Here is a 113,630-nt window from a genome sequence, read left to right as displayed (position 1 = left end):
AACTCGATGATCAGGATCGCGTTCTTCGCCGACAGGCCGATGATGGTGATCAGCCCGACTTTGAAGAACACGTCGTTGGGCATCCCGCGCAAGGTCACGGCCAGCACCGCGCCGAGCACACCCAGCGGCACCACCAGCAGCACCGAGGTCGGGATCGACCAGCTCTCGTACAACGCTGCCAGGCACAGGAACACGATCAGCAGCGACAGCCCCAGCAGGATCGGCGCCTGACTGCCGGACAAACGTTCCTGCAACGACAACCCGGTCCATTCCTGGCCCAGGCCTGCCGGGCCTTGCGCCACCAAGCGCTCGATCTCGGCCATGGCCTCACCGGTGCTGTGGCCCGGGGTCGGTTCACCGGAAATGCTGATCGCCGGGTAGCCGTTGTAGCGGGTCAACTGCGCCGGGCCCTGAGTCCACCTGGCCTGCACGAAGGCCGACAAGGGCACCATTTTTTCGTGGGTGTTGCGCACGTGGATCTTCAGCAGGTCTTCCACCTGGCTGCGCTGGTCGCCCTCGGCCTGCACCACCACGCGCTGCATCCGCCCCTGATTGGGAAAGTCGTTGATGTAGGCCGAGCCCACGGCCGTGGACAGCACGTTGCCGACGTCGGCAAAGGACACCCCCAGCGCGTTGGCCTGTTTGCGGTCGACCACCAGTTGCACCTGCGGTGCCTCGGCCAGGGCGCTTTCGCGCACGTTCATCAGGATCGGGCTTTTTTCGGCGGCCGCGAGTAACTCGGTGCGGGCTTCCATCAACCGCTCATGGCCAAGACCACCGCGATCCTGCAGGCGGAACTCGAATCCGCTGGACGTACCCAGGCCATCCACGGGCGGCGGCAGCACGGCAAACGTCACCGCATCCTTGATCTGGCTGAGGGCGACGTTGGCCCGGTCGGCAATAGAACCGGCCGAATCGTCGCTACCCCGCTCGGACCAGTCTTTGAGCGTGCTGAACGCCAGCGCCGCATTCTGCCCGCTGCCGGAGAAGCTGAAACCGAGAATCACCACGCTGTCGCGAATGCCCGGTTCACCGGCGTTGTGCGCTTCAACCTGCTCGGCCACCTGCACCGTGCGATTCTTGCTTGCACCCGGAGGCAACTGGATGTCGGTGATGGTGTAGCCCTGGTCTTCCACCGGCAGGAACGAGGAGGGCAGACGACTGAAGGCCAGGCCCAGACCGATCAGCAGCACGCCGTAGATCAGCAGGTAGCGCCCGGTGCGTTTCAACGCGTAGGCCACCCAGCCCTGATAACGGTCGGTCAGTTGCTCGAAGCGGCGGTTGAACCAGCCGAAGAACCCGGTCTTTTCATGGTGCTCGCCTTTGGCAATCGGCTTGAGCAAAGTCGCGCAAAGAGCCGGGGTCAAGGTCAGGGCGAGGAATGCCGAGAACAGGATCGAGGTGGCCATCGACAGCGAGAACTGCTGGTAAATCACCCCGACCGAGCCCTGCATGAACGCCATCGGAATGAACACCGCGACCAGCACCAGGGTGATGCCGATGATGGCCCCGGTGATCTGCTGCATGGCCTTGCGCGTGGCTTCCTTGGGCGACAGGCCCTCGGTGGCCATGATGCGCTCGACGTTCTCCACCACCACGATGGCGTCGTCCACCAGAATGCCGATGGCCAGCACCATACCGAACATGGTCAGCACGTTGATCGAAAACCCCAGCGCCAGCATCGTCGCAAAGGTGCCCATCAGCGCCACCGGCACCACCAGCGTCGGAATCAGCGTGTAGCGGATGTTCTGCAGGAACAGGAACATCACCGCGAACACCAGCAGCATCGCCTCAAAGAGGGTGTAGACCACCTTGGTGATCGAAACCTTGACGAAAGGCGAGGTGTCGTACGGGATCGAGTACTCGACGTTCGCCGGGAAATAGCGCTTGAGTTCGTCCATCTTCGCCCGCACCAGGGTCGCGGTGTTCAGCGCGTTGGCACCGGGCGACAGTTGCACGGCGACAGCGGTGGACGGCTTGCCGTTGAGGCGCGTGGAAAACTGGTATTCCTGGCTACCGATCTCGACCCGCGCCACATCGCTGATGCGCACGGTCGAGCCGTCCGGGTTGGCCTTGAGGACGATGTCGGCAAACTCTTCGGGGGTCGACAACTGGCCCTTGACCAGAATGGTCGCGGTGATTTCCTGGGTGGTACGGGTCGGCAGATCGCCGATGCTGCCCGCCGACACCTGGGCGTTTTGCGCGACGATGGCGGTGTTGACGTCCGCCGGCGTCAGGTTGAAGGCGAGCAGTTTCTGCGGGTCGATCCAGATCCGCATCGCCCGTTCGGCGCCGTACAGCTGCGCCTTGCCGACGCCGTCCAGACGTTTGACCTCGTTCATCACGTTGCGCGCCAGGTAATCGCTGAGCGCTACGTCGTCGAGTTTGCCGTCGCTGGAGGTCAGGGTGATCAACAGCAGGAAACCGGAGGAGACTTTCTCCACCTGCAAACCTTGCTGGATGACCGCTTGCGGCAGGCGTGACTCCACGGCTTTCAGCCGGTTCTGCACATCCACCTGGGCCAGTTCCGGGTTGGTGCCCGGTTGGAAGGTGGCCTTGACGGTGGCGCTGCCCAGGCTGCTCTGGGATTCGAAATACAACAGGTGATCGGCGCCGTTGAGCTCTTCCTCGATCAGGCTGACCACGCTCTCGTCCACGGTTTGCGCCGAAGCGCCCGGATACACGGCGTAGATTTCGATTTGTGGCGGCGCAACATCCGGGTATTGCGCCACCGGCAGTTGCGGAATGGCCAGCGCACCGGCCAGCAGGATGAACAGGGCAACCACCCAGGCGAACACCGGGCGGTCGATAAAGAACTGCGGCATAAAAAAGCGTCCTGCTTACTGACCAGTCGCCTGGGCAAGGGGAAGAGGGGTGTCGTCGATCTGCACTTTCTCGCCGGGGCGGGCGTGCTGCAGGCCCTCGATGACGATGCGGTCGCCTGCCTTCAGGCCGCCGGTGACGATCCAGCGATCGTTCTGCACGGCGCCCAGTTCGACCGGTTGCTGCCCGACCCGCTGTTCGGCGTCGAGCAGCAGCACCTGGGCGATGCCGGCGCTGTCGCGCTGGATGGCCCGTTGCGGCACGCTGATACCCTGCTGGTTGACCGCTTGTTCCAGGCGTACGCGCACGAAGCTGCCGGGCAGCAAGTCGAGGTCGGGGTTGGGGAACTCGCTGCGCAGGATGATCTGGCCGGTGCCCGGGTCGACGGTGATGTCGCTGAACAGCATTTTGCCCGGCAGCGGGTAGAGGCTGCCGTCATCCTGAATCAGCGTGGCCTTGGCCTGATCCTGGCCGACCTGCTGCAACTGGCCGGAACGGAAGGCGCGGCGCAGTTCGTTGAGTTCGCGGGTGGACTGGGTCAGGTCGGCATGAATCGGGTTCAATTGCTGAATCAGCGCCAGCGGCGTGGTTTCGTTCTGCCCGACCAGTGCGCCTTCGGTGACCAGCGCGCGACCGATACGCCCGGAAATCGGTGCGGTGACGGTGGCGTAACCGAGGTTCAACCGGGCGCGTTCCACCGCAGCCTTGTTGCCGGCGACGTCGGCGGCGGCCTGCAGTGCGTTGGCCCGGGCGTTGTCGTAGTCCTGGCCGCTGATGGCCTTGTCGTCGATCAACCGGGCGTAGCGCTGTTCCTGCAATCTGGCCTGGAACGCATTGGCTTCGGCTTTGCGCAACGCCGCTTCGGCGCTGTCCAGGTCAGCCTTGAACGGCGCCGGGTCGATGCGGAACAACACATCGCCCTGTTTCACATCATTGCCTTCACGGAAGGTGCGCTGCAAGACCACGCCAGCCACGCGGGCACGCACTTCGGCCATGCGCGGCGCGGCAATCCGCCCGCTCAGTTCGCTGCTGATGGTCAGTGGCCGCGCTTCGATGGTTTCGATGCGAACCGTGGCCAGTGGCGCCTGTTCCTCGGCATTCGAGGACTTGTCACACGCGCCCAGTGTCAACGCCAGTGCAATCAGGCTGAGCCTGGCAAGCAGATTCTTCGACATGTAATACCCCAATAAAGACCCCAGCATCCTACTGGGCGACGGCGAGAGTAGCGGTGAAGCTTTGTTGGTGCTGTGTGAAATTGTGTAAGGGTTTTACTCAGAGACGAGTGAGGGCGTATATCCTTCAGTCCTTGATTTCTATTGCACCAGATAGATTGCTATCGCGAGCAAGCTCGCTCCCACAGGGATTTGATGTGAACACAAATGTTGTGAACACCACCGACCACTGTGGGAGCGAGCTTGCTCGCGATGGCGGCGTATCTGGCGCCACAGCTCTTTCTGGAAACACCCCATGCCCAACATCCTCCTGGTCGAAGACGACACCGCCCTCGCCGAACTGATTGCCAGCTACCTGGAACGCAACGGTTATTCCGTCAGCGTGATCGGTCGCGGTGACCATGTGCGCGAACGTGCGCGGCTCAATCCGCCGGACCTGGTGATCCTCGACCTGATGCTGCCCGGCCTCGACGGCCTGCAAGTCTGTCGCCTGCTGCGCGCCGATTCGGCGACCTTGCCGATCCTGATGCTCACCGCCCGCGACGACAGCCACGACCAGGTCCTGGGCCTGGAAATGGGGGCCGACGACTACGTCACCAAACCCTGCGAGCCGCGGGTGCTGCTGGCCCGGGTGCGGACCTTGCTGCGCCGCAGCAGCCTCAGCGAGCCGCAGACCGCCAACGACCGCATTCTGATGGGCAACCTGTGCATCGACTTGTCCGAGCGCACCGTGACCTGGCGCGAGCAGTTGGTCGAGCTGTCCAGCGGCGAGTACAACCTGCTGGTAGTGCTGGCCCGGCATGCCGGTGAAGTGCTGAGCCGCGACCAGATCCTGCAACGCCTGCGCGGTATCGAATTCAACGGCACCGACCGTTCGGTGGACGTGGCGATTTCCAAGCTGCGACGCAAGTTCGACGACCACGCCGGCGAGGCGCGCAAGATCAAGACCGTGTGGGGCAAGGGTTACCTGTTCAGTCGATCCGAGTGGGAATGCTGAGCCGATGTTCAGAATCCTCTTTCGTTTGTACCTGGTGACCATCGTCTCTTTCAGCGCGGCGATCTATCTGGTGCCGGACCTGGTGGTCAAGGTGTTCCAGGAGCGCTTTGTCACCTACAACCTCGATTACTCGCGAGGGCTGCAAACGCTGATCGTCAAACAGTTCCACGGGGTCCCGGCCGAACAGTGGCCGACCCTGGCCGCTGAAATGGACAAGGACTTCTCTCCTCTGCACATCGTGCTCAGCAGCAATGACGACAGCAGCCTGACGCCTGATGAACAGCAGCGCTTGCGCCGCGGCGAGAACGTCGTGCGCGTGGGCGACTGGGGCTGGCGCACGCTGGCGGTCGCGCCGCTGAATGAGCGCACCGTGGTGCAAATGGTCGTGCCACCGGATCCGCTGGACGTCAACCTGTTGTACTGGAGCATCAACGTCCTGATCGGCGCGACCATGCTCGCGTGCCTGTTGCTGTGGCTGCGCCCGCACTGGCGTGATCTGGAGCGCCTCAAGGGCGCGGCCGAACGCTTTGGCAAGGGCCACCTGGGCGAGCGCACGCAAATCTCCCCGAGTTCCAACATCGGCAGCCTGGCCAGTGTGTTCGACACCATGGCCGGCGACATCGAGAACCTGCTCAACCAGCAGCGGGACTTGCTCAATGCGGTGTCCCACGAGTTGCGCACGCCGCTGACGCGCCTGGATTTCGGCCTGGCGCTGGCCCTGTCCGACGACTTGCCGGCGGCCAGCCGCGAGCGCCTGCAAAGCCTGGTGGCGCACATTCGGGAACTCGATGAGCTGGTACTGGAGCTGCTGTCCTACAGTCGCCTGCAAAACCCGGCGCGTCTGCCGGAGCAGGTCGAAGTGTCGCTGGATGAATTCATCGACAGCATTCTCGGCAGCGTCGACGAGGAAATGGAGTCCCCGGAAATCGTCATCGACGTGCTGCTCCACGGCCAGTTCGAACGCTTCAGCCTGGACCCACGCCTGACCGCCCGCGCCTTGCAAAACCTGCTGCGCAACGCCATGCGCTACTGCGAGAAACGTATTCAGATCGGTGTGCAGGTCTATGCCAGCGGCTGTGAAATCTGGGTCGACGATGACGGCATCGGCATTCCGGACGACGAGCGCGAGCGGATCTTCGAACCCTTCTACCGCCTCGACCGCAGCCGCGACCGCGCCACGGGTGGGTTTGGTCTGGGGCTGGCGATCAGCCGCCGGGCGTTGGAAGCACAGGGAGGCACGCTGACGGTGGAAGCCTCGCCGCTGGGCGGGGCGCGGTTTCGCTTGTGGTTGCCGGCTTCGGCCTGACGCGCTTCGCAGGCGCTGCCGCAGCGCCTGCGTTGAGCCAGGGTTTCTCAGGTACTGAGGCGACTACGCAACAGCTTCGCCATCTCCTCCAGATCCACCATCGGCTGATGCCCGATCAGCATCCAGGCGTGTTCCATGTCAGCCCAATACACGATATTCAGCTCGCGTCGCTGTTCCCGGGCGAAATGGCGGCTGCCGCTGTTGGAGCGGGTAACGCACAGCGCCATGGGGCCGTGCGCCGGATCGAGGTAGGTGATCTGGGCGATGGGCGCACCGTCGTACTCAAGGATTTGCGCGCGCTTGAACTCGGCACGGGGCAGGCTCAGTTTTGCCGGCGCGAGGTTGAGGCCAAGACGCGCATCGATGGTGCGCAGTTGTGCCCGTTGGGCGGCTTCATCGCCGGGCAGGTGATCCAGGGTTTCCGGCACGTAGAGCGCCATGTAATCGGCCACCAGGCCGCGCCAGTTGTGTGTCTGCTGGCTCGCTTGCCAGCCGAGGAACAAACGGTCCGCCAGTACGCCACCGGCCAGCAACCCGGCCGCGGCGGCGAGGAACCAGCGTCGATTGAGCCCGGGGCGGGCGGGTGAGGGCAGCGTGGCGAGCATGGCTTGCAGGCGATCCACCGGAGCCTGTCGGGCCAGCTCATCATAGGCTTCCTTGAACGGCAGGCTGCTGCGATCCAACCATTGCAGGCGCAGGCCGAGCATCGGGTCGGCATTGATGGCCGCGTCGATGCGCGCGCGCTGCTCGGTATCGAGTTGGTTGTCGAGGTAAGCCACCAGTTGTTCGTCCGAGGGTATCGTGTTCATCAATGTTCTCCTCGGTTAGGGGTGGGCACCGTGTGCAACGGTGGGTATTCGGCCAGTTTCGCCCGAGCGGCGGCCAGGCGACTCATGACCGTGCCGATGGGTACTTGCAGCACCTCGGCGACTTCGCGGTAGGACAAGCCTTCGACGTAGGCGAGAAACACCGTTTCGCGCTGGGCCTCGGGCAAGGCATCGACGCGGCGGATGACCTGTGCCGCCAATACATGGGTCTGGGCCACGGATTCACCATCGAACGACAAGGCCTGATCGGCGTCTACCTGGCCCTGACCCTGGCGCACCCGCCGGGCACGGACTTCATTGAGCCAGATCGAATGCAGAATGCTCAGCAGCCAGTGGTCCATGCGTGTTCCCGACACGTATTGCCCGGCCCGTTCCAGCGCCCGCACGCAGGTGGCTTGCACCAGGTCATCGGCGACATGCCGTTGCCGGGACAACAGCAGGCCGTAGCGCCATAAACGCGCCAGATGCTGGTTCAGTTCCGTTCGTATTGCCTGATCGCTGGCGATGGCGACCTCCGTCCGCTCGGGTTGTCAGGTTTTCGATGAGCCATTGATGGCTTCGACCAGGTCCTGGTACTCCTCGCATTGAGTACTGCCACAGATGGATTCGATCTGCCGCAGTTGCTCCTGTGCAAGATCCAGTCGGCCTTTGATCACATAGGCCTCGCCGAGGTACTCGCGGACCTGCGCATATTGCGGGTCGAGTTTCACCGATTGCAGGTAATAGCCGATGCCTTCGTCGGTACGTCCCAGTTTACGCGTGGCGTAGCCGCGATAGTTCAACGCTTTTGCGGTATTTGGCTGTTTCAGCGTATCGAGCAGGGCCAGGGCTTCTTCGTAACGCCCGTCCTTGGCCAGTCGATAGGCATAGTTGGTGCGGTCTTCGTCCGGCACCAGGCTGCTGGTCTGCCGCACGCAACGCTTGGATTTGCTGTCGAACACCTGACCTTTTGGGCAGTTGGGCCTGATGGGCGCGTCGTCGTCCCCGCCACCACCGTTGGCCAGGGCGAGGGAGCCGGACAACGCAACGCTCAGCAACAGTGGGGGCATCAGGACAGCAAAGCGAATATTCATGGGCGTTGCTCCACAGATTCATGGGTTTCGGATCAGGTCGCGCCTCGCCAGATGCAGCGCATGGGTGATGTGATGAGAACACCGCAGCAGGAGCAATTATTCGTTACGTACTGGCGGTGATTTCAAGGAAAGCTCATAGCGCAGCGTTGTGTGCGCTGAAGATCCCTGTGGGGGCGGTATCAGCCCAACAGACGTATCGGAGCGCCCGTCGACCAGGCCTGAACATCCTCGATCATTTGCGAGAAAAACAGCTGGTAGTTCTGCTGACTCACGTACCCGACATGGGGCGTCGCCAATACATTGTCCAGGGTCCGGAACGGATGGTGGGCGGGCAGCGGCTCCTGCTCGAAGACATCCAGGGCGGCGCCGGCCAGCCGTTGTTTCTGCAGCGCCTTGATCAGTGCCGCTTCATCGACAATGGGACCGCGAGCGGTGTTCACCAGCAACGCCGTGGGTTTCATCCAGCCAAGGGCTTGTGCGTCCACCAGACCGCGACTGCGCTCGCTGAGCACCAGGTGCACCGACAGCACGTCGGCCTGTTCGAACAGTTCCTGCTTGCTGACACAGGTCACACCGACCTGGGCCGCACGTTCGGCGGTGAGATTTTCACTCCAGGCGATGACGCGCATGCCGAACACCTGACCGAACTGCGCGACACGCTGGCCGATGCTGCCCAGACCGAGGATGGCCAGTGTCTTGCCATGCAGGTCGCCACCCAGGCCTTGTTGCCATTGGCCGGCGCGCAGGGCATTGGCTTCGACCACCAGGTTGCGGGTCGCGGCCATGATCAGCGCCCAGGTCAGTTCCGGCGCGGCATGTTTGTAGCTGTCGGTGCCGCTGACCGAAATGCCCAGCGCAGCGGCGGCTTTCAGGTCCAGGGCGGCATTGCGCATGCCGCCGGTCACCAGCAGTTTGAGTTTCGGCAGGCGGCGCAGCAGGTCTTCATCGAAACGGGTGCGCTCGCGCATCACGCAGATCACCTCGAACCCGGCCAGGCGCTCGGCCAGGGTCTGGTTGTCGGCGGGGTAGTCATGGAGAAAACTCACCTGGCCGACGCTGTCCAGCGCCGACCAGTCCACCACATCCCGCGCCACATCCTGCCAATCATCAAGCACTGCAATCTGCACAGGCATCAGCCTTTCCTCTTCAACGTACGGGGTTGGTCTTGTTCAGCCAGGCGAGCAGGGCCTGGTGGAATTGTGCCGGTTCTTCCATCTGTGGCGCATGGCCCATGCCAGGGAATTCGACCAGCGTGGACTGGGGTATCAACCTGGCCACTTGTTTGCCGAGGACGTCGTAGTGCCCGATCTTCGCCTTGACCTCGGGCGGGGCGATGTCACTGCCGATGGCGGTGGTGTCGGACGTTCCGATCAACAGCAGGGTCGGCATCTTCAGGTTGTGGAATTCGTAGTACACCGGTTGGGTGAAGATCATGTCGTAGATCAGCGCCGAGTTCCACGCGACTTGCGTATGCCCCGGGCCTTTGTTCAGGCCGGCGAGCATGTCGACCCAGCGATCGAATTCCGGCTTCCAGCGACCGCCGTAATAGGTGGTGCGTTCGTAGTTGCGGATACCCTCGGCGCTGAGCTTGAGTTCGCGTTCATACCATTGGTCAACCGTGCGGTAGGGCACGCCGAGGGCTTTCCAGTCTTCCAGGCCGATGGGGTTGACCAGCGCCAGTTGCTCGACCTGTTCGGAGTATTGCAAGGCATAGCGAGTGGCGAGCATGCCGCCGGTGGAGTGCCCCAGCAGCGTGGCTTTCTGGATGCCCAGCGCCTTGAGCAATTGCTGGGTGTTCGTTGCCAGTTGCTGGAAGCTGTACTGATAGTGCGCTGGTTTGCTGGAGGTGCAGAAGCCGATCTGGTCCGGGGCGATGACCCGATAGCCGGCGTCGCTGAGGGCTTTGATCGAGCTGTCCCAGGTGGCGCCGCAGAAATTCTTGCCGTGCATCAGCACCACGCTGCGACCATTGGCCTTGCCGAGGGCAGCGACGTCCATGTAACCCATTTGCAGGGATTGGCCCTGGGATTCAAAAGCGAAGTGCTTGAGGGCGTAGGGGTAGTCGAAACCTTGCAACTCGGGGCCATATTCCGGTCCTTCGGCGTGGGCGATGACGGGCAGGGCGGCGGTCAGTAAAAGGCCGGGTAACCAGCGGGAAAAGGGGCGCGACATATGAGGGCTCCATGGTAAATCCGCCGATGCTGGATTGATTCGATTAGGGCGGCATTAAACACAGGCAACCGCCGCCCTTGATGGTTCAACCCATCCAGCCCAAAGTCGCCACGGCCAGCACGCCGTAGCGGGCACCTTTGGCCAGGGTGACGATCAGCAGGAAGCGCCCCAGTGGCTCGCGCATGACCCCGGCGACCAGCGTCAGCGGATCGCCGATCACCGGCAGCCAACTGAGCAGCAATGACCAATGGCCGTAGCGTTGGTAATGAAGCCGGGCTTTCTCCAGGTTTCGGGGGCTCACCGGAAACCAGCGTCGGTTTCGGAACCGCTCGATCCCGCGTCCCAGCCACCAGTTAAGCAGCGAGCCGAGAACGTTACCGAACGTTGCCACCGCCAGCAGTGCCCAGAGCCAATATCGATCGCTGAGCAGCAGTCCGACCAGCACCGCTTCGGATTGCAACGGCAGCAGCGTCGCGGCACCGAATGCCGCGAAAAACAGCCCGAGGTACGCGCCGGACATCAATGGGCGGGATAGTCCGCAACCACCACGTCAGTGCCGTCCTTTTTCAGGCCGATGACCTGGTAAGCATCGCTCATGCCGTCCATTTCCATGCCGGGCGAACCCATGGGCATGCCGGGGGCCGCGACGCCCAGCAGATCGTCGCGCTTGCTCAAGGCCAGGACCTGGTCGGCCGGGACATGACCTTCAACGAATTTGCCGTTGATCAACGCGGTGTGGCAAGACGCCAGGCGTGGCGCTACCCCGTGCTGTTGCTTGAACTCGCTCATGTTGGCTTCGACGTGGTCATCGACCTTGAAACCATTGGCCTCCAGGTGGGTGATCCATTTTTTGCAGCAACCACAATTGGCGTCGCGATGAACCTCGATCGGAATGAGGTCGGCGGCCTGGGCCAGGGAGGACATGAACAGGGCGCTCAGGGCGATCAGGCGCAGAGGGTTTCGCATGGGATTCGTCTCGGCTAACGGGCAAAAAAACGCATTCTGACCATTTTTTCCGGTCAGGCATTCAAGGTGTGTTTCGAATTGCTACAAAAATCCGCCGTTCGATGATGGTAGATCAATGCTGTCAGGTAGATGAGGGGCACATTACAAAATCGTCAGGATGGGCCAGGCAGGGAGGCGGCCCGTTGCGCTTATCGAACGGGCCGGCGAACCTTAGCGGTCGAGAAGTTTCATGACTTCTTCCGCGAAATCAACCGGGCTTTTCAGCGCGCGGATTCAGGCCGTTGAACCGCTGTCAGCGATGTGGGTAGTAACCTGGTCCGCCATGGTTGTCATAGTGATCGTGGTGCCAGCCCCCGTGGGGGAAAACAATGCATCCGCTCAGGGTCAGGATGGCCAGCAGGGGAATCAGCAATGTGATTCGACGCAACATTTGAAAGTCCTCATGGTTATCGCCGCAATGAAGCTAAAACTCTTCATCGGCTGTAACATGAGACCCCGCTTGTAGCCGCTTATCCCCGAAACAGGGTAAGCGCTTGGCATGGGCGTCGATACAAACCGGATACATTTTCAGATTCAGGAACCCGCAATGACTCAGTCGCAACGTTTGAAATACTCGATTCTGATCTCTCTGATGGTGCTGGGGATCATGTTTGGCCTTTCCTGGTTGCAGAACACCGGCGTCATCAGCGAAAAACTGTTCCAGTACATCGCCATTGGCGTGGCGGTGGTCGTGGTGGTCATCAATGGCGTGATGCGCCGCAAGGTCAAGCCCTGATCATTCGATCATCGGTTGCGCAGGATGGCAGCAGCCTGTGGATGCAGGCTGTAGCTCTTGTCGGGATTGAGGACAATCACGCCTTCACTGTACAAGCGCTTTAGCACTTCACGCACGCTGAGAAAGGACAGGGGAATATCCAGGTCCAGCAATTGGCTGTGCACGCCGCGCACGCCAAGGCTGCGGTCGTTTTCGGCGGCCGTCAGCAGGGCGTCGATGACTTTCAGGCGGATCAGACTGGTTCGAAGGCCAAAGCTTTTGAGCAGGATCCGGATCCGCTCGTTGCCGTGGCGTTCGATACGCGGCTCGAATACGCCGACTCCCATGGAAGTACCCTTTGGCGCGTTGCTACCGTCCGTTGGCAGTTGCGAGTTGTACATTGCAAAACTCCTTTCAGAGCCTGATCAGGAAAAAATGGGCGCTCTTACAAGTCTAGACGTATGAGCAGCCCGAATCATGAAGGCTCGAATGTAGAAAATTTGTCGCCGTCGCGTTATCAACCTGTCAGATCATGGGTCGTTGCGCAGTAAATCCCTAAATTTTTGTGGTGAGCTTCGTCCCTACAGGGAGGCCCGGCGCGCGTGGATATGCGCAGCTAGTGGCCATCGTTTTTTCGATCAGGAGCGAGCGTGATTATTTCCAGCCAGTTAACCAGGTTGAGCCTGGTGGGTGTGACTCTGGGGCTGAGCCTTGCGGCAAGCGCGAGCGGCACGCCTGCGCAAACGAGCGCGGACATCCGCCGAACCGGTTTCGGCGTGCCACACATCCGCGCCGATAATGAGCGCGGGCTCGGCTACGGCATCGGCTATGTCTACGCCCAGGATAACCTGTGCCTGCTGGCCAACGAGATCACTACGGTCAACGGCGAACGTTCGCGGTACTTCGGGCCGGATCAGTTCACCGTCGAAGAGCGGGAAAACCTGGTCAGCGATGTGTTTTTCACCTGGCTGAACACCCCGCAAGCCATCGCCGGTTTCTGGCAGGCCCAGACCCCCGAAGTGCGTGAACTGGTCGAAGGCTATGTGGCGGGGTACAACCGCTCCTTGAGCGAGCGTCGCACCCAGGGTTTGCCATCGCAATGCCAGGGCGATTGGGTGCGCGACATCACCACGTCGGATCTGGTCAAGCTGACCCGGCGCCTGTTGGTCGAAGGTGGCGTCGGCCAGTTCGCCGAAGCCCTGGCCGGTGCCAAGCCACCCCAAGCCGTGGCCCAGGCGTCGAACGCACAGGCGGCGTTCCAGGTGGCCGCCACGCGGATGCAGCGCTTTGCCCTGGACCGGGGCAGCAACGCCGTTGCGGTCGGTAGCGAGCGCTCCTTCAACGGACGCGGCATGTTGCTGGCCAATCCGCACTTTCCGTGGGTGGGCGGCATGCGTTTTTACCAGATGCACCTGACCATTCCCGGCAAACTGGACGTGATGGGCGCAGCATTGCCCGGCCTGCCGCTGATCAACATCGGCTTCAATCAACATCTGGCCTGGACCCACACCGTGGATTCGTCCAGGCATTTCACGCTGTATCGCCTGCAACTCGATCCCAAGGATTCGACCCGCTACCTGCTCGACGGCCAGTCCTTGCCGATGGACAAGCAGACCGTGACCGTCAACGTCAGGCAGGCGGACGGGCAGGTCCGGGCGATTCCCCACGAGGTCTACAGTTCGAAGTTCGGTCCGGTGGTGCAATGGCCGGGAAAACTGGATTGGGATCGTCAATACGCCTACAGCCTGCGCGACGCCAATCTGGATAACGACCGCGTTCTGCAGCAGTGGTACGCGATGAACCGCGCTGAAAACCTCAAGGATTTCCAGGCCTCGGTGCACAGGATCCAGGGCATTCCGTGGGTCAACACGCTGGCGGCGGACGACCAGGGGCAGACGCTGTACATGAACCTCTCGGTGGTGCCCAACGTCAGCCTCGACAAGCTGGCGCAATGCAGCGATCCACGAGTGGGCTTGCAGATGATCATTCTCGACGGCTCCAATAGCGCCTGTGCCTGGGACATCGACCCGCAGGCGCCACAACAGGGTATCTATGCGTCGGACAAGTTGCCGCAATTGCTGCGCAAGGATTTTGTCCAGCACTCCAACGACTCGGCATGGATGGTCAACCCGGCGCAACCGCTGACCGGCTATTCGCCGTTGATCAGCCAGGACAGCCAGCCATTGGGGCTGCGTTCACGCTTTGCCCTGGAGCGTTTGAGCACGCTGGCCAAGGCCGGCAAGGTCGGGGCAGCGGACTTGCAACGCATGGTCATGGACGATCAGGTTTATCAGGCGAATCTAATGATGCCGGACCTGCTGCAATTCTGCGCGGCGGATCTCGGTGCCGATGCAAAAACGCTTGCGCCACTGTGCGCCAGCCTCAAGGCCTGGGACCGCAACGCCAACCTGGGCAGCGGTCTGGGTTTTGTGCACTTCCAGAATGTCATGGAGGCGTTGGAGTCAGTGCCGGACCTATGGCGCGTGGCATTCGATCCGCAGGATCCGCAACATACGCCGCGCGGGCTGGCGGTCGATCACCCGCAGGTGGCGAAGGCGCTACGGGTGGCGATGCTGGCTTCAGCTGAACAGGTCAAGGCGGCAGGCCTCAAGCCGGACAGTCGTTGGGGCGATATCCAGGTGGTCAGCAGCGGCGGACAACAGACGCCGATCCACGGCGGACCTGGTGCGCTGGGGGTCTACAACGCCATCCAGAGCGTGCCGCGCAGCGATGGCAAGCGCGAAGTGGTCAGCGGCACGAGTTACCTGCAAGTGGTGACCTTCGACGAAAACGGACCGCAGGCCAAAGGGCTTCTGGCGTTCTCGTTGTCCAGCGACCCGGCGTCGAAGTATTCACGGGACCAGACGCAGGCCTTTTCCAGGAAGCAATGGAGCGTGCTGCCTTTCACCGAGCAACAGATCCTGTCCGATCCGGACTATCAGGTGCAGACGATCCGCCAGCAGGATGCCAAGGTGGTCGCGCAGTAAGGAATGGAGATTTGCATGGACGCTGAAGGCCGCACCCGCAAGGGTGGCGGCCTTTTCAGCTTTTCGGGGATGACTGCGGAATCGCGTTGACCACCAGATTGCCGTTCTGGTTGCGGGTGAGGTAGACCGGCAGGACCCGCGGCAAGGACTTCACCAGGCCGTTGATCTCCTTGATGTTGTAAATGCCGCCGATATGGATCGAGCCGGTGCTGTGGTCAGCCACCATCAACGGTTTGTCCAGGTAGCGATTGATCAATGGCAGCGCATCGCTCAGGGCCAGATCGTCGAGCACCAGCTTGCCCTGGCGCCAGGCCAGCGAGCTGTCATTGTCATAGGTCTGGCTGATGCGGGGGGTGAAGTCGCCGTGGCGATAACTGGCCTGCATCGCCGGGTCCAGGCGCAAACCGTCGCCTTGCAGGTCGGCGTTGCTGCTGACCAGTACCGAACCCTCGATCAGGTTCACCTTGACCTGGTCTTCATACATCCAGACGTTGAATTGGGTTCCGGTCACGCGAATCCGGCCTTCGGCGGCCTTGACCACGAAAGGGTGACGGGTGTCATGGCTGACCCTGAAGAACGCTTCGCCTTTTTCCAGTGTGACTTGCCGCTGATCCTTGTAGTTGCTGTACGTCAGCTCGCTGCCCAGGTTCAGTTCTACCTGGCTGCCGTCCTTCAAGGTGACCGTTCGAACATTGTCGGACGCTTCGAAATGCTGGTACGCGTTCGGAACCCAGCCCAGGTGCCAGCCGCCATAACCGGCCAAAGGCAGTGCCAGGGCACATACCGCCGCTGCAATAGCCAGGCGGCGCCACGGGTTTTCGGCTTGGAAGCGAACCAGCGGCACGACGGGCGCGGGACGGGGCAAGTCGCCGGCGACTTCCCAGATCTCCAGCATCGCTTCGTACTCGAAGGCATGGAGCGGATGCGCATCACGCCATTGCTCGAACGCCTGGCGCTCTTGCTCGGTGCAGTCATTGGCGTGCAGACGCATGCACCAGTGCGCAGCGGCATCGGTGATGGCGTCGTATTCGGCTTCCGAGAGCGTGTGGTCGGTCATTGGCCCTTCCTGATTTCCTGCATTCTAACCTTGGGGGAAGCCTGCGAGAACATCAGTCATGGCATTTAACTATCAATGTATGGTTTTTTTTCAACGCTTCGCCTCTGGAACACCTGCTGTCGGGTAGCAGTATCCACAGGGCGCGTGAAAAAAAGATCAAATCAAACACCGTTGCAGCGCGCAGATTCGGGGATCTGCGCACTGGTACGCATTACCGCTGTCGACCGGACCTGCGACCAGGGTTGCGCGATCACGGGGGTGGCAACCGGTTGAGCAACGGCTTCGCCGGTTGCCTGGGCGCTTTCGGCCCATCCTTCAAGCGACAACCGGCCCAATGACACGATTTGTGCCGCACCGGCAATAAAATCGCGCAATGCGCTCGTCCAGTGGTGGTCCTGCAGGGCTTCGGCTGAGTTTTTGGCGTCCTTGTAGGCCTTCCAAAGAAACTGCACATACACGAGCTTGCCCGGCAGCAGGCCTGAAATGCACTCGATGCCGGAGCCGAACAGGTGTTTGACGGCCTCCCAGTCAGACTGAGCGGTAGCGTTCTCATCGACCCTGAGCGAAAGGTTGACAGTTCGCACGCCGCACGTTGTTAATCGGCGGGTCTTTGTACGCTGTTGTTCCCTCCAATAATCAGTCTGGAGCTTCAGATGTCTGCGCCACACGATCACGCCTCTACCGCAGTCTCGTCACACCTGTCACTCGAAGCGCTGAGCGCTTTGCTGGAGAAGATTTTTCTGCGTCACGGCACGTCGGCCGACGTTGCCCGGGTGCTGGCGCAAAACTGCGCCGGTGCCGAGCGCGACGGCGCGCACAGTCACGGGGTATTCCGCATTCCAGGTTATGTTTCGACGCTGCAAAGCGGCTGGGTCAATGGCCAGGCCGTTCCGGTGGTCGAAGATGTGGCTTCAGGGTTTGTGCGGGTCGACGCCAAAAACGGTTTTGCGCAACCGGCCCTGGCGGCGGCACGCGAACTGCTGGTGCAGAAAGCCCGAAGTGCCGGCATCGCGGTGCTGGCGATTCGCAACTCGCACCATTTCGCGGCCTTGTGGCCGGATGTCGAGCCTTTCGCAGATGAAGGCCTCGTGGCATTGAGCGTGGTCAACAGCATGACCTGCGTGGTGCCCCACGGTGCCGACCGGCCGCTGTTCGGCACCAACCCGATTGCCTTCGCTGCGCCACGGGCCGATGGCGCGCCGATTGTCTTCGACCTGGCCACCAGCGCCATTGCCCATGGCGATGTGCAAATTGCCGCCCGCGAGGGTGAACGCTTGCCGGAAGGGATGGGCGTGGACAGCCTCGGCCAGCCGACCACGGACCCGAAGGCGATTCTCGAGGGCGGCGCGCTGCTGCCTTTCGGCGGGCACAAGGGCTCGGCGTTGTCGATGATGGTCGAGTTGCTCGCGGCGGCACTGACTGGCGGCAATTTTTCCTTCGAGTTCGACTGGAAGAACCACCCTGGCGCCAAGACGCCCTGGACTGGCCAGTTGCTTATCGTGATCGATCCGGACAAAGCGGCGGGGCAGAGTTTTGCCGAGCGCAGCCAGGAACTGGTGCGGCAAATGCACGGTGTCGGCCTGAAGCGTTTGCCGGGGGATCGGCGTCATCATCAGCGCGCGAAGTCGCAGGTCAATGGCATTGAACTGGATGCCCGGACGCTGGCGAATCTGCGGGAGCTGGCGGGGGAGTGATCCTTTAGATGCGCCGCAACCCCCTGTGGGAGCGGGCTTGCTCGCGAAGGCGTCGTGTCAGCCAATATCCAAGTTGCTGACACACCGCTTTCGCGAGCAAGCCCGCTCCCACAGGGTTCAGTGTTTGCCAGTGTTTATCGACGCCCCAACAACAACCCCACCACCAGGCCAAACCCGGCGGAAATCGCCACGGTTTGCCATGGATGCCCGCCGATATAGGTTTCAGTGGCCTCGACCGCGGGCAGGGTGCGGTCGCGTACGCTGCTCACCGAATCCCTGGCCTGCTGGAGTTTCAGGGCGATTTGTCCGCGAAGGGTCTCCGCTTCTTCCCCGACCAGCGAGGCGCTGCTTTTCAGCAGCTTTTCCGACTCTTCGATCAGCGATTGAAGCTCGCTGAAGGCTTGATCCTTGATTTGATCTTCGGCGGCTTGCGCGGCGGTTTTGCGGGCCATTGAAGTACTCCTTGCAGGTAAGTGGACAGTGAATAATGGAGTCTGCCGTCGTCGGAAAAGTTGCAGCTATTTTGCCCGGGGAGGCCATCTTGCTGAAAAACCGGCGCAGGACCTTTCGTCCTACAGTGTAAGATGTCGCCTATTTTACGCAGCAGGAAATTCCCATGAGCTTCAATCTGGCCGACAAACCCCTCGCCGAGCGCGCTGCGCTTGAAGACGAGAAATCCCGTCTGTTCGAACTCTGGCAAAACAACCTGGGCAAAGCCAAGGGTGAGGCCGCGCGGTTGTTCGGCGAACGGGCCAAGCGCAAAGGCAAGTGGGCGGAATGGGTGCGCGCCGAACTGGACGGCATGTCGCCCCCGGAATACGCCAACATGGTGCGCAGTGAAGTCAATCGCCTGATGGCGGCAAACAAATAACATCGGCCGTCAGGCGAAGCTCGCGACGATCGCCTCGCGCACTTTCAACACCACCGGGTCGAGTTGGGTGCTGGTCCGCCAGCCCAGTTCGATCGGGTAGCGCGGCAAAGCCAAGGGGCAGGGCAGCAGCGCCAACCCGCTGAGCGTTGCAATGCTTTGGGCGGCATGGGCCGGAATGGTCGCCACGGCCCGGCTGCCTTTGAGCAAATGCGGCAACGCGGCAAAATGCGTGGTCGAGGCGCACACCCTCCGGCTCAGCCCCAGCGCCGCCAATCCTTCATCGGTAATCCCGATAAAGCCGCCGGACGACACCAGTATGTGTTCGCGGGCCACAAATTCCTCAAGACCGATGCTCTGCTGGCCCTCGACCAGGCTCGACGGGTCCACCAGGCACAGATAACCACCTTCCCCCAGCACCTGACGGCTGAGCAGCCGCTCGGCAAACCCGCCCGCGGTAATCGCCAGGTCAATGCTGCGCTCCATCAGCGCCTGGGCGACGATCTGGCTGTGGGTCTGGCGGAAAATCAGCCGCAGTTTCGGCGCGCCACGGGCGATTTCTTCGATCAGCCGTCGGCCGTAGGCAATCTCGAAATCATCCGACATTCCCACGGTGACCGAACGACCTTCGTAATGATCAGCAGCCGGATCGACCATCGCCAGGCTCTGCCGGCATTTGTTCAGGGCATCGCTGACCACCGGTTTGAGCTGGTTGGCCTTGAGCGAGGGGGCCAAGCCGCGCCCGGTGCGCACGAACAGCTGGTCGCCATACACCTCGCGCAACCGACGCAAGGCCGCGCTGACGGCCGATTGCGTCACGCCCAGGCGCAATGCGGCGCGACTGGCACTGGATTCTTCGTGCAGTGCTTCGAAGACTTTGAGCAGGTTGAGGTCGACGTCGGTGATATTCATTTGATTCATATCATTCAGCAGTGAATCGGTCTTTATTGATGATTGCCTGACGCCGGAGAATGAGCAACACCTGATGTGGATGGAGTTTGCGAAATGCCTAAATCAATCGTTGCGGCCCTGCAGATCGGCGCCTTGCCTGGTGGCAAGGCTGAAACCCTGGAACAGATCCTGTCCTATGAAAACGCGATCATCGAATCCGGCGCCGGGTTGGTGGTGATGCCGGAAGCGTTGTTGGGCGGTTATCCCAAAGGCGAGGGCTTTGGCACCCAAATGGGCTATCGCCTGCCGCAAGGGCGCGAAGCCTTTGCCCGCTATTTTGCCAATGCCATCGACGTACCCGGCGCAGAAACCGAGGCGCTGGCGGCGCTGTCCGCACGCACCGGGGCCAATCTGGTGATCGGCGTGATCGAGCGCGCCGGCAGCACGTTGCACTGCACCGCGCTGTACTTCGATCCGCAGGCCGGGCTGGTGGCCAAACACCGCAAGCTGATGCCCACCGGCACCGAACGGCTGATCTGGGGCAAGGGCGATGGCTCGACCTTGCCGGTGATCGACAGCCAGGTCGGGCGCGTCGGTGCGCTGGTGTGCTGGGAAAACATGATGCCGCTGCTGCGCACGGCGATGTACGCCAAGGGCGTGGAGGTGTGGTGCGCGCCGACCGTGGACGAGCGGGAGATGTGGCAAGTCAGCATGCGCCACATCGCCCATGAGGGGCGTTGTTTCGTGGTCAGTGCCTGTCAGGTCCAGGCATCGCCGCAGGCCTTGGGCCTGGACATCGCCAACTGGCCGTCAGATCGGCCGTTGATCGCCGGCGGCAGCGTGATCGTCGGTCCCATGGGCGACATCCTCGCCGGCCCGTTGCGCGACAGCGCCGGTTTGCTCACCGCACAAATCGATACGGACGACCTGGTACGCGCCCGCTACGACTTTGACGTGGTCGGCCACTATGCCCGGCCGGATGTGTTCGAACTGACCGTGGACGAACGCGCCAAACCCGGGGTGCGCTTCACCTCCTGATGCCCTGCGGGCTTTGGCCAAAGCAGTCAGACAACTTGATAGCTTTGACCATTGCCCGGTAACCCGCGCAGAGCGAGTATTTCCCTGTTGATTACGGTTCCCCCCAACCTAATAAAAAACACAGTGGGATTCTGGCAATGCGCGATTACTTGTCTGCTACTTCTCAGTTCAATTATCAGCACACCGTCGATGCCGCACTCGCAGGCGATCTGACGGCCCTCAACGCCTGTGTCGAATGCTGTGACCGGCACGCCTTGCCGGGTCGCATCGCGCTGTTCTGGGAAGGCCGCGACGGCACCGGTGCGACGTACACCTTCACCGACTTGCAGGACAAGGCCGCGCGGTTCGCCAACTACCTGCTGGCCCAGGGCGTGAAGAAAGGCGACAAGGTCGCCGGCCTGTTGCCACGCAATATCGAACTCTTGATCACCGTGTTCGCCACCTGGCGCATCGGCGCGGTGTATCAACCGCTGTTTACCGCATTCGGCCCCAAGGCCATCGAGCACCGCCTGGGCTGCTCTGGCGCCAAAGTGGTGGTGACCGATGCAGTGAACCGGCCGAAACTCGCCGAAGTCGCCGATTGCCCGACCATCGTTACCGTCACCGGCCCCAAAGGGCAGGGCCTGGTGCATGGCGATTTCAGTTTCTGGGCCGAACTGGCCAACTATTCCTCCGACTGTGAACCAGTGCTGCTGACCGGCGAAGATCCGTTCCTGCTGATGTTCACCTCGGGCACCACCGGCCCGTCGAAAGCGCTGTCGGTGCCGCTCAAGGCCATTGTTGCGTTCCAGGGCTACACCCGCGATGCAGTGGATCTGCGCCCGGAAGACGCCTTCTGGAACGTCGCCGATCCGGGTTGGGCCTACGGCATTTATTTCGGTGTCACCGGACCGATGTCCATGGGCCATCCGATCACCTTTTACGATGGCCCGTTCACCCTCGAAAGCACCTGCCGGGTGATCAACAAGTACGGGATCACCAACCTCACCGGTTCGCCGACGGCCTACCGCTTGCTGATTGCCGGCGGCGATGAATTCGCCAAGTCGATCAAGGGCAAGCTGCGTATCGTCAGCAGCGCCGGCGAGCCGCTGAACCCGGAAGTGATCCGCTGGTTCGCCGACAACCTCGACGTGGTCATCCACGATCATTACGGCCAGACCGAACTGGGCATGGTGCTGTGCAACCACCACGGCCTTGAGCACCCGATTCATATGGGCGCCGCCGGTTTTGCCTCGCCGGGGCACCGCATCGTGGTGCTCGACGAAGAGTACAAGGAACTCGGCGTTGGCCAGCCGGGCATCCTGGCCATCGACCGCAGTCAATCGCCGATGTACTGGTTCGCCGGCTACGAAGGCGGGCCGACCAAGGCCTTTGTCGGCAACTACTACCTGAGTGGCGACACCGTGGAGTGGAACCCGGACGGCAGCATCAGCTTCGTCGGTCGCAGCGATGACGTGATCACCACCTCCGGCTACCGGGTTGGCCCGTTCGACGTGGAAAGTGCCCTGATCGAACACCCGGCCGTGGTCGAGGCCGCCGTGGTCGGCAAGCCCGATCCGGAGCGCACCGAACTGGTCAAGGCGTTCGTCGTGCTCAGCGCGCAATACCGCGCCGCCCCCGAGTTGGCCGAAGAGCTGCGCCAACACGTGCGCAAGCGTCTGGCGGCGCACTCGTACCCCCGTGAAATCGAATTTGTCAGCGAATTGCCGAAAACCCCCAGCGGCAAATTGCAGCGCTTTATCTTGCGCAACCAGGAAATCGCCAAGGCTCAAGAGGCCGCGGCGAAGAACCTTCCAGCTTGAATCCAGGGAAATAATGATGCAGATCCAGAACAAGATTTTTATCGTCACCGGTGGCGCTTCCGGCCTCGGTGCCGCCACCGCCGAGGTGCTGGTCGCCGCAGGCGGGAAAGTGATGTTGGTGGACATGAACGCCGAAGCCGTTGCGGCCCAGGCCCAGCGCCTTGGCGCGCACAGCGTGGTGGCGGACATCAGCAACGAAGCGGCGGCCGAAGCTGCGGTGCAGGCGACGGTCAAGGCCTTTGGCGGCCTCAATGGCCTGGTCAATTGCGCCGGCATCGTGCGTGGCGAGAAGATTCTCGGCAAGAACGGTCCGCATGCACTGGCCAGTTTCAGCCAGGTGATCAACGTCAACCTGATTGGTAGCTTCAACATGCTGCGCCTGGCGGCAGCGGCGATTGCCGAGACCGAAGCGGATGCCGATGGCGAGCGCGGCGTGATCATCAACACCGCGTCCGCTGCGGCGTATGACGGCCAGATCGGCCAGGCGGCTTACTCGGCGTCCAAGGGTGCGATTGTCAGCCTGACCTTGCCGGCGGCCCGTGAGCTGGCGCGTTTCGGCATTCGTGTCATGACGATCGCCCCGGGCATCTTCGAGACGCCGATGATGGCCGGCATGACCCAGGAGGTCCGCGACTCCCTGGCCGCCGGCGTGCCATTCCCGCCGCGTTTGGGCAAACCGAGCGAGTATGCCGGGCTGGTCAAGCATATTATTGAAAACAGCATGCTCAATGGCGAGGTGATCCGTCTCGACGGTGCCTTGCGCATGGCCGCCAAGTAAGGAGGATTTGTCATGACTATCTCCAACGATCCAATCGTTATCGTCAGCGCCGTCCGCACCCCGATGGGTGGTTTCCAGGGCGAACTGAAAAGCCTGACCGCGCCGCAACTCGGTGCGGCCGCCATCAAGGCCGCCGTCGAACGTGCCGGCGTTGCCAGTGATACCGTCGACGAAGTGTTGTTCGGCTGCGTACTGCCGGCAGGCCTTGGCCAGGCCCCTGCGCGTCAAGCGGCGCTGGGCGCGGGGCTGGATAAATCGACCCGCTGCACCACCCTGAACAAGATGTGCGGTTCCGGCATGGAAGCGGCGATTCTGGCCCATGACATGCTGGTAGCGGGCAGTGCCGACGTGGTGGTCGCCGGTGGCATGGAAAGCATGTCCAACGCGCCCTATCTGCTGGACCGCGCCCGTGCCGGCTACCGCATGGGCCATGGCCGGGTGCAGGACTCGATGTTCCTCGACGGCCTCGAAGACGCCTACGACAAGGGCCGCCTGATGGGCACCTTCGCCGAAGAGTGCGCCGAAACCAACCGCTTCAGCCGTGAAGCCCAGGACGCGTTCGCCATTGCCTCGACCACTCGCGCGCAGCAGGCGATCAAGGACGGCAGCTTCAAGGACGAAATCGTCCCGCTGACCGTGACCGTCGGCAAAGAGCAGGTGGTGATCAGCAATGACGAGCAGCCGCCTAAAGCCCGGCTGGACAAGATCGCTTCGTTGAAGCCGGCGTTCCGCGAAGGCGGCACGGTGACCGCGGCCAACTCCAGTTCGATCTCCGACGGTGCGGCGGCATTGGTGCTGATGCGCCAGTCGCAGGCACAGAAGCAAGGCCTGAAACCGCTGGCGGTGATCCATGGCCACGCCGCGTTCGCCGACACCCCGGGTCTGTTTCCAGTGGCGCCAATCGGTGCAATCAAGAAATTGATGAAGAAAACCGGCTGGTCGCTCAATGACGTCGATCTGGTGGAAGTCAACGAAGCCTTCGCCGTGGTCGGCATGGCCGCGATGACGCATCTGGAAATCCCCCACGAGAAGCTCAACGTGCACGGCGGTGCTTGCGCCCTCGGTCACCCGATCGGCGCCTCCGGTGCGCGGATTCTGGTGACCCTGCTTTCGGCCCTGCGCCAGAAAGGCTTGAAACGCGGCGTTGCAGCGATTTGTATCGGCGGCGGTGAAGCGACGGCCATGGCCGTGGAATGTCTCTACTGAAACTGACGCCAATCCCATGTGGGAGCGGGCTTGCTCGCGAAAGCGGTGTGTCATCCGACGATGATGTCGACTGACACGGCCTCTTCGCGAGCAAGCCCGCTCCCACAGGGTTCTGCCTCGTAACCAGATTCAAGGATTCACCATGATCCCCAATGACGACCAACAACAAATCCGCGACATGGCCCGGGACTTTGCCCAGGAACGGCTAAAACCGTTCGCCGCCGAGTGGGACCGTGAGCATCGCTTTCCCAAGGAAGCCATCGGCGAGATGGCCGGGCTGGGCTTCTTCGGCATGCTGGTGCCGGAGCAGTGGGGCGGATGCGATACCGGTTACCTGGCTTACGCCATGGCCCTGGAAGAAATCGCCGCCGGCGATGGCGCCTGCTCGACCATCATGAGCGTGCATAACTCCGTGGGCTGTGTGCCGATCCTCAACTACGGCACCGATGAGCAGAAAGAGCGCTTCCTCAAACCGCTGGCCAGCGGTGCGATGCTCGGCGCTTTCGCCCTGACCGAACCCCAGGCCGGTTCCGACGCCAGCGGCTTGAAAACCCGTGCGCGCCTGGAAGGCGATCATTACGTGCTCAACGGCTGCAAGCAATTCATCACCTCCGGGCAGAATGCCGGGGTGGTGATTGTGTTTGCAGTGACCGATCCGAGCGCTGGCAAACGCGGCATCAGCGCCTTTATCGTGCCGACCGATTCGCCGGGCTACACCGTTGCGCGGGTCGAAGACAAGCTCGGCCAGCATGCGTCCGACACCTGCCAGATCCTCTTCGAAGAGGTGAAGGTGCCGGTGGCCAACCGTTTGGGCGAGGAGGGCGAAGGCTACAGGATTGCCCTGGCCAACCTTGAAGGTGGTCGCGTCGGCATCGCTTCGCAATCGGTGGGCATGGCCCGCGCCGCGTTCGAAGCGGCGCGAGACTACGCCCGTGAGCGCCAGAGTTTCGGCAAACCGATCATCGAGCACCAGGCCGTGGCCTTCCGCCTGGCGGACATGGCGACCCAAATCGCCGTGGCGCGGCAAATGGTGCACTACGCCGCCGCCCTGCGTGACAGCGGCAAGCCAGCCCTGGTCGAAGCCTCTATGGCCAAGTTGTTCGCCTCGGAAATGGCCGAGAAGGTATGCTCCTCGGCGCTGCAAACCCTTGGCGGCTACGGTTACCTCAACGATTTCCCGCTGGAACGGATCTACCGCGACGTGCGGGTCTGCCAGATCTACGAAGGCACCAGCGATATTCAGCGCATGGTCATTTCGCGCAACTTATAAGAAGGAGTCCCCCTGTGAGCGACAAAGAGCTGAACTACGAAACGATTTTGCTGGAAACCCACGGCCGCGTTGGCCTGATCACCCTCAACCGTCCACAGGCGCTGAATGCGTTGAATGCGCAGATCGTCAGCGAACTTAACCAGGCCCTCGATGGCTTCGAGGCTGACTCGAACATCGGCTGCATCGTCCTGACCGGTTCGAAAAAAGCCTTCGCCGCCGGTGCCGACATCAAGGAAATGGCCGAGCTGACCTATCCGCAGATCTACATCGACGACCTGTTCAGTGACAGCGACCGCGTAGCCAACCGCCGCAAGCCGATCATCGCGGCGGTCAACGGTTTCGCTTTGGGCGGTGGCTGTGAACTGGCGCTGATGTGCGACTTCATTCTGGCCGGCGATAACGCCCGATTCGGTCAACCGGAAATCAACCTCGGCGTGTTGCCGGGCATGGGCGGCACCCAGCGCCTGACCCGTGCCGTGGGCAAGGCCAAGGCCATGGAAATGTGCCTGAGCGGCCGCTTGATCGATGCCGTGGAAGCGGAGCGTTGTGGCATCGTGGCGCGTATCGTGCCGAGCGATGAGCTGCTGGACGAAGCGCTGAAAGTTGCGACATTGATCGCCAAAAAATCGTTGCCGATTGCGATGATGGTCAAGGAAAGCGTCAACCGTGCCTTTGAAGTGAGCCTGGCCGAAGGTGTGCGCTTTGAGCGTCGGGTGTTCCATGCGGCGTTTGCGACGCAGGATCAGAAGGAAGGGATGGCGGCGTTTATTGCCAAGCGTGAGGCTGAATTCCAAGGTAAGTAATATGGTTGCATCAAAAGATCGCAGCCTTCGGCAGCTCCTACAGAGTTATGCCTACACCTGTAGGAGCTGCCGAAGGCTGCGATCTTTTGCTTTACACCAAGTAATTCTTCAGTTCGCGGGCAATCACCATCCGCTGAATCTCGCTCGACCCTTCGTAGATCTGCGTGATCCGCGCATCCCGGTAGTACTTCTCCACCGGATAGTCTTCCAGATACCCATACCCGCCATGAATCTGAATGGCGGACGAGCAGACCTTTTCCGCCATTTCCGACGCAAACAGCTTGGCTTGTGACGCCTCCGACAGGCAGGGTTTACCGGCCGTGCGCAGGCGGGCTGCGTGCAGGATCATCAGTCGCGCGGCGTTCAACTGCATGTGCATGTCGGCCAGCAAATTGGCGATGCTCTGGTGTTCATTGATCGTTTTGCCGAACTGCACACGATCACGGGAGTAGGCCAGCGCCGCTTCGAACGCCGCGCGGGCAATGCCCAGCGCCTGGGCGGCGATGCCGATGCGGCCGCCTTCGAGGTTGGACAAGGCGATGGCCAGGCCCTTGCCGCGTTCGCCCAGCAAATTGGTTTCGGGGATGGTGCAGTTGTTCAGGGTCACCGCGCAGGTGTCGGAAGCACGGATGCCCATCTTGTGTTCGGTGCGATCAACGATAAAACCTGCGGTATCGGTCGGCACCAGGAACGCCGAGATGCCACGTTTGCCCAGGTCCGGATCGGTCACGGCAAACACAATCGCCAGCTTGGCGCGCTTGCCGTTGCTGACGAACTGCTTGGCGCCATTGATCACCCACTGGCCGTCGCGCAGTTCGGCACGGGTGCGCAGGTTGTGCGCCTCGGAACCGGCCTGGGGTTCGGTCAGGCAGAAGCAGCCGATGACCTTTCCGCTGGCCAGGTCCGCCAGCCAGGTCTGTTTCTGTTCTTCGCTGCCGTAGTTGAGCACCGGCCCGCAGCCCACGGAGTTGTGGATGCTCATGAAGGCGCCGGTAGCGCCGTCGCCGGCGGAAATCTCTTCTACCGCCAGGGCGTAGGCCACGTAGTCGACATAGGTGCCGCCCCATTCCTCGGGGACCACCATGCCCAGCAGGCCCAGTTCACCCATCTTCGCCACCAGACCGTCATCGATCCAGCCGGCCTTTTCCCAGGCCTGGGCATGGGGCGCGATTTCGCCGCGGGCAAAATCCCGGGCCATGTCGCGGATCATGACTTGTTCTTCGCTCAATTCGATATCGTGCATGGCTCAGCTCTCGCTCTGGTCAAACTCGCTGAAGAAGCTCGCCACGTGTTCGGCGTCCAGCGCCTGGAGGGTGGGCGGGTTCCAGCGCGGTGTCTTGTCTTTGTCGATCAGCAAGGCGCGCACGCCTTCGATCAGGTCGCCGCGCTCGAACCACTGGCGGTCCAGGTGCAGCTCAAGGGCGAAACATTGTTCCAGCGGCAGCTCGCGTCCGCGACGGAGCATTTCCAGGGTCACGGCCATGGCCAGCGGCGAGCGGGTTTCCAGCAGGTCGGCGGTGGTGACGGCCCACTCATGGCTGTCGGCGACTGTGACCTGACGCAGTTGTTCCACAATACTCGGCACGTCGGCTTGGGCGAAGAAGTGGTCGATGGCCGGGCGCAAAGTCGCCAGTGGCGCATCGGGCAGTTGCTGCACGGCGAATTTCGCCAGTAGGCCTTGCAGGTCCTTGAGTGGCGTATCGTGCCATTCGAGCTGGTCGAGTTTCTCGTCCAGCGTGCCCAGCTTGGCGCTTTCGAGGTACCAGTCGGCCAGGCCGCAATACAGCGCATCGGCGGCGCGAATCTGTACGCCGCTGACGCCGAGGTAAATCCCCAGTTCACCGGGAATGCGCGGCAGGAAGTAACTGCCGCCGACGTCCGGGAAGTAGCCGATGCCGACTTCCGGCATGGCCAGGCGGCTTTTCTCGGTGACCACGCGCAAATCTGCGCCCTGCACCAGGCCCATGCCGCCGCCGAGGACAAAACCGTCCATCAGGGCCAGCACCGGTTTGCGGTAGTGGTGGATCGCGAGGTCGAGGGCGTATTCCTCGACGAAGAAATCTTCGTGCAGGGTGCCGCCGCTTTTGAAGCTGTCATGCAGCGAGCGAATGTCGCCGCCGGCGCAGAAGGCTTTTTCCCCGGCACCGCGCAAGACCACGGCAAGTACCTGCGGATCCTGGGCCCAGGCGTCGAGCTGGCGGTGCAGGTTGCGCACCATGTCCAGGGTCAGGGCATTGAGGCCGGCGGGGCGGTTGAGGGTCAGGTGACCAATGTGGTTGCGAACCTCGGCCAGCACTTCGTTTTGCATGGCATCCATGGACTGCGCCCCCTTCGTTGAAACCTGAGCAGTCATCACTAACTCCCTGCTTTTATTGTTCTTTATCGAGATGCTCGCGCGCGAGCGATGGCGGATCGTATCAGTGCAAATTTGCCTTGTACAACCCGGATAAGTGCAGGTTATCTGTGCATTTTTGCAGGTTGATGTCCGATATTGTTACAGCGTAGACCAAGGCGAATTCAGGCAAACGCCGCGAGCAGATCCTCTTCGAAGGCCTTCTGCGCCTCGCCGGCCACCTGCGCCCGGTGCCGGGCCAGATGAAACGCGACATCGAAACTCATGTCGCCTCGGCGCACGGCCCTGAGCAAACCCTTGTCTTCCCAACCACGGGCGAAGTGGCTGGGCAAGTAACCGACATGCTTGCCGGAAAGGATGAAGGCGAGGGTGCCTTCGACTTGTTCCGAGCGCGCCGAACACAACTTGCCCTGGAAGGGTTCGTCACTGCGCAGGAAACGGTACGGGTGATCGACCCGGTCGCAGGCCTGCAGATCCTGATCGTCGGGGGTCGGGTTGGTGAACAGCGGGTGGCCGGGGGCGCAATACAGGTGCTGGGTTTCAATGAACAATTGGCGGTAGTCAAATGCGCTTTGCACTTGCGAGAAGTAGCCGATGGCCAGGTCCAGCCGCTGTTGCAGCAGCAAGCGCTCCATTTCACCGGGCATGGCGCTGATCAGCTCGATACGCACCGACTCGTCGCGCTCACGAAAGCGCCGGATTGCCTCGGCCACCCGTTGCAGCACCGATTGGTCCAGGGCCTCGGACAGACCCAGGCGCACTTCGCCGATCAAGCGTCCGGCCACGCCGTTGGATTGGTGACGGAAGGCTTCGATGGACTCGAACAATCCACGGGTGGCGCTGAGGAGCTGTTCGCCCTTGGGCGTGATCCTGAACCCACCCTTGCCGCGACTGCATAGCCGATAGCCCAGGCGGGTTTCCAGTTTGGCCATTTGCTGGCTGATGCTTGACTGGCTCAACCCCAACTCGCCTTGGGCGGCGCTGAAGCCGCCGCACTCCACCACGCTGACAAACAGACGCAACAATTGCAGATCCAGATCGTGGAGTTGGCCGAGCATCAAACATTACTCCGTCATAAAGTCAGGTTAATTAACTTGATATTTTACCAATGTATCCGACGACGCATCCTGCAACCACTTCCTCTGGTCAGGTGTTCGTCATGGCTCCCAAGTTCAAGCTGTGTTTACCCGCGCTGTTCCTTGCCATGGCCGCATCGGCCCAGGCCGAAGACAAGGTGGTCAATCTGTACAGTTGGGCCGATTACGTTGCACCCGAAACCCTGCAACGGTTCGAACAGGAAACCGGCATCCATGTGCGTTACGACACCTTCGATTCTTCGGAAGTGCTGGAGACCAAGTTGCTCACCGGCGGCAGCGGTTATGACGTGGTGGTGCCGTCCTCCAGCGTGCTGGCCCGGGGGCTTGCCGCCGGGGCGTTGAAACCGATTCCCCACGAAGGACTCAAGGGTTACGCCAACCTCGATCCGGACTTGCTGGAAAAACTCGCCGCGGTCGACCCGGGCAACCGCTACGGCGTGCCTTATACCTGGGGCACGTTGGGATTGGGCATGAACGTCGAGGCGGTCAAGCAGCGCTTGCCGGAGGTGCCGCTCAACAGCCTGGATATGCTGTTCAAGCCCGAGTACGCGAGCAAGTTGAAGGACTGCGGCATTGCCATTCTTGACTCGCCCCAGGAGGTGATCGGACTGGCGCTGCATTACCTGGGTAAAGATCCCTACAGCACTGACAAGAGCGATCTGTCAGCCGCCGAGGCGTTGCTGCATCAGCTACAGCCGAATGTACTGTACGTCGCTACCGGGCGGCAGATCAGCGACCTGGCCAATGGCAGCGTGTGCCTGGCGCTGACCTACAACGGCGACGCGAGCATGGCCGCCGACCAGGCGCGCAAGGCCAACAAGCCCTATGAGATTGCCTACCGGATTCCCAAGGAAGGCACCCTCGTGTGGCAGGACAACCTGGCGATTCCCAAGGACGCGCCGCACCCCGAAGCCGCCCGCGCCTTTATCGAATTCATGTTGCGCCCCGAGTCCGTGGCGGCACTGACCAACACCTTGTTCTTCGCCACGGCGAATCAGGCCGCCACGCCGCTGGTGGATGAAGCGGTGCGCACCGATCCGGACATCTACCCGCTGGCCGATGTGCGGGAACGGCTGTACGCCGACCGCAGCATGAGCCTCAAGGACATGCGCCAGCGCACCCGCTTGTGGACCACTTTCCGTAGCCGCCAATAATAGAAAGGAGACATCAATGGACGTCCCGATGCAGAACGATCAAGCCATCACCCGTGACAGCCTATACGGCACGGCCGCCGAAAGTACCTACGCCGGTATCACCAGTTTCATGCGTCGACGCTACAGTCGTGACCTGCGTGGCGTTGATGTGGCCGTCAGTGGCGTACCGTTCGACACGGCCACCAGCAACCGCCCCGGCGCCCGCTTCGGACCACGGGGTATTCGCGCCGCCTCCGCCGGGATCGCCTGGGAGCGGCACTGGCCGTGGACGTTTGATCCGTTCGATCACCTGGCGGTAATCGACTACGGCGATTGCGATTTCGATTACGGCTCGCCGCAGTCGACGCCCGAAACCATCGAAGCCCACGCCGAGCACATCCTCAACGCCGGCACGGCGATGCTGACTTTCGGCGGCGATCACTTCATCACCTATCCGCTGCTCAAGGCCCATGCGCGTAAACATGGTGCGTTGTCGCTGATCCACTTCGACGCCCACAGCGACACCTGGCCGGACGAAGAGGGTAAGCGAATCGACCACGGCACCATGTTCTGGCACGCGGCCAAAGAGGGGCTGGTCGACCCGTCGCGCTCGGTACAAATCGGCTTGCGAACCACCAACGACGATCATCAAGGCTTTCAGGTGCTGGACGCGCGACAGGTGCATCGCCGTGGCTGCGAAGCGATTGTCGAGGCGATTCGCGCGCGGGTCGGCGACAACCCGGTGTACCTGACCTTCGACATCGACTGCCTCGATCCGGCATTCGCTCCGGGCACCGGAACACCGGTGTGCGGCGGCTTGAGTACGGTGCAGGCGCTGGAGATTCTCGGGGGGCTGCGCGGGATCAACCTGGTGGGCATGGACGTGGTGGAAGTGGCTCCGGCCTATGACAGCGCGGAGATCACGTCACTGGCGGCGGCGACATTGGCGATGGAAATGCTGTGTCTGTATGCGGCCAAACATAAGGTCGACCGCTAACACACAGACCAACTGTGGGAGCGGGCTTGCTCGCGAAGGCGTCGAGTCAGTCGAAATTATTGTTGAATGACACACCGCTTTCGCGAGCAAGCCCGCTCCCACAATTTTGATGGGTATCAGGCCACTGGAATGGTTGGCAAGTCCAGGATCTGACCACCGCTGAACCGTGCGGACGAACCGGAAATGGATTCGTGCGGCACGCCTTTGGCCACGTCACTGACGCCGTCCAATCGTGCCAGTTGTTCAGTACTCAACTGCACATTCAGCGCACCCAACGTGGCGTTCAGTTGCTCCCGGGTCCGGGAGCCGAGGATCGGAATCAGTGCTGTGGTCGAGCGTTTGGCCTTTTCCCGCAACCAGGCAATGGCCACGTGGGTCGGGCTGGCGCCCAGTTCTGCGGCGACATCGATCAAGGTGTCGAGCAGCGCGGTTTCGCGGGCGCTTTTTTCGGCGTGAATCAGCACCCCGAGTTTGTTCCCACGGTTGTCGCCCTCGCTGTTGCGATATTTGCCGGTCAGGAAGCCGCCACCCAGCGGCGACCACAAGGTCGCGGCCAGGCCCAGGGCTTCGGCCATCGGCAGTTGTTCACGTTCGGCGCTGCGTTCGGCGAGACTGTACTCGACCTGGATCGCAGCAATCGGCGCAAAACCACGCACCTCGGCCAGCAGGTCGGCGCGGGCGATGCGCCACGCGGGGAAGTTCGACAGCCCGGCGTAATGAATCTTGCCGGCACTGACCAGATCGTCGAACCCGCGCAGGATCTCTTCCATGGGCGTGACGCCGTCACTCATGTGCGCCCAGAACAGGTCGATGTGCTCGGTCTTCAGCCGTTTGAGGCTTTCTTCGACGGCACGCACCATGTTCTTGCGGCTGTTGCCAGTGTGGGAAATGCCGGCCGCCGGTGTAGTCCCGAGGGTGTATTTGGTGGCGATGACCAGGCGATCCCGTTCTGCGGCGATGAATTCGCTGAGCATGGCCTCGGACTGCCCGCCCTGATAGCCGTTGGCGGTATCGATGAAATTGCCACCGGCTTCCAGATAGCCATCAAAAATCCGTCTGGCTTCGTCACGCTCGGCGCCATGGCCCCAACCGGTACCGAAGTTGCCGGCGCCCAGCGCCAGTTCGGAAACACGCAAGCCGGTTTTACGACCGAAAACTTTGTAATGCATGGGATGACTCCAGAGGGATGGCGACAAGGTTTAATAGATTACCAACAGCATCTATTAAATATGATGCTAGTAATCTAACGCGTCAAGGCGCTTTTCCTTTCTGCACAAAACCGCCGATCACCGGTCACGTTTTTCATTCGCAATGGCATACTGCCGCCCATGACTATCGATTCCCCCTTAAGCGCCTGGCAGCATGCCATTGAACAAAAGGGCTTCGTCCAGGACGAGGCCCAGGAACATGCCGTGTGGGCCCTGCAAAAATGCCACGAGGCGCTGCATGAAGGCCGCGCACCCATTTCTGGCGTGTACCTGTGGGGGCCGGTGGGGCGGGGCAAGACCTGGTTGATGGACCAGTTCTACCAAAGCCTGCGGGTACCGGCTCGGCGCCAGCACTTTCACCACTTCATGAGTTGGGTGCACCAGCGCTCGTTTCAACTGACCGGCACCGCCGATCCGCTCAAGGCGTTGGCCCGTGAACTGGCCGAAGAAGTGCGCGTGCTGTGTTTCGACGAACTGTTCGTCAATGACATCGGCGACGCGATCATTCTCGGACGCCTGTTCCAGGTGATGTTCGAACAGGGCGTGGTGGTGGTCTGCACGTCCAATCTGCCGCCTGACCAGTTGTACGCCGACGGCTTCAATCGCGACCGTTTCATGCCCGCCATCGCGGCGATCAAGCAGCACATGCAGGTAATTGCGGTGGATGGCGGGGAAGACCATCGCCTGCATCCGGGGGCCGCTTCGCAACGCTACTGGGTGGCCGAGCCCGGCAGGCCCGGCGCGCTGGGTGAAGTGTTCCAGGTGTTGAGCGCAGGCCAGTCAGTCTCGAGCGAACCGATAGAGGTCGGCTACCGTTCCCTCGGGGTGGTCAAGGCCAGCCCGACGGTGCTCTGGACCCGTTACGCCGCGCTGTGCGAGCAACCCTTCGCGGCCATGGATTTCATCGCCCTGTGCGATACCTACGGCGCTATTCTGTTGAGTGACGTGCCCAACCTCAGCGCACAGAAACGCGCCGGGCGCATTGCCCGCGGCACCGAGGACGGTGTCGAGCGAGTGGACGCGGGAGATCGCGAGCTGCCGCAGTTGTCGGTGCATGACGACGGTGTGCGACGGTTCATTGCCCTGGTGGACGAGTGCTACGACCGCAAGGTGCCGCTGTACCTTGAAGCGCAAGTGCCCATGGCATCGCTTTACACCGAGGGTTATCTGGAATTCCCGTTCCGCCGCACCCTCAGTCGATTGCAGGAAATGCAACTGCAACGGTTTGCCGAAGTTTGATCGGGAGCAGCGAACATGAATCAGCCCCTGTCGCACCATTTGCTGACCATGGCCTATCAGAACGCCTGGGCCAATCACCGACTGGCCAAGGCCTGGGGTCAGTTGAGCCCGCAGGAACTGAGCGCACCCCGGGTCAGCTTCTTCCCGACGATCCGCGCCACGCTCAACCACATCCTCACCTGTGACTGGTTTTATGTGGACGCCCTGGAGCGCGAAGTGCGCGGCGACGATCCGCATCCCGATTGCCGGGTGTTTTTCAAGGAAGACGAGCCCTGTCTCACGGCGTCGGACCTGGTTGGCGAACAGGCCCACGTCGACCGCCGGCTGATCGCCTACTGCGAGCAGATGCGCGACGCCGACCTCGGTAAAGTCGTGACCATCGCCCGCGACACTCCGCAACACGACAGCCGATTGCGTCTGCTGTCCCATTTGTTTGAACACCAGATCCATCACCGCGGCCAGGTGCACGCCATGCTTAGCGGCACCGCGGTCAAGCCACCGCAACTCGACGAGTTTTTCTGCGCCGGTGAGTCGCACTTGCGCGCCGAGGATTTTGCCGAGCTGGGGTGGACGGAAGCCTTGATCTGGGGCGCTTGAGCGCCAAAGATTTTCTCGGTTGCGATTGTCGGTACCACGGTGCTCGCGCTATGGTCTGCCGGCACTTCAGCGTGAATACATGCTGGGGGCTACTTCATGTGTGATCGAGGATGGAAATGGACTCCGCAGAAATTCTTGTGCTTCAGGCCAGTTACACCAATCCGGTGCATGCCGAGGCTATTTGTCTGGTGTTGAACCACTACGCCGAGGACCCGATGGGGGGCGGCCAGCCGTTGCCGGTCAATGTACTGGAGCAACTCCCGGCAGAGCTTGCCAGACGTCCCCACGCCTTCAGTGTGCTGGCCTTTGTCGGTGGCGAGCCGGCCGGGCTGGTCAATTGCTTCGAGGGATTCTCGACCTTTGCCTGCCGGCCGCTGGTCAATGTGCACGATGTGGCGGTGGTGAAAAAATTTCGCGGCCTGGGCTTGAGCCAGAAGATGCTGCAAAAAGTCGAGGACATCGCCCGTCAGCGTGGCTGCTGCAAGCTCACCCTGGAAGTGCTGGAAGGCAATGCCGTGGCCCAGGGCTCCTATGAAAAAGCCGGTTTCGCCGCCGGCATGTTCGACCCGGCCCATGGGCGGATGCTGTTCTGGACCAAGAGTCTCTGATTCAACAGGCAAAAAAAGGGCGTCCATCAGGACGCCCGACAGTCTTCTGCGGCTTTGGAGCCGCAGTCAGCGGTCCATGGATCATTTCGGTCTGTAGGTTTCAGTCATTTGTGCGGTTTGATCGTCCGGAACCCGCAGCTCAGTGCTTTGGATAGGGTGGCCCAGGGCTTGTTGCTGGGCCAGTCGCAGGCTTTCGTAGTAATAGCGCATGCGTTCGGCTCCACCTTCGGCAAAAGCGCTGGTTGAGCCCAAGGCCATCAGGCCGGCGAGAATCATTGCGGTGCGTTTCATGGTTTGCCTCCCACTACAGATGTCGGATGCCTTTCGTCCATGAATCAATGAAGCAGTGTCGAAATGGCATTATCCGCCGATTCGGTTAAATGGGAATGAACTTCACGAGCATGAAAAAGGGGCCGGAACCGGCCCCTGAAAGGATTACTGCTGGACGACCGTCGGTGGCGTCCTGGGCTTCATCAGACTGAAGTCGATCAACGCCCGTTGCTCACGCTCATACGGGTTGCCGATCATCAATGGACGGGCCTTGAAGCTGTCGCTGACCAGGCTCTTGCTGCGATCGAGTTCGTCGAAGCTCAGGCCGGCCAGGTCCGCCCAAGTGTGGATCAGGTGCGAGCTGCTGTAAGGGCGCGAGAGATCACCGGCGAGGTTCCAGTCATGGGCTGCACGCCATTTCGGCGAAGCCCAGGCCATGAACGGAATGGTGTACATCGGTGCTGTCGGCTTGTTCTCGTTGCGCCCCAGGGTGCTGTGGCCCACGGAATCGAACACGTCTTCGCCATGGTCGGACAGGTACAGCAGGAAACCGTTGGGATCGGTCCTGGCGTAGTCCTTGATCAGGCTGGACACCACGAAATCGTTGTACAGCACGGCATTGTCGTAGCTGTTGTACGTCGGCAACTGGTCATCGCGAATACCGGCAGGCACACCTTCACGGTCCTGGAACTTGTCGAAGGTCGACGGGTAGCGGTACTGGTAGCTCATGTGCGTGCCGAGCAAATGCACGACGATGAGTTTGCGCGGTGCCCCGTCGGCCAGGGCCTTGTTGAACGGCTCGATCACGTCGCCATCGTACTGGGCGGCGTTCTGGTTGCGGTTGTTGTTCAGGTACACCTGCTCGTCGGCCTGTTCGGAGAAGGTCGTGAGCATGGTGTTGCGCTTGGTCATGGTCTGCTGGTTGGTGATCCAGAAGGTCTTGTAGCCGGCCTGTTTCATCATGCTGACCAACGATGGCGTCGACAGGTACAGGTCCGGGTTTTCTTCGTCGGCGAAGGTCAGGACCTGCTGCAGTGCCTCAATGGTGTAGGGGCGCGGGGTGATGACGTTGTCGAATACGTCCAGTTGATCCTTGAGCTTGTCCAGTTCCGGCGTGGTTGCCCGGGGATAGCCGTACAGGCTCATGCGCTGACGGTTGGTGGACTCGCCGATCACCAGCACCAGGGTCGCAGGCTGGTTGGCCATGGCGTCCTTGAGGTTGTGCAGCGGTGGAATCTTGCTGGCGCTTTCCAGCATGTCCTGCATTCCGGCCAGGGTGTCGAGGTAACGGTGATAGGCCACGGCCATCTGCCATGGCACCGCAGGTTCGATGCGGGTTTCGAACTTCTCGAAACCGGCGGCGAAACTGCCGGTGCGTTGGGTCTGCTTGATCAGCGGATAGGCGACCACGGCGAACAGGAGGGCAGTTGCCGCGACCAGCGCCTTGCCACGCGACAGGTACACCGGGCGCAGGCGTGTCCACAGGAACCAGGAAAAAGCGCTGTGGGCCAGGAACGCCGGGACCATCCACCAGGCAAAGTACTGGGTCATGTACTCGCCGGCTTCAGCCACGTTCGACTCGAACATGATGAAGATGACGCTCTGGGAAAATTCCTGCTGATAAATGAAGAAGTAACCCAGGCTCGCCATGGAACACGCCCACAGCACGACGCCGATCACGGCAGCCATGACACGGGTTTGCCGGGGGAACAGCAACATCGGCGCCAGCCAGATGGCGCTCATGACGAAGGCCTGGCGGAATCCGGTAAAGCCGGAGGTGCCAGTCAGCTGGATCAGTAGTTGGGTAATGCCGGAAAAGTACCAGAAGAAAACAAACAGCCAGACAAATCCGGCCCAATCGAAACCTGCCGCAGTCGTGTTGCTGCGTTTAAACCAAGACATTCAGCGCTCCAGCCGAGAATTCACTACCACCGCCGGGACTTGGATATCACGGACGACGAACGAGGGCCGCGCGGAATCGGGCGACCTAAACGTGTAATTGTCGTGTAACAATTGTGAAAATTCTGTGAGTTGCCAGGAGTGGCAGGGCGTGAGCCGGTGCGGAAGCAGTGCAAACAGCTCCCGCTTGAAAGGAGGGGGCGTCAGGCCAGTGGAGCGCGTTGCGTCACAGCCAGGGGCTGCGTCTGACCGGTTTGCAGCAGCAGCCGCAAGTGCGCCAGTTCCTGCTTCAACTGATCGCGTTCGTCCTTCAACTGGCGTAATTCATCACGACGGATTGTGACGTAAAGGGTTTGTGCTGGCAGTGCGGTGTGTACTGTGCCCATTGCTCACCTCGCAAATGGCGTGTCTCAACTATAGGTACGCCTCGAAATCCGGGGCTGACCTACTATCGGCGCCAATTTTGATTTCTTTTGCTCCCAAAGGGAACTTTTTTATTTTTCATGGTCGTTGTGTCTTCGGTTTGATTCCCGACGTTATCCATCAGGATCGGGCACAATGCCCGGAAACTTCACGCCAACGCTCTGGACTAACCTCATGAGTCGCGTTGGGCTATAACCTTTGACACACTTTAATTTGTAGTAGGGAGCATCAGCACATGCAACTCGGGATTATTGGACTGGGCCGCATGGGCGGCAATATTGCGCGGCGCCTGATGCTCAACGGGCACACCACCGTTGTTTACGATCGCAATACCGCCTTTGTCGAAGCCCTGGCCACAGAGGGCTCCACGGGCGTCACCGATCTGCCGGCGCTGGTCGCCGGCCTGGCCAGGCCGCGTGCGGTCTGGGTCATGCTGCCGGCCGGCGCGCCGACCGAAGAAACCATCGACACCCTGAGCACCTTGCTCGAAGCCGGCGACACCATCATCGACGGCGGTAACACCTTCTATAAGGACGATATCCGCCGGGCGAAGACCCTGTCCGAAAAAGGCCTGCACTACATCGACGTCGGTACGTCCGGCGGCGTCTGGGGCCTGGAGCGCGGTTACTGCATGATGATCGGCGGCGATGCCGAGACCGTTAAACGTCTCGACCCGCTGTTCGCGACCCTGGCCCCGGGCCTGGGCGACATTCCGCGCACCAAGGACCGCAAGTCCGACGACGATCGTGCCGAGCGTGGTTACATTCATGCAGGTCCGGCCGGTTCCGGGCACTTCGTGAAAATGATCCACAACGGCATCGAATACGGAATGATGCAGGCGTTTGCAGAAGGCTTCGACATCCTCAAGACCAAAAACAGCGAGAGCCTGCCGCAAGACCAGCGTTTCGACCTGAACGTCGCCGACATCGCCGAAGTGTGGCGCCGTGGCAGCGTGGTGTCCTCGTGGTTGCTGGACCTGACGGCCGACGCCCTGGCCAGCGATCCGAAGCTCGACGGTTTCTCCGGGGCCGTGGCCGACAGCGGTGAAGGTCAATGGACCATCGAAGCTGCCATGGAGCAAGCGGTGCCGGTGCCGGTGCTGTCGAACTCGCTGTTCTCCCGCTATCGTTCCCGTGGGCAAGGCACCTTTGGCGACAAGGTTCTCTCGGCCCAGCGCTTCGGCTTCGGCGGCCATGTGGAGACCTCGAAAAAATGACCCACGCGATCCGCAGAAAATCCAAGGCTGAACCCGCGCCGCCGACCACGCTGTTCCTGTTCGGCGCCCACGGCGATCTGGTCAAGCGCCTGCTGATGCCGGCGCTGTACAACCTCAGCCGTGACGGTTTACTCGGGAATGGACTGCGGATCATCGGCGTTGACCACAACGCCATCAGCGATGAAGGCTTCGCGAAAAAACTCGAAGACTTCATCCGCAACGAGGTGGCCACCAGGACCGGCAAGGGCGATCAAGCCCTTGACCCGGCGCTGTGGGCCAAACTCGCCAAAGGCATCAGCTACGTCCAGGGCGATTTCCTGGACGACAGCACTTATCAAGCGCTGGCGGCGAAAATCGCCGACAGCGGTACCGGCAATGCGGTGTTCTATCTGGCCACCGCGCCGCGTTTCTTCAGTGAAGTGGTGCGCCGCCTCGGCTCGGCCGGCTTGCTGGAAGAAACCCCCGAGGCCTTCAGAAGGGTGGTGATCGAAAAACCCTTCGGCTCCGACCTGCATACGGCCGAAGCCTTGAACGCTTGCCTGCTCAAGGTGATGACGGAAAAGCAGATCTATCGCATCGACCATTACCTGGGCAAGGAGACCGTGCAGAACATCCTGGTCAGTCGGTTCTCCAACAGCCTGTTCGAAGCGTTCTGGAACAATCACTACATCGACCACGTGCAGATCACCGCCGCCGAAACCGTCGGCGTGGAAACCCGTGGCAGTTTCTATGAGCACACCGGCGCGCTGCGGGATATGGTGCCCAATCACCTGTTCCAGTTGCTGGCGATGGTGGCGATGGAGCCACCCGCGGCGTTTGGTGCCGATGCGGTGCGCGGCGAGAAAGCCAAGGTGGTTGGCGCGATCAGGCCCTGGACGGTCGAGGAGGCCCGCGCCAACTCGGTGCGCGGCCAATACGCCGCCGGTGAGATCGATGGCAATGCACTGCCGGGCTATCGCCAGGAAAACAACGTCGCACCCGACAGCAATACCGAAACCTATGTGGCCCTCAAGGTCATGATCGATAACTGGCGCTGGGTAGGCGTGCCGTTCTACCTGCGAACCGGCAAGCGCATGAGCGTGCGTGACACCGAGATCGTGATTTGCTTCAAGCCCGCGCCCTATGCGCAGTTCCGCGATACCGAGGTCGATGAGCTGCAGCCGACCTATCTGCGCATTCAGATCCAGCCGAACGAAGGCATGTGGTTCGACCTGCTGGCCAAGCGTCCCGGTCAGGCCCTGAAAATGGACAACATCGAACTGGGGTTCGCCTACAAGGATTTCTTCGAGATGCAGCCGTCCACCGGCTACGAAACCTTGATCTACGATTGCCTGACGGGCGACCAGACGCTGTTCCAGCGCGCCGACAACATTGAAAACGGCTGGCGCGCCGTGCAGCCGTTCCTGGATGCCTGGCAGCAGGATTCCAGCGTGCAGAGCTATGCCGCGGGGGAAAATGGCCCAAAGGCCGGCGAAGAGTTGCTCACCCGTGACGGCCGCGTCTGGCACCGCCTCGGATAACACTTATCTCCTGTGGGGGGTTACAGCCAGTAGCTCACCGCATACCACCCGAGCAAGCCCATCACCACGGTGTACGGCAATGCCATCCAGACCATTCGCCCGTAAGACAGGCGCACCAGCGGTGCAATCGCTGAGGTCAGCAGGAACAGAAACGCTGCCTGACCGTTGGGCGTCGCCACGCTCGGCAGGTTGGTGCCGGTATTGATCGCAATGGCCAGCGTTTCGAAATGCTCACGGGTCATCTCACCCGCCATGAACGCGCGCTTCACTTCGGTGATGTAAATGGTCGCCACGAACACGTTGTCGCTGATGGCGGACAACAGGCCGTTGGCGATGAACAGCATGCCCGGTTGTTGGTCTGCCGGCAGCGTCAGCACCCAGTGGATCAGCGGGGTGAACAGTTGCTGGTCGTGGATCACCGCGACCACGGCGAAAAACACCACCAACAATGAGGTGAACGGCATGGCGTCCTTGAACGCGGTGCCCAGGCGGTGTTCGTCGGTGATGCCGGTAAAGGCGGTGATCAGCACGATCACCATCAAGCCGATCAAACCCACTTCGGCGATGTGAAACGCCAGTCCGGCAATCAGAATCAATGCGGCAGAGCCTTGCACCAGCAGCGCTGCACGTTGGCGCGTGGTGCGCTCGGCATCGTCTTCGGCGGCGTAGTTGGCCAGCACCGCACGGACGTTATCCGGCAGCAGCGTGCCGTATCCGAACCAGCGCAGCTTTTCCAGCAGGACGCAGGTTACCAGCCCGGCAACCAATACCGGCAGGGATACCGGCGCAACCTGGGTAAAGAACTCGGAGAAGTGCCAGCCCATTTCATGGCCGATCAGCAGGTTCTGCGGTTCGCCGACCAGCGTACAGACACCGCCCAGCGCGGTGCCCACGGCGCCGTGCATCAGCAGGCTGCGCAGAAAGGCGCGGAACTGTTCCAGATCGCCCTGATGCAGGGTGGGCAGATGTTGGTCGTCGCTGAACTCGCTGTCCTGACGCGGGTCGTTGCCCGAGGCGACGCGGTGATACACCGAGTAAAAGCCTACGGCGGCACTGATGATCACGGCGGTCACGGTCAAGGCATCGAGGAACGCCGACAGAAAGGCCGACAGAAAGCAGAACATCAGGGCCAGCAGGGCCTTGGAGCGGACCCCGAGCAGCAGGCGCGAGAACAGGTACAGCAACAGGTCCTTCATGAAATAGATACCGGCCACCATGAACATCAGCAGCAGGATCACCGGGAAGTTGTGCAGCAACTCGTCGTACAGCGCCTGGGGCGTGGTCATCTTCAGCAGCAGGGCTTCAATCATCAGCAGGCCGCCGGGCATCAGCGGGTAGCATTTGAGCGCCATGGCCAGGGTGAAGATGAACTCCAGCACCATTAGCCAGCCAGCAGCCACCGGGCCTGCGGTCCAGAGTACCAGGGCATTGAGGATGAGAAAGCCGACGATGCAGGCCTTGTACCAACGGGGCGAGTGCCCGAGAAAGTTGTGCGCGAACGCCTGGGCCATTGAACCGGACATCGGCTGCTCCTTGTCTTGAGAAGCGCGCAACTTGCCGTAAGCGCACCAGAAGATCAAGCGCAGGAAAAATGCCGGTGTTTATCCCTGGAAGCGAGCGATGACCGCCTTGTAGTTTCCGTGCAGCGAATAGCCTCCCACGACGATGTTGCCATCGGCTTGCGCGGCGACACAGGTGGCGGTATCCAGGCTGGGACCGAGGCGAGTACGTGTATAGCCGCTGCCTTTGCCAAAACGGCGATCGGGAAGGCCGTTGGGCAGGTATCGCCCGAGAATGAAGTCTGCTTCGACGCCGCCGATGGTGGCGCCCGCTGTTAGCACACTGCCATCGGGCTGTAACTGCGCGGCGCTCCACTGGCATCCGCTGTAACCGATTTCCCGCCGCTGCGGGTGTCCTCCGTTGCAATGAGTGTCGGGTCGGCCGTTGCTGTGCATTTTAAATGTCAGGCAGTGCATTGGCTCGCGACTGCTGCCAAAACACAGGATTTCGCCTTCGTTTTGCTGGACCACCCGGCTGACCCTGGCACCACGCCCTTGCGCCTTGAAGGTCATGAATCCATCCACGGCAAAACGGTCGTCGAGGCGACCGTCCGGGTGATAACGTGCCAGCAAGCCTTCTTCAGGGAAGTTGATCGATCCACCGACCAGGATTCGGCCATCACGTTGTATCGTCAGGCTGCCGAGCCAGGTATTCATCAGCAGGTGCCGGACCATCACGAAGCCGCGGCCGTTGAACGAGCAATCCAGCGAGCCTTCGACATCCAGTCGTATCAACATGCCAACGTGATCGGCCAGTTCGAAGTGATGGTTGGCCAGGAGCAGGATCCGGCCGTCTTGCTGTACGGCCACATCGCAGGCTTCTGCTCCCGGCACACCGGGAGGGAGCCATTTATCGCGCATGCCCAGGGACAGGCCGCCAGGCAATCGCACGACACGGCGGCCATTATCGCCAAAGCCTTGAACCAGGCGGCCATCCTGATCCAGCAATGCCAGGGCCGGGAGCGTGCGGTGCGCATTTTCGTATTGCAGGCCGGCCAGCAGGATATTGCCGTCGGGCAGGATCAGGACCTTGGTGCCCATGGCTTCGAACCCCGGTTCGAATTGCCCGATGACACTGCCTTGTTTGCCGAACGTCAGGTCTGCGCAACCATCCGCGAGCAAGCGGGCCAGGCCAAAGCGGCTGCCATCGGCCATGCCGACTTTTGCGGCTACCAGCAAGCGACCTTGCGCGTCGATCGCAACGCCATTGGCCAGGCTGAAAAGGCTGTCGGCGAAATAGACCTGGGTTTTGCCGTTGGCGGCAAACGACGTATCGAGGGCCCCGGCGTTGTTCCGGGTGGCGGGGTAGGCAAAAGCGGACTGGCTTGACATGCACCGCATCTCCTTGCGAGTCGTCCTGATCCAGAAGTTTGGGTGGCGACTTTATTAAGGAGAATATTCAATCCCTGAATGAAGGGATGCACAACGGTAAGAACCAACAGACGGAGGGTCGCTGTGTGCCACAACAGTGTCTTTTCGAACCAATGGCGAGCCTGCAAAGTATCAGGCGCATGCAAAGTTCGAATTAAACAGTCTCAAGTAGTGCGCACGATCAGAAAAACCTGCGAACTAAAGACAGGAAAAGGGCGCGGATTACCCCGGAGTAATCCGCAAAACGATTAGTGCGGCATCGACCACGACTGCAGTGTGTAACCTTCCTCGCTCAATTCGGCGCGAGCCTGTTCCAGCAGCAGTTCGAGTTGCGCAGGATCGGAATAGGCGCTGCTTGGGATCTGCTTGCGGCCAATGCTGGTGCTGGTGCGGTCGATAACGGTCAGGCTGAGTTCGCCATTACCATCTTGTGGAGCCCAGGCCACGCATTTGAATGGCTTGAATGCGCGGTCGGCAATCAGAAGTGCTTCGTTGATACGGAGCGGGGCGTTCATAGGGTCTTCTCTCTCTATGCCCAATCAAGTGATAGGCCGACGGTTGGGCTTACCGTTCAGCTGGTTACTTGTACTGATGCCCGCAACCGGGGTTTGGGTCACACACAATCAAAAGAAATTTCCACTTTATTTCACAGATTCAAGAATGAGCCTGACATTGAAAGCTGAATGAAAGGAAAGAGTCGTTAGGTGACTAACATAATCGCAACTTATAACTGGTTTTATGGCATCCCTATAGTCAAACAGTACAAGGCCCTGTCAAATTCTTGCTAATGTTACAGCCAGGTCTGCCAAATGCCTGTTTTTAATAAATTTTCGTAAATTTGGCGCCAAGGAGCAGTCATGAGCGATGCGCCTGCCTTACGACGTTTGTTAGTGGTGGACCCCTGTGACGATTGCTATCGCCTGCTCCCTGGATTGCGCGCCATCGGTTGGGACGTTGACAGCTGCACGCTGGAGAACGCCGTTGACCGACCCTGTGACGTGGGCTTGCTGCGCTTGCAGCCTTCTCACCTTGCGCACCCGGAGGCTGTCAAGGAACTGATCAGCCGCAGCGGCACCGAGTGGATAGCCGTACTCAACCAGGAAGTACTGCGACTGCAAAATGTCGGCGATTTTGTCTGTGAATGGTTTTTTGACTTTCATACCTTGCCGTTCGATGTGTCCCGGGTTCAGGTAACACTGGGCCGGGCGTTTGGCATGGCGCGGTTGCGCGGGCAGGGTACGGTCCATGTTGACCAGCCCGAGCACGAATTGCTTGGCGACAGCAAACCTGTGCGTGAACTGCGAAAACTCTTGAACAAACTGGCGCCGACCGAATCTCCAGTGTTGATTCGCGGTGAAAGCGGCACGGGCAAGGAACTGGTCGCCCGAACCCTGCACCGTCTGTCCCAGCGTCACAGCAAGCCCTTTATTGCGATCAATTGTGGCGCGATCCCCGAACACTTGATCCAGTCCGAGCTGTTTGGCCATGAGAAAGGCGCATTTACCGGCGCGCACCAACGCAAGGTCGGGCGGATAGAAGCCGCCAACGGTGGCACTCTGTTTCTCGACGAGATCGGTGACCTGCCACTGGAGTTGCAGGCCAACCTGTTGCGGTTCCTCCAGGAAAAACACATCGAGCGGGTCGGCGGCAGTCAGCCGATTGCGGTGGATGTGCGGGTTCTGGCAGCGACGAACGTCGACCTTGAAGCCGCCATCGAGAAGAAACGCTTTCGCGAAGACTTGTATTACCGCTTGAACGTACTGCAAGTGGCGACCGTTCCGCTGCGCGAGCGTCATGGCGACCTGGCGGTGCTGGCCAATCACTTCTCCCATTTCTACAGTCATGAAACCGGGCGCCGCCCACGCAGTTTCAGCGAAGACGCATTGATTGCCATGGGCAAACACGACTGGCCAGGCAATGTTCGCGAACTGGCCAACCGCGTTCGTCGCGGCCTGGTGTTGGCCGAAGGCCGGCAGATCGAGGCCCGTGATCTGGGGTTGATCAGCCAGCATACAATCGCCGCGCCGATGGGCACCCTCGAAGAATACAAGTCCCGGGCCGAACGCCAGGCGTTGTGCGATGTATTGAATCGCCACAGCGATAACCTGAGTGTCGCCGCCAAAGTACTGGGTGTGTCGCGTCCGACCTTCTACCGGTTGTTGCACAAGCACCAGATTCGTTGAACCCCGGCCGGAAACCAAAACCCCGTTGCGATTGCAATTGCAGCGGTTTTTTTTGTTCGGCTCAGAAGTAGTAAGGGAGTTTCAGGCTGAACTGGAAGTCCGGGGCATCGTCCGTCATGCCGATGGACAGGTTGGGCACGATGGTCAGGTTGTCGGTGGCCGCAATGGTCATGCCGATGTTGAAGTAACCGGCGTTGGCATCGCTGGAGACCACCGATTGCCAATCCCCGCCATCTTCCTTGAGCTTGCTTTTGCGTTGCACCAGGTCAGAGACCGAGAACGACATGCTCATCTTTTCGTTCAAGGCGAACGCGATACCGGCGCCAATCTGGAAGCTGTCGCCAATGCGTACTTTGCCCGGTGTCTTGACCGCCGGGTTGGAACTGATGTCATCGAAAGACTCTTCCATGTTGTACGTGTAGGACAGGCTGCCGAACAGCACTGCCGGATCGAACGTCTTGACCAGCGAGATCCCCGGCGTGATCGACCAGACGCCATTACCGGTAGGCAAGGATTCAGGCACGGCCAGGTTTGAGTTATCGGCCACCCGAACCAGCTTGATGCCGAACGGGTCTTTGCCGGTAGGCGCCTTGACGCGCAAGGTCACCACGGCATCCGGCGTGTTGGCCGATTCGTCGAGGAATTTATAGGCGATACCGAAGTTGACGTCACCAATGGTGGGGTCTTCCTTGACGGTATCTTCGGTCGTGACGTTTGCGGAGCCGCTATTGCCGCCACCGGACTGGTACGTGGACTCACGGTAGACCACCGGCACGTTCAAGTCGAACTGCCAGCGATTGTTGAAGTTGTAGCGGCCGGTGAGGTCAAGCGTCCAGGTGTCGGCCTTGATCCGGTCCAGATTGATGGCGCCGAGGAAGATCGAGTCCAGGGCGAGAAAACCATTGAGGACAAGTTGGCGGGTATCGTATCGGGAGTAGGTTATCCCGGTTTCGATGCTGAACTTGCCACCGCCGAAGAACCCGCTGGCCTCGTCATACAGGTTCGAAACGCTTTGCGCCGGTTGCGAGTCATTGGCCAGCGATTGTCCATAAGAGCTGCCGCTGCCCCCGGCGGCGCCCCCTGGATTGCCCTTGAGATCCGCTGGCGACTTGGCCAGGCGTTTGGGAGGGGGCGAAGCGGGCTGCTCTTCGACCTGGCGGACCCGTTGTTCGAGCACCGCCAGGGCTTTTTGCTGGACTTCGTATCGTTGTTTCAACTCCAGAAGCTCTTGTTTGAGAGCCTCTAGCTCCGGGTCAGGTGCTGCCTGCAACATCGCCGCCGGGAGTAGAGCACTCAAGCACGCAACTGCACTCAGTGATACTGATCGGTACATGAAATAAGCCGTCCATTTGTGCCCAATGGTCCAGACTCAGCGTAGTTCAATAGCCCATGGTCCGTAATGCAGCGAGTTGGTTGAGGTTGCAGTCCAATGCACCCGCACTCGGGCCATTATTGTTGAGCACTACGTTGAGTTGGGTCATGTTGTCGACCACATTGCTGCTGCCCAGCAACCGGGTGTTTTGCAGCAGCCCGCCCTGGGCGACTTGTTGCAGGCTTGTGCCCTGGTTGTTGTTGGCGGTAATGGCCATCTGAACACCGCCGCTGGTCGCGGATACGGCGACACTGCCTGCGGCATTGCTGCCGGTAATGGTTTGACCGGCTATCAGCGCCTGGCCCTGGCTCGGCACCAGCGCAGGGGCCGTGCTGGCCTCCTTGACGTTGATGGCGATGTTGTTGTTTGCGCTGTTACCGTCGCCTGCGGCCCGTGTGACCTGGGTGATGCCCCGAGAAGCGCTCAGGGCAGCGCCACCCGTCACGTTACCGCTGCCCGACCTGGACGAACCGCCATGACCGGATTGCTTGATGGTTGAAACATAGAACTCGGGCTTGACCGTTGCAGCTTGAAGCTGCATCGAGGTGGAGGCTCCGATCAGATCACCACTGGCATTGCGCCAGGTACTGCTCATGACGACGCCGAAGCTGATGACCCGCCCCGGCATCACATACCGGCCACGCAACTCGGCCAGTTCCTCGTCCTTGATTTCGATGGGTCTGAACTCATCAGCAAAACCTGAAGTGTTCGCTGCCAGACAGGCAGCGAACACCCAATACGAGGTTTTCATTTGCTGCTCCCGGAGCATCCTGCCCCCTATCATCTTGTTGGCGATTAAAAGAAGTCGCTCTGTATGAAACCAAAATCCATCAATTCAGCATCTTTGACCGGGTTGAAATTATCCATCTTGTTCTTGGCTGTCAGCGGTTCCGGTGGACTGCGTAACGCATTGGTCTTGTCGTAACCGGGACCGACGATAGCGAAGATAATGCCATTCCAGCCTTTGACAAAGTCATCATGGGCGTAGCGTTTGTGACCGAGCACCGGGTCGCCGATATAGACCCAGTTCTTGTCCGCCCGCTGCAATACCACGAAGTGCTTGTAGCCGCGAATTTCCATCAGCACCACCACCGGAATCGTCACGGCTTCGAGTCTTTCCGGCGGGATCCTGTAGCCCCGGGCGCGCATGCCGATGCGTTCTATGTAGCGCTTCATGTCCAGCATGGAAAAACCCTGGGTACGCACAAGGTCCTGGTCTGCGGTGACCAGCATGCCTTTGATGATGTGCTCCTCATCGACGTCGAGCCAATAGGCCTGGCGCAGTATCGTTGCCAGCGCGGCGGCGCCGCAGCTGAAATCGGTTTTCTGCTCGACGATGTCGCTGAACTTGCGCTCGCGCAAACTCTGTACGTGCTTGTACACCAGCACGCCGCCCGGCAGGGCGGCAACCGGCATCTGTGCAGCCTGGGTCAGGCCAGACAGGCAGAGCAGGGCGAAAAGGACAGTCTTACGCATGATCGATACGCCTTGGGACTGTGGAAAAGCCCCGTCGCCGGGGCTTTTATTGCAATCGTGATTACAGACAAGACTTGCAGCCCGCGGCGATGGACAGCGAGTTGCTTTGCTGGTTGCCCACACCAGACGATACGTTGGCTCCGCCGTTGCCGGAGAAGTTGTTCATCGAGCCCGTTATCGAAGCATTGTTGGTTACAGGGGTTTTCCAGCCTTCTGGCGTCATCACTTGCTGAGTGGTTACGCCAGCCAGACCGAGTACACCCACGGATACGAAATCAGTCTGGGTGCTGTCGTCATGGTTGGCGTTGTTGGTGACGCTCAGCCCGGACGTGCTTTGGTTGGCCGCCGCCGCCGCTAGTGCTACACGACCGCCGGAAACGGCAATCGCCAGGTTGTTTTTCTGTTGGTTGAACTCGCCGGTGGTCACGTTGATGCCGAGGTTGCCGGAACCGCTGTTGCCTGCGTTATTGAGCGTTGTGTTGTTGGTGTTGGAGTGGTTCCTGGCGGTGTTGCCGGTGCTCTTCTGAGTCGCGCTGGAGACGGCGACCGCGGTGCCGAAGATGAAGCTTTCGTCAGCCGTGGCAAGGGCGGCGGCGTTGTCTTGTTGGTTGCCGTTACCGGCTGCAACGTTGGCGCCCATGTTGCCGTTGGAGTTGTTCAGGGAGTTATCGACTCTAGCGTCGTTCCTGGTGTCCCGATTCAATACGCTGCTGTCACTGCTTTCCTGCGAGTCCAGCACGGCGGCCCCGGCGCCTGCTGTAATCTGCAGAATTTGCTCCAGCGTCGGGCCTTTAGGCTGATGGCTGTTGCCCTGTTCATTGCTCTGGCCGTTGCCTTGATCATCATCAAGAGCGCCTGCTTGTGCTGCGAATGCCATCACTGCTGCCAGAGCGAAAGCCAGAGGTTTGAGAGCAGTTGTCGGGTTCATGGTGTTTCTCCGTGCTCATTAGTTGGTCAAGTGTTGGTACTTCCCTAATCGCACTGTATCGGGGTCAGTCAGCGACCTGGATGCTCAGGGTGTTAGCCATTCGGTTCCCCACCCCGGCACTCTGGTTCACCTGGATCACTCCCCGGCTGCCGGTGAAGGCCTGGTCGCTTGTCACGACCTGGCGACTGCCGTTTGGGGCGCCAGTTGCTCCCGAGTTCGGTAACAACGCCACGTTTTGTTGAGAAAGGGCACTATCGTCGATGGCTTGCGGTGCAGCGCTGATGCTGATGCGCATGGCGTTGGCCATCTGGTTGTTCGCCCCGGCGCTCTGGTTGACGCCCAGTACGCCGTTGCCATTAGTGAAGGAGGAGCCGCCGATAGTGGCCGTCGCGTCCATCGACGGATTGGCGGGCGTGGTGATTTTCTGCCGGACGCTGGTGGTCGCACCGGCCTGGGTACCAATGGCGATCGCACGGACGTTGGCCTGCTGCTGCTGATCGCCAGCCGCCTGGTTGACGTTGAAGTTGCCGCGGTATTGGGTGCCGGAATCCTGGAGGGTGGCGTTGTTCACCGAACTGACGCCCGAATCGGCAATCACACTGGTGCAGCCGAGCAGGACTAGTAACAGCAGGGATCGACTCATCTCATTGGCCTCCCGCCATTCTGCCCAGTGAACCGAGGCCGCTGCTCATGGCGCGGTTGATGGTTCCGGAAATCGCGCCGCCACTGCCACCGCCGTGGCCGACGGACATGCCGGGCATACCGTTGGGGTTGGTGACGGCGTTGAGGCCTTGCAGGCCACCCAGGCTTTGCCCGTTGCTGTGGCGGAGGGCCGTTCCGGTGGTGACCCCGGCGATGTCGGCATCGCTGAGTTCGCCGGTGACGCGGGCCGAAGGGTTGGCATTGAGGGTGTTGGGGTTTGGATCTCTGCCGCCGCTGCGACCGATAGGGGTTGGGTGAATGGTGCGATCAAGCACGATGACGCCGTTGCCTTCGGCTTGAACGTCAAAACTGAAAACCGCGCCTGCAGCGCTCGCGATCAGCAGCAGGCACGTCAAGACTCTTTTATTGAATATCCCCACGACGCTCTTTCCTTCTCATGTGGGCTGGCTCTGGTCGGCTTTATGAAGGTGAGAGCGAAAGCTGTGCCGGTTTTTGAATATCTTGTTGATTCAATGGCTTATGGATATTGTCCGGATAGCCTTTGCCGAGAATGTTTCAAAGGTGAGACGAAACCCTGCGCAGGCAGCCCTTATTTGCGGATAAATCGCTCTGGAACAAGGGTTTCAGCGGCGTTGTATCAATGACTTAACAAATCCGATGATCCAGCGGTGAAGGGCGCTGAAACAGGCGGTTTGAGGTCGGAAGGGTGTTTCAGGATCGGACACTTTTCCCCCGGGACAGGGGGGGGATGGTGGGGAAACTGCCCCAAACGCCGGTCAGGCGCCGAGCAATCGGGTCACGGCGCTAAGCGCCTGGAGTCGGCGTTCTGCCCAATCTCCGCGCAGTACTTGAACCGGTTGTGCGTGGCGTTCAAGCCAGGCCAGGGTCTGCTCGAAAAATGCCTGGCGCTCACTCAATCGGGGTTGGCAGCGCTGGCCATCATCCGTCCATTCGACGTGTTCCGGCGACAGCAGCAAGTGCAAGTCGTAATGCCGGGCCAGTAGCGCTTGTTCGATCCAGACGGGGCAGTCGCCAAACAGGGTTTGGCTCCAGAGGATATTGCTCAGCAGGTGTGTGTCGAGGATGAGCAAAGATGGTTGTTGCGTCCGTGCTTCGTCTTCCCATGCCAATTGACCGCGGGCGATGTCCGGAATGTCGGCCAAGGTGGTGTCCCGCGGATTCTGCTCGATGAACCAGCGTACATACTCGTCGACCAGAACCCCGCCAAAACGCTGTTGCAACTCGGCCGCCAGCCAGCTTTTACCGCTGGATTCGGGACCTGTGAGTACCAGGACTTTCATGCGCGCAACGCCGGATTGGCGCGCCATTGGCGCCAGCCCTGCACGGCGATAACGGCGAACAGCCCGTACAGGGTGGCGGTCAGGTACAGGTCCTTATAGATGAACAGCCCGACGAAAATCACATCCAGGGCAATCCACAGCGGCCAGCACTGGACACGTTTTTGCGCCATCCAGACCTGCGCCACCAGGCTGAATCCGGTCAGCGCCGCATCGAGCCAGGGTTGCGCGGCGTCGGTCCAGTGGGCCATGGCTGCCCCCAGCAACAGGCTGCCGAGTGCGCCGATGGCCAGGCTCAACGCCACGGAACGGGAATCGAGCCAACTGACCTCGCGGCCGTGGGTCGTTTCACCCGCCCGTGTCCACTGCCACCAGCCGTAAAGCTGCAAGGCGGCATAGACGACTTGCAGCAACATGTCCGAATACAGCTTCACCTCAAAAAAGATCCAGCTGTACAGCAGCACCATGACCAGGCCGATGGGCCAGCACCAGGGGTTCTGTTTGACCGTCAGCCAGACGGCAATGACACCGAGGGCGGCGGCAAACAGTTCAAGCCCGGACATGGAGGTTCCTTGGTGAAATCGAAGAGGGGGCCGATTGTAACCGGATTGGCGTCGGGAATCCCGTGGCGCAGGGTGTGCTTCATTGGCGCGCGATAACGCGGCAGCGCCAATCGGACTTGTCTGATAGGATTTCGGCCCCGCGCGGGTAAACCCGGATCAGGATTGTTTTTTCACAGGATTTTTACGGTTCTGTGGTGATCCTTGATACGCGGGGCTTCAGCTACGCTGATCGCAATTCAAGCTTTGGAAAAATACTAACGGGGCATGCCGGCGCGCATAGCCTTTTGGGGGATTGATGGATCTTTGGACCGCCTTTCAGGCATTGATTCTTGGGGTTGTAGAAGGGCTGACCGAGTTCCTGCCCATTTCCAGTACCGGCCACCAGATCATCGTGGCCGACATGCTCGGCTTCGGGGGCGAGCGGGCGATGGCGTTCAACATCATTATCCAGTTGGGTGCCATCCTGGCGGTGGTATGGGAGTTTCGACGCAAGATCTTCGACGTGGTCATCGGCCTGCCGACCCAGCCGAGCGCTCGGCGGTTTACCGCGAACCTGTTGATCGCGTTCTTGCCGGCCGTGGTGTTGGGCGTGATCTTCGCCGACCTGATCCACGAGTACCTGTTCAATCCGATCACTGTGGCAGCGGCGCTGGTCGTGGGCGGGGTCGTCATGTTGTGGGCCGAGCGCCGGCAGCATGAAGTCCACGCCGAAACGGTGGATGACATCACCTGGAAAGACGCCCTGAAAGTCGGCTTCGCCCAATGCCTGGCCATGATTCCGGGCACTTCGCGTTCGGGCTCTACGATCATCGGCGGGTTACTGTTCGGCCTGTCGCGCAAGACCGCTACCGAGTTCTCGTTTTTCCTGGCGATGCCAACCATGGTCGGCGCTGCGGTGTACTCGGGCTATAAATACCGACACCTGTTTGTCCCGTCTGATTTCCCGGTGTTCGCGATCGGCTTCGTCACGGCGTTCGTCTTCGCGATGATCGCGGTCCGCGGGCTGCTCAAGTTCATTGCCAACCACAGCTATGCGGCGTTTGCCTGGTATCGCATTGTGTTCGGCCTGGTCATCCTGGCGACCTGGCAATTCGGCTGGGTCGACTGGAGCGCGGTCAAGCCGTGAGTGACTCAAGCTCGCGCAATAACCCCGGGCGTCAGCCCGGGGGACAGATCCGCCATCCGCGGCTGAAGTGGCTGGTGTTTGCAATCCTGTGCGCATTGCCGCTGTCGGGTTCGGTGTCGTCATGGCTGCACGGGGTGTCGCTGATTCCCCTGGCGGCCTACGGCATCGTCAGCGTCGTGACGTTTTTCCTGTACTGGAGCGACAAGCGCAAGGCCCGCGCCGAGCAATGGCGTACGCCGGAGAATATCCTGCATGCGCTGGAGCTCGCCGGTGGCTGGCCCGGTGCTTTGCTGGCCCAGCAAGCGTTTCGGCACAAAACCCGCAAGGTCTCGTACCAGTTGGTGTTCTGGATCATCGTGCTCATGCACCAGGTGTTCTGGATCGACCACCTGTTCCTCGGCGCACACCTGTTTGCCTTGTTCTGACAAACAAGGCTCTATAGCAACAGTCCGACTTGAGTGCGCTTGGGCAGTCTGCTGACCACCAATTGGTGGGAACGGCGCAGCAAGCCCTGTAGTTCTTCGCTGCCGAGCGGGTAGGGCGTTTCCATGATGATCCACTGGGCGCGCGCCAGATAAGGCGCCGGATGAATTCCCGGGCGGTCGCAATGACCGAGAAACAGATCCTTGTCGACCTTGAAGGCCAGGGAATCACCCCGCAGGCCCTGCAAGGCGAACATCTTGTTCCCGGCAATCGAAAACACCCGCACGCCTCCCCATTTATAGTCTTCCCGCGCTCCGGGCAGGCTAAGGCAGAGTTTCGCGACATCCTCTTCGCTCATCCGTCCGGCTTTCATAACAATCGTTCTCCACAGGCATTGAATGACTCGACCAGATGGTCAATCCAGGCGCGTACCGCCGGCATCACTCCGCGTCGATGAGGATAGACCGCTTGCAGCCAGCCACCGGGCAACGACCAGTCGGGCAACAACTGCACCAGTGAGCCGTTTTCCAGTTCCTGTTCGCAATACATCATGGGCAGCATCGTAAAGCCCAGGCCGGAGAGGGTGCTGGCCTTGCGCACGATAAAGTCATCGATGCCCAGCCGGGCCTCGAGCGCGAGTTCACAACTTTTGCCGTTTTGATCCAGCAGGCGGATGTGCACCATGCGGTCGGCTTCCAGGGCGCCGAGCACCGGCAGGCTTTTCAGATCCTCAGGATGGTTGATCTCACGGCCAACGAGGAAACCGGGACTGGCGACCATCAGCATCTGCGCCTGGCGCAGGCGGCGGGTGACCAACAGCGGGTCCTCGTCGCCCAGTTCCCGCACGCGCAGGGCCACGTCGATGCCTTCGTTCACCAGGTCGACCCGCCGGTTGAGCAACATCACCTCCAACTGGACTTGCGGAAAGCGCTCCAGAAAGTCGCTGATCACCCCCGGCAATATTTCGTGGGCCAGCCCGACGGGACAGGACACCCGCAAACGCCCGCGGGGCTCGCTGGACATGCTGGCCACGGCCTCGTCGGCCATTTCCGCCTCCAGCAGCATGGCCTGGCAGTGCCTGAGGTAACGCTCACCGACGGCAGTCAGCTTCAACTGTCGGGTGGTGCGTTGCAGCAACCGTGCGCCGAGGCGCTCTTCCAGCTCGGCGATGCGCCGTGACAATCGGGACTTGGGGATGCCCAGCAAACGCCCGGCCGCGGCGAACCCCCCGGCTTCCACGACTTTGGCGAAGTAATACAGGTCGTTGAGGTCTTGCATGGTGTGAATCCGATTGTTCTATGTGTGGGACGAACTATCGCATTGTTGCCGTCTAATCAGCTATTGGTTTCGTGTGTAGGATTAGTCCCATCTGATCGCCCTTGTGGGCGATCCTCACTTGGAGATCCCACATGAAACTGCTGCATATCGATTCGAGCATTCTGGGCGACAACTCGGCTTCCCGTCAGTTGAGCGGTGAAGTCGTCAAGGCCTGGCAAGCCGCCGAGCCAACCGCCGTGGTGACCTACCGCGACCTGGCCGCCGACGCCATCAGCCACTTTTCCGCCACCACCCTGGTCGCCGCCGGCACCACCGCTGAACTGCGCAACGCCGCACAACAGCACGAAGCCGAGCTGAGCGCCTCGACCCTGGCCGAATTCCTGGCTGCCGATGCCGTGGTGATCGCCGCACCGATGTACAACTTCACCATCCCGACTCAACTGAAAGCCTGGATTGACCGCATCGCGGTGGCCGGCCAGACCTTCCGTTATACCGAAGCCGGCCCTGAAGGCCTGTGCGGCGGCAAGAAAGTCGTGATCGTTTCGACCTCCGGCGGCATGCACGCCGGCCAGGCAACCGGTGTTGCCCACGAAGAGTATTTGAAGTTGCTGTTCGGTTTCATCGGCATCACCGATATCGAAATCGTCCGCGCCGAAGGCCTGGCTTACGGTGATGACGTGCGCAGCAAAGCCATGAGCGCTGCCCACGCACACATCAGCGAGCAGTTGTTCGCCGCTGCGTAAGGCTTGCGTAAAAGTAAGCAACCGTTCAGGTAAAGCCCAAAAAACTCTGTAATCTGGCTACGCAAGTACCAGTTACGGAGTTTTTTGTTTCTGGTCGTTTCAGATTGTGGCCCGGCTTATGCCGTCCAGGGCGTACGTCTCAAGTCCGGTAACAAGGTGGGGCATCCCATGGTGCGTCTTTGTGCAACTTTACTGATTTGCCTGCTCAGCAGCTTGAATACAGTGCACGCCGCGCCTGCACCGCATCCTCACTGGAGCGTCGGCTTCCATGAGATGACTTTTCTCGACCCGCTGGACCTGCAGCCGATGCGCGCCATCGCCTTCTATCCTTCCAGTGATCGGGAGCACACCAGCAAGCTCGAGGGTTACACCGTCGAAGCCGGGGAGGACACCAAGGTCGCCATCGGCCGGTTCCCGATGCTGATGCTGTCCCACGGAAACACCGGCACCCCCCTGGCCCTGCACGACCTTGCCACGTCACTGGCGCGCAAAGGTTTTGTCGTGGTGGCGGTGATTCACCCCGGTGACAACTCCAGGGACCACAGCCGACTCGGTACTTTGAGTAACCTGTACGGCCGGCCGATCCAGGTTTCCGAAGCCATTACCGAGACCTTGGGCGACCGTATGCTGTCGCCGTTCGTCAATGCCGACCAGGTAGGGGTCATCGGTTACTCGGCCGGTGGCGAGACCGCGTTGATTCTGTCCGGTGCGACCCCGGACCTGGATCGCCTGCGCCGTTACTGCCAGGAGCGCCCGGACGACCGCGATGCCTGCAACACCCAGGGCGAATTGATTGTCGACCGCGACGACCTGCAACCGGTAGCTGATCCTCGCGTCCACGCCTTGATGCTGATGGCGCCGTTGAGCCTGAAGTTCGGCCGCCACACCTTGGCCGACGTGCATGTGCCGGTACTGCTTTACAGCGGCGATGGCGACAAACTGGTGGCTGTCGACAAGAACGCCGCGGCACTGGCGCGCAAACTGCCGACGGCGCCTGACTTCAAGTTATTGGCCGGGGCAGGGCACTTCGTCTTCATGGCACCGTGCAATGACGAGCAGATCGTGATCATGCCCGCGCTGTGCACCGATGCCGATGGCGTCGATCGGCAAGACATTCACCGCAATCTGATCTCTGAAGCAGGAAGGTTCTTCTCGCGCACCCTGGGTAGGCCGACCCGGGCCGGGATGCAGACTGCCGATCAGTAATGCGCCAGATATCCCACAGGTTTAAGCTGTCGCGCGGCGCTTGAGCAGCAACGTCAGCCCCAGCCCCGTCACCGACAACAGTGCCGCACCGAAGAAAATCCACACATACCCCAGGTTCAACGCCACTGCGCCCATCAACGGGCCGGCGATGGCCAGCGCCAGGTCGAAAAACACCGCATAAGCACTCAGGCCCGCGCCCCGGCTGGAGTTGGGCACCTGTTTGATGGCTTCGACACCCAGCGCCGGATACACCAGGGACAGGCCGAATCCGGTCAGGCCGGCGCCAATGAGCGCGTACTCGGTCGATGGTGCCAGCCACAACAGCACCAGGCCAACTGTCTCAATGCACATGCAGGCAATGGCCGACGTGAACCCGCCAAAACGATTGATGGCGGATATGAACAGCAGCCGCGACAGAATGAAACACACGCCGAACACGGTCAGGCAGTAGGCCGCGCCGGTCCAGCCGCGATTGACGTAGTACAGGGTGATAAAGGTCGTCAGGGTGCCGTAGCCAATGGACGCCAGGCTCAGGCTCGCGCCAATCGGCGCAATGCGTCCGAACACGGCCCAGAACGGCAAACGTTCACCGCGCACCACCGGCACCGAGGGCTTGTTGCGAATCAGCAACAGTGCGGCCAGGGCCAGCAGCGACAGGGCAATGCCCAGGCTGGCGAAACCCAGTTGTTGCACCATGACCACACCCAGCGGCGCACCAATGGCAATCGCACCATAGGACGCGATGCCGTTCCAGGAGATCGACCGCGCGGTATGCTCGGCGCCGACCTGGCCCATGCACCAACTGATGGTGCCGACGCCGATCAATCCTTGTGCGATCCCCAGCAACAGGCGCCCGGCGATCAGGATCAGCAGGCTGAGCAAGGGAAAGCCCTGCAACAGGGTCGACAGCAAGGTCAGCACGCCGCTGAGCACAATCCCCGACAAGCCATAGATGATTGCGCGCTTGGTGCCAACGCTGTCGGACATCCGCCCGGCCATGGGCCGGCTGAGCAGGGTGGCGAGGTATTGCGAGCCGATGGTCAATCCGGCCACGATGGCGCTGAACCCGAGTTGTTCGTGGACATAACCCGGCAACACCGCAATCGGCAGTCCGATGCAGAGGAAGGCGATGAAGGTATAGAAAACGATGGAGACGATCTGCAGTGTGATCGCCATGGAGCTTTGCGGAGGCACTTGCTGCACAGACATGAGGGCTCGTTCGCGGACGGCGGTGGGAGACCTGCATCATGGCGCGGCGTTGCGATAAAAGAAAGCAGGCTAACGATTAAAAGATCGCAGCCTTCGGCAGCTCCTACAGGGTGTACACCATCAATTGTAGGGGCTGCCGAAGGCTGCGATCTTTTGGCCTCTAAATGCAAAAAGCCCCGTCACATGGACAGGGCTTTTCACTTGCAGCTTGCAGCTAAAGGCTTGTAGCTACCTTTAGAACACCACACCCTGACTGCGCAGGTAGTCGTCATAGGTGCCGCTGAAGTCGGTCACGCCGTTAGGGCTCAACTCGATGATGCGGGTGGCCAGGGACGATACGAACTCACGGTCGTGGCTGACGAAGATCAGCGTGCCCGGGTAGTTTTCCAGCGCCAGGTTCAGCGCTTCGATCGATTCCATGTCCAGGTGGTTGGTCGGTTCGTCCATCACCAGTACGTTCGGCTTTTGCAGGATCAGCTTGCCGAACAGCATGCGGCCTTGCTCACCACCGGAGATGACCTTGACCGACTTGAGGATCTCGTCGTTGGAGAACAGCATGCGGCCCAGGGTGCCACGGATGATCTGCTCGCCCTGAGTCCACTGGCCCATCCAGTCGAACAGGCTGACGTCGTCTTCGAAGTCATGGGCGTGGTCCTGGGCGTAGTAGCCCAGTTCCGCGCTTTCGGTCCATTTCACGGAGCCGGCGTCCGGGGTCAGCTCGCTCATCAGGGTGCGCAGCAGGGTGGTCTTGCCGATACCGTTCGGGCCGATGATCGCCACGCGCTCGCCGGCTTCGACGGTGAAGCTGAAGTTCTTGAACAGGGTCTTGCCGTCGAAGCCCTTGGACATCTGCTCGATGGTCACGGCCTGGCGGTGCAGCTTCTTGGTCTGTTCGAAACGGATGAACGGGCTCACGCGGCTCGAAGGCTTGACCTCGGCCAGCTGGATCTTGTCGATCTGCTTGGCGCGGGAAGTGGCCTGCTTGGCTTTCGAGGCGTTGGCCGAGAAGCGGCTGACGAAGGTTTGCAGTTCGGAGATCTGGGCTTTCTTCTTGGCGTTGTCCGACAGCAGTTGCTCGCGGGACTGAGTGGCCGCCGTCATGTACTCGTCGTAGTTGCCCGGGAACAGACGCAGCTCGCCGTAGTCCAGGTCAGCCATGTGAGTGCACACGCTGTTGAGGAAGTGACGGTCGTGGGAAATGATGATCATGGTGCTGTTACGCGCCTTGAGAATCGTTTCCAGCCAGCGGATGGTGTTGATGTCCAGGTGGTTGGTCGGTTCGTCGAGCAACAGCACTTCAGGATCGGAGAACAATGCCTGAGCCAGCAATACCCGCAGTTTCCAGCCCGGAGCGACTTCGGACATCGGGCCGAAATGCTGTTCCAGTGGGATACCCAGGCCCAGCAGCAGTTCGCCGGCGCGGGATTCAGCGGTGTAGCCATCCATTTCGGCGAATTCGGTTTCCAGCTCGGCCACGGCCATGCCGTCTGCTTCGCTCATTTCCGGCAGCGAATAGATGCGGTCGCGCTCGGCCTTGACCTTCCACAGCTCTTCGTGACCCATGATCACGGTGTCGATCACGGTGAATTCTTCGTAGGCGAACTGGTCCTGGCGCAATTTACCCAGGCGCACGTTCGGCTCCAGCATGACTTGGCCGCCGGACGGCTCGAGGTCGTTGCCGAGAATCTTCATGAAGGTCGACTTGCCGCAACCGTTGGCGCCGATCAGACCGTAACGGTTGCCACCGTTGAACTTGACCGAAACGTTTTCGAAGAGCGGCTTGGCGCCGAACTGCATCGTGATGTTAGCTGTAGAAATCAAAGGTTTTTCCTGCGAAGCATTCAGAGTAGCTAGGGTTGCGGCAGTACCGGTTCAGTACCCGTTTCCACTGTCCGGACCCCGGGACATTCATCCCGATCGGCAGTGGAAGATCCATCTGGCATCAAGTGGACAGCTGCATGTGGCGCGCCTGGCCCGAGTCAATGTGCGCTGAAAGGGGATTTTCCCGCTCTCAACCTGGGGGCGCGTAAAGTTTGGCGGCGATTGTACTGGTCTGGCTCTTTAAACGATAGGGCGATGAGGCCTCTGCTACGCTTTGGCGGTTTTTGCGGACACATTTTCACAGTTACAGGTTAACTATTGGTTACAAACTGTGGCTAAAATGCCATCTAACAGCTGAACGGCAACCATCGGCGTGGCTGGATGGCACCAAGGGGCCGCTGTTTCGTATTCAGCCGCTGCACAAGACCCGGGGACCGGCATGCCGGTAAAGGGCGCAGTTTGTTTACTTCCGACCTGTGACGATTTCCGTGAAACTGATCATAGCCGTTATCTACATTGTCTCTATTGCGTACGTCCACCTGCGTGGCCGGGTGCGCCATAAGCTGGGCCGCCAGTTGAGTGATCACTCGACGTTCCTGGCGCCGATCAACTGCTTTCTTTATCTGTTTTCGAAAATCCCCAACAAACCGTATCTCGATCCGGCTGATTTTCCCGACCTGAGCCCGCTGCAGGCGCATTGGGAAGAAATTCGTGCCGAAGGCCAGAACTTGCTTCACGCTGGCGAAATCAAGCGTTCGAACCAATACGATGACGTCGGTTTCAACTCGTTTTTCAAGACCGGCTGGAAGCGCTTCTATCTGAAGTGGTATGGCGATAGCCACCCGTCGGCCATGAAGCTCTGCCCGCGCACCACCGAACTGGTGCAGGGCATTGGCTCGATCAAGGCGGCGATGTTCGCCGAGTTGCCACCGGGCTCCAGACTGGTGCGCCACCGCGACCCGTATGCCGGTTCGTACCGTTATCATCTCGGGCTGGACACACCCAACGCTGACGGTTGCTACATCAATGTCGATGGCCAGAACTACCATTGGCGCGATGGCGAAGCGGTGATGTTCGATGAGACCTACATTCATTACGCAGAGAACACCACGCCGCACAATCGCATCATCTTGTTCTGCGACGTCGAGCGGCCGATGAAATATCGGTGGGCGGCGGCATTCAATCGCTGGTTCAGTCGCAATGTCATGTCGGCGGCCGGTGCACCGAACGAGGACGGAGACCGGACCGGCGGGCTCAATCGATTGTTCAGCAAGGTCTACAAGGTTCGCCTGCGCGCCAAGGAACTGAAAAAGCGCAACCGCAAGCTTTACTACCTCCAAAAGTGGTCGATCTTTGCCGGGGTGCTGGCGGTCTTCATTCTGATCTGAGCCGGGTGTTCGGGCGGCAGGCCTCATCGCGGGCGAGCCACGCTCACACAGGTTTTGAGCCAACCACAAATGTCATGAATGCCCACCGTCCATTGGGGGAGCGAGCCTGCTCGCGAAGAGGCCGGATCAACGTCGTATTACATCGTGCCGGGGAGTTTTTGGTTAACAAATCCGAACCTCGGGCGTAGCGTGGTATCGAAGTCCTTATCCACGCGGACGCAGAGAGGCACCCCATGAACCGATACGTGTTTGGCGCCATTATGCTGGCCTTGAGTGGCGTACTGGGTCCCTTGGTCCAGGCTGACGTATGTGCTTCGTTGCAGTTGGCCCAAAACCTGCCGGGCAGCACCAGCAACAATCCTTACAACAGCCCGATTCGGCGGGCTAATCCCAACAGCATGCAAGGTACTCAACCCAGTGCCCCGGCAATGCGCGGACCCAATACCGTGCCGGTCCCGCGCCCGCCGACGCTGGACAACGGTGGCATCGGCAATCGCTATCCCGACCGGACAGCGCCCACCAGCCCACCGAAATTCATTCCCAATCCACCCCCACGAGACACTGGTACCAACACCCGTTGAGTGGCAGGCATGACGTCTACCCGCTATTTTTCACCGGGCCTCATTTCCATCAGAAAAGGAATCCTGCATGTTGCGTAAAAACCTGTTGGCAACCCTCTGTGCCGGCGTATTGATCAGCGCCACGGTCCCTGTGCTTGCCGCGCCGGCCCAGACGATGAAAAGCGAAGACGGCACCCTTGAGGTCACCCCCATCGTGACGGGGCTGGAGCACCCCTGGGCCCTGGCATTCCTGCCGGATCGCAAAGGCATGCTGGTGACCGAACGGCCCGGCAACCTGCGGTTGGTGACTGCCGAAGGCAAGTTGTCTGCACCGCTCAATGGCGTACCCACGGTCTGGGCCAAGGGGCAGGGTGGATTGCTCGACGTGGCGCTGTCGCCCGACTTCAAGCAGGACCGGATGGTCTATCTGTCCTATGCCGAAGGTGGCGGTCAGGGCGACAAGGCCGGCACAGCGGTGGGCCGCGGTCGACTCTCCGACGATATGACGGCGCTCAAGGATTTCCAGGTGATCTTGCGTCAGGAGCCCAAACTCTCGGTCGGCAACCATTTTGGCTCGCGGCTGGTGTTTGATCGAGACGGCTATCTGTTCGTGACCCTGGGGGAAAACAACGACCGTCCGACCGCCCAGGACCTCGACAAGCTGCAAGGCAAAGTGGTGCGAATCTACCCGGATGGCACGGTGCCCAAGGACAACCCCTTTGTCGGCCAGGCCAACGTGCGCCCGGAGATCTGGTCCTACGGGCAGCGTAACCCGCAAGGCGCGGCGCTCAACCCGTGGAACGGCACGCTGTGGGAAAACGAACACGGCCCTCTGGGCGGCGATGAAGTCAACATCATCGAGCGCGGCAAGAATTACGGCTGGCCGCTGGCGACCCATGGCATCAACTACTCAGGTCAACCGATTCCCGAAGCCAAGGGTGAAACCGCCGAAGGCACCGTTGCCCCGAACCACGTCTGGGAAAAGTCCCCGGGCCTGAGTGGCATGGCGTTCTACGATGCCGATCGTTTCAAGGCCTGGCAGCGCAACGTGTTTATCGGCGCGTTGATCAGCCAGGAACTGATCCGCCTGGAGTTCGATGGCGACAAGGTGATCCACGAGGAGCGCTTGCTCGGGGATTTGAAAAAACGCATCCGCGATGTACGGCAGGGGCCGGATGGCTACTTGTATGTTTTGACCGATGAGGAGAACGGTGGCGTTTACAAGGTCGGGTTGAAGTTGCCGGCAGACTAAGGCATCTACAAAAACTTGCCATTGACTTGCCATCAACACCCGGCTAATTTCCAGCCATGACTTCCACCGTATTGCGCTGCCAGCCAAGCATTATTACCGCCATTCCTCATTTGGCGGGCTAGCTCACGACTGCAGCACCCAACCCGCCCTGGAGGCGGGTTTTTACTTTCTGTCTCCCGGGCCCCGAACAATGTCAGGAGACGACCATGAGTTTTACGACCGTCCAGCAAAGCCTGCTTGAACACTACGTCAAAAAAATCCTTGCCGCGCCGGTCTATGAACTGGCCGTGCGCACGCCGTTGCAACCGGCGCAGGCCTTGTCCGAAGCCTTGGGCAACCAGATCCTGCTCAAGCGCGAGGACTTGCAACCGACCTTTTCCTTCAAGATCCGCGGCGCCTACAACAAGCTGGTGCAACTGAGCGAAGCGCAAAAGGCTCGCGGCGTGGTCACGGCCTCTGCCGGCAATCATGCGCAGGGTGTGGCACTGGCGGCACGGGAACTGGGGATCAACGCCACCATCGTCATGCCCTGCACGACGCCGCAACTGAAGGTCATCGGGGTGCGCAGTCGCGGCGCCGATGCGGTGCTGTACGGCGAAAGTTTTCCGTTTGCGCTGGCCTATGCACTGGACCTGGCCTTGGAAACCGGTCGCACCTTTGTATCGCCGTTCGACGACCCGGAGGTGATCGCGGGGCAAGGCACCGTGGCCATGGAGATCCTGCGCCAGCATCAGGGGCCGCTGGACGCGATCTTCGTGCCGGTGGGCGGCGGCGGGCTGATCGCGGGTATCGCTGCTTACGTCAAATACCTGCGACCGGAAATTCGCATCATTGGCGTCGAGTCGGAATATTCCGCGTGTCTGCAAGCGGCGATGCATGCCGGCGAACGGGTTGTGCTGCCGAGCGTCGGCTCCTTCGCCGATGGGGTGGCGGTGGCGCAGATCGGCGCTTACGGTTTTGAGGTCTGCCGGTTTTGCGTCGATGACGTGGTGACGGTCAGCAACGATGAGCTTTGCGCGGCAATCAAGAATATCTACGACGATACCCGCTCGATCACCGAACCTTCCGGCGCGCTGGCGGTGGCCGGGATCAAGAAATACGTCGTGCAAACCGGTGCCTTGGGGCAGACCCTGGTGGCGATCGACTCGGGTGCCAATATCAACTTCGACAGCCTGGGGCATGTGGCCGAGCGCGCCGCGTTGAGTGGCGCCCCGGCATGACGCTTGGGCCGGTCGACAGCGGACGCCGCGAGGGTCCGCCGGATGCCGGGTTATTCCTGAACGGCTTTCTCGACCTTGGCCGATGCCGACCAGATCCGGTAGCGCACTTCGATGTCCTTGGGCACGTACAGCACGAGCGGCAGCTTGCTGTTGTAACGCAGCAGAAAGCCGTCACCGACCACCGGTACAAAACCCTGTTTGCTCGTGCCGGCCGGGCAGGCCATCAGCGTGCTCATCGGGCCAATGACATTTTCCAGGCGATAGAACGGATAACCCCAACCCTCGAGGTTCTTCTCCTCGAGAATGCCACCCAGGCGCGGGTTGTTGCAGTCGACGGTCATCGTCTTGCCGGCCAGGATCTCGACCTGGAAGTCGTTTTCCCGGGTCTGTGGCGCAAGGTGGATCACCTGGCGGGTGAACCCGCTTTCGGCCTTCGGATAAGGTGCGGTGTCTTCGAGTTTGGCGGCATGCGCCACGCCGGCAAGCCCCAGTGCGACTAGCGCTGCGCCAGCGTTAACGGTCAACGAACTCATGATGCTTCCTTGCTTGAAGTGAAGGGCGGCATTTTCACTGTCGTGTGCAGTGAATGCAAACCCGGGATGCCCAGTGTGCAAATTACAGGGGCGCCAGGGTCTATAATTGCAAATTGCATGACAGGCTTTACAGGTAACTCGTCCGGACCCTTGAATTGCCGATGAGCTGCACAACGAAGTTCAGGGTATGTTTTATGCTGTAGCTGTCCTTGAAGCTTGCCGGGATTTCAAATGAGCAAGCATTGATCGTCGAGCAGTTTCACAAAGGAGGGAGTCGCCATGTTTCTTTCTGCCTTGGAAATTCGCAATATCATCGAAAGCAGTTTTCTGCCCAAGCGCTGCCAGTGCACCCTGTCACCGGATCTGTCGATGACCGTCAAGGTCTATGCAGACGGGCAAACCGATCAGCTCGATCTATTGGTCACCGGCATCGATGCCTCCGGGCTCAATGGTTGTCGGGAAATCAACGAGTTGATTGCCCAACTGCGTTCCAGACAGCATCACGTCGAGGTCGAGCCGCACTCCATGCTGGGCAAAGCGCTCTAGCTTGCTGTTTCGAGTTCCACGGACACGCGCCGGGTCTGGAAGAACGCCAGGCCCAGCGCCAGTTCAAACCCGACCGCCAGCAAAATCCCCGGCCCGACATGACCGTTGAGCCATTCGGCAAAACCCAGCACCGCCAATCCCCAGCTACCGACGACGAAGCCGAGGCTCAGCGCATTTCGGGTTTCGCACGGGGGCGCGTTGCGAACCAGAAAAGAGAACACGCTCAACGCCCCAAACAGCACGGCGGTGCGTCGCGCGACCAATCCCACCGCGAATGAAAACTCGATGTCCCAGAACGACAATAACCATTGCGGTGTCAGGCCCCAGACCAGGCTCAGCAAAAGACATAAGGCGGCGGTAAACATCGACAGCGTGCGAAACGACAACTGCATGGCGAATCCTTGCGGGCAGAGAGGGAGGCGCTAGAGCATAGCGCCGCAACCCTCAAAGGAATACCGCCAAGTACCAAATCAGACTTTTCAGTCAGCCCTGGTTCTCGCAAGCGTCGGAAAGTTTACGATAGGAAATTTCTGCGGGTTTTCCCGTGTCATCGATGTACTTCATCTCGGCCGTCACCACTTTGCACTCCAGGGTGTCCGGCTCGGTCAGTGAAATCACTTTGCTGACATGCAATGGCATGCCGTAGTGATAGGGCACGGCTTGGGAGGTCGTGGTGTCATTGGCCTGAGCCAGGCCGGCAAACGCGGTGCAGGCGAGGGCGGCGGTAACCAGCAGGGTGCGAGTGTTCATCAGCGATCTCCGGTGCGGACGGAATGTCAGTTCGATGTGTCGCTTGTCGAACTTGCCGCACTGGGCGTCAGAACAGTCTGAGGGCGTGCGGTCCAGTGAAGTGTTGGATCGCACGGTTAAGCGAGGGTTAACCCGGCTGAACACCGCCTGTCGCGGGTACGCGATCCTGTGTATCAGTTAAGACCATCGGGCGCCTGATGGAAAGTCATCGCGAACAAGGGTGGACACAAATGCTGTGAACGACCCGCAACCCTGTGGGAGCGAGCTTGCTCGCGATGAGGTCCTCGAACTCAGTGCAGATCCAGTTGCTGCCGGTAAGGCAAATCCGGTCCGGTCTTGCTGCACGTCAACGCCGCCGCCTGCACCGCGAACTTCAGCATGCGGTCAATCTGCTCGCGGCCAAGTTGCTTCACGCCCTCCACTGAATCCATCTGCTGTTCGGTCAGCCAGGTAATCAGCGCCGCCTGAAAGGTATCGCCCGCACCCACGGTGTCGGCGATTTTTGCCGAACAGGCGGGAGCCGACCACGAACCGTGAGTCCGACTGAATACGCTCGCGCCTTCGCCACCCCGGGTCAGGAAGACCAGCTGACAGCGGTGCTGCAACCAGCCTTCGATCACCTGCGCCGGGTCCTGGCCGGGGTACAGCAGATGCAGGTCCTCGTCGCTGACCTTGATCAGGTCGGCCAGTTCCACCAGCGTCGCGATCCGATTACGCCACAGGTCGATGTCCGGCTCCGGATTCAGGCGAACGTTCGGGTCGAGGCTGATCAGGCGCTTGCCGCTTTCCCGGCGCACCAATGCCAATAGCGTGTCGGCAATCGGTTGCACCACCAGGGAGAACGAGCCGATATGCAGGCCACGCACTTCAGGCCCGAGTACCGGCAGGTGCTCCGGTTGCAATTGTCGATCCGCGCAGCCTTCGCCACGGAAGCTGTACTGCGGCGAGCCATTGGCCCCCACCGCGACCATCGCCAGGGTGGTCGGCGCGGCAAAATCCAGCAGGTAGTCCTGGCACACGCCTTCATCTTGCAACACTTGCAGCAGGCGCCGGCCCAGGTAGTCGGTGGACAACCCGGCCAACAGCGCCGCGTCCACGCCCAAGCGGCGCAAGCCCACCGCCACGTTGAACGGCGAGCCACCGGCAATGGCTTTGAAGTTCACTTTGGACGCCAGACCGCTGGCGTCGTTTTCACTGAAAAAATCGAACAGCGCTTCGCCACACACCAGGTACATAGTTTGTTCACTCTTCAATTAGGGTTGCGACTTGCTGTCGATACCGTTCATACACCTGCTGACAGGCTTGCACATTGTCGGCGACCGGCAGGGTTTCACTGGCCGGGTCGAGTTTTACGCAGCGCTCGCACAATTGCGCCAGGCTGTCTTCGCGCCCGTTCGCCCGCGATACGCACCAGGCCGCCTGAATCGCCGCGCCCAAGGCTGCAGCCTCGCTTTGTTCGGTACAGATCACCGGTGTATTCATGGTGTCGGCGACAATCTGCCGCCAGACCGCACTTTTTGACCCACCGCCGATCAGCCGAATGCTGCGGCTTTGTAAGCCATTGTGGCGCAGCTGGTCCAGTCCGTAACGCAAACCGAACGTCGTGCCTTCGACCACGGCGCGGCACAGGTTGGCCCGGGTCAGGTTGCTCATGGTCAAACCCGACAGGCTGGCGCTGGCATGGGGCAGGGCAGGCACCCGTTCGCCGTTGAAGAACGGCAGCATGCAAACGCCTTCGGCACCGATCGGCGCCTCGGCAACCAGTTCGTTGAACTGATCGATGTCGAGGTCCAGCAGGTCGCGAATCAGGCCGGTGGCATTGGTCAGGTTCATGGTGCAGATCAATGGCAACCAGCCGCCGCTGGAAGAGCAGAACGTGGCAACCGCGGCATCCGCGGCATCCGCGGCGACGTTCGGCTGATCGGCGTAGGCGTATACCGTGCCCGACGAGCCGAGGCTCATGGTGATTGCTCCGGGCTGGATGTTGCCGGTGCCGATGGCGCCCATCATGTTGTCGCCGCCACCGCTGGACACCAGTGCCCGGGGGTTGATGCCCAGGTGTTCGGCGATGCCCGGCAGAATCGTGCCGACCGCCTGGTGGGCATCGATCAATTCCGGCAGCGCGGCTTGCAGGCGTCCGCTGGGGTCGATGTCACGCAGCAATTGCAAATCCCACTGGCGCGTACTTACATTGAAATACCCGGTGCCCGAGGCATCGCCAAATTCGCTGCAACTGCGGCCGGTGAGCCAATGGTTGAGGTAGTCGTGGGGCAGCAAGATGCGGGCGATACGGGAGAACACCTCGGGATGCTGCTCTTTGGTCCATAACAGCTTGGATACGGTGTAACCCGGCGCGATGACCACGCCGAGGCGTTCCAGCGAACCCTTTTCGCCACCCAGATGGGCCAGCAGTCGGTCGTTCTCCGGGGTGGTTTCGGTATCGCACCAGAGTTTGGCCGCACGCAGGACCTTGCCCTGATCGTCGAGCAGCACCAGGCCGTGTTGCTGGCCGGATACGCCAATGCCGAGAATCGACTGGCCATCGACTTTGGCCGCGAGCAAGGCGCGACGGGTGGCGGTGGCGAAGGCTTCGACCCACTGCTGGGTGTCCTGCTCGCGGCGGCCATTGGGGCCGCTGATCAGATTGTGGCTGGCGGCTCCCTGGCCGAGCACTTCACCACTGGCCGCGTCGAGGATGATGGCCTTGGTGCCCTGGGTGCCGCAGTCGATGCCGAGGAAGAGTTCTTGGTTTGGCATAATGGATCCTTGGATCATTCAACATGGATGTCGCCTTTCATGCCGCCATCGCGGGCAAGCCCGCTCCCACAGGAAGTGCGGTGAACCCAAGATTTGTGAACAACGCGAGCCCTGTGGGAGCGGGCTTGCCCGCGAAGACGGCAGCAGCTCCACCGCAGGACTTACGCCAAAACTCGTTCCAGAGTCCGCGACACCCCGACCTCGCGCAAACTGTTGCAGCACCACTCAAACGCCGCGACAAACTCCGGCGAGCGCGCAATGGCCGTACCAAAAATCTCCTCGACCGCCAGCAAGCGCTGGGTAATCAGCGCATCGTCGGCCACAAGCGCCTGGCAGAACGCCGCCCGCGGATCCGCAATCGAGTAGGTCTCGCCATGCTCATCCACGCCCTTGAGGTACAGCGCCCACGCCGCCACCACCAACGCTGCGCGCTTGGTCTCGCGGCCATCGGCGATCAGGCGGTTGATGGTCGGTACGGTGAATTTCGGAAACTTCGACGAACCGTCCGAACACACCCGTTCAAGCTGATCGGCAATCGCCTGATTGGAAAACCGCGCCACCAGGGTGTTCTTGTATTCGGTCAAGTCGATTCCCGGCACCGCCGGCAACTGTGGCGTCACATCCAGGTCCATGTAGGCGCGCATGTAGCGCACGAACAGCGGGTCGTTCATGGTCTCATGGACGAAGCGGTAACCCTTCAGGAACCCCAGGTAGGTCAGCGCCAGATGACTGCCGTTGAGCAGCTTGATCTTCATTTCTTCGTAGGGCGTGACGTCGTCGGTGAATTGCACGCCGACCTTTTCCCAGGCCGGGCGGCCGTTGACGAACCTGTCTTCCAGCACCCATTGCGCGAAGGGTTCACAGACCACCGGCCAGGCATCGTCCACCCCATGCTGGTCCGCCAGTTGCAGGCGATGCCGAGTGCTGGTCATCGGCGTGATGCGGTCGACCATGGCGTTGGGGAAACTGACGTTGGTGTCGATCCAGTCGCGCAATTGGCCGTCGTGCAAGGCGGCGAAAGCCAACAGAGCCTTGCGGGTAACGGCGCCGTTGTACGGCAGGTTATCGCAGGACATCAGGGTGAAGGCCGCTGTGCCGGCGGCGCGGCGCCTGGCCAGTGCGGCACAGAGGAAACCGAATACGGTTTTCGGGTCATTCGGGTGCGCCAGGTCATGCTGGATCTGCGGCAAGTGCGCCATGAACTCGCCGCTGCTGTCGTCGATGCAGTAACCGCCTTCGGTGATGGTCAGCGAGACGATGCGGATCTCGGGGCTGGCCAGTTTGTCGATCAATGCCTGGGCACCGTCCTCGGCCAGCAGCATGTCACGCAGGGCGCCGATCACCCGCACTTCGGTGTCGTCGCTATCGCCGAGTTCGAACAGGGTGAACAGATAATCCTGATCCTTGAGATCGTCACGGGCGCGGCGGTCTTCAGCGCGCAGGCCGACACCGCAGATGGCCCAGTCCAGGCCTTCGCCGGTATTCATCAAGGCGTCGGTGTAGTACGCCTGATGGGCACGGTGGAAACCGCCGACGCCGATGTGCGCGATGCCTTGGCGGGTCTCGCTTAGGGCGTAGGCGGGCAGAACCACTTCAGGGGCGAGGCGGCTGAGGTTGTGGTTGTTCAGTTTCATCGCAGGCTCTCTGAAGTCAGGCAGCAACGCGCAACGGGCGGGTCAACGCCACGCCGTCGGCATCGAACAAATGGCAGTGTTGCGCATCCAGATGCAGGCTCAGGGTTTCACCGTAGCGGCTGGCCAGATCGCCGCGAACGCGCATGGTCAGCGCTTCGCCGGATGCCGTCCGGACGTGGCAAAAGGTGTCGCTGCCCAGGCGCTCGCTGACATCGGCGGTGACCTGCAGGGTGCAGTCGCCGGGTTTGGCCAGTTCCAGGTGTTCCGGGCGAATGCCCAGCGTCACCGCACTCCCGACGTTCAGATGCCTGCCGCTCAAGGGCAGGCTGATGCGGGTTCCGGCGTCCAGTTGCACTTCACAGCCCTGGTTGTCGACGCGGGTGACCTTGCCCTTGAGGAAGCCCATTTTCGGCGTGCCCAGGAAACCGGCGACGAACAGGTTGGCCGGCTGGTGATAGAGATCCAGCGGCGAACCGACCTGCTCGATCTTGCCGCCATTGAGTACGACCACTTTGTCGGCCATGGTCATCGCTTCGACCTGGTCGTGAGTCACGTAGATCATCGTGGCTTGCAGTTCTTTGTGCAGGCGCAACAGTTCCAGGCGCATCTGCACCCGCAGGGCGGCATCGAGGTTGGACAACGGTTCGTCGAACAGGAAGATTTTCGGGTTGCGCACGATGGCCCGGCCAATCGCCACGCGCTGGCGCTGGCCGCCGGACAGTTGCTTGGGCTTGCGCTCCAGCATCGGCCCCAGTTCGAGGATGCGCGCGGCTTCGCCGACCTTTTTCTCCACTTCGGCTTTCGCCACGCCGGCCAGGTCGAGGGCAAACGACATGTTCTTGCGCACGCTCATGTGCGGGTACAAGGCGTAGGTCTGGAACACCATCGCCAGGTCGCGCTTGGCCGGGCTCACTTCGGTGATGTCGCGGCCATCGAGTTCGATGGTGCCGCCGCTGACTTCCTCCAGCCCTGCAATCAGCCGCAGTAGCGTGGATTTACCGCAGCCCGACGGGCCGACGAAGACCACGAACTCCTTGTCGTTCACTTCAAGGTCAATGCCCTTGATGATGGAAAAGCCTTCGAAGCCTTTTTGCAGATTCTTGATTTTCAGGTTGGCCATGGTGATGGGCCTCCACTTTGATGTTCACATTCCCGTAGGAGCTGCCGAAGGCTGCGATCTTTTGATTTGGATTTTCAGCGGTCTGAAGCCGCCAAAAGATCGCAGGCTGCGCCAGCTCCTACAGAGGGCTGTTGCGTTCTTCATTTCACGGCGCCGAACGACAGGCCGCGCACCAGTTGTTTCTGGCTGATCCAGCCGAAGATCAGGATCGGCGCACAGGCCAGGGTCGAGACGGCCGACAACTTGGCCCAGAACAGCCCTTCGGGGCTTGAGTACGAGGCGATCAATGCGGTCAGCGGTGCGGCTTTCGAGGAGGTCAGGTTCAGCGACCAGAAGGCCTCGTTCCAGCACAGGATCAGCGACAGCAGCACCGTGGATGCCAGGCCGCCCTTGGCAATGGGCAGCAGCACCCGGAGCATTTCCTGGGCCAGCGTTGCGCCGTCCAGCCGCGCGGCTTCGAGGATGTCCTTGGGGATGTCCTTGAAGTAGGTGTAAATCATCCAGACCACGATCGGCAGGTTGATCAGCGTGTAGATGACGATCAGCGCGATCCGCGTGTCGAGCAGGCCGAAACTCTTGGCCAGCAGGTAGATCGGCATCAGCACGCCCACTGGCGGCAGCATCTTGGTCGAGAGCATCCACAGCAGCGTGCCTCTGGTGCGTTGGGTTTCGTAGAACGCCATGGAGTAGGCCGCCGGCACCGCGATCAGCAGGCACAGGGCCGTGGCGCTGAAGGAAATCACCACCGAGTTCCAGGCAAAGCTGAAATAGTCGCTGCGCTCGTTGATGTGCAGATAGTTCTCCAGCGTCGGCATGAAGATGAACTGCGGCGGCGTGGCGAAGGCATCGATTTCGGTCTTGAAACTGGTCAGTACCATCCAGAAGATCGGGAAGAAGATCACGATGGCGATGGCCCAGGCCAGCGTACCGAGCAGCAGGCTTTGCAGGCGACGGGATTGTTGAAGAGTCATGGCAGGCCTCAGGCTTTGTCGGTCAGGTTTTTGCCGATCATCCGCACCAGAATGATCGCGGCGATGTTGGCGATGACCACGGCGATCAGGCCGCCCGCCGAGGCCATGCCGACGTCGAACTGCACCAGCGCCTGGTTGTAGATCAGGTAGGCGAGGTTGGTCGAGGCGTAGCCGGGGCCGCCGTTGGTGGTGGTGAAGATTTCGGCGAACACCGAGAGCAGGAAGATGGTTTCGATCATCACCACTACCGCAATCGGTCGTGCCAGGTGTGGCAAGGTCAGGTGCCAGAAAATCGCGATGGGTCCGGCACCGTCCAGGCGCGCGGCTTCTTTCTGTTCCTGGTCGAGGGACTGCATGGCGGTCATCAGGATCAGGATCGCGAAGGGCAGCCATTGCCACGAGACAATGATGATGATCGACAGCAGCGGGTAGTGCGCCAGCCAGTCCACCGGTTGGGCGCCGAACAGCTTCCAGACGTAGGCGAGGATCCCCGACACCGGATGGAAAATCAGGTTCTTCCAGATCAGTGCACCCACCGTGGGCATGATGAAAAACGGTGAGATCAGCATCACCCGCACGATGCCGCGACCGAAAAACTCACTGGCTTCAAGCAATGCACTGATCAGCACGCCGAGCACCACACTGATCAGCAGCACGCTGCCCACCAGCAACAGCGTGTTGCTGGCGCCGGGCAGGAAGCCCGAGTCGGTGAGGAAGTAGGTAAAGTTTTCCAGGCCGACGAACTCGTTCTCGCCGGGGTTGAGCAAGTTGTAGCGAATCGTCGAGAAGTAGACGGTCATACCCAGCGGTACGATCATCCACAACAGCAGCAAGGCCACCGAAGGGCTGACCAGAAACCAACCGGGATTGGCCACTCGGCTTTTGCGCTGGGGTTGGGCAATGTCCATGTGAGCTTTGGCAGTTGATGTATTCATGGCGTTAAACCGATTGGGTACTGGCAAATGAAGATCAACTGTGGGAGCGAGCTTGCTCGCGATAGCAATCTGTCAGCCGACATCACTGTTGAATGTCATGGCCTCATCGCGAGCAAGCTCGCTCCCACAGGGAACAGGGGCAGGCTACTGCTGCTTACTTGGGATAACCCGCGCGCTTCATCTCGCGCTCGGTGGTTTGCTGGGCCGCCGCCAACGCCTGGTCGACCGTGGTCTGGCCGATCAGCGCCGCCGAGAAGGACTTGCCGACCTGGGTACCAATGCCCTGGAACTCGGGAATGGTCACCAACTGGATGCCGATGTACGGCACAGGCCTGGCGCCCGGCTTGCTCGGGTCCGCGGCCTTGAGCGATTCCAGCGTGACCCTGGCGAACGGCGCGGCGCTCATGTAAGCCTCGCTGTAGGTCGAGGCCCGGGTGCCCGGCGGCACGTTGGCGATGCCGTCTTTTTCCGCGACCAGTGCGCCGTATTCTTTGGACGTGGCCCAGGCGCTGAAGGTTTTCGCCGCGTCCTTGGCCTTGGAACTGGTCGGAATGGCCAGCGCCCAGGAGTACAACCAGGCCGAGCCCTTGTCAGTGACCTGATGCGGCGCATAGGTGAAGCCGACGTGATCGGTGACCTTGCTCTGGGACTTGTCGGTGACGAACGAGCCGGCGACGCTGGCATCGACCCAGATCGCGCATTTGCCGCTGTTGAACAACGCCAGGTTTTCATTGAAACCGTTGCTCGACGCCCCCGGCGGGCCGGATTTCTTCATGGTGTCGACATAGAAGTTCAGCGCGTTTTTCCATTCGGGACCGTTGAATTCCGGCTGCCACTTTTCATCGAACCAGCGCGCGCCATAGGCGTTGGCCACAGTGCTGATCAGCGCGATGTTCTCGCCCCAGCCAGCCTTGCCCCGCAGGCAGATGCCGTACTGTTCCTGCTCGGGTTTGTTCAGTTTGGCGGCGAATTCACCGATCTGCTCCCAGGTCGGGCGCTCGGGCATGGTCAGGCCGGCGTCCTTGAACAGGTCGGTGCGGTAGTAGGTGATCGAGCTTTCGGCGTAGAACGGTAGGGCGTACAGCGAGCCTTTGACCGACAGGCCTTCGCGCACCGACGGGAACACGTCGTCGAGGGCATAGCTGGCCGGCAAATCCTTCATCGGCTCCAGCCAGCCCTTGGCGCCCCAGAGTGCGGCTTCGTAGGTCAGCACGTCGAACTGCCCGCCCTGGGTGGCGATGTCGGTGGTCAGACGCTGGCGCAGGACGTTTTCTTCGAGGACCACCCAATTGAGCTTGATGTCAGGATGCTCGGCCTCGAAGGTTTTCGAGAGCTTTTGCATGCGGATCATGTCGCTGTTGTTGACGGTGGCGATGGTCAGGGTCTGTGCGCCAAGGCTGACGCTGCTGAGGGTCATGCAGGTGAGGGCAAGCAGGGCTTTTACCGAAGGTTGCATCGTGCACTCCTTTTCTGCACCCGGCGGGAAACAGAAGGACAGTTATTGTTTTTGTGTCTTCCTGCGGAGGGAAGAATCTGTGCTGATTACATCCTTCAATGGCAGGCGAGACAAATCATCCATCGCACCTTGATCGATACTTTTTTGCACTGAAGTTTAGAGGGGTAGACGCAGGGAAGGGCTTTTCAGCGATGGCGGGGTATTGAATCCGTACAGGTTTCAAACATAAATACAGGCCCTCTGTGGGATTTGAGGTGTGTCTTCAGCCCAGGTTTTGCTCGGTCAACCGCTGCACCACCAAGCGCCGGTAATGCGAAGGCGTCATGCCCTTGAGTTGCTGGAAGCGCCGGTTGAAGTTGGAAATATTGTTGAAGCCCGATTCGAAGCAAACATCGGTCACCGGTTTGTCGCCATCGGCCAGCAACTCGCAGGACTTGCTGATACGCAGGCGATTGACGAACTCGATGAAATTGCGCCCGGTGGCCTGCTTGAAAACCCGGCTGAAATACGTCGGTTTCATGCCCAGATGCTCGGCGACTTCCTCCAGCGTCAAGTCCCGGGCGTAATGGGCGAAGATGTAATCCACCGCGCGGTTGGTGCGGTCGATGTTGTGCTCGTCGGCCAGTTGCGGGGTCGTGGCGCCAGAGAGCAATTGGTAGTCGTCGGTAGCCGCGAGCAACTCCAGCAGAATGAAAAAGTGCCCGAGACGAGTCACACCGCTGGTGTCGGCGATGCGCTGCATCAGATCCATCGCCCTGGCGATGGTGTGCTTGCAGCGAAACTCGATACCGTACTGCGCGCGCTCAAGCAGCGGCGCCAGCGCCTTGAGTTCGGCGAACACCTGATAGCCGCTGTCGAACAACTCGTCGGTGAAGTTGACCAGCATGTCGCGCTTGGGCACCACTTCATCCTCGGCCACCTGACTGATCCAGTTGTGGGGCAGGTTGGGGCCGGTCAGGAACAGGGTTTGCGGATAGAAGTTGCCGATGTAGTCGCCGATGAACACCTTGCCGGAACTGGCGACGATCAGGTGCAGTTCGTATTCCTTGTGGAAATGCCAGCGCACCAGCGGGCAGGGGAAACCGTGCTGGCGATAGATGATGGACAAGCCGTTGTGGTCGTCCATCAACTCGTAGGAAGGATCGGTGACTCTGGCGGTGCGGGTCATGTCAGGGCGCTTGTGTTGTTATCCCGCCCAGATCATGCCTCTTGCCGCAGGGCTAACGCTACTACCGCCGGTGTGTCTGTTCGTGCAAGGCACGGCCGTAAACCGCTTTCATGCTGGTGGCGCTCCAGCAGTAACGGACGATGTCGGACTCGTCGAAAAAATCGGTGCTGATGATGCTGCAACGTGTCACCCAGTTTCCCGTGGTGTTGAACCAGTCGTTGATCTGCCGCTTGATATTCCCGGGCCCGCCCAGCAGCGAGTAGGTGGTCGCGGACAGTGACCAGAGGAAGGTTTCGTAGGGCACATCTTCCAGGGTTTGCGCGATGTAGCGTTGCAGCTCGCGGGGAGCGCTGAACGTACTTTCGTGCCATTTGTGTGGAATGCGTGGCCAGAAGTATTTATCGTCCAGACCCGGTTTATGGACCGTCGCCATGATTATCCTGCGCCACGAACTGGCTTGTTTGAGCTCTCCTACCGTTTTCAACGAATCCTCGGGGAGGACGATACGCAGGCCGAGTCGCCGGACTAGCATGTCATTGAGTTGTTTGTGGTCGAAGGACTTATCGCCATCACCCAATTGATGAAAGTCCAGCACAATGAACTCATCAGGATTGCGATCAAGAAACAGCAGTAGCGCATCGATCAACTCTTCAAGAAGGTGCCCGGATCGAAACCCGTTGTGGTGAAAGTAAAACGATGTTCCGGCGTCGTAGCCGAGGCGGATATCAAAAACCCGCGCACCATTGGCGAGTTGCCAGAGAAAAGTATCGTTCTGACAGCTTGTCCAGTTGCCGACGAGCGCTTCGTGATTGGGCGCGTTTTTATCCATGCCGCAGTTATGGACACCTGGCCAGACAATGTCGGTCAATTTCAGTTGTTCGATGCCCAGGGTTTTGCTCATCCAGAGCGGTTTGTCAAGAAAGTCTCTGTTGTTATTCATGTGTACTCCTTGTTGCTGCTTTCACTCTGTCCATTGAATAAACTATTGTCTAATGGCCGCTGTTACTTGAGGCGGGATTGGGCCTTCATTACGTTTGCCGCGCGGCAGTTGTGAACCAGGTTTGACTCTTCAAAAAAATCCACATTGATAATGCTGCAGTTGTGAATCCATGGTTTTTTTACATCGAACCAATCATTCAGTTCTTTGGGTATGCTGACCGGGCCACCCATGACGGAGTAAGCGGTGGCAGACAGAGACCATGGGAAATTTGAAGAGGGAGGGCTTGTCATGACGGTTTCAATAAAAGAATCGAGCTCTTGGACGTCAGTGATGGCGGAGCCGCTCCATTTGTGTGGAACGCTCCTGCAAAAGGCTTGTGGATCCAGGTCCGGGTGATGATCGGCCGCGATCAGTACCCGTTGAGTCCTGCTGATGCGTTTCAACTGTCCAAGCGTCTTGCGGCTGTGTTCAGCAGGAATGATGAGTTTGCCCAAACTGCGCACGAGGCGGTCACTGAACTCCTTGAAGTTAAAAGGACGATTTCCACGTTCCAGTTTGTGGAAGTCGAGGATTATGAATTCATCGGGGTTATGCACTAGAAAACTGGAGACATCCTGAGCTAGCTGAGAGAGCTCGCGATAGGATCGTACTTCGTTGTGGTGAAAGTAAAAATACAAGTAATTATTGCCATTCCTGATATTCAGGTCAAATTCAAGTCTGATGTCGAATGCTCTGGCTCCGTTCATCAGTTGATAATAAAACGAGTCGTTTTGGCAGACGGCCCAGTGCGTGGTTGGTGCCCAGATGTAGTTGCCTTTTTTGTCTGAGTCGGCGTTATGTGCGCCAGGCAAAATCAGTTCGCCGAGCGTCAAATTTTCGATGACTGGAATATTGCTCATCCAGTCGTTGAGTGTCGGCTTGTAATCGCCATGCTCGAAATTTGGTTGTATTTCGTTATTGTCGTCCATGGTGCGTCCGTGCAAGTGGAGTGGATATGGTTGTTTGTGTGCTAAATGCTTTATCGCATTTGATGGGTGGGGCTTTATAGCAACTAGAGAATAGAAAGGCCACTCTTTCGGCTTAAGCAAGAGTGGCGGGGTGTTTCTTATTGTTAATCAGTGATTTGTTGAATTTGATATATGAATATTTCGGGTGATTCATTGGTTCCGGTTTTTCGCTTCAATCCATTGCGCCATGTATTGAGTACTTTTGTGGTGGTGATGGCGCAACATGCTGCCGGTAAAGTTGTCTCGCCGAATGACAGACAGATCCCTCTGGCATTCAATCAGTCTCTGGATCAAGGCCGGGCCGTGACCGGATTTGCGGTAGCGGCTGGCAAGCAGGATTTGCCCGTGCGCCTGGGCGTCCAGCCAGCGCGTCTTGTCGTTGTGCAGTTGCACGGCATGATCGGCGAACTCGCGTGCCGAACAGGTCACTGCACCGGGCCATGCCTCTTGGCCATGCATCGCCTCGGCACCCACTGGCGTCGTCACATTCGGTGTGCCACAGAGCATCGCATCGACAATCTTGCCTTTGATTCCCGCGCCAAAACGCAGAGGTGCCATGCAGACCCGCGCCGACGACATGACTTGCAGGGCGTCTTCTGCCCAGTTCATGACATGAAAACCCTGGGCCGGGTTATGCAGGGCAGTCGCCTTGGGTGGTGTGTAGGCACCATAGATATGCAATTGAGCGCCGGGTATCTGCTCGCGAATCAGCGGCCAGATAGCGGTTTTCAACCAGAGCACGGCATCCCAGTTGGGCGCATGGCGAAAGTTACCGATATGAAGAAAGTGTGCCCGGTCTTCAAACGGAACCGGCGCACGGGTCGGAACATCGACCATCAACGGGCACCAATGCAACAGGTTGCGGGGAAACCTGAACTGCTCGACCAGCAATTCGATTTCCACTTCGGAAACCATCAGCGTCAAATCACAACGATAGAACGAGGCGATTTCGCGCTTCGCCATATCGGTATTGGCCATGTGTTCGAACTCTTCGCGCTCTGCCTGGGCGAACAGGCCGCTGAAGTCGTTGTTGTCGTCACTGGCCTTCAAACGCTCCTTGAGGCGTTGATGCCGGCCCTGCCGGAGGCTTTGCAGGTCGCAGCTTTCGAGCACGCGCAAGGCATCAGGGCAATGCTTCTCGACCCGCCAGCCGAACTGTTCCTCCATCATGAACTGATCGAACAACACGATGTCCGGCGCCAGTTCGCTGATGAATGCGTCGAAACTGCTGTTGTTCAGCTCGATGGGGACTTCGCGAATACCCAACGCCGTCAGGTCTGCGCGTTGCTCGCCGAAGCCTGCCGGGCTGCTGAACGTGATGTCCCAGCCTTGTTCCAGGAAAACCTCGAGAATCTGCATGACATGCCCGCTGGCCGCGGAAGAGCGGGGCTCGGGCCAGACGTAACCAATGACCAGGACTTTGGTTGCGCGGGGCTCAATCATGTACGGGAGTTCCTTGGGGCGAAGACAGGGCAGGGACGAAAAAGGCGCGCATTAAACCACAGCTCAGCGCAGGGTCACTCGAGAATGCATTTGACCTTGTCGCGCAACTGATCAATGGAGAAAGGTTTGCCGATCACGTGCATGTCGGCGGGCACGTCGATGCTTTCGGCATAACCGCTGGCGAACAGAATGGGCAAGTCGGGGCGTAATGTGCGGGCGAGGGTGGCCAGTTCGCGGCCGTCCATGACCGGCAGGCCAACATCAGTCATCATCAGGTCAATGTGTTGGTTCACGTCCTTGAGCGTCTCCAGCGCCTGTTCGCTGCCATCGGCTTCCAGCACCTTGAATTCCAGTTCTTCCAGTACGTCGACGATCAGCATGCGCACGATGGCATCGTCTTCGACGACGAGGATGATGGAGGCGTTGGCGGATGACATGGTCGAATTCCCGAAAAAGATTGGCATTGCCGGCCGCTGGAAATCACCGGCCTCTTGCATGAGTAAGTGGCGGATCCCGACAAGTTCCCTGCGCGATGGAAAAAGGATTGTCGGTGCAGGCCAGGCAAGGATAACGCGGGCGCAGCGCAATTAGGACCTTGCGCGCAAACATGTCAGAAAATTGGATCAATGTGCCAGTTTTGGGGCAAACTCCTTGTATTCTGACAGTTCGACAAGGCCTGCCCCATGCCCTCCGTGTCCTCGGTTGATGAGCAACGATTTCGTAAACTCCTGAGCCGCAACATCAGCCTGCCGTTGGGTCTGGGTCTCATCAGCGCCGTGTTCTTCGTGTCGCTGATCAGCTATTTACTGTCGACGATCCAGTGGGTGGAACACACCGACCGGGTGATCAATAACGCCAATGAAGCGGTCAAGCTGACCGTGGACCTGGAAACCGGAATGCGCGGTTTCCTGCTCAGTGGCGATGAACATTTCCTCGATCCCTACGAAACCGCCAAGCCGCGCATCGCCGTGGCGCTCAACACCTTGCTCGAACTGACCGACGACAACCCGGTACAGACCGATCGCTTGCTGCGGTTGCAGGCCTTGCAGCTGGAGTGGGCCAGCTACGCGCAATCGCTGATCGATTTGCAGCGCAGCAGTGGCGATTATCGCGCCGTGGTCAAGGCCGGACGCGGCAAACGCCTGACCGATGAAATTCGCAAGCAGTTCGAGGCGGTGATCGACACCGAGCAACAGTTGCGCGCATCGCGCAATGATGAAGTGCGGCGCACCACGATCATGAGCATCAGCCTCTACCTGTTGTTCATCGCCGGGGTCAGCGGGTTGCTGGCGTATGTCGGGCGCCGCGATTTGATGACCCTGTCGCGGAGCTACAGCGTCAACCTTGCCGCCCAACAGGCCAGCGCTCATCGTCTGGAGCAACAGGCCTGGCTGCGCAACGGCCAGACCGAACTGGCCGAGCAGGTGCTGGGGCAATTGAGCCTGAGCATGCTCGGTCGCAACATCCTGCAATTCTGCGCGCAGTACCTGGGCACCGCCGTGGCGGCTATTTATGTGCGCGAAGACCATGGCGGCCTCAAGCGCATCGCCACTTACGGCTTCTCTCGCGAACAGGAGGAGCGTGAACAGCAGATCTACAGCGACGAAGGCATTGTCGGCCAAGTGGCGCAACAGGCACGGCTGATTCGCCTGGACGAAGTGCCGGGGGATTATTTCAAGGTCAGCTCCGGCCTCGGCGACGGTTTGCCCCGCAGTGTGCTGGTGGTGCCAACCAGCGACGACGAGCGGGTCAATGGCGTGATCGAGTTGGGCTTTCTGCGTCCACTGACCGACCGTGACGTTGAATTGCTTGAGCTGATAGCCGGCAACATCGGCACCTCGATCGAGGCGGCACGCTATCGCCAGCGTTTGCAGGAGGTGTTGGCCGAAACCCAGCAACTCAACGAAGAACTGCAGGTTCAGCAGGAAGAGCTCAAGACCGCCAACGAAGAGCTCGAAGAGCAGTCGCGGATTCTCAAGGAGTCCCAGGCGCACCTGGAAACCCAGCAGGTGGAACTGGAGCAGACCAACGAACAACTCGCCGAGCAGGCAGAAGTACTGGCCGAGCAACGCGACGCCATGGACCTGAAGAATACCGAGCTCAATCAGGCACAGATCCAGCTCGAAGAACGCGCAGTAGAATTGCAGCGTTCGAGCAAGTACAAATCCGAATTCCTCGCCAACATGTCCCATGAACTGCGCACGCCGCTGAACAGCTCGTTGATTCTGGCCAAGCTGCTGGCGGAAAACCCGGAAGAAAACCTCACTGCCGAGCAGGTCAAGTTCGCCGAGTCGATCTACTCTGCCGGCAATGACTTGCTCCACCTGATCAACGACATTCTGGATATTTCCAAAGTCGAGGCCGGCAAGCTGGAGATCCGCCCGGAGAACACCAGCGTGGTGCGTCTGGTGGATGGCCTGCGCGGCCTGTTCCAGCCGTTGGCCACGGACAAGCAACTGGATTTCCAGGTGGATATGCAGGACGGTGCGCCGCTGATGCTGTTCACCGACCGCCAGCGCCTGGAGCAGGTCCTCAAGAATCTGTTGTCCAACGCGGTGAAATTCACTGAAAGCGGCAGCGTCAGCCTGTCCGTCGCCACGGTGCCGAATGACGGCATCGCGTTCAGCATCGGCGATTCCGGGATCGGCATCGAGGTGGATCAGCACGAAAGCATCTTCGAAGCCTTCCGTCAGGCCGATGGCACCACCAATCGGCGTTACGGCGGCACCGGGCTGGGGTTGTCGATCTCCCGTGACCTGGCGGCCTTGCTCGGCGGCTCCATCAGCGTGACCAGCACGCCGGGGCAGGGCAGTGTGTTTACCCTGGTCTTGCCACAGCAGTATGTGGAACCGGGCGAAGTGCCTGTCGAACCGATGCGAGTAGCTCCTGTGGCGGCTGCGCCGAATGTATTGCCGCCCACGTTGTCGCCACTGGTGGCCGAAGTCGACATTCCGCGTTTCGATGATGATCGCAACAAGGGGCCGTTCACCAGCCGCTGCATTCTGGTGGTGGAGGATGAGCCAAACTTTGCGCACATCCTCTACGACCTGGCCCATGAACTGGGTTATCAGTGCCTGGTGGCCCACGGCGCCGACGAAGGCTACGACCTGGCCAAGGCGTTCATTCCCGATGCGATCCTGCTGGACATGCGCCTGCCGGATCATTCCGGCCTGACCGTGCTGCAATGCCTGAAGGAACACGCCGAAACCCGGCACATCCCGGTGCACGTGATTTCGGTCGAAGACCGGGTCGAGGCGGCGATGCACATGGGCGCCATTGGCTATGCAGTCAAACCGACCACCCGCGAGGAACTCAAGGACGTGTTCGCACGCCTCGAGGCCAAGCTGACCCAGAAGGTCAAGCGCGTGCTGCTGGTCGAGGACGACGACTTGCAGCGCGACAGCATTGCCCGCCTGATCGGCGACGATGACATCGAGATCACCGCCGTTGGCCTGGCGCAGGAGGCGCTGGACCTGCTGCGCACGTCCGTCTTCGATTGCATGATCATCGACCTCAAACTGCCGGACATGCTCGGTAATGACCTGCTCAAGCGCATGTCCACCGAAGACATCTGCTCCTTTCCGCCGGTCATCGTCTATACCGGGCGCAACCTGACCCGGGATGAAGAGGCCGAACTGCGCAAGTATTCGCGTTCGATCATCATCAAGGGCGCACGCTCGCCGGAGCGGTTGCTGGATGAGGTGACGCTTTTTCTGCACAAAGTCGAATCACGGTTGTCCCATGAACGGCAGAAGATGCTCAAGGTCGCCCGCAGCCGCGACAAGGTCTTCGAAGGCCGCAAGGTGCTGCTGGTGGATGACGATGTGCGCAACATTTTCGCCCTCACCAGCGCCCTGGAGCAAAAGGGCGCAGTCGTGGTCATTGGCCGCAACGGCCGCGAAGCGATTGAACGATTGAATGAGGTGCAAGACATCGATCTGGTGTTGATGGACGTGATGATGCCGCAAATGGATGGCTTTGAAGCCACCGTTGAAATCCGCAAGGACCCACGCTGGCGCAAACTGCCGATCATCGCGGTGACGGCCAAGGCCATGAAGGACGATCAGGAGCGCTGCCTGCAGGCCGGCGCCAACGATTACCTGGCCAAGCCCATCGACCTCGATCGCCTGTTTTCGCTGATTCGTGTGTGGTTACCGAAGATGGAACGGATCTAGTGGAGCGCAATTTCTCAGTGGAGCGAAACAGCGAAATCGAACTGCGGTTGTTGATCGAGGCGATCTACCTCAAGTACAGCTACGATTTTCGCGATTACTCCGGCGCGTCGATCAAGCGCCGGGTCAACCATGCGTTGAGCCAGTTCGAGTGCAACACCATCTCGGCATTGCAGGATAAGGTCCTGCACGATCCCGTCGCGTTCATGCAACTGCTGCAATTGCTGACCATTCCGGTCAGTGAAATGTTTCGCGACCCCTCGCACTTCCTGGCCATTCGCAAGGAAGTGGTGCCGCTGCTGCGAACCTACCCCTCGATCAAGGTCTGGATCGCCGGATGCAGCACCGGTGAAGAGGTGTATTCGATGGCCATTCTGCTGCGCGAAGAGGGGCTGCTGGACCGTACGATCATCTACGCCACTGACATCAATCCGCGTTCGCTGGAAAAGGCCAAGCAAGGGATTTTCTCGATGGAGAACGTCCGCGCCTACACTGCTAATTACCAGCAGGCCGGTGGCCAGAGTTCGTTTGCCGACTACTATACGGCGGCCTATGGGTACGCGATTTTCGACAAGACACTGCGCGAGAACGTGATCTTCGCCGATCACAGCCTGGCGACGGACAGCGTATTCTCCGAAACTCAATTAATTTCATGTCGTAACGTACTGATTTACTTTAATAAAAAGCTTCAGGATCGGGCATTCGGACTGTTTCATGAGTCCCTCTGCCATCGCGGTTTTTTGGTGCTGGGCAGTAAGGAAACCCCGGATTTCTCAGCCTTCGGCGATCAGTTCGAGCCGCTGGTCAAACAAGAACGGATTTATCGAAAATCATGAACAGTGCAACAAAATTGCCGGCAATCGAAGCGATCGTGATCGGTGCCTCCGCCGGTGGCGTCGAGGCGCTGTTGAACATCCTCGGCCCGCTGCGCGAAGGCTTCGCACTGCCGATCATTGTCGTGCTGCACATGCCGGACGAGCGCCGCAGCCAGCTGGCGGACGTGTTTTCCCGCCGGGTTGCCCTGCCGGTACTGGAAGCGTGCGACAAGACCCCGGTCGAGGCCGGTACGCTGTATTTCGCCGCGCCCGGTTATCACCTGTCGGTGGAGCGGGATCGCAGCTTTTCCCTGAGCCTGGAGCCCCGAGTGCATCACTCGCGACCCGCCATCGATTACCTGTTCGAATCGGCCGCCGATGCGTACGGCGCCAATCTGGCCGCGGTATTGCTCACCGGCGCCAACCGCGATGGCGCGCGCGGGCTGGCCCAGGTCAAGCAGCGCGGTGGCCTGACCATCGTGCAGGACCCGCAGGAGGCTCAGGTCGCCACCATGCCCCAGGCCGCGCTGGATATGCAGCAGCCGGACCACATACTTCCTGTACGCGGCATCGGCCGTTTGCTTGTCGAACTGGAACGAATCGCATGCTGAGTAATATCAAGGCCAAACTGCTGATCGTGGACGATCTGCCGGAGAATCTGCTGGCGCTCGAAGCGCTGATCAAGCGTGAGGACCGCATCGTGTACAAGGCGCTGTCCGCTGACGAAGCCTTGTCCCTGCTGTTGCAACACGAATTCGCCTTGGCCATCCTCGATGTGCAGATGCCCGGCATGAATGGCTTCGAGCTGGCCGAGTTGATGCGCGGCACGGAAAAGACCAGGAATATCCCGATCGTTTTCGTCAGCGCCGCCGGGCGTGAACTGGACTATGCCTTCAAGGGCTATGAAAGCGGAGCCGTGGACTTTCTGCACAAGCCGCTGGACATCCAGGCGGTCAAGAGCAAGGTCAGTGTGTTCGTCGACCTGTATCGCCAGAGCATGGCGATGAAGGAACAAGTGCTGGCCCTTGAGCAAAGTCGCCGCGAACAGGAGACCCTGCTCAAGCAACTGCAAAATACCCAGCTGGAACTGGAACAGGCGGTGCGCGTGCGCGATGACTTCATGTCCATCGTCGCCCATGAGGTGCGCACGCCGCTCAACGGCCTGATCCTTGAGACCCAACTGCGCAAGATGCACCTGGCCCGGGACAACGCCGCCGCCTTCACCCTGGACAAGATGCACGCCATGGTCGACCGCGACGAGCGGCAGATCAAAAGCCTCATTCGCTTGATCGAAGACATGCTCGATGTCTCGCGCATTCGCACCGGCAAGTTGTCGATCCGGCCGAAGCGCGTTGACCTTTCGACGCTGGTTCGCGACGTGTTGCACAATTTTTCCCAGCAGATCGACGCCGCCGAGGCGTCCGTCTCGCTCGATGCCACGCAACCGGTGATCGGAAACTGGGACGAGTTTCGTATTGAACAGGTCATATCCAACCTGTTGACCAACGCCTTGCGCTACGGAGCCAAGAGCCCGATCTCGGTGAAGGTCTACATTGAGGGTGGCCAGGCGCTGGTGGACGTGCAGGATCAAGGGATCGGCATCAGCGAGGCAAACCAGAAGCGGATTTTCCAGCAGTTCGAGCGGGTATCGGCCAAACACGCCGTCGCCGGACTGGGCCTGGGATTGTTCATTTCAGAGCAGATTGTGGCCGCCCATGGCGGTACTATTACCGTCCAGAGCAGGATTGGCGAAGGCGCCTTGTTTCGCGTTTGTCTGCCGCTGTAGGAAAACAGCCAGATCAACGCAACCTCTGATCGACCCCACGGTCGTATCAGCAGCAATTGACCGAACAAAGGCTTCCCATGAGCGAAGATGCACAAGATGTAGTACTCGTCGTCGAGGACGATCCCTCGATTCTGATGGTGCTGTCCGCTTATCTGTCGGGCGAGGGTTATCGCGTGTTGCAGGCCGAAAACGGCGAACAGGCTTTCGAAATCCTGGCGAGCAAACCGCACCTGGACATGATGATCACCGACTTCCGCCTGCCCGGAGGAATCTCCGGCGTACAGATCGCCGAGCCCGCCGTGAAGCTGCGACCGGAACTCAAGGTGATTTTCATCAGCGGCTACGCCCAGGAAATCCGTGAGACCGACAGCCCGATCACGCGCAAGGCGCCGATCCTGGACAAACCCTTCGATCTGGATAAATTGCAGGAATTGATGCAGGACATGCTTTCGTAAGCGTTCAGACCCTGATCATCTCCCTGACCTTCGCCGTCAACAGATCGAAGGTAAACGGCTTGGTGATCATCTGCATGCCCGGATCGAGGAACCCGCCGCGCACCGCGGCGTGCTCGGCGTAGCCGGTGATGAACAGCACCCTGAGGTCGGGTCGCAGTTGCCGGCCGATTTCCGCCAGTTGCCGGCCATTCATGCCGGGCAGGCCGACATCACTGATCAGCAGGTCGATACGCTGTGCTGAATCGAGAATCGGCACCGCGCTATCGCCATCACAGGCCTCGACGTAGGCATAACCCAGATCGCTCAACACCGTGCTGACCAGCACACGCACCGCCGGATCATCCTCGACTATCAACACCGTCTCGCCATTATTGGCGAAAGGTGAATGTTCGACGTCCAATGGATGGTCCTGGGGCAGGTCTCCACCAAAGCGTGGCAGAAACAGACTCACCGTGGTGCCTTCGTCCACGACGCTGTGGATGGCGACGTGACCTCCCGACTGCTTGCTGAAACCATAGATCATTGATAACCCCAGCCCGGTGCCCTGGCCGATGGGCTTGGTGGTGAAGAAGGGGTCGAAGGCGCGGTTGATGGTGCTTTGCGGCATGCCACAGCCGGTGTCGGTCACGCTGAGCACCACGTAGTCACCCGCATCGAGATTGCTCTGGCCTTGAGTGAAGTCCTCGTCAAGGTGCTGGTTAGAGGTCGAGACCAGCAGCCTGCCGCCATCGGGCATGGCATCGCGGGCATTGATCACCAGGTTCAGCAGGGCGCTTTCCAGTTGATTGGGGTCGGCTGCGGCCACCCACAACTGCTCGTCCAGTTGCATGTCCAGACGAATGCTTTCGTTGATGCTGCGTTGCAGCAGTTCATCCATGGACATCACCAGGGCGTTCATCTCCACGGGCTTGGAGTCCAGCGACTGGCGCCGGGAAAACGCCAGCAGGCGGTGAGTCAGGCCCGCCGCGCGGTTGGCCGAAGTCACCCCCAGGTCGATCAGACCGTCCAGGTCGTCGGTTCGCCCCCGGGCCACGCGTCTACGCAACAATTCCAGGCTGCCGATGATGCCGGTGAGCATGTTGTTGAAATCATGGGCGATGCCGCCGGTGAGCTGGCCGACGGCTTCCATTTTCTGCAACTGGCGCAACGCGTCTTCGTTGTGGCGCAATTGCTCGGTACGCTCTTCCACCTGCTGCTCAAGGGTCTCGAGAGTGTTTTGCAGGCGCAACTCGCTCTGGCTCAGGTCGATCAGCCGATCCCTGGCTTCGTACTGTCGTCGCCGCCCGCGCAGGGCCGTTGTCACCAGGCTGATCAGTGTGACCGGGTGAAAAGGCCGTTCGAGGAAGGTGACGTTGCCCAATTGCGGGCCGAAGCGTGATGCCGGGTCCTGTTGCGGGCCGCCATGGCGCGTCATCAACACGATCGGCAAATCCGACCACGCGGGCTGGTGTTCGATCAGGCGGATCAGCGGTTCGAGATCAGCACCCAGCAGCGCCTCGGAAGAGATCAGCAGCAGGCCGGCACCCTGTTCCAGCTCGGCGCACAATCCCGGCAGGTCGCGACTGATCACCCCGTGGAGCCCTGCCTGTTTGAGCATCATCAAGGCAATCTGGCCGTCGCGCCCCCGCGGTGCAAGGATGATGGCGCGTTCGGGTGTCGCTTGCACGGCCTTCACGGGATATTGTCCAGCTGCCATCCAAGGGACAATCCGCCGTCGAGGATAGCGTCCAGACCTTCGATACCGGTGGCGGCCTTGGCCCGGTTCAAATCGTTGGATAGAGACAAACTAGCGTCCTCACATGGCCAGGGTCAACGAGGCAGCCGCTGCGAAGTGCCGCAACGGGCTACCTTTTCACTTGACCCTGGGCCGGGACGACGGTTCAACGAAATTTCAGTCGGGCTTAAAGCCCTTGTTGCAACGCCGGATCATCGGGGTTCATCTGTTCGAGTTGGGCCAACAGGATCTGCACGTTTTGCAGCTGCCCGCTTTCCTTCCAGTAATTGATCAGCAGCACCCGAGCCTTGCGATCGTTCGGATGGCGCTGAACGATTTCCTGCAACTGTTTCTGCGCCGCTTCGAGCTCCTGTTCACCGTGCAGCGTGGTGGCCAGGTCGTAGCGGTAATCCCGGTTATTGGGCTCAAGTTCAACGGCCTTGGACAGGCCGAGCAGGGCGAATTCGCTTTGCTCGTGATGCAGCAGCCAGAGCCCCAGGGCGTGTTGCAGGTAGGCCGAGTTGGGCTGCGCCTGCAGTTGCCTGGCCAACAGTTGCCGGGCAGCGTCGTTCTGGCCCTGTTTATCCAGCACCTCGATTTGCAGCACCAGCGCCAGCAAGTTGTCCGGCGCCAGGCGCAGGGTGTTGTCCAGCGCCTGTTGCGCCTCCTTGAGCTCGGCGTTGTGCAAGTGCAGCCGGGCCAGTTGGTATTGGTTTGCGGCGCTTTGCGGCTCGCTCTTGAGCACTTGCTCCCAGGCATCGATGGCTTGCTCCAGTGGCCCGAAATACAAACCCAGCTCATCCGGGGACAACCCCAGCAGCGCGTTGATCGCCGCCAGCCGCACGCTTTGTTCGCTGTCATCGAGCAAGGGCCCCAGCAGCAGACTGCGCTGGCCGTTCGGTACCAGGCCACTGATGCTCCTGATCGCCGCGATACGCACTTCGGGCGACTCGTTCTGCAAGTCGGCATCCGCCAACTTCAGGGCCACCGAGCTTGGATAGTTGGGCAGCTCGGCATGCAACCAGATACGCCGCTTGGGGGACAGGTCCGGACGGGCCAATTGCTGATAGAGCACCCGCGCGGCACCCGGTTGACCGGCCCGGGCAGCCGCCAGCGCTTCGCTGTAGCCATGCTGGATGGCTTCGGGAACAACCGGGGTGGTATCGCGCAGGGAAAACCACACAAGGCCGATGACGAGCAGGGCGAAGACGCTGATAAACAGAAGACGGCGGGACTTGGGCATGCAGGAATCCGGAAGCTGGCAAGCTTTTGCAAAGGCGCCAGCTTCGGTCAGGCCAGGCTTTGAGTCAAACCTTGACGACGTTCAATGGCGATTCAAACCGTTGTACAGCCCTTGCGCCGACAATCAACGGGCCTGCAGGCTGCGTCGACAGCAAAACCTCTCGAGGCACCGCAGCAGTGACTACGCTTGCTGGAGGTGAAGCGACGAGTGTTCCCATGCAAGGGTTGTTGCAGTACTTCAAGGCCATTCTCAACCCCGGGCCCGGGGTGTTGCTGTTTGCCCTGCGAACCATCGCGGCCGGGTTGTTGACCCTGTACCTGGCGTTTTTGTTCGACCTGGACCAGCCCAAGTGGTCGATCATGGCCGTGGTCATCATCAGCCAGCCACTAGGCGGCATGGTGCTGGCCCGCAGCTTTGGCCAGGTGATCGGCACCACGACGGGCGCGGCCGTGGCGGTGCTGATCATGGCGATCTTTCCCCAGGCGCCGTTGCCGTTCATCACCACCCTGGCGTTGTGGCTGGCGTTGTGCACCGCCGGTGGCACCTTGTTGCGCTATACCAGTTCCGGGGCGTTTGTCCTCAGCGGCTACACCGCCGTGGTGGTGGCCTTGCTGGCGGTGCCGGACCAGGACGGCATGTTTTTGCTGGCGGTCACCCGTGTCACCGAGACCCTGCTGGCGGTTGCCTGTGTGTGCGTGGTCAGCCTGCTCACCGCCAGGCCGGAGGCAGTGGCCCGGGATTACTTCGCCAGGATCGATCAAATCACCCGGTTGCTGGCCACCCATGCCAGCGCCGTCATCCGCACCGAAGAGAGCGAAGCCGATTTCCAGCAGCGGCAAATGCAGCTGCTGGGCCAAATCAGCGGCCTGGAGGGCGTGCGCCGACACATGTACTACGATGCCCCGCGCTTGCGCAGTGCCAACGGTCTGGTGCAACTGCTGGGCAACCAACTGGTGCTATTGACCGCGCGGCTGACCGCCTTGCGCCACCAGCGACTGTTGTTGACCGAGCGCTGGGAGGGCGAGTTGCCTGAAGAGATTCAACGGCTGCGTGCCGAAGAACTGGCCTTTCTCGATGAACTGGCGCGGGAGGGGCGTTCGCTGTCCAGTGACAAGCGCCACCATTTCACGTCGCTGCAACAACGCTTTGATGAGCTGGCCTACAGGGCCGAACAATTGACCGAGCCGCTGCCGGCCACCTTGCGCTCGCTGGCCTGGTCGCTGCGCTGGGAGCAGGCACGCCTGCTGCAGCAACTGGAGCAGATTCTGGAGTTGAGTGATGCCATCCAGAGCGGGCGACCTGCCAGCAGCGTGTATCGCGGGCGGGAAAACCCGCTGCACCTGGACTTCACCCTGGCGACCATGAATGCCGTCCGGGCTTTTTCCGCGCTGTTGATCGCTGGCCTGATCTGGATCGAAACCGGCTGGGACGGCGCCCGAGGCGGGATGGTGCTGGTGGGCATCCTTTGCTCGCTGATGTCGACGTTTCCCCGACCGCTGCTGGCGGTGCAAAGCTATGCCAGGGGATTCGGACTGGCACTGGTGGCCTCGGCGCTCCTTCAGTTCATGTTTGTGCCGATGATCAGCAATTTCGAGATGCTTGCCTTGCTGCTGGCGCCCTTGCTCTACGCCGTAGCGGTGGGGTTGGCCAGTCCACCCACCACAGGTACCGGGATTGGCCTGGGGCTTACGACCTTTCTGTTGCTCGGCCCGTTGAACGTGGGGATTGGGCAAAACACCGCCACCCAGTGGTTCGAGTTTGCCGGGGCTTATACCTGTGCGACCGTGCTGGCCTTGAGTGTCTATGCGCTGATCTTTCCGTTCATGCCGGATTTGCGCATGCGCCGGCTCCACAAAGAGAACGGCGAGCAGGTGTACGCCTTGCTGAAAACCTCGGCGAGCGATGAACAGCAGTTTGCCTTCGAGAGCCGCATGGTTGATCGCCTGACCATGATGCTGGGGCTGCTGCCGGCGACCCGGGAGGCACAGTCGCGCGAGCTGTTTCAAGTCAGCCTGGCCTGCATGGCACTGGGCATTGCCTTGAATCAGCTCAGGCAGCAGGGGCAGAACAACGCACTGCTGAGTCCGGATCTGCAAAGTCGGCTGTTTTCGACAGTCCGGGAAACGGGAAGGCTGGTCGCCGGCCGGCCCGGGGTCGAAGTGGCGCAGGTGCTTGATAGCCTGCACACACTGGGCGACGACCTGGATGCCCTGCATACCGATGTCCATGAGCACTTGTGGTCGGTGTTCCGCATGCGTGTGGCGCTGTTGATCGTGGTGTCGTTCGTTGAGCGTTATCGCAGCTACTTTCAACCCTCAGGCCTTGAAGGAGACCCTGTCCTTGCCCATTGATCTGGAAGTGGGCGGTGCCTATCTGCCCCCGATTGCCCAGGCACTGCTGCTGGGCTTGCCGATTTTCCTGCTGCTGGACTGGACGTTGCGGCGCCTCGGCGTGCTGCAGTTTGTCTGGCACGAGGCGTTGTTCGAAGGCGCGCTGTACGCCTGCGTCTGCGCCACGCTGATTCTGGTCATGGGAGCCTGAAGCCTTGAAGAACATCCTTTCCCGACTCTCGACGGTAGCGGTGGTACTGCTGGCCTTTATCCTGGGCTGGTTCGCCTGGGAGCATTACACCCGCGCGCCCTGGACCCGGGATGCCCGGGTGCGTGCCGATGTGGTGACCTTGTCCGCCGACGTTTCGGGGCGAATTGTCAGCCTGGCCGTGCAGGATAACCAGCATGTGAACAAAGGCCAGGCGCTGCTGGAGATCGATCCGGCGCGTTACACCCTGGCAGTGGAGCATGCCAAGCGCGCGGTGGAGGTGGCGAAAGCCTCGCTCGGGCAGGCCCAGGCGGCCATTATCGCCAGCGAAGCATTGCTCAAACAACGCCAGAGCGAGGAGCAACGCCGGCGCACGCTCAAGGATCGTTCGGCGATTTCCGGCGAAGAGTGGGAAAAAGCCAACACCGATGTGTCGGTGGCCCAGGCCGACTTGCTGCGTAACCAGGCCAATCTGGTGTTGGCCCAGGCCAACGTGCAACTGGCCATTGCGGCCTTGACCCAGTCCGAACTCGACTTGCAGCGTACCCATGTCGTCTCTCCGGTGACCGGCTATGTCACCAATCTGCTGACCCGGGAGGGCGACTACGCCGCTGCCGGCGGTCCATTGCTGGCGCTGGTGGACAGCGACTCGTTCTATGTCAGCGGTTACTTCGAAGAAACCAAATTGCCGCGGATCGGGGAGGGCGACCGGGTCAAGATCGAGTTGATGAGTGGCGAAACCTTCGGCGGCAAAGTGCAGAGCATTGCCTTCGCGATTGCCGACCGGGAAAACCTGCCGGGCGGGCGTCTGCTGGCCAGCATCAACCCCAGTTACACCTGGATCAAACTGGCGCAACGGGTGCCGGTGCGGATCGAGATTGATGCCGACTATGCCGGTAAAAACAACCTGAGGGCCGGGACCACGGCCACTGTGACCGTCGAAGAACACCGCTAACCCTGTAGGAGCTGCCGAAGGCTGCGATCTTTTGATCTTGATCTTCGCGGGTCAAGTACACAAAAAGGTCAAAAGATCGCAGCCTTCGGCAGCTCCTACAGGGATATGTATTGTGTGCAAAAAAAGCCCCGCGACCGAATGAGACGCAGGGCAAGGAAATTGGTTGGTTGCGGCCAACCAAAGGAGCGCTGTAAAAACCGTATTACCTGCTCGCGACCGTCTCCGGCTGCCAGCCGCCACCGAGGGCCTTGTAGATCGCGACGATGCCGCGATACAGATCGACCTCGGCCTGGGCCTGGGTGTCTTCGGCCGCCAGGCGTTCACGCTGGGCGTCGAGCAGCACCAGGAAATCGGCCGTGCCTTCGCGGTAGCGGATCTCCGCCAGGTCGGCGGCCGAGCGGCTGGACTCGCTCTGGCGAATCAGCGAGATCAGGCGCTGTTGGCGTTTGCCGTAGTCGCTGAACGCGTTTTCCGATTCTTCCAGGGCCAGCAACACTTGTTGCTCGTAGGTCGCCAGGGCGCCTTCGGCATCGGCGTCGGCGCCGCGCAAACGGGCCTTGACACTGCCCAAGTCAAACGCCGCCCAAGTGATGCTCGGGCCCAGCGCCCAGGCGTTGGCCGCCGAGGAGCCGATCTGCGAACCGCGCCCGGCGGTAAAGCCAAGGAAGCCGCTGAGGCTGACCCGCGGGAACAGATCCGCCTTGGCCACGCCGATACGTGCCGTGGCCGAGGCCAGTTGGCGTTCGGCACTGCGAATGTCTGGACGGCGTTGCAACAGTTCACCCGGATCGCCGATCGGCAAAGCCTTGGCGATCGCCGGCAGGTCTTTCGGGCTCAGGTCCACGGTCAGCTTGTCCGGACGTTCACCCAGCAGGGTGGCGATGCGGTTTTTCTGCCGGATCTGTTCGGCCTGCAGTTGCGGCACGCTGGCCTCGACCGACGCCAGTCGCGCATCGGCGCGCTCCACATCGAGCTGATCGCCGACGCCGGCATCACGCAGGCTGATGGTGATCTTGCGCGACTCCAGCTGGTTTTCCAGGTTGGCCAGGGCAATTTTCTCCCGCAGCTGCGCGCCGCGCAGTTGACCGTAGGAATCCACCAGTTCGGCAATCATGGTGACTTGCAGTTGGTACAGGTCGGCCTCGAACGCCTGTTGCTCGGCGTTGGCCGACTCCAGGTTGCGCTGGATACGACCGAACAAGTCGATTTCCCAGGCCATGTCCAGGCCCAGGTCATAGCGCTCGCTGTTGACCCGGTCGGTGGTCTGGCCCGGAATCTGGCCTTTGCCCAGGTCACTGCTGACGCGGCTGGTGATGGTCGGCATGGCGTCGTTGCTGACGTCGTCGCGGATCGCCCGTGCGGCTTTCCAGCGGGCGAAGGCGACGCGCAAGTCACGGTTGCCTTGCAGGGATTTCGTCACCAACTGGTTGAGGGTCGGGTCTTCGAACTGCTGCCACCAGATGCCTTCGAAACGCGAACGGTCAAAATTCTTCTGGCCGGCGGCGCCATCGGTGGCGGCCGTGATATTGGCCGCCTCGGTGGTTGGCGTCTTGTAGTCCGGGCCCACGGTACAGGCACTCAGGGCCAGTACCAGCAGGCTCGGCAGGAAGGCTTTCAAACTCATCAGTGCGACTCCAGCTTCAGGGCGGCCTTGGCGGCTTTGCGTGCCTGGCCGCGCTCGACAAAGTTACGGATCAGTACGTAGAACACTGGCGTCAGCAACAGACCGAAGAAGGTCACCCCGAGCATCCCGGAGAACACCGCTACACCCATGGCGTGGCGCATTTCGGCACCGGCACCGCTGGAGAACACCAGAGGCACAACACCCATGATGAACGCGAAGGAGGTCATCAGGATCGGCCGCAGACGCAGACGGCACGCTTCGAGTACCGCCGCCAGCGGGCTCAAGCCTTCCTCCTGTTTGTCCTTGGCAAATTCGACGATCAGAATCGCGTTCTTACAGGCAAGCCCCACCAATACGATCAAACCGATCTGGGTAAAGATGTTGTTGTCACCGCCAGAGGCGATCACACCGGTGATGGCCGACAGCAGGGTCATCGGTACGATCAGGATCACCGCCAGTGGCAGGCTCCAGCTTTCGTACTGGGCCGCCAGTACCAGGAACGCCAGCAGCACACAGAGCGGGAACACGAACAGCGCGGTGTTGCCGGACAGGATCTGTTGGTAGGTCAGGTCGGTCCATTCGTAGGTCATGCCGTTGGGCAGTTCTTCCTTGAGCAGTTTCTCGATGGCTTTTTCCGCCTGACCGGAGCTGTAGCCAGGGGCTGCCGCACCGTTGATTTCAGCAGTGATGAAACCGTTGTAGTGCATCACGCGATCCGGCCCCGAGGTGTCGCTGACCTTGATGAAGGTCGCCAGCGGGATCATCTCGCCCTTGTTGTTCCGTACTTTCAGCTGGCCGATCTGGTCGGATTCGAGGCGGAACTGTTGCTCGGCCTGTACGTTGACCTGATAGGTGCGACCGAAGCGGTTGAAGTCGTTGGCATACAGCGAACCCAGGTAGATCTGCAGGGTGTCGAAGATGTCGCTGACGGCCACGCCGTGGGTCTTGGCTTTCTCGCGGTCGATAGCGGCATCGACCTGGGGCACGTTCACCGTGTAGCTGGTGAACAGGCCGGCCAGTTCCGGCACGTTGTGGCTCTTGTTGATGATGTTCATGGTTTCCTTGTACAGCTCTTCGTAGCCCAGGTTGCCCCGGTCTTCGATCTGCAGGCGGAAACCACCGATGGTGCCCAGGCCTTGTACCGGCGGCGGCGGGAAGATCGCCATGTAGGCTTCCTGGATGTTCGCGTACTGGCCGTTCAAGGCACCGGCAATCGCACCGGCGGACATGCTCGGGTCTTTACGTTCGTCGAACGGTTTCAGGGTCACGAACACGATGCCGGCGTTCGGGCTGTTGGTGAAGCCGTTGATTGACAGGCCAGGGAAGGCCACCGCACTTTCCACGCCCGGCTGTTTCAGGGCCAGCTCGGACATGCGCTTGATCACGTCTTCGGTACGGTCCAGGCTCGAGGCATCCGGCAATTGTGCGAAGGCCACCAGGTATTGCTTGTCCTGGCCGGGAACGAAACCGGTCGGGGTGCTGGAGAAACCGAAGAAGGTCAGGACCATCAGGCCGGCGTACAGCAGCAGGGCGATACCGCTGGAGCGGATCACGCGGGCAACGGTGCCGACATAACCATGGCTGGCCTTTTCAAAGAAGCGGTTGAACGGACGGAACAACCAGCCACCGAAAATCTTGTCCAGCACCTTGGAGAAGCGGTCTTTCGGTGTGTCATGACCTTTGAGCAATACGGCGGCCAGTGCCGGCGACAGGGTCAGGGAGTTGAAGGCCGAGATCACCGTGGAAATCGCGATGGTCAGGGCGAACTGTTTGTAGAACTGCCCCGTCAGGCCGGAGATGAACGCCGCTGGAACGAATACCGCACAAAGCACCAGCGCCGTGGCGATGATCGGGCCGGTTACCTCGCCCATGGCTTTTTTGGTCGCTTCGACCGGGGTCAATCCGAGTTCGATGTTCCGCTCGACGTTCTCCACCACCACGATCGCATCGTCCACCACGATACCGATCGCCAGCACCAGGCCGAACAGCGACAAGGCGTTGAGCGAGAAGCCGAACAGATGCATCACGGCAAAGGTACCGATCAGCGATACCGGCACAGCGACCAATGGAATGATCGAGGCGCGCCAGGTTTGCAGGAACAGGATCACCACCAGCACCACGAGGATCAGTGCTTCGAAGAGGGTGTGAACCACCGCCTCGATGGAGCCGCGTACGAAGATCGTCGGGTCATAGACAATGCTGAAGTCCATGCCTTCGGGGAAGCTCTTCTTCAGCTCGGCCATTTTGGCCCGAACTTCGTTGGAGATTTCGATGGCGTTGGAACCCGGGCGCTGGAAGATCGGGATCGCCACTGCCGGCTGGTTGTTCAGCAGTGAGCGCAGGGCGTACTGACTGGAGCCCAGTTCGACGCGGGCGATGTCTTTGAGGCGGGTGATTTCACCGTTGTCGCCAGAGCGAATGATGATGTTCTCGAATTCTTCCTCGGAAACCAGACGGCCCTGGGTGTTGACCGACAACTGGAAGGCCGTGGCATTCGGTGCAGGAGGCGCACCCAGGGCACCGGCCGCGACCTGGCGGTTTTGCTCACGAATCGCGGTGACCACATCGGTGGCGGTCAGGTTGCGCGAAGCGGTCTTGTTCGGGTCGAGCCATACACGCAGGGAGTAATCGCCCATGCCGAACAACTGCACATCGCCGACACCGCCCAGGCGCGCCAGCTCATCCTTGATGTTGAGCAGGGCGTAGTTGGACAGGTACAGCATGTCGTAGCGTTTGTCCGGCGAGGTCAAGTGCACCACCATCGTCAGGTCGGGCGACGCCTTGTCCACGGTGATGCCAATGCGCGTCACTTCCTCGGGAAGTTTCGGCTCGGTGCGGGTCACGCGGTTCTGCACCTGCACCTGCGCGTTGTCCAGGTCAGTCCCCAGGGCAAAGGTGATGGTCAGGGTAATCTTGCCGTCAGCGGTGGACTGCGAGGACATGTACAGCATGTTCTCGACGCCGGTGATGGCTTGTTCCAGCGGCGCGGCCACGGTTTCACCGATGACCTTGGGGTTGGCACCCGGGAAGTTGGCGCGGACCACCACGGTCGGCGGCACCACTTCCGGGTATTCGCTGATCGGCAACTGGAACAGCGAGATCGCACCGGCGATCAGGATCAGCAGCGAAAGTACCGCTGCGAAGATCGGCCGCGAAATGAAGAATTGGGAAAAATTCATCGTAAAAATCCCTTAACCGCGTGGGGTCGTGGCAGCCAGTTTCACAGCCGTACCCGGCGCAACCTTGGCAGGTGCGACTTGGGGCAGGTTGCTGGCTTCCAGCGCTTGGCGTTGTTGTGCGAGTGCCGCGAGGGTTTGTTCGCTGGCCATCGGAATCACTTCAGGGGTGACCGGTGAACCAGGGCGTACCCGTTGCAGGCCCTTGACGATGATGGTGTCGTCCTTGTTCAGGCCGTTGCGCACGATGCGCAGACCTTCGATCTTCGGACCCAGCTCCACCGCGCGGTAGGCGGTCTTGTTGTCGGCATCCATCACCAATACAAACTTCTTGCCCAGGTCGGTGCCGACCGCTTCGTCATTGATCAGCATGGCGCTGTAGGTGCCGCTGCCCACCAGTTTCAGGCGTGCATACAGGCCCGGGGTGTAGCTGCCATCGCTGTTGTCGAACACGGCGCGACCACGGATGGTGCCGGTCTTCGGGTTGACCTGGTTGTCGACGAAGTTCATCACGCCCTGGTGCGGGTTGCCGTCCTCGTTGGACAGGCCCATGTAGACCGGGGTGGTGGCGCCGCGCTTGCCCTGGCGAGCGAGCTCGGTGTACTTGAGGAACACACGCTCGTCCGCGTCGAAGTAGGCGTACACCTTGTCGGTGGAGACCACGCTGGTCAGCGGAGTGGTGTCGGCTGTCACCAGGTTGCCGGCGGTGATTTCCGCACGGCTGACGCGGCCGCTGATTGGAGCAGTCACGCGAGTGAAGCTCAGGTTCAGCTTGGCCAGGTCCAGCTGCGCTTGCAGGGCACCGACGGCGGCGCGGGCTTCCTGGGCAGCGCTGGTACGCGAATCGGCCAGTTCAGCGGAAATGGCGTTGCTGGTGCGCAGGCGCTCACCGCGCTGGGCTTCGTTTTCGCTGCGGGTGGCATTGGCGCGCGATTGGGCAACCAGGGCTTCGAGGCGGCGGACCTCAGCCTGGAACGGACGCGGGTCGATCTGGAACAGCAGGTCGCCTTTCTTGACCAGGGCGCCTTCAGTGAACGCCACTTCATCGATCTGGCCGGAGACCCGTGGACGAATCTCGACGGTTTCCGGCGCTTCGAGGCGGCCGGTGAATTCGTCCCACTCGTTGACCGGTTGTTCCAGCACCTTGGCCACGCTGACCTTGGCCGCTGGCATGCTGGCGGCGGTTTCCGGGGCCTTGCCGCACGCGCTGATCACCACTACGGCCAACAGAGCCAACGGGAAGCGCAAATGTTTGAGTGACTGTTCCATGGATGCATCCGCCAATGTGTTGAGATTGGCGAATGATGCGCGGCGGGTTTGTATCTCACGAATCGAATGGGGCGAAGGTAACTATCATCCGGAATGATATAAGACCCAGGCCAGCCCTCTAGCCTGCGCCTTGCGTTCGGTTGTCATCAACTGGTTTGATGACAATTGTGTGTTGTATTGGATGCAAAAGTCAGTTGGTTTAACGAGCCCCAACTGCCTGCGCTGTGCCAATTTCGTCACCGACAATGCCCAAACCCATCAAGCCATAACGCCTCGGATAGACCACCCTGACCGGTCTGTCCAAGGAGATGACCATGATCCGACTGACCCTGATCGAAGCCCGTGAGTTGGCCGAATCGATCTTGTTGCACAACGGTTTTAATCTGGCCCATGCACAAGCGGTGGCGGCGACGGTGATTGCTGGCGAACGTGATGGCTGTGCCTCCCACGGTTTGTACCGGATTCTGGGGTGTGTGAATTCCCTGCGGGCCGGCAAGGTGTCAGCCGATGCCGAGCCACAGGTGATCGACCAGGCGCCGTCGATTGTGCGGGTGGATGCAGGCGGTGGGTTTTCGCAGTTGGCGTTTCAGGCGGGGTTGCCGTTGCTGGCGCAGAAAACCCGGGCCAACGGCATTGCGGCGTTGGCAATCAACCGCTGTGTGCATTTCTCGGCGCTGTGGGTGGAGATCGAGCAGCTGACGGCTGCCGGTCTGGTGGCACTGGCGTGTAATCCGAGCCACGCCTGGGTAGCGCCGGCTGGAGGACGACTGCCGGTGTTCGGCACCAATCCCATTGCCTTCGGTTGGCCGCGTGCGGGGCAAGATCCGTTTGTGTTCGACTTCGCCACCAGCGCGATTGCCCGTGGTGATATCGAACTGCACCGGCGGGCCGGCAAGGCGATTCCCGAAGGTTGGGGCGTCGACGCCCAAGGCCAGCCGAGCACCGACGCCAACGTGGTGCTCGACAGCGGCGCGATGCTGACGTTCGGCGGGCACAAGGGTTCGGCGCTGGCGGCGATGGTGGAGTTGATTGCCGGGCCGCTGATTGGTGACCTGACCAGTGCCGAGTCGTTGGCTTACGACGGGGGCAGCAAGTCGTCGCCGTACCATGGCGAGTTGATCATCGCCCTGGACCCTCGGCGCTTTCTGGGGGACGCCACTGAAGAACATTTGGCCCGGGCCGAAACGTTGTTCCAGGGCATTGAAGGGCAGGGCGCACGCTTACCGTCGCAACGACGTTACGCGGCGCGGGTACGCAGCCTGGTGGAAGGCGTGCAAATTCCCGAGGCGCTGTACAACGACCTCAAGGCCTTGCTTGCCTGATTGAATCAACGTGCCCGCTCCCACATTTGATTGGTGGTGATCACATATTTTGCGTAGGAGCTGCCGAAGGCTGCGATCTTTTGATGTTGATTTTCAAGATCAACAGATCGCAGCCTGCGGCAGCTCCTACAGGTATTTGTGTGGTTTTCTAGATTGAGTCGCGTTGGCTGCTGCCATCCACCAGCCGTGCAATCCCCAGCGGGTTGGCGTTTTTCAAGGCGTCGGGTAGCAAGGCGTCCGGGCAGTTCTGATAGCACACCGGACGCAGGAATCGCTCGACGGCCAGACTGCCAACCGACGTGCCACGGGCGTCGGAGGTTGCAGGGTAAGGCCCGCCATGGACCATGGCATCGCAGACTTCGACCCCGGTGGGGTAACCGTTGAACAATACCCGGCCGACTTTTTGTTCCAGCAGTATCAGCAGGTCCGCATGGGTCTGAAGATCCGATGCTTCGCCAATCAATGTCGCAGTGAGTTGCCCGTGCAAGCTGTTCAACGCCTGCCGCAGCTCAACCTTGTCCGCCACTTCAACGACAATGGTGGTCGGCCCGAACACTTCTTCCTGTAGCAGCGGATCCCCATTGAGCAGCAGGCTGACGTCGGCCTTGAACAGTTGCGGTCGCGCCTGATTGCCCTGCTGGTCGTGGCCCGCCAGGTGCGTCACACCCGGATGCTCGAGCAAGGCCCGCACCCCTTTTTCATAGCTGCCGAGGGTGCCGGCATTGAGCATGGTTTGCGCCGGTTGTTCGGCCATCAGGTTGCTTAGTCGCGCAGTGAACGCCGTCCATTCAGGGGCGCGAATACCAATGACCAACCCCGGATTGGTGCAGAACTGCCCGCAACCCTGGACCACCGATGCCACCAGTTCACCGGCGATTTTCTCGCCGCGCGCACGCAAGGCTTCGGGCAATACCAACACTGGATTGATGCTGCTCATCTCGGCGAACACCGGGATGGGTTGTTGCCGTGCGGCGGCCATGTCGCAAAGGGCACGGCCACCTTTGAGCGAGCCGGTGAAACCGACGGCCTGAATCGCCGGGTGCTTGACCAGCGCTTCACCGACACCAGCGCCGTAGATCATGTTGAACACACCCTTGGGCATGTCGGTCTGCTCGGCGGCGCGCAGGATCGCATTGGCCACGCATTCGGCGGTTGCCATGTGCCCGCTGTGGGCCTTGAACACCACCGGGCAACCGGCGGCCAGGGCCGCTGCGGTATCGCCGCCAGCAGTCGAAAAGGCCAACGGAAAATTGCTGGCGCCGAACACTGCCACCGGGCCGACGCCGATCCGGTACTGACGCAGGTCAACCCGTGGCAGCGGCTGACGCTCCGGCAGGGCACGGTCGATGCGCGCGCCATAGAAATCGCCCCGACGCAGGACCTGAGCGAACAGACGCATCTGGCCGCTGGTGCGCCCGCGCTCGCCCTGAATCCGGGCGCTGGGCAGGGCGGTCTCACGGGTCACCAGGGCAACGAACTCGTCATCCAGGGCATCCAGTTGCGCGGCGATGGCTTCAAGGAATTGCGCCCGGCGCGTCGCCGGCAAATTACGAAAGGCTGGATAGGCGACCGCAGCGGCCTGGACGGCCGCGTCGACTTCTTGGGCGGTGGCTTGCACGAAAGAGTAGGGCAGTGCTTCGCCGGTGCTGGCGTCATGGCTGTTCAGGATGATGCCGCCGACGGCGCTGCGCGCTCCGCCGATGTGGTTGTGGCCAAGGATTTCGAGCATTGAAAATCTCCGGTCTGGAAAGATAAAGGGCAAAAGATCGCAGCCTTCGGCAGCTCCTACACTGACCGTATTCACCCGGCATTAACGGATGGACACCATTTCTGTAGGAGCTGCCGAAGGCTGCGATCTTTTGAGGCACTCAAGCCAACGAATCACCCCGGCGTGGGGTGGCTGGCACGGCTGCGTCCACGCCAGCAACCCGCGCCGCCGACTCGGCATCCACCTGGCGCAATGACTTGCCACGGGTCTCGCGGGTCAGGCCGACAGCCACCACGGAAATCAGCGCGGCGCCCACCAGATACCAGGCGATCGGAGTCGAGCTGTGGTACTTGTTGAGCAAGGTGATGGCGATCAGCGGTGCCAGGGAACCGGCGAAGATCGGCGCCACCTGGTAGCACAGGGACAGAGCGGTGTAGCGTACGTGGGTCGGGAACAGTTCAGCCATCAGCGCCGAGTAAGGCGCATAAGTCATCGACTCGATGGCCAGGCCCAGGGTAATGGCGGCCATGATCAGCCAGTTGTTGCCGGTGTCCATCATCGGGAAACCGATGAAACCCCAGAACGCTGTGAGCACCGCGCCGGTCAGGTAGACCGGCTTGCGCCCGACGATGTCCGACAAATACCCCATCAACGGAATCAGGAAGAAGTGCACCAAGTGCGCGCCGAACATCAGCAGCAGAATTTCCGAAGTGTCCTTGTGCACCACCAGTTTCAGGTAGGTGATCGAAAAGGTGACCACGGTGTAATAGAGGATGTTCTCGGCAAAGCGTGCACCGATCCCCACCAGCACGGCGCGCCAGTGATGACGCAGCACTTCGACCACGCCCAGCTGTTGCTGCTTGGTCTGTGCCTGACGGGCCTGGGCTTCTTTGAAGATCGGCGCGTCATCGACGCTGGTGCGAATCCAGTAACCGATCAGCACCACCACCGCCGAGAACCAGAACGCCACGCGCCAGCCCCAAGCGAGGAATTGTTCTTCCGACAGATTCGATGACAACAGCAGCAGGGCGACCGTAGCCACCAGGTTACCGGCCGGCACCCCGGCTTGCGGCCAACTGGCCCAGAAGCCTCGGCGATTGTCGGGGCAGTGTTCGGACACCAGCAAAATCGCGCCGCCCCATTCGCCACCAAAGGCAAAGCCCTGGATCAGCCGCAGCAACACCAATAACACTGGCGCGGCATAGCCGATCTGGTCGAAGCCGGGCAGGCAGCCCATCAGGAAAGTCGTGATGCCGACCACCACCAGGCTCAGTTGCAGCAGGCGTTTGCGGCCGAACTTGTCACCGTAGTGACCGAACACCAGACCGCCCAACGGTCGAGCGAGAAAGCCGACGGCGTACAGGGCGAAAGCGGCGATGATGCCGTCGATGGGGCTGTCAGTCTGGCGGAAGAACAACTGGCCGAAGACCAGTGCGGAGGCGGTGCCGTAGAGAAAGAATTCGTACCACTCGGCAACGGTGCCGGCCATGGCGGCGGCCACTACGCGTTTGAGTCCCGAGGGGGTGGTTGCGCTTTGCGTGTGTAGAGGATTGGACATGCTGGCGTTTCCTGTAGAGGCGCAAAAACAGGCAGCCGGGCCGGGTCCGCAAAGACCCGCCCGGCAATCACTCAGAGACCGACGTCTGGCAACTCCGGACGGTTAGCCAAGGCCTTGGCCATGATCTGCTCGACGAATACGCGGTCGGCTTCCGGCAGGGCCAGGCGTGGCGGACGGGTCAAGGCGCTGCCGCGACCGGCGATGGCTTCACACAGCTTGATGCACTGCACCAGGTCGGCACGGGCATCGAGGTGCAGGATCGGCATCAGCCATTCGTAGATCGGCATGGCTTCGGCGAAACGACCGGCCTTGGCCAGGCGGAAGATGGTTTCGCCTTCTTTCGGGAACACGTTGGACATGCCCGAGACCCAACCTTCGGCACCCACGGCGATGCTTTCCAGCACCACGTCGTCGAGGCCGGCGAACAGCACGAAACGGTCACCGACTTCGTTGCGCACGTCGATGAAGCGGCGGGTGTCGCCGGAAGAATCCTTGAAGCACACCACGTTGTCGCAGTCGGCCAGGGAAATCAGGATGTCCGGGGTTACGTCGTTCTTATAGATAGGCGGGTTGTTGTAGACCATCAGCGGCACGTCGGCGTTTTTCGCCACGTAGCGGTAATGCTCGGCGGTCTCGAACGGCTTGGAACCGTAGACCAGCGCCGGCATCAGCATCACGCCATCGACGCCGACCCGGCGTACGGCATTGGCGACCTTGGCCGCTTGTATGCTGGTGAACTCGGCCACGCCGCAAATCACCGGTACGCGACCACGGGCGGCATCGACAGCGACCTCAGTCACGGCGATTTTCTCTTCGGCGGTCAGCGAGGTGTTTTCACCCACCGAGCCGCAGACCACCAGGCCCGACACGCCGTCGCGGATCACGTTGGAAATCACCTGATGGGTTTTTTCCAGGTTGATAGAGTAGTCATCGTTGAATTGAGTGGTCACCGCTGGGAAGACGCCACTCCAGTTAATGCGCTTGCTCATTGTTGCCTCCGGTTTGTTAATTGTATTTCGTATACGATATTAAAAATGACAATGCTCGGCTAGTGCTTTTTTTGGTTTTCAGGGGTTTTTACTGGCCGTTGGTCTGGGGGGGCAGGGATTGCGTGATCAGGCGCCGGGCCAAGTGTCGGACAGGCGATAGCCTTGTGGCCACGGATCGCTTGGGTCGAGCAGCAATTGATGGGTGCCGGTGATCCACGCCCGACCGGAAATGCACGGGTAAATCGCGGCGCGGCCGGCGACTTCGGTCAACGAATCAATGCGGCAGTGGAACTCGGAGCCGATAATCGAACGGCCGACAAAGCGCTCGCCAACCTGCATCAAGCCTTTGGCCTGCAACACCGCCATGCGCGCCGAGCAACCAGTGCCGGTGGGGGAGCGGTCGATCTTGCCCGGTTGAATCACCACCGCATTGGCGCCGGTGGCGATGCCGTTCTCATGGACGATCGGCGCGGCGATCTGGCAGAAGGAAATGTGCGACCACTCGGGATTCAGCGGATGCACGAAGCCCAGCTGTTCGTTGGCCGCTCGAGTGATTTTCAGCCCGACCGCTACCAGATCGGCCGCTTCATCCGGGCGGATGGAGAAACCCAGGCCTTTGGCATCGGCAATCACAAAACTGTCGCCACCATAAGCGGTGTCAACCTTCAGCGAGCCGAAGCCTTCGACTTCAATCCACGCATCCAGTCGATCAGCGAAGGACGGCACGTTTTTCACTTCCACCCGTTGCACCTTGCCATCCCGGCAGTCGGCCACGGCTTCGATCAGGCCGCCGGGCGCTTCCAGCACCAGGCGGGTTTGCGGCTCGGTCATGGGCAGGATGCCGCTGTCGAGCAATACGGTGGCGACGCACAACGAGTTGGAGCCGGACATCGGCGGGGTGTCCGCCGGTTCCATGATGATCCAGGCCATCTGCGCCCGTGGGTCCTTGGCCGGGACCAGCAGGTTGACGTGGCGGAACACGCCGCCGCGGGGTTCGTTGAGGACGAAGTTGCGCAGGGTTTCGTCCCGGGCGATCCAGCGCGACTGTTCCCACACGGTGGCGCCGGGCGGCGGGGCGACACCGCCCACGATCACGTCGCCGACTTCGCCTTCGGCGTGGCAGCTGACTACATGAATGACTTTTGATGAACGCATGGTTTGCTCCTTGTTTCGCCTGTGAAGGCCTCAGTCGCTATTTCACTGATTTCAGAAACTCTGCAGTCTCCGCATGCACCGGATTGCCAATCACCTGGTCCGGCGAACCAATCTCATGCACCAGGCCATTGCGGAAGAACGCCACACGGTCGGACACGTCCCGGGCAAAGCGGATTTCGTGGGTCACCAACACCATGGTCATGCCGTCTTCGGCGAGCATGCGCATGGTGTCCAGCACTTCACCGACCAACTGCGGGTCGAGGGCCGAGGTGGCTTCGTCAAACAGCATGTAGTCCGGTGACATGGCCAGGGCGCGGGCGATGGCCATGCGTTGTTGCTGTCCACCGGACAACTTGCCCGGGAAGGTCTTGAGCTTGTCGCCCAGACCGACGTGGGTCAGTTGCTTCACCGCCAGCTCTTCAGCTTCAGCCTTGCTTTTGCCCAGCACTTTGCGCGGCGCGAGCATGACGTTTTCCAGCACCGTCAGGTGCGGGAAGGCATTCCATTGCTGGAACACAATGCCGATTTTCTGCCGCAGGCGATTGAGGTCGGTGGCGCTGTGATGGACCTCGACGCCGTCAACGCGGATGTTGCCTTTCTGGATCGGTTCCAGGCCGTTGATGCACATCAGCAAGGTCGATTTGCCGGAGCCGGAGCCGCCGATGATCGACACCACTTCGCCCTTGTTCACCGTCAGGTTGACGCCCTTGACCACTTCGAGGTTGCCGAAGGATTTATGTACGTTGTCGATCTCAATCATTTTCTTGCCACCTTCTTTCCAGACGAGCGCCCAGGCGTGCGACCACCAGGCTCATGACGTAGTAGATAAGGCCCGCGATGCACAGCACCAGCAACGGTTCCTGGATGCGGGTGACGATGGTTTGCGAGGCGCGCAGCAGTTCGACGATGCCGATCCACATCACCAGCGCGGTGTCTTTCATTACACCGAGCACCAGGTTCAGCCAGCCGGGGAACGCCACTCGGGTGGCCATCGGCAGGACGATCCAGCGCAAGTCCTGCAAGAAGCTCAGCCCCAACGAACGGCTGGCCCGGCGCACGGTGAACGGCACCGCCAGCACGCCGGCACGCACGATCTCGGTGAAGTACGCCGCAGCGTAGACCCCCAACACAATGCAGCCGACGCTAAAGGCGCTGATGTTCAAGCCGATGATGCTTTTGAGTGAGTTGAACAGCACGAACTGGATCAGCAACGGCACGCTGCGAAACACGTCCAGCACCCAGGCCAACGGCAGGCTGGCCCGTGGCAACAAGGCCCGCAGCAGGCCGAAGAACAACCCGGCAAAGGAGCCGAGAATGATCGACCAGAACGTCAGTTGCATCGTGACCCACGCACCGTTGAGCAGGAACATCAGGTCATTCGAGGAAAAATCGGTGGAAAACATGGACAGCTCCTCAGTAACGGAACAACCGCCAGGCCATCAGCCGGGCTGCCGCGACGATCGCCTTGGCAATCAAGTAATACAGCACCGCTGCGATAGCGAAATACTCGAAGGTGCGGAAGGTTTTGACGTTGTATTCCTGGGTCACACCGGTCAGGTCATTGTTTAGCCCGACGATCACCCCCAGCGACGTCATCAACACCGCCCAGACCATCTGATTGGTCAGCGGGTAGAACACGATCCGCAGCAGTTGCGGGACGATGATCATGCGGTAGGCCTGGAAGGCACTCATGCCGAGGGAACGCGCCGCACGCACCTGCGTGTCAGGCACGGCCTTGAGGCCGCCGCGAAAGTTCTCCGCCAGATACCCGGCATTGTTGAAGGTGATCCCGGCCAGCAAGGCGAACCATGAACTGACGTGCAGGTTCAGCGAGCCGAGGCCGAAGTAGAGGATGTAGATCTGGAACAGCGACGGGGTGTTGCGGGCAATCGATACCCAACCGTTGCCGAACCCGCGCAGCAATGGGTGTTTGGCCTCGCGCATCGCCGTCAGGGCCAGGGCGATCAGCACGCCGAAGATCATCGACAGCGCGGCGGTTTCGAAGGTGACGATGGCACCGGCAAGCATGTCCGGCAGGGCGCGCAGGGCGGCGCGCCATTGGAAGCTGTAGTCAAACATGCGCAGGGCTCTCCAGTAGGGCAGCAGGTTGTAACCAGGCCGGCAAACGTCCGCTGGCCGTTGCGGTGCAGGCCGCGTCGACGCATTCGGCAAGGCTGGCGAAGTGCACCTTGCGGCCGACCAGGCCCGGTGCGTAGTGGGCGTATTTGCCCGAGTTGGTCATCAGGTTTTTAGCCGCCAGGGGGATTACGGGTTCGCCGAGCATGCACCAGCAGGTGTCGGTGACCAGGGTCGCGCCAAAAGCTTGGATCACGGCGATGTGCCCGGCCTCGCGGGCCTGCTCCAACACGGCACGGCCGCAGGTGATGGCAAGCACCACATCCGGGTGTCTTTGTCGTCCCCGGCACAGTCGCGCAAGGTGAGCGAACTCGCTGAGGGAAAAGTGCGGGTTACCCAGCGACACCACATCCACCCGGTTATCGCGAGCACTGTTGAGTTCGCGCCAACTCGACAGCAGGTCCTTCAGGCGGATTTTTTCCACGGGAATGGAAGTGTCCGCATCCAGCACCTGCGCCGGGTCAATGGCCTCCGGGGTGACCCCGGCGATGTGGAACAGTGGCGCCGCAGAGGTGGTGGCGAAGGCCGCGCCAAAGGCTTTGAGGTCGTCCAGGCTCGGCTTGCGTTTTTCCAGTCCCAGCACCAGCGGCACGCGACTGCCGGCCAGGGCACCAATGTGGTAACCCAGCAGCGGATAGAAGGCATCGTCCAGCTCACCGAGGGCAGGCAACTCGATCTGCAACCGGGCCTTGCGTTGCGCGTCCAGGTGGCAGCCGATCAGCGGGGCGCGACCGGTGAGGGCGATGCTGATGTCCAGGTAATCCGGGTATTTCAGGGTGCGTGCACCGAGCACGCTGTTGGCGTAGACCACTGCGTTGGATTCCGCCCAGACGATTTGCTCGCCAGCCTTCGGTGCAGTGTCGAGCAGGTAAGGCGCGCAGGTGAAACTGAGCTGTGCACCCATCGCCATATAGGCATCGCCCAAGGCACTGGCCGGTTCACCCAGTGCCGGGTCGATACCCAGTTCGCGCCAACGGCGCTGGTCGACGGAAATTGAATTGAGGGTGGTGGGCACTCGCACTTTTGCTCCCCATTGCACCAGTTTTCGAGCAAAGCGCAGGCTCGCCGGTCCGGTGTAAATGCAGCCGTCGATGTGTGCTTGAGTGACATCCACCAAGTGCTCGGCACCCTGCAGTTCGGCCATGCGCAGGACGATCTGCATGGCCATTTGCGCGGCCTTGCCATGCCGGCCATCGAGCAGCGCCCGATCGTGCTCGGTGAGCCTGATCGAGGCGGTGCTGCCAGTGTTTGGTAATGGGCTGTCGAGCGCCTGCCAGGCGTCGCCCGGCAGGTGAACGAACAGGCTCAGCGTTGTATTTTCGACCCGGGCGAAGGCCTGGCCGCGCAAGGCGGCGAAGGCCTCCCGACCGATGCACAGCACCGGCAGGGAACGGGCAAAAATGGTCTGCGCCACCAGCACGCCCAAGGTCAGGATCTCGTCGGCTTCGGCCAGCACCAATGCCGCCGGTGCATGGCCGTTGCTGATCAGTTCCATCAACACACTGCTGCCGGTGCACGAGCCGCGACCACTGGGAATCGCCAGCACGCGGCCGGCCAGGTGTTGGCCGCTGAGCGGGTGATGGCGGTCGATGACTTCACCCGTGCAGGGATCGACTCCGCCCCAGAAACTCAAGCCGACATCGGCGAACAGCAGGGCGCCTTGCGCGGCACCCGCCACCAGGCTGCGCCCGGTCAGAGACATTGGCCTAGGCATGCCGGACATCTCAGTAGTAGACCTGAGGCACGGTCAGGTTGGTCGGCGGGATCTCGGTGCCGACCCATTTAACGAACAGCTCCTTGTAGCGACCGGTACGCACCTGTTGGTTGACGAACAGGTTGAGGTAGTTGAGCAGGCCGAACTCGCTGCGCTTGGCACCCAGGGACACGTAGTCGATGACGTACGGGGCGTTACCGGCGACTTTCAGGTTTTTGTATTTGCCCGACTTGAGGGTGGCGGCGGCCACGGTGTTGGTGACCACGGTGGCATCGATGTGGCCTTGGGCGACGGCTAGCAGGGTATCGCTCTGCGACTGGTAGGCTCGGAAACTGCCCGAGCCCCAGTTCTTCACGTCTTTCTCCAGGGCGATGGCCTCATAGGTGCCGCTGGTGTTGCCCACTGGTTTGCCCTTGAGGTCGTCGAAGCCGTTGATGCCGGTGTCGTCGCGGGTCAGCACCACCATCTGGAAGGCAAAGTAGGGCACGGTGAGGCCAACGGTCTTGGCGCGTTCGAGGGTGTCGGAGGTGGACGCGACGATCACGTCAGCCCGCCCGGAGACCAGTGCCGGAATGCGATCCGGGAACGGCGTTTCCACCACTTCGGCCTCGACCCCGAGGATCTTCGCCAGGTCGCGGCAATAGTCCACATCGAAGCCGGCCGGCGAGTTGCTGGCATCGCGAAAGCCCATGGGCGGGAAGTCCAGGGTCACTGCGCAGCGCAGCTTGCCCGAACCGATGATGTCGTCGAGCTTGTCGGCCTGGGCAGTGGCGATAAAGGAGGTACTGAGAACAGCGCTGAGGGCTACGGCAAATGCGGGGTTTTTCATAGAGGCCTCGTTGATGTGAAGTGCTGTTGAATATCGTATTGGTGATTTCGTATACGATATTAACAATAGCAATCAGCGTGCCTATTTCCAGTCCGAGGGGTGAATTAGTTGTCAGGCCTTGGCGTAGAGGTTTTGTAGCGGTGCAACCCGAGATGCGGTGAGGCCAAGGTATTGGGGGGAGGTGTTACATATGGGAGCAGCGGTAGCTGCGGGCGCCCCTTTAAGGAACACTGGTCAATGCTGTGTGCGGCCTTGAACCACCGATGTCAGAACGATCGCTGAAGATCAAAAGATCGCAGGCTTCGCCAGCTCCTACACCGACCGCTTACAGATGCTATTAACGGACATACGCCAATTCCTGCGGAAGAAACACGACGATGATCGCGATCAGGCCGGCCGGTAGGCCGCCTCGCTTTTGCTGTTGTGGTACACGCCCCCTCGAGAGGCCGAGAGGAGGTTCTGCGTAGTGGGCAACCCGGCATGGATGCCGGGTTAGCCGCCGCCGGCCATGGATGGCCGATGGCGGCGGGCCCACGGAGCAGGACCGGAGCGAGGGCATGCCGAGCCTAAGCGAGGCACCGAACGTCAGGGGCAGAGCGCTTTGGTTACTTTCGCGCTTTTCGAAAGTGACCCGCTGTAAAAGCGGAACCGTAAGTGGCCGTTACCGCAGCAACGGATATGCCCCCAAACCTAACACTGATTATCGCGATACTGACTCGGCGACAAACTGGTCAGCGCCCGAAACTGCCGGCTGAAGGCACTGTGGTCGGTGTAACCACAGCGCAAGGCAATCTCGGTAATCGGCAACTCGGTGTGCAGTAACAACCGCGAACCTTCTTCCAGGCGCGCCTTGTGAATCATTTGCCGTGGGGTGAGCTGGAACACCCGTTTGCAGTGCCGCTCCAATTGCGCCACGGAATAGCCAGCGATGGCGGTCAGTTCGGCGAGGCTGATGGAGCGGGCGAAGTGGCGGCGGATATGGGCATCCACGGCGGCGAGTTTCTGGAACGCCGGATGGTTCGACTGCGGCGATTGCAGGTCGCGGGAAATACCGGCCAGGCCCACGATTCGACCCTGTTCATCCTTCAAGGCGAGTTTGTGGGTCAGGCACCAGATCGGCTGATTGCCATAATACAAATGCAGCTCCAGCTGATCGGCCAGTTCGCGACCGCTGGACAGCACTCGCCGATCCTGCTCGGTGTACAGCGGACCGAAGCGTTCCGGGAAGACCATTTCGGCGGTGCGCCCCAGCAGCTCGTCCCTGTGTTTGAAACCACAACGCCGGGCCAGGGTCTGGTTGACGAAGGCGTAGCGGGCCTCGCAGTCCTTGATGAAAAACACCACGTCCGACAGGGTATCGAGCAACGGCGCGATGGGCTGAAGGCTGTTCAGCAGTGTCGGCAGATCGCAAGGTTTAAAGGTGGTGAGCGAGGGATACATGGCGCTGGGGGTCTGAGGGTGACCCCCGGGATCATAGAGACTCGGCAGCGTGGCCGAAACCCCTGGCGTGGTCATCACGCTGGCGGGGTATCGTCCAGGGACATCAAGGTTTCGATCCGCGCCGGGCTGAAGGGTGGGCGCGGTGCTGAGGGCTGCCAACCAAACAAATGCTGCACTGCGCCGCCACACACCCGGCCCTGGCAGGCGCCCATGCCGCAGCGACTGGCGAGTTTGGCTTCGCGCCAGTCAGAGTGACCGGTCAATGCCGCGTAGGGCACGTCTTCGCAGCGGCAAACCAGGGTGTCGGGTTGGGCCAGGGACTTGAGTCGCGGGTCGAGGGCGAACGCGCTGTTCAGCGCCTTGGCGAAACCCTGCCAGCGCGCCCGGCGCGGCCACAATTGCCTGGCGGCTTCCAGATTGCCGACCGCAGCGTGGCCGGCAATCGCACCTTCCACCAAGGCCAGCTCACTGCCGCCGAACCCTGTGCATTCGCCCGCCGCATAATGATCGGCGCGGTTGCTGGCCTGCCAGGCATCCACCGCGATGGCTTGATTTTCGATGGTACAACCCAGTGCCTGACCCAACTGGATATTCGGAATCAACCCGAAACCACAGGCCAGCCGATCACATTCCAGTTCGACGATGTTGCCTTGTTGTTGCAGGCGCACGCCTTCCACTCGGTCGGTGCCAAGCGCCGCCAATACGTGGGTGGCGGTGCGGTAGTGGTGGTCGAACAGGCTGAACGATTGCAGCCATTTGCCGGGCCAGCGCGGCAGTTGCGCGGCGAAACCGGCGACGGCGCTGCGGCTGGCTTGTTCGGCGATGCGTTGCACATGCGCGCCATGCTGTTTGGCGGTGGCGGCACTGGCCAGTAACAGCGGGCCGCTGCCGGCGATCACCACGCGCTCGTTCTGCACCGGCAAACCGGCCTTGATCAGCGCCTGCAAACCACCCGCACCGGTGACTCCCGGCAGGGTCCAGCCGGGGAAGGGCAGCAGCAATTCACGGGCGCCGGTGCACAGAATCAGTTTGTCGTAGCCGATCAACCAGCCATGGTCGTCATCTTCCACCAGCAGTTGTTTCGCGCCG

Annotated in this window: 105 protein-coding genes and 1 pseudogene (2 of these 106 cut by a window edge); 38 read left to right on the top strand and 68 right to left on the bottom strand. The window is 60.7% G+C overall.

Features of this window, described 5'->3' with window-relative positions; translation table 11 throughout:
- Positions 1–2,825: the 5' portion of a multidrug efflux RND transporter permease subunit gene (locus tag AC3IP0_RS14715; RefSeq protein WP_489325082.1), read on the bottom strand. It extends 274 nt beyond the left edge of the window; 2,825 of the gene's 3,099 nt are visible here — the first part of the coding sequence; its start codon is at positions 2,823–2,825; its stop codon lies off the left edge, out of view.
- Between the two features lie 15 nt (positions 2,826–2,840).
- On the bottom strand, positions 2,841–3,998 hold the full coding sequence (locus AC3IP0_RS14710) for an efflux RND transporter periplasmic adaptor subunit (RefSeq protein ID WP_489315899.1): 1,158 nt from the start codon (positions 3,996–3,998) through the stop codon (positions 2,841–2,843).
- Positions 3,999–4,290: 292 nt separating this feature from the next.
- On the opposite strand from AC3IP0_RS14710, the gene AC3IP0_RS14705 reads away from it, so the two are divergent.
- Both AC3IP0_RS14705 and AC3IP0_RS14700 read left to right on the top strand, forming a co-directional pair.
- Positions 4,291–4,992: a response regulator gene (locus AC3IP0_RS14705; protein ID WP_007985461.1), complete on the top strand. Its 702-nt coding sequence runs from the start codon at positions 4,291–4,293 to the stop codon at positions 4,990–4,992.
- Positions 4,993–4,996: 4 nt separating this feature from the next.
- Positions 4,997–6,298, top strand: coding sequence for an ATP-binding protein (locus AC3IP0_RS14700; RefSeq protein WP_223444636.1), 1,302 nt, complete (start codon positions 4,997–4,999; stop codon positions 6,296–6,298).
- Positions 6,299–6,345: 47 nt separating this feature from the next.
- Here AC3IP0_RS14700 and AC3IP0_RS14695 read toward each other — a convergent pair whose 3' ends face one another.
- From AC3IP0_RS14695 to AC3IP0_RS14660, 8 genes are all read right to left on the bottom strand, one after another.
- A complete protein-coding gene (locus AC3IP0_RS14695; protein WP_489315898.1) occupies positions 6,346–7,107 on the bottom strand; it encodes an anti-sigma factor family protein in 762 nt (253 codons plus the stop codon).
- Entirely contained in the window at positions 7,107–7,589 is a 483-nt protein-coding gene (locus tag AC3IP0_RS14690) for an RNA polymerase sigma factor (RefSeq protein ID WP_489319779.1), read from the bottom strand. Before AC3IP0_RS14690 ends, AC3IP0_RS14695 begins: the two co-directional genes overlap by 1 nt.
- A gap of 66 nt (positions 7,590–7,655) precedes the next feature.
- Positions 7,656–8,198, bottom strand: a complete 543-nt coding sequence (locus AC3IP0_RS14685; protein WP_489315897.1) for a tetratricopeptide repeat protein — start codon at positions 8,196–8,198, stop codon at positions 7,656–7,658.
- Positions 8,199–8,377: 179 nt separating this feature from the next.
- Entirely contained in the window at positions 8,378–9,331 is a 954-nt protein-coding gene (locus tag AC3IP0_RS14680) for a D-2-hydroxyacid dehydrogenase family protein (RefSeq protein ID WP_489325080.1), read from the bottom strand.
- Between the two features lie 13 nt (positions 9,332–9,344).
- Positions 9,345–10,370, bottom strand: coding sequence for an alpha/beta fold hydrolase (locus tag AC3IP0_RS14675; protein ID WP_489315895.1), 1,026 nt, complete (start codon positions 10,368–10,370; stop codon positions 9,345–9,347).
- 85 nt (positions 10,371–10,455) lie between these two features.
- A complete protein-coding gene (locus AC3IP0_RS14670) occupies positions 10,456–10,890 on the bottom strand; it encodes a YqaA family protein (RefSeq protein ID WP_489315894.1) in 435 nt (144 codons plus the stop codon).
- Positions 10,890–11,336, bottom strand: coding sequence for a DUF411 domain-containing protein (locus AC3IP0_RS14665; RefSeq protein WP_489315893.1), 447 nt, complete (start codon positions 11,334–11,336; stop codon positions 10,890–10,892). Before AC3IP0_RS14665 ends, AC3IP0_RS14670 begins: the two co-directional genes overlap by 1 nt.
- A gap of 292 nt (positions 11,337–11,628) precedes the next feature.
- Complete coding sequence (locus AC3IP0_RS14660; protein ID WP_223444620.1) at positions 11,629–11,766, bottom strand: hypothetical protein; 138 nt, start codon at positions 11,764–11,766, stop codon at positions 11,629–11,631.
- Positions 11,767–11,922: 156 nt separating this feature from the next.
- Here AC3IP0_RS14660 and AC3IP0_RS14655 point away from each other — a divergent pair, with 156 nt between their 5' ends.
- Positions 11,923–12,111, top strand: a complete 189-nt coding sequence (locus AC3IP0_RS14655; protein WP_489315892.1) for a hypothetical protein — start codon at positions 11,923–11,925, stop codon at positions 12,109–12,111.
- Positions 12,112–12,119: 8 nt separating this feature from the next.
- On the opposite strand, the gene AC3IP0_RS14650 is transcribed toward AC3IP0_RS14655, so the two are convergent.
- Positions 12,120–12,491: a fe2+ zn2+ uptake regulation protein gene (locus AC3IP0_RS14650; RefSeq protein WP_489315891.1), complete on the bottom strand. Its 372-nt coding sequence runs from the start codon at positions 12,489–12,491 to the stop codon at positions 12,120–12,122.
- Between the two features lie 249 nt (positions 12,492–12,740).
- On the opposite strand from AC3IP0_RS14650, the gene pvdQ reads away from it, so the two are divergent.
- A complete protein-coding gene (gene pvdQ / locus AC3IP0_RS14645) occupies positions 12,741–15,077 on the top strand; it encodes a bifunctional acylase PvdQ (RefSeq protein ID WP_489325077.1) in 2,337 nt (778 codons plus the stop codon).
- Positions 15,078–15,132: 55 nt separating this feature from the next.
- Here the strand turns inward: pvdQ and AC3IP0_RS14640 are convergent, their stop codons facing one another.
- A complete protein-coding gene (locus AC3IP0_RS14640; protein ID WP_489325076.1) occupies positions 15,133–16,134 on the bottom strand; it encodes a FecR family protein in 1,002 nt (333 codons plus the stop codon).
- Positions 16,135–16,328: 194 nt separating this feature from the next.
- Positions 16,329–16,679, bottom strand: a pseudogene (locus tag AC3IP0_RS14635) (hypothetical protein); the annotation flags it as partial.
- Positions 16,680–16,787: 108 nt separating this feature from the next.
- Here AC3IP0_RS14635 and AC3IP0_RS14630 point away from each other — a divergent pair.
- Positions 16,788–17,828, top strand: coding sequence for an Ldh family oxidoreductase (locus tag AC3IP0_RS14630; protein WP_489315887.1), 1,041 nt, complete (start codon positions 16,788–16,790; stop codon positions 17,826–17,828).
- Between the two features lie 134 nt (positions 17,829–17,962).
- Here AC3IP0_RS14630 and AC3IP0_RS14625 read toward each other — a convergent pair whose 3' ends face one another.
- Positions 17,963–18,280 (bottom strand): ElaB/YgaM/YqjD family protein, encoded by a 318-nt coding sequence (locus AC3IP0_RS14625; protein WP_477754239.1) that lies wholly within the window; start codon positions 18,278–18,280, stop codon positions 17,963–17,965.
- A gap of 164 nt (positions 18,281–18,444) precedes the next feature.
- Between AC3IP0_RS14625 and AC3IP0_RS14620 the strand changes: the two genes are divergently transcribed.
- The gene (locus AC3IP0_RS14620; RefSeq protein WP_007970091.1) at positions 18,445–18,699 is read left to right on the top strand and encodes a hypothetical protein; all 255 of its coding nucleotides are present in this window, start codon (positions 18,445–18,447) and stop codon (positions 18,697–18,699) included.
- A 9-nt stretch (positions 18,700–18,708) separates the two neighbouring features.
- Here the strand turns inward: AC3IP0_RS14620 and AC3IP0_RS14615 are convergent, their stop codons facing one another.
- Positions 18,709–19,617 carry a LysR family transcriptional regulator gene (locus AC3IP0_RS14615; protein ID WP_489325073.1) on the bottom strand — a complete coding sequence of 303 codons (909 nt, stop codon included), beginning with the start codon at positions 19,615–19,617 and terminating at the stop codon, positions 18,709–18,711.
- Between the two features lie 84 nt (positions 19,618–19,701).
- On the opposite strand from AC3IP0_RS14615, the gene AC3IP0_RS14610 reads away from it, so the two are divergent.
- The 6 genes from AC3IP0_RS14610 to AC3IP0_RS14585 all read left to right on the top strand — a co-directional run bounded on the left by AC3IP0_RS14610 (position 19,702) and on the right by AC3IP0_RS14585 (position 26,484).
- Positions 19,702–20,625 carry a carbon-nitrogen hydrolase family protein gene (locus AC3IP0_RS14610; RefSeq protein WP_489325071.1) on the top strand — a complete coding sequence of 308 codons (924 nt, stop codon included), beginning with the start codon at positions 19,702–19,704 and terminating at the stop codon, positions 20,623–20,625.
- 137 nt (positions 20,626–20,762) lie between these two features.
- Positions 20,763–22,427 (top strand): AMP-binding protein, encoded by a 1,665-nt coding sequence (locus AC3IP0_RS14605; RefSeq protein ID WP_489325069.1) that lies wholly within the window; start codon positions 20,763–20,765, stop codon positions 22,425–22,427.
- A gap of 16 nt (positions 22,428–22,443) precedes the next feature.
- Positions 22,444–23,205, top strand: a complete 762-nt coding sequence (locus AC3IP0_RS14600; protein ID WP_489325067.1) for an SDR family NAD(P)-dependent oxidoreductase — start codon at positions 22,444–22,446, stop codon at positions 23,203–23,205.
- 12 nt (positions 23,206–23,217) lie between these two features.
- The gene (locus AC3IP0_RS14595) at positions 23,218–24,411 is read left to right on the top strand and encodes an acetyl-CoA C-acyltransferase (protein ID WP_489315882.1); all 1,194 of its coding nucleotides are present in this window, start codon (positions 23,218–23,220) and stop codon (positions 24,409–24,411) included.
- A gap of 142 nt (positions 24,412–24,553) precedes the next feature.
- On the top strand, positions 24,554–25,681 hold the full coding sequence (locus AC3IP0_RS14590) for an acyl-CoA dehydrogenase (RefSeq protein ID WP_489315881.1): 1,128 nt from the start codon (positions 24,554–24,556) through the stop codon (positions 25,679–25,681).
- A 29-nt stretch (positions 25,682–25,710) separates the two neighbouring features.
- Positions 25,711–26,484 carry an enoyl-CoA hydratase gene (locus tag AC3IP0_RS14585; protein ID WP_489319777.1) on the top strand — a complete coding sequence of 258 codons (774 nt, stop codon included), beginning with the start codon at positions 25,711–25,713 and terminating at the stop codon, positions 26,482–26,484.
- A gap of 91 nt (positions 26,485–26,575) precedes the next feature.
- On the opposite strand, the gene AC3IP0_RS14580 is transcribed toward AC3IP0_RS14585, so the two are convergent.
- From AC3IP0_RS14580 to AC3IP0_RS14570, 3 genes are all read right to left on the bottom strand, one after another.
- Positions 26,576–27,727, bottom strand: coding sequence for an acyl-CoA dehydrogenase family protein (locus AC3IP0_RS14580; protein ID WP_489315880.1), 1,152 nt, complete (start codon positions 27,725–27,727; stop codon positions 26,576–26,578).
- A 3-nt stretch (positions 27,728–27,730) separates the two neighbouring features.
- On the bottom strand, positions 27,731–28,837 hold the full coding sequence (locus AC3IP0_RS14575; protein WP_489315879.1) for an enoyl-CoA hydratase/isomerase family protein: 1,107 nt from the start codon (positions 28,835–28,837) through the stop codon (positions 27,731–27,733).
- 164 nt (positions 28,838–29,001) lie between these two features.
- Positions 29,002–29,895 (bottom strand): LysR family transcriptional regulator, encoded by an 894-nt coding sequence (locus AC3IP0_RS14570; RefSeq protein WP_489315878.1) that lies wholly within the window; start codon positions 29,893–29,895, stop codon positions 29,002–29,004.
- A gap of 101 nt (positions 29,896–29,996) precedes the next feature.
- On the opposite strand from AC3IP0_RS14570, the gene AC3IP0_RS14565 reads away from it, so the two are divergent.
- Positions 29,997–31,088, top strand: coding sequence for a polyamine ABC transporter substrate-binding protein (locus tag AC3IP0_RS14565; RefSeq protein WP_489315877.1), 1,092 nt, complete (start codon positions 29,997–29,999; stop codon positions 31,086–31,088).
- Between the two features lie 16 nt (positions 31,089–31,104).
- A complete protein-coding gene (gene speB / locus AC3IP0_RS14560; RefSeq protein WP_489315876.1) occupies positions 31,105–32,064 on the top strand; it encodes an agmatinase in 960 nt (319 codons plus the stop codon).
- 116 nt (positions 32,065–32,180) lie between these two features.
- Here speB and AC3IP0_RS14555 read toward each other — a convergent pair whose 3' ends face one another.
- Entirely contained in the window at positions 32,181–33,233 is a 1,053-nt protein-coding gene (locus AC3IP0_RS14555; protein WP_489315875.1) for an aldo/keto reductase, read from the bottom strand.
- Positions 33,234–33,392: 159 nt separating this feature from the next.
- Here AC3IP0_RS14555 and zapE point away from each other — a divergent pair, with 159 nt between their 5' ends.
- The 3 genes from zapE (at position 33,393) to AC3IP0_RS14540 (ending at position 35,716) form a co-directional block, all read left to right on the top strand.
- Entirely contained in the window at positions 33,393–34,511 is a 1,119-nt protein-coding gene (gene zapE / locus AC3IP0_RS14550; RefSeq protein WP_489325065.1) for a cell division protein ZapE, read from the top strand.
- A 15-nt stretch (positions 34,512–34,526) separates the two neighbouring features.
- The gene (locus AC3IP0_RS14545; RefSeq protein WP_489315873.1) at positions 34,527–35,108 is read left to right on the top strand and encodes a DinB family protein; all 582 of its coding nucleotides are present in this window, start codon (positions 34,527–34,529) and stop codon (positions 35,106–35,108) included.
- Between the two features lie 116 nt (positions 35,109–35,224).
- Positions 35,225–35,716: a GNAT family N-acetyltransferase gene (locus AC3IP0_RS14540; RefSeq protein WP_489315872.1), complete on the top strand. Its 492-nt coding sequence runs from the start codon at positions 35,225–35,227 to the stop codon at positions 35,714–35,716.
- A gap of 81 nt (positions 35,717–35,797) precedes the next feature.
- On the opposite strand, the gene AC3IP0_RS14535 is transcribed toward AC3IP0_RS14540, so the two are convergent.
- From AC3IP0_RS14535 to AC3IP0_RS14525, 3 genes are all read right to left on the bottom strand, one after another.
- The gene (locus tag AC3IP0_RS14535) at positions 35,798–36,007 is read right to left on the bottom strand and encodes a hypothetical protein (protein WP_150723746.1); all 210 of its coding nucleotides are present in this window, start codon (positions 36,005–36,007) and stop codon (positions 35,798–35,800) included.
- 144 nt (positions 36,008–36,151) lie between these two features.
- Positions 36,152–37,888 carry a phosphoethanolamine transferase CptA gene (locus tag AC3IP0_RS14530; RefSeq protein WP_489315871.1) on the bottom strand — a complete coding sequence of 579 codons (1,737 nt, stop codon included), beginning with the start codon at positions 37,886–37,888 and terminating at the stop codon, positions 36,152–36,154.
- A 200-nt stretch (positions 37,889–38,088) separates the two neighbouring features.
- Entirely contained in the window at positions 38,089–38,271 is a 183-nt protein-coding gene (locus AC3IP0_RS14525) for a DUF6026 family protein (RefSeq protein ID WP_046042083.1), read from the bottom strand.
- A gap of 272 nt (positions 38,272–38,543) precedes the next feature.
- Between AC3IP0_RS14525 and gnd the strand changes: the two genes are divergently transcribed.
- Together gnd and zwf are read left to right on the top strand one after the other, a co-directional pair.
- Positions 38,544–39,524, top strand: coding sequence for a phosphogluconate dehydrogenase (NAD(+)-dependent, decarboxylating) (gnd, locus tag AC3IP0_RS14520; protein WP_489315870.1), 981 nt, complete (start codon positions 38,544–38,546; stop codon positions 39,522–39,524).
- A complete protein-coding gene (gene zwf, locus AC3IP0_RS14515; protein ID WP_489325063.1) occupies positions 39,521–41,044 on the top strand; it encodes a glucose-6-phosphate dehydrogenase in 1,524 nt (507 codons plus the stop codon). The genes gnd and zwf overlap by 4 nt, the downstream gene beginning before the upstream one ends.
- 20 nt (positions 41,045–41,064) lie before the next feature.
- On the opposite strand, the gene nhaB is transcribed toward zwf, so the two are convergent.
- From nhaB to AC3IP0_RS14500, 3 genes are all read right to left on the bottom strand, one after another.
- The gene (gene nhaB / locus AC3IP0_RS14510; RefSeq protein WP_489325062.1) at positions 41,065–42,567 is read right to left on the bottom strand and encodes a sodium/proton antiporter NhaB; all 1,503 of its coding nucleotides are present in this window, start codon (positions 42,565–42,567) and stop codon (positions 41,065–41,067) included.
- A 78-nt stretch (positions 42,568–42,645) separates the two neighbouring features.
- Positions 42,646–43,935: an NHL repeat-containing protein gene (locus tag AC3IP0_RS14505; protein WP_489325060.1), complete on the bottom strand. Its 1,290-nt coding sequence runs from the start codon at positions 43,933–43,935 to the stop codon at positions 42,646–42,648.
- Positions 43,936–44,222: 287 nt separating this feature from the next.
- A complete protein-coding gene (locus AC3IP0_RS14500) occupies positions 44,223–44,489 on the bottom strand; it encodes a hypothetical protein (RefSeq protein WP_007970062.1) in 267 nt (88 codons plus the stop codon).
- Between the two features lie 342 nt (positions 44,490–44,831).
- Between AC3IP0_RS14500 and AC3IP0_RS14495 the strand changes: the two genes are divergently transcribed.
- Positions 44,832–46,157 carry a sigma-54 dependent transcriptional regulator gene (locus tag AC3IP0_RS14495; protein WP_489315866.1) on the top strand — a complete coding sequence of 442 codons (1,326 nt, stop codon included), beginning with the start codon at positions 44,832–44,834 and terminating at the stop codon, positions 46,155–46,157.
- Positions 46,158–46,218: 61 nt separating this feature from the next.
- Here the strand turns inward: AC3IP0_RS14495 and fapF are convergent, their stop codons facing one another.
- The 8 genes from fapF to pnuC form a co-directional block, all read right to left on the bottom strand.
- Positions 46,219–47,490, bottom strand: coding sequence for a fibril amyloid transporter FapF (gene fapF, locus AC3IP0_RS14490; protein WP_489315865.1), 1,272 nt, complete (start codon positions 47,488–47,490; stop codon positions 46,219–46,221).
- A gap of 46 nt (positions 47,491–47,536) precedes the next feature.
- Complete coding sequence (fapE, locus tag AC3IP0_RS14485) at positions 47,537–48,298, bottom strand: fibril amyloid subunit FapE (protein ID WP_489315864.1); 762 nt, start codon at positions 48,296–48,298, stop codon at positions 47,537–47,539.
- 26 nt (positions 48,299–48,324) lie between these two features.
- Positions 48,325–49,005: a C39 family peptidase gene (locus tag AC3IP0_RS14480; RefSeq protein ID WP_095945623.1), complete on the bottom strand. Its 681-nt coding sequence runs from the start codon at positions 49,003–49,005 to the stop codon at positions 48,325–48,327.
- 61 nt (positions 49,006–49,066) lie between these two features.
- A complete protein-coding gene (locus tag AC3IP0_RS14475; protein WP_489325059.1) occupies positions 49,067–49,933 on the bottom strand; it encodes a heme utilization protein in 867 nt (288 codons plus the stop codon).
- A 64-nt stretch (positions 49,934–49,997) separates the two neighbouring features.
- Positions 49,998–50,576 (bottom strand): fibril amyloid subunit FapB, encoded by a 579-nt coding sequence (gene fapB, locus AC3IP0_RS14470; protein ID WP_489325058.1) that lies wholly within the window; start codon positions 50,574–50,576, stop codon positions 49,998–50,000.
- Between the two features lies 1 nt (position 50,577).
- The gene (gene fapA, locus AC3IP0_RS14465; protein WP_489315861.1) at positions 50,578–51,015 is read right to left on the bottom strand and encodes a fibril amyloid chaperone protein FapA; all 438 of its coding nucleotides are present in this window, start codon (positions 51,013–51,015) and stop codon (positions 50,578–50,580) included.
- 357 nt (positions 51,016–51,372) lie between these two features.
- Positions 51,373–51,897, bottom strand: coding sequence for an AAA family ATPase (locus tag AC3IP0_RS14460; protein ID WP_489319776.1), 525 nt, complete (start codon positions 51,895–51,897; stop codon positions 51,373–51,375).
- Positions 51,894–52,457, bottom strand: coding sequence for a nicotinamide riboside transporter PnuC (gene pnuC / locus AC3IP0_RS14455; protein ID WP_489315860.1), 564 nt, complete (start codon positions 52,455–52,457; stop codon positions 51,894–51,896). Before pnuC ends, AC3IP0_RS14460 begins: the two co-directional genes overlap by 4 nt.
- 295 nt (positions 52,458–52,752) lie before the next feature.
- Between pnuC and AC3IP0_RS14450 the strand changes: the two genes are divergently transcribed.
- A complete protein-coding gene (locus tag AC3IP0_RS14450; RefSeq protein WP_489325057.1) occupies positions 52,753–53,583 on the top strand; it encodes an undecaprenyl-diphosphate phosphatase in 831 nt (276 codons plus the stop codon).
- Entirely contained in the window at positions 53,580–54,008 is a 429-nt protein-coding gene (locus AC3IP0_RS14445) for a DUF1294 domain-containing protein (RefSeq protein WP_489315858.1), read from the top strand. Before AC3IP0_RS14450 ends, AC3IP0_RS14445 begins: the two co-directional genes overlap by 4 nt.
- A gap of 11 nt (positions 54,009–54,019) precedes the next feature.
- Here the strand turns inward: AC3IP0_RS14445 and AC3IP0_RS14440 are convergent, their stop codons facing one another.
- Complete coding sequence (locus tag AC3IP0_RS14440; protein WP_489315857.1) at positions 54,020–54,379, bottom strand: MmcQ/YjbR family DNA-binding protein; 360 nt, start codon at positions 54,377–54,379, stop codon at positions 54,020–54,022.
- Entirely contained in the window at positions 54,376–55,284 is a 909-nt protein-coding gene (locus tag AC3IP0_RS14435) for a LysR substrate-binding domain-containing protein (protein WP_489315856.1), read from the bottom strand. Before AC3IP0_RS14435 ends, AC3IP0_RS14440 begins: the two co-directional genes overlap by 4 nt.
- A gap of 131 nt (positions 55,285–55,415) precedes the next feature.
- Between AC3IP0_RS14435 and AC3IP0_RS14430 the strand changes: the two genes are divergently transcribed.
- Both AC3IP0_RS14430 and AC3IP0_RS14425 read left to right on the top strand, forming a co-directional pair.
- Positions 55,416–56,027: an FMN-dependent NADH-azoreductase gene (locus tag AC3IP0_RS14430; RefSeq protein WP_489315855.1), complete on the top strand. Its 612-nt coding sequence runs from the start codon at positions 55,416–55,418 to the stop codon at positions 56,025–56,027.
- A 168-nt stretch (positions 56,028–56,195) separates the two neighbouring features.
- The gene (locus tag AC3IP0_RS14425) at positions 56,196–57,233 is read left to right on the top strand and encodes an alpha/beta hydrolase family protein (RefSeq protein WP_489315854.1); all 1,038 of its coding nucleotides are present in this window, start codon (positions 56,196–56,198) and stop codon (positions 57,231–57,233) included.
- 21 nt (positions 57,234–57,254) lie between these two features.
- On the opposite strand, the gene AC3IP0_RS14420 is transcribed toward AC3IP0_RS14425, so the two are convergent.
- Both AC3IP0_RS14420 and AC3IP0_RS14415 read right to left on the bottom strand, forming a co-directional pair.
- Entirely contained in the window at positions 57,255–58,442 is a 1,188-nt protein-coding gene (locus AC3IP0_RS14420) for an MFS transporter (protein WP_489325056.1), read from the bottom strand.
- 234 nt (positions 58,443–58,676) lie between these two features.
- Positions 58,677–60,263 (bottom strand): ABC-F family ATPase, encoded by a 1,587-nt coding sequence (locus AC3IP0_RS14415; RefSeq protein WP_223444549.1) that lies wholly within the window; start codon positions 60,261–60,263, stop codon positions 58,677–58,679.
- A gap of 488 nt (positions 60,264–60,751) precedes the next feature.
- Here AC3IP0_RS14415 and lpxO point away from each other — a divergent pair, with 488 nt between their 5' ends.
- From lpxO to ilvA, 4 genes are all read left to right on the top strand, one after another.
- The gene (gene lpxO, locus AC3IP0_RS14410) at positions 60,752–61,651 is read left to right on the top strand and encodes a lipid A hydroxylase LpxO (RefSeq protein WP_489315852.1); all 900 of its coding nucleotides are present in this window, start codon (positions 60,752–60,754) and stop codon (positions 61,649–61,651) included.
- 233 nt (positions 61,652–61,884) lie between these two features.
- Entirely contained in the window at positions 61,885–62,232 is a 348-nt protein-coding gene (locus AC3IP0_RS14405) for a hypothetical protein (RefSeq protein ID WP_489315851.1), read from the top strand.
- 67 nt (positions 62,233–62,299) lie between these two features.
- Positions 62,300–63,463 carry a PQQ-dependent sugar dehydrogenase gene (locus tag AC3IP0_RS14400; RefSeq protein ID WP_489325055.1) on the top strand — a complete coding sequence of 388 codons (1,164 nt, stop codon included), beginning with the start codon at positions 62,300–62,302 and terminating at the stop codon, positions 63,461–63,463.
- 206 nt (positions 63,464–63,669) lie between these two features.
- A complete protein-coding gene (gene ilvA, locus AC3IP0_RS14395) occupies positions 63,670–64,683 on the top strand; it encodes a threonine ammonia-lyase, biosynthetic (protein ID WP_489325053.1) in 1,014 nt (337 codons plus the stop codon).
- 50 nt (positions 64,684–64,733) lie between these two features.
- Here ilvA and eco read toward each other — a convergent pair whose 3' ends face one another.
- Positions 64,734–65,216 carry a serine protease inhibitor ecotin gene (eco, locus tag AC3IP0_RS14390; protein WP_489325051.1) on the bottom strand — a complete coding sequence of 161 codons (483 nt, stop codon included), beginning with the start codon at positions 65,214–65,216 and terminating at the stop codon, positions 64,734–64,736.
- Positions 65,217–65,495: 279 nt separating this feature from the next.
- Between eco and AC3IP0_RS14385 the strand changes: the two genes are divergently transcribed.
- Positions 65,496–65,762, top strand: coding sequence for a DUF1652 domain-containing protein (locus AC3IP0_RS14385; protein ID WP_057714758.1), 267 nt, complete (start codon positions 65,496–65,498; stop codon positions 65,760–65,762).
- On the opposite strand, the gene AC3IP0_RS14380 is transcribed toward AC3IP0_RS14385, so the two are convergent.
- The 14 genes from AC3IP0_RS14380 to AC3IP0_RS14315 all read right to left on the bottom strand — a co-directional run bounded on the left by AC3IP0_RS14380 (position 65,759) and on the right by AC3IP0_RS14315 (position 80,380).
- Entirely contained in the window at positions 65,759–66,154 is a 396-nt protein-coding gene (locus AC3IP0_RS14380; RefSeq protein WP_489315847.1) for a hypothetical protein, read from the bottom strand. The two genes, AC3IP0_RS14385 and AC3IP0_RS14380, sit on opposite strands and share 4 nt — an antisense overlap.
- Positions 66,155–66,245: 91 nt before the next feature.
- Positions 66,246–66,512, bottom strand: a complete 267-nt coding sequence (locus AC3IP0_RS14375; protein WP_489315846.1) for a DUF2790 domain-containing protein — start codon at positions 66,510–66,512, stop codon at positions 66,246–66,248.
- A gap of 290 nt (positions 66,513–66,802) precedes the next feature.
- Positions 66,803–67,747, bottom strand: coding sequence for a carbohydrate kinase family protein (locus AC3IP0_RS14370; RefSeq protein ID WP_489315845.1), 945 nt, complete (start codon positions 67,745–67,747; stop codon positions 66,803–66,805).
- A gap of 7 nt (positions 67,748–67,754) precedes the next feature.
- The gene (gene xylB / locus AC3IP0_RS14365) at positions 67,755–69,269 is read right to left on the bottom strand and encodes a xylulokinase (RefSeq protein WP_489315844.1); all 1,515 of its coding nucleotides are present in this window, start codon (positions 69,267–69,269) and stop codon (positions 67,755–67,757) included.
- 161 nt (positions 69,270–69,430) lie between these two features.
- On the bottom strand, positions 69,431–70,903 hold the full coding sequence (locus tag AC3IP0_RS14360) for a mannitol dehydrogenase family protein (protein ID WP_489315843.1): 1,473 nt from the start codon (positions 70,901–70,903) through the stop codon (positions 69,431–69,433).
- A gap of 16 nt (positions 70,904–70,919) precedes the next feature.
- Positions 70,920–72,023: an ABC transporter ATP-binding protein gene (locus tag AC3IP0_RS14355; protein WP_489315842.1), complete on the bottom strand. Its 1,104-nt coding sequence runs from the start codon at positions 72,021–72,023 to the stop codon at positions 70,920–70,922.
- 140 nt (positions 72,024–72,163) lie between these two features.
- The gene (locus AC3IP0_RS14350; protein WP_150723782.1) at positions 72,164–72,994 is read right to left on the bottom strand and encodes a carbohydrate ABC transporter permease; all 831 of its coding nucleotides are present in this window, start codon (positions 72,992–72,994) and stop codon (positions 72,164–72,166) included.
- 8 nt (positions 72,995–73,002) lie between these two features.
- Positions 73,003–73,929 carry a carbohydrate ABC transporter permease gene (locus tag AC3IP0_RS14345; protein WP_489315841.1) on the bottom strand — a complete coding sequence of 309 codons (927 nt, stop codon included), beginning with the start codon at positions 73,927–73,929 and terminating at the stop codon, positions 73,003–73,005.
- A gap of 154 nt (positions 73,930–74,083) precedes the next feature.
- Complete coding sequence (locus AC3IP0_RS14340; protein ID WP_489325049.1) at positions 74,084–75,385, bottom strand: ABC transporter substrate-binding protein; 1,302 nt, start codon at positions 75,383–75,385, stop codon at positions 74,084–74,086.
- Between the two features lie 262 nt (positions 75,386–75,647).
- Entirely contained in the window at positions 75,648–76,553 is a 906-nt protein-coding gene (locus AC3IP0_RS14335) for an AraC family transcriptional regulator (protein WP_489315839.1), read from the bottom strand.
- Positions 76,554–76,614: 61 nt separating this feature from the next.
- Entirely contained in the window at positions 76,615–77,493 is an 879-nt protein-coding gene (locus AC3IP0_RS14330; protein WP_489325047.1) for a phosphatidylinositol-specific phospholipase C domain-containing protein, read from the bottom strand.
- Between the two features lie 62 nt (positions 77,494–77,555).
- On the bottom strand, positions 77,556–78,461 hold the full coding sequence (locus AC3IP0_RS14325; RefSeq protein WP_489325046.1) for a PI-PLC domain-containing protein: 906 nt from the start codon (positions 78,459–78,461) through the stop codon (positions 77,556–77,558).
- Between the two features lie 189 nt (positions 78,462–78,650).
- A complete protein-coding gene (locus AC3IP0_RS14320; protein ID WP_489315836.1) occupies positions 78,651–79,943 on the bottom strand; it encodes a glycosyltransferase in 1,293 nt (430 codons plus the stop codon).
- A gap of 74 nt (positions 79,944–80,017) precedes the next feature.
- Positions 80,018–80,380 (bottom strand): response regulator, encoded by a 363-nt coding sequence (locus tag AC3IP0_RS14315; protein WP_489315835.1) that lies wholly within the window; start codon positions 80,378–80,380, stop codon positions 80,018–80,020.
- A gap of 246 nt (positions 80,381–80,626) precedes the next feature.
- Here AC3IP0_RS14315 and AC3IP0_RS14310 point away from each other — a divergent pair, with 246 nt between their 5' ends.
- From AC3IP0_RS14310 to AC3IP0_RS14290, 5 genes are all read left to right on the top strand, one after another.
- A complete protein-coding gene (locus AC3IP0_RS14310) occupies positions 80,627–84,118 on the top strand; it encodes a response regulator (RefSeq protein WP_489315834.1) in 3,492 nt (1,163 codons plus the stop codon).
- Positions 84,118–84,951 carry a CheR family methyltransferase gene (locus AC3IP0_RS14305; protein WP_489315833.1) on the top strand — a complete coding sequence of 278 codons (834 nt, stop codon included), beginning with the start codon at positions 84,118–84,120 and terminating at the stop codon, positions 84,949–84,951. The genes AC3IP0_RS14310 and AC3IP0_RS14305 overlap by 1 nt, the downstream gene beginning before the upstream one ends.
- Positions 84,948–85,541, top strand: a complete 594-nt coding sequence (locus AC3IP0_RS14300) for a chemotaxis protein CheB (RefSeq protein ID WP_489315832.1) — start codon at positions 84,948–84,950, stop codon at positions 85,539–85,541. Before AC3IP0_RS14305 ends, AC3IP0_RS14300 begins: the two co-directional genes overlap by 4 nt.
- On the top strand, positions 85,535–86,716 hold the full coding sequence (locus AC3IP0_RS14295) for a hybrid sensor histidine kinase/response regulator (protein ID WP_489315831.1): 1,182 nt from the start codon (positions 85,535–85,537) through the stop codon (positions 86,714–86,716). The genes AC3IP0_RS14300 and AC3IP0_RS14295 overlap by 7 nt, the downstream gene beginning before the upstream one ends.
- Before the next feature lie 77 nt (positions 86,717–86,793).
- Positions 86,794–87,171: a response regulator gene (locus AC3IP0_RS14290; RefSeq protein ID WP_007970583.1), complete on the top strand. Its 378-nt coding sequence runs from the start codon at positions 86,794–86,796 to the stop codon at positions 87,169–87,171.
- A gap of 4 nt (positions 87,172–87,175) precedes the next feature.
- Here AC3IP0_RS14290 and AC3IP0_RS14285 read toward each other — a convergent pair whose 3' ends face one another.
- Together AC3IP0_RS14285 and AC3IP0_RS14280 are read right to left on the bottom strand one after the other, a co-directional pair.
- Positions 87,176–88,867, bottom strand: coding sequence for a response regulator (locus tag AC3IP0_RS14285; protein WP_489315830.1), 1,692 nt, complete (start codon positions 88,865–88,867; stop codon positions 87,176–87,178).
- Between the two features lie 205 nt (positions 88,868–89,072).
- Positions 89,073–90,128 carry a tetratricopeptide repeat protein gene (locus tag AC3IP0_RS14280; RefSeq protein ID WP_489315829.1) on the bottom strand — a complete coding sequence of 352 codons (1,056 nt, stop codon included), beginning with the start codon at positions 90,126–90,128 and terminating at the stop codon, positions 89,073–89,075.
- Positions 90,129–90,343: 215 nt separating this feature from the next.
- Between AC3IP0_RS14280 and AC3IP0_RS14275 the strand changes: the two genes are divergently transcribed.
- The 3 genes from AC3IP0_RS14275 to AC3IP0_RS14265 are packed head-to-tail and all read left to right on the top strand — an operon-like array spanning position 90,344 to position 93,621.
- Positions 90,344–92,479 carry an FUSC family protein gene (locus AC3IP0_RS14275; RefSeq protein WP_489315828.1) on the top strand — a complete coding sequence of 712 codons (2,136 nt, stop codon included), beginning with the start codon at positions 90,344–90,346 and terminating at the stop codon, positions 92,477–92,479.
- Positions 92,469–92,669, top strand: coding sequence for a DUF1656 domain-containing protein (locus AC3IP0_RS14270; RefSeq protein WP_032829912.1), 201 nt, complete (start codon positions 92,469–92,471; stop codon positions 92,667–92,669). The genes AC3IP0_RS14275 and AC3IP0_RS14270 overlap by 11 nt, the downstream gene beginning before the upstream one ends.
- Before the next feature lie 4 nt (positions 92,670–92,673).
- On the top strand, positions 92,674–93,621 hold the full coding sequence (locus tag AC3IP0_RS14265; RefSeq protein WP_489315827.1) for an HlyD family secretion protein: 948 nt from the start codon (positions 92,674–92,676) through the stop codon (positions 93,619–93,621).
- A 202-nt stretch (positions 93,622–93,823) separates the two neighbouring features.
- Here AC3IP0_RS14265 and AC3IP0_RS14260 read toward each other — a convergent pair whose 3' ends face one another.
- Genes AC3IP0_RS14260 through mexE form a run of 3 tightly spaced genes read right to left on the bottom strand, consistent with a single transcriptional unit; the run spans position 93,824 to position 99,690 of the window.
- Positions 93,824–95,245, bottom strand: coding sequence for an efflux transporter outer membrane subunit (locus AC3IP0_RS14260; protein WP_489325045.1), 1,422 nt, complete (start codon positions 95,243–95,245; stop codon positions 93,824–93,826).
- Positions 95,245–98,424, bottom strand: coding sequence for an efflux RND transporter permease subunit (locus AC3IP0_RS14255; protein WP_489325043.1), 3,180 nt, complete (start codon positions 98,422–98,424; stop codon positions 95,245–95,247). The genes AC3IP0_RS14260 and AC3IP0_RS14255 overlap by 1 nt, the downstream gene beginning before the upstream one ends.
- Positions 98,425–98,436: 12 nt before the next feature.
- Positions 98,437–99,690 carry a multidrug efflux RND transporter periplasmic adaptor subunit MexE gene (mexE, locus tag AC3IP0_RS14250; RefSeq protein WP_150723798.1) on the bottom strand — a complete coding sequence of 418 codons (1,254 nt, stop codon included), beginning with the start codon at positions 99,688–99,690 and terminating at the stop codon, positions 98,437–98,439.
- A gap of 314 nt (positions 99,691–100,004) precedes the next feature.
- Here mexE and AC3IP0_RS14245 point away from each other — a divergent pair, with 314 nt between their 5' ends.
- Positions 100,005–101,012, top strand: coding sequence for an Ldh family oxidoreductase (locus tag AC3IP0_RS14245; RefSeq protein ID WP_223464102.1), 1,008 nt, complete (start codon positions 100,005–100,007; stop codon positions 101,010–101,012).
- 148 nt (positions 101,013–101,160) lie between these two features.
- On the opposite strand, the gene AC3IP0_RS14240 is transcribed toward AC3IP0_RS14245, so the two are convergent.
- The 11 genes from AC3IP0_RS14240 to AC3IP0_RS14190 form a co-directional block, all read right to left on the bottom strand.
- On the bottom strand, positions 101,161–102,741 hold the full coding sequence (locus tag AC3IP0_RS14240) for an aldehyde dehydrogenase (NADP(+)) (RefSeq protein ID WP_489325041.1): 1,581 nt from the start codon (positions 102,739–102,741) through the stop codon (positions 101,161–101,163).
- Between the two features lie 139 nt (positions 102,742–102,880).
- Positions 102,881–104,278, bottom strand: a complete 1,398-nt coding sequence (abaF, locus tag AC3IP0_RS14235) for a fosfomycin efflux MFS transporter AbaF (protein WP_489315823.1) — start codon at positions 104,276–104,278, stop codon at positions 102,881–102,883.
- Positions 104,279–104,349: 71 nt separating this feature from the next.
- On the bottom strand, positions 104,350–105,267 hold the full coding sequence (locus AC3IP0_RS14230; protein WP_008018644.1) for a dihydrodipicolinate synthase family protein: 918 nt from the start codon (positions 105,265–105,267) through the stop codon (positions 104,350–104,352).
- 126 nt (positions 105,268–105,393) lie between these two features.
- Positions 105,394–106,422 (bottom strand): trans-3-hydroxy-L-proline dehydratase, encoded by a 1,029-nt coding sequence (locus AC3IP0_RS14225; protein ID WP_489325040.1) that lies wholly within the window; start codon positions 106,420–106,422, stop codon positions 105,394–105,396.
- Positions 106,423–106,459: 37 nt separating this feature from the next.
- Entirely contained in the window at positions 106,460–107,182 is a 723-nt protein-coding gene (locus AC3IP0_RS14220) for an amino acid ABC transporter ATP-binding protein (protein ID WP_489315822.1), read from the bottom strand.
- Positions 107,175–107,825 (bottom strand): amino acid ABC transporter permease, encoded by a 651-nt coding sequence (locus AC3IP0_RS14215; protein WP_489315821.1) that lies wholly within the window; start codon positions 107,823–107,825, stop codon positions 107,175–107,177. Before AC3IP0_RS14215 ends, AC3IP0_RS14220 begins: the two co-directional genes overlap by 8 nt.
- A 10-nt stretch (positions 107,826–107,835) precedes the next feature.
- Positions 107,836–108,501, bottom strand: a complete 666-nt coding sequence (locus AC3IP0_RS14210; RefSeq protein ID WP_489315820.1) for an amino acid ABC transporter permease — start codon at positions 108,499–108,501, stop codon at positions 107,836–107,838.
- Positions 108,494–110,272 carry a cis-3-hydroxy-L-proline dehydratase gene (gene lhpI, locus AC3IP0_RS14205; protein ID WP_489325038.1) on the bottom strand — a complete coding sequence of 593 codons (1,779 nt, stop codon included), beginning with the start codon at positions 110,270–110,272 and terminating at the stop codon, positions 108,494–108,496. The genes AC3IP0_RS14210 and lhpI overlap by 8 nt, the downstream gene beginning before the upstream one ends.
- Before the next feature lie 10 nt (positions 110,273–110,282).
- Complete coding sequence (locus AC3IP0_RS14200; RefSeq protein ID WP_489315818.1) at positions 110,283–111,101, bottom strand: ABC transporter substrate-binding protein; 819 nt, start codon at positions 111,099–111,101, stop codon at positions 110,283–110,285.
- A 690-nt stretch (positions 111,102–111,791) separates the two neighbouring features.
- Positions 111,792–112,541: an AraC family transcriptional regulator gene (locus AC3IP0_RS14195; protein ID WP_108228334.1), complete on the bottom strand. Its 750-nt coding sequence runs from the start codon at positions 112,539–112,541 to the stop codon at positions 111,792–111,794.
- A 74-nt stretch (positions 112,542–112,615) separates the two neighbouring features.
- Positions 112,616–113,630 carry the 3' portion of an FAD-dependent oxidoreductase gene (locus tag AC3IP0_RS14190; RefSeq protein ID WP_489325037.1) on the bottom strand. It continues 242 nt past the right edge of the window, so 1,015 of the gene's 1,257 nt are visible here — the last part of the coding sequence; its start codon lies beyond the right edge, outside the window — the gene reads right to left on this strand; its stop codon occupies positions 112,616–112,618.

The organism is Pseudomonas sp. GL_103, from assembly GCF_057835175.1.
This window is presented reverse-complemented; position numbering and strand designations above follow the sequence as displayed.

Bases quoted from the DNA above. Each gene is read 5' to 3' on its own strand.
- AC3IP0_RS14710 (WP_489315899.1), bottom strand. From the start codon at position 3,998: ATGTCGAAGAATCTGCTTGCCAGGCTCAGCCTGATTGCACTGGCGTTG.
- AC3IP0_RS14705 (WP_007985461.1), top strand. From the start codon at position 4,291: ATGCCCAACATCCTCCTGGTCGAAGACGACACCGCCCTCGCCGAACTG.
- AC3IP0_RS14700 (WP_223444636.1), top strand. From the start codon at position 4,997: ATGTTCAGAATCCTCTTTCGTTTGTACCTGGTGACCATCGTCTCTTTC.
- AC3IP0_RS14695 (WP_489315898.1), bottom strand. From the start codon at position 7,107: ATGAACACGATACCCTCGGACGAACAACTGGTGGCTTACCTCGACAAC.
- AC3IP0_RS14685 (WP_489315897.1), bottom strand. From the start codon at position 8,198: ATGAATATTCGCTTTGCTGTCCTGATGCCCCCACTGTTGCTGAGCGTT.
- AC3IP0_RS14680 (WP_489325080.1), bottom strand. From the start codon at position 9,331: ATGCCTGTGCAGATTGCAGTGCTTGATGATTGGCAGGATGTGGCGCGG.
- AC3IP0_RS14675 (WP_489315895.1), bottom strand. From the start codon at position 10,370: ATGTCGCGCCCCTTTTCCCGCTGGTTACCCGGCCTTTTACTGACCGCC.
- AC3IP0_RS14670 (WP_489315894.1), bottom strand. From the start codon at position 10,890: ATGTCCGGCGCGTACCTCGGGCTGTTTTTCGCGGCATTCGGTGCCGCG.
- AC3IP0_RS14665 (WP_489315893.1), bottom strand. From the start codon at position 11,336: ATGCGAAACCCTCTGCGCCTGATCGCCCTGAGCGCCCTGTTCATGTCC.
- AC3IP0_RS14660 (WP_223444620.1), bottom strand. From the start codon at position 11,766: ATGTTGCGTCGAATCACATTGCTGATTCCCCTGCTGGCCATCCTGACC.
- AC3IP0_RS14655 (WP_489315892.1), top strand. From the start codon at position 11,923: ATGACTCAGTCGCAACGTTTGAAATACTCGATTCTGATCTCTCTGATG.
- AC3IP0_RS14650 (WP_489315891.1), bottom strand. From the start codon at position 12,491: ATGTACAACTCGCAACTGCCAACGGACGGTAGCAACGCGCCAAAGGGT.
- AC3IP0_RS14640 (WP_489325076.1), bottom strand. From the start codon at position 16,134: ATGACCGACCACACGCTCTCGGAAGCCGAATACGACGCCATCACCGAT.
- AC3IP0_RS14630 (WP_489315887.1), top strand. From the start codon at position 16,788: ATGTCTGCGCCACACGATCACGCCTCTACCGCAGTCTCGTCACACCTG.
- AC3IP0_RS14625 (WP_477754239.1), bottom strand. From the start codon at position 18,280: ATGGCCCGCAAAACCGCCGCGCAAGCCGCCGAAGATCAAATCAAGGAT.
- AC3IP0_RS14620 (WP_007970091.1), top strand. From the start codon at position 18,445: ATGAGCTTCAATCTGGCCGACAAACCCCTCGCCGAGCGCGCTGCGCTT.
- AC3IP0_RS14615 (WP_489325073.1), bottom strand. From the start codon at position 19,617: ATGAATCAAATGAATATCACCGACGTCGACCTCAACCTGCTCAAAGTC.
- AC3IP0_RS14610 (WP_489325071.1), top strand. From the start codon at position 19,702: ATGCCTAAATCAATCGTTGCGGCCCTGCAGATCGGCGCCTTGCCTGGT.
- AC3IP0_RS14605 (WP_489325069.1), top strand. From the start codon at position 20,763: ATGCGCGATTACTTGTCTGCTACTTCTCAGTTCAATTATCAGCACACC.
- AC3IP0_RS14600 (WP_489325067.1), top strand. From the start codon at position 22,444: ATGCAGATCCAGAACAAGATTTTTATCGTCACCGGTGGCGCTTCCGGC.
- AC3IP0_RS14595 (WP_489315882.1), top strand. From the start codon at position 23,218: ATGACTATCTCCAACGATCCAATCGTTATCGTCAGCGCCGTCCGCACC.
- AC3IP0_RS14590 (WP_489315881.1), top strand. From the start codon at position 24,554: ATGATCCCCAATGACGACCAACAACAAATCCGCGACATGGCCCGGGAC.
- AC3IP0_RS14580 (WP_489315880.1), bottom strand. From the start codon at position 27,727: ATGCACGATATCGAATTGAGCGAAGAACAAGTCATGATCCGCGACATG.
- AC3IP0_RS14575 (WP_489315879.1), bottom strand. From the start codon at position 28,837: ATGACTGCTCAGGTTTCAACGAAGGGGGCGCAGTCCATGGATGCCATG.
- AC3IP0_RS14570 (WP_489315878.1), bottom strand. From the start codon at position 29,895: ATGCTCGGCCAACTCCACGATCTGGATCTGCAATTGTTGCGTCTGTTT.
- AC3IP0_RS14565 (WP_489315877.1), top strand. From the start codon at position 29,997: ATGGCTCCCAAGTTCAAGCTGTGTTTACCCGCGCTGTTCCTTGCCATG.
- speB (WP_489315876.1), top strand. From the start codon at position 31,105: ATGGACGTCCCGATGCAGAACGATCAAGCCATCACCCGTGACAGCCTA.
- AC3IP0_RS14555 (WP_489315875.1), bottom strand. From the start codon at position 33,233: ATGCATTACAAAGTTTTCGGTCGTAAAACCGGCTTGCGTGTTTCCGAA.
- zapE (WP_489325065.1), top strand. From the start codon at position 33,393: ATGACTATCGATTCCCCCTTAAGCGCCTGGCAGCATGCCATTGAACAA.
- AC3IP0_RS14545 (WP_489315873.1), top strand. From the start codon at position 34,527: ATGAATCAGCCCCTGTCGCACCATTTGCTGACCATGGCCTATCAGAAC.
- AC3IP0_RS14540 (WP_489315872.1), top strand. From the start codon at position 35,225: ATGGACTCCGCAGAAATTCTTGTGCTTCAGGCCAGTTACACCAATCCG.
- AC3IP0_RS14535 (WP_150723746.1), bottom strand. From the start codon at position 36,007: ATGAAACGCACCGCAATGATTCTCGCCGGCCTGATGGCCTTGGGCTCA.
- AC3IP0_RS14530 (WP_489315871.1), bottom strand. From the start codon at position 37,888: ATGTCTTGGTTTAAACGCAGCAACACGACTGCGGCAGGTTTCGATTGG.
- AC3IP0_RS14525 (WP_046042083.1), bottom strand. From the start codon at position 38,271: ATGGGCACAGTACACACCGCACTGCCAGCACAAACCCTTTACGTCACA.
- gnd (WP_489315870.1), top strand. From the start codon at position 38,544: ATGCAACTCGGGATTATTGGACTGGGCCGCATGGGCGGCAATATTGCG.
- zwf (WP_489325063.1), top strand. From the start codon at position 39,521: ATGACCCACGCGATCCGCAGAAAATCCAAGGCTGAACCCGCGCCGCCG.
- nhaB (WP_489325062.1), bottom strand. From the start codon at position 42,567: ATGTCCGGTTCAATGGCCCAGGCGTTCGCGCACAACTTTCTCGGGCAC.
- AC3IP0_RS14505 (WP_489325060.1), bottom strand. From the start codon at position 43,935: ATGTCAAGCCAGTCCGCTTTTGCCTACCCCGCCACCCGGAACAACGCC.
- AC3IP0_RS14500 (WP_007970062.1), bottom strand. From the start codon at position 44,489: ATGAACGCCCCGCTCCGTATCAACGAAGCACTTCTGATTGCCGACCGC.
- AC3IP0_RS14495 (WP_489315866.1), top strand. From the start codon at position 44,832: ATGAGCGATGCGCCTGCCTTACGACGTTTGTTAGTGGTGGACCCCTGT.
- fapF (WP_489315865.1), bottom strand. From the start codon at position 47,490: ATGTACCGATCAGTATCACTGAGTGCAGTTGCGTGCTTGAGTGCTCTA.
- fapE (WP_489315864.1), bottom strand. From the start codon at position 48,298: ATGCTCCGGGAGCAGCAAATGAAAACCTCGTATTGGGTGTTCGCTGCC.
- AC3IP0_RS14480 (WP_095945623.1), bottom strand. From the start codon at position 49,005: ATGCGTAAGACTGTCCTTTTCGCCCTGCTCTGCCTGTCTGGCCTGACC.
- AC3IP0_RS14475 (WP_489325059.1), bottom strand. From the start codon at position 49,933: ATGAACCCGACAACTGCTCTCAAACCTCTGGCTTTCGCTCTGGCAGCA.
- fapB (WP_489325058.1), bottom strand. From the start codon at position 50,576: ATGAGTCGATCCCTGCTGTTACTAGTCCTGCTCGGCTGCACCAGTGTG.
- AC3IP0_RS14460 (WP_489319776.1), bottom strand. From the start codon at position 51,897: ATGAAAGTCCTGGTACTCACAGGTCCCGAATCCAGCGGTAAAAGCTGG.
- pnuC (WP_489315860.1), bottom strand. From the start codon at position 52,457: ATGTCCGGGCTTGAACTGTTTGCCGCCGCCCTCGGTGTCATTGCCGTC.
- AC3IP0_RS14450 (WP_489325057.1), top strand. From the start codon at position 52,753: ATGGATCTTTGGACCGCCTTTCAGGCATTGATTCTTGGGGTTGTAGAA.
- AC3IP0_RS14440 (WP_489315857.1), bottom strand. From the start codon at position 54,379: ATGAAAGCCGGACGGATGAGCGAAGAGGATGTCGCGAAACTCTGCCTT.
- AC3IP0_RS14435 (WP_489315856.1), bottom strand. From the start codon at position 55,284: ATGCAAGACCTCAACGACCTGTATTACTTCGCCAAAGTCGTGGAAGCC.
- AC3IP0_RS14430 (WP_489315855.1), top strand. From the start codon at position 55,416: ATGAAACTGCTGCATATCGATTCGAGCATTCTGGGCGACAACTCGGCT.
- AC3IP0_RS14425 (WP_489315854.1), top strand. From the start codon at position 56,196: ATGGTGCGTCTTTGTGCAACTTTACTGATTTGCCTGCTCAGCAGCTTG.
- AC3IP0_RS14420 (WP_489325056.1), bottom strand. From the start codon at position 58,442: ATGTCTGTGCAGCAAGTGCCTCCGCAAAGCTCCATGGCGATCACACTG.
- AC3IP0_RS14405 (WP_489315851.1), top strand. From the start codon at position 61,885: ATGAACCGATACGTGTTTGGCGCCATTATGCTGGCCTTGAGTGGCGTA.
- AC3IP0_RS14400 (WP_489325055.1), top strand. From the start codon at position 62,300: ATGTTGCGTAAAAACCTGTTGGCAACCCTCTGTGCCGGCGTATTGATC.
- ilvA (WP_489325053.1), top strand. From the start codon at position 63,670: ATGAGTTTTACGACCGTCCAGCAAAGCCTGCTTGAACACTACGTCAAA.
- eco (WP_489325051.1), bottom strand. From the start codon at position 65,216: ATGAGTTCGTTGACCGTTAACGCTGGCGCAGCGCTAGTCGCACTGGGG.
- AC3IP0_RS14385 (WP_057714758.1), top strand. From the start codon at position 65,496: ATGTTTCTTTCTGCCTTGGAAATTCGCAATATCATCGAAAGCAGTTTT.
- AC3IP0_RS14380 (WP_489315847.1), bottom strand. From the start codon at position 66,154: ATGCAGTTGTCGTTTCGCACGCTGTCGATGTTTACCGCCGCCTTATGT.
- AC3IP0_RS14375 (WP_489315846.1), bottom strand. From the start codon at position 66,512: ATGAACACTCGCACCCTGCTGGTTACCGCCGCCCTCGCCTGCACCGCG.
- AC3IP0_RS14370 (WP_489315845.1), bottom strand. From the start codon at position 67,747: ATGTACCTGGTGTGTGGCGAAGCGCTGTTCGATTTTTTCAGTGAAAAC.
- xylB (WP_489315844.1), bottom strand. From the start codon at position 69,269: ATGCCAAACCAAGAACTCTTCCTCGGCATCGACTGCGGCACCCAGGGC.
- AC3IP0_RS14360 (WP_489315843.1), bottom strand. From the start codon at position 70,903: ATGAAACTGAACAACCACAACCTCAGCCGCCTCGCCCCTGAAGTGGTT.
- AC3IP0_RS14355 (WP_489315842.1), bottom strand. From the start codon at position 72,023: ATGGCCAACCTGAAAATCAAGAATCTGCAAAAAGGCTTCGAAGGCTTT.
- AC3IP0_RS14350 (WP_150723782.1), bottom strand. From the start codon at position 72,994: ATGACTCTTCAACAATCCCGTCGCCTGCAAAGCCTGCTGCTCGGTACG.
- AC3IP0_RS14345 (WP_489315841.1), bottom strand. From the start codon at position 73,929: ATGAATACATCAACTGCCAAAGCTCACATGGACATTGCCCAACCCCAG.
- AC3IP0_RS14340 (WP_489325049.1), bottom strand. From the start codon at position 75,385: ATGCAACCTTCGGTAAAAGCCCTGCTTGCCCTCACCTGCATGACCCTC.
- AC3IP0_RS14335 (WP_489315839.1), bottom strand. From the start codon at position 76,553: ATGACCCGCACCGCCAGAGTCACCGATCCTTCCTACGAGTTGATGGAC.
- AC3IP0_RS14330 (WP_489325047.1), bottom strand. From the start codon at position 77,493: ATGAATAACAACAGAGACTTTCTTGACAAACCGCTCTGGATGAGCAAA.
- AC3IP0_RS14325 (WP_489325046.1), bottom strand. From the start codon at position 78,461: ATGGACGACAATAACGAAATACAACCAAATTTCGAGCATGGCGATTAC.
- AC3IP0_RS14320 (WP_489315836.1), bottom strand. From the start codon at position 79,943: ATGATTGAGCCCCGCGCAACCAAAGTCCTGGTCATTGGTTACGTCTGG.
- AC3IP0_RS14315 (WP_489315835.1), bottom strand. From the start codon at position 80,380: ATGTCATCCGCCAACGCCTCCATCATCCTCGTCGTCGAAGACGATGCC.
- AC3IP0_RS14310 (WP_489315834.1), top strand. From the start codon at position 80,627: ATGCCCTCCGTGTCCTCGGTTGATGAGCAACGATTTCGTAAACTCCTG.
- AC3IP0_RS14300 (WP_489315832.1), top strand. From the start codon at position 84,948: ATGAACAGTGCAACAAAATTGCCGGCAATCGAAGCGATCGTGATCGGT.
- AC3IP0_RS14295 (WP_489315831.1), top strand. From the start codon at position 85,535: ATGCTGAGTAATATCAAGGCCAAACTGCTGATCGTGGACGATCTGCCG.
- AC3IP0_RS14290 (WP_007970583.1), top strand. From the start codon at position 86,794: ATGAGCGAAGATGCACAAGATGTAGTACTCGTCGTCGAGGACGATCCC.
- AC3IP0_RS14285 (WP_489315830.1), bottom strand. From the start codon at position 88,867: ATGGCAGCTGGACAATATCCCGTGAAGGCCGTGCAAGCGACACCCGAA.
- AC3IP0_RS14280 (WP_489315829.1), bottom strand. From the start codon at position 90,128: ATGCCCAAGTCCCGCCGTCTTCTGTTTATCAGCGTCTTCGCCCTGCTC.
- AC3IP0_RS14275 (WP_489315828.1), top strand. From the start codon at position 90,344: ATGCAAGGGTTGTTGCAGTACTTCAAGGCCATTCTCAACCCCGGGCCC.
- AC3IP0_RS14260 (WP_489325045.1), bottom strand. From the start codon at position 95,245: ATGAGTTTGAAAGCCTTCCTGCCGAGCCTGCTGGTACTGGCCCTGAGT.
- AC3IP0_RS14255 (WP_489325043.1), bottom strand. From the start codon at position 98,424: ATGAATTTTTCCCAATTCTTCATTTCGCGGCCGATCTTCGCAGCGGTA.
- mexE (WP_150723798.1), bottom strand. From the start codon at position 99,690: ATGGAACAGTCACTCAAACATTTGCGCTTCCCGTTGGCTCTGTTGGCC.
- AC3IP0_RS14245 (WP_223464102.1), top strand. From the start codon at position 100,005: ATGATCCGACTGACCCTGATCGAAGCCCGTGAGTTGGCCGAATCGATC.
- AC3IP0_RS14240 (WP_489325041.1), bottom strand. From the start codon at position 102,741: ATGCTCGAAATCCTTGGCCACAACCACATCGGCGGAGCGCGCAGCGCC.
- abaF (WP_489315823.1), bottom strand. From the start codon at position 104,278: ATGTCCAATCCTCTACACACGCAAAGCGCAACCACCCCCTCGGGACTC.
- AC3IP0_RS14230 (WP_008018644.1), bottom strand. From the start codon at position 105,267: ATGAGCAAGCGCATTAACTGGAGTGGCGTCTTCCCAGCGGTGACCACT.
- AC3IP0_RS14225 (WP_489325040.1), bottom strand. From the start codon at position 106,422: ATGCGTTCATCAAAAGTCATTCATGTAGTCAGCTGCCACGCCGAAGGC.
- AC3IP0_RS14220 (WP_489315822.1), bottom strand. From the start codon at position 107,182: ATGATTGAGATCGACAACGTACATAAATCCTTCGGCAACCTCGAAGTG.
- AC3IP0_RS14215 (WP_489315821.1), bottom strand. From the start codon at position 107,825: ATGTTTTCCACCGATTTTTCCTCGAATGACCTGATGTTCCTGCTCAAC.
- AC3IP0_RS14210 (WP_489315820.1), bottom strand. From the start codon at position 108,501: ATGTTTGACTACAGCTTCCAATGGCGCGCCGCCCTGCGCGCCCTGCCG.
- lhpI (WP_489325038.1), bottom strand. From the start codon at position 110,272: ATGCCTAGGCCAATGTCTCTGACCGGGCGCAGCCTGGTGGCGGGTGCC.
- AC3IP0_RS14200 (WP_489315818.1), bottom strand. From the start codon at position 111,101: ATGAAAAACCCCGCATTTGCCGTAGCCCTCAGCGCTGTTCTCAGTACC.
- AC3IP0_RS14195 (WP_108228334.1), bottom strand. From the start codon at position 112,541: ATGTATCCCTCGCTCACCACCTTTAAACCTTGCGATCTGCCGACACTG.